Consider the following 115343-nt stretch of genomic DNA (forward strand, 5'->3'; position numbering starts at 1 on the left):
CGTCTTGAAGGTACGAATGTTGAACTAGGTAAAAAAATTCTTAATGAATCCGGTTTAAACATCGTTGCAGCTGATTCCATGGCTGATGGCGCTCAAAAAATCGTTGCACTTGTGAAATAATTAAAACCCGAGTGGTTTCAAATAATATAGGGGATGTGAACAAAAGATCATGAGTATTTTGGTCAATAAACATACAAAAGTCATTACTCAAGGGATTACCGGCGCTACGGGGTTGTTTCATACCAAAGGCGGCCTTGACTACGGCACACAAATGGTTGGTGGCGTTACCCCAGGTAAAGGCGGAACAAAAGTAGATATTACATTGGAAAATGGTGAAGTTGTTCAGCTTCCAGTTTTCAACACTGTAATCGATGCGAAAAACGCAACTGGTGCGACAGCATCTGTTATTTATGTACCCCCTGCATTTGCAGCAGAATCGATCATTGAAGCGGTAGACGCAGATCTTGATCTCGTAATCTGTATTACAGAAGGTATTCCTGTTCTTGACATGGTTAACGTTAAACGTTACATGGAAGGCAAAAGAACTGTTCTGATCGGACCTAACTGCCCAGGCGTGATTACGCCAGGCGAGTGCAAAATTGGTATTATGCCAGGCTATATTCATACGCCAGGTCACGTTGGCGTTGTTTCCCGTTCTGGCACACTGACGTATGAGGCTGTTCATCAATTGACAACGCGTGGAATTGGACAATCTTCTGCTGTTGGTATCGGTGGGGATCCTGTCAAAGGGTCTGAGTTTATCGATATTCTTAGCCGTTTTAATGACGATCCAGATACTTACGCTGTGATTATGATTGGTGAAATCGGCGGAACCGCTGAGGAAGAAGCAGCTGAGTGGGTTCAAGCGAACATGACGAAACCAGTAGTTGGCTTCATCGGTGGTAAAACTGCACCTCCAGGAAAACGTATGGGCCACGCGGGCGCTATTATTTCCGGTGGTAAAGGTACTGCGGCTGAGAAAGTTGCTACTATGGAAAGATGCGGAATCAGAGTGGCAGCAACGCCATCTGAGATGGGCTCTACGCTTGTTAGCGTGTTAGAAGAAAAAGGCTTGCTTGAAAAAGTAATTACAAAAAAATAGTTACTTCTAACGAAGGTAAGCAACCTTCCATTTCCCCTTAAATAGGGATTTGGGAGGTTTTTTGTTTTTTGGGCTTGAACATATTTGTCAAGAGGGTAAGGAGTGTATATACTTATGAATAATCGTTTTATTATATTTGGTCTCCATGAGCTTGAAGGCGTTGGTTGGAAAACGATTCTTCAACTCCTCAGCCGCTTTCCTGAACCTCAAGCGCTTTTTCATCTTTCAGCAGATGACCTAATCTCCAAAGGGATCAGAGCTTCGATTGCTGAACAGATCACCAAAAAATTGACTCCTTCCTTTATTGAGCAAAGGCTTCATTTATATATGAAGCAATCCATTCAAATTCTCACTATCCTAGACGAAGATTACCCTCTTATTCTAAAAGAAATTGCGCAACCTCCTTGGATTTTATATGTGAAAGGAGATAAAACATATCTGAATCAAAGACTTTTGGGGATGGTTGGAACAAGAACCCCAACGCTTTATGGTAAAAAAATCGCCGAAGAGCTGGCTTTTGCGCTATCGCAAGCTGGATTCGGGATTGTAAGTGGCTTAGCCAGGGGTATTGATAGTAGGGCTCATATTGGGGCATTGCAAGGAAAGGCTAAAACTGTGGCTGTTCTAGGATGTGCTATTAATCAGGTATATCCGCGAGAAAATGCCCAATTATTCCGTAACATTGAACAAGAGGGGGTTATTATTTCTGAGTACCCGATAGGGACGGGAATGCGCCCAGGGATGTTTCCTCAACGCAATCGGATCATAGCGGGGCTCTGTCTTGGAGTAACAGTGGTGGAAGCAGCTGAGGATAGTGGTTCTATGATTACCGTGGACTTCGCACTTGACGAGTCGCGTGATGTTTTCGCTGTTCCGGGGCCCATTCATTCTCACCAAAGCAGTGGTGTACATAAGCTGCTCAAGGAAGGCGCGAAGTTAGTCACCAGTGTTGAAGATATTGTGGAAGACTATTCTCATATGCTGAGTTCAACTGAACGGAGCGCTTTACTGAAGCCTATACAGGTTATTGAGTTAACAGAAGATGAACGAAAAATCGTAGAAATTATGTCGTATGAGCCTATGAATATTGATGTCTTATTAGAAAGCACACAATTTACGTTTGGACATTTGCATGCAGTTCTGTTATCTTTACTATTGAAAAAGGCGATTAAGCAGCTTCCAGGATCTACATACATATTAGCATAGGCTATTCAAGGAGCTTCTCTTCTCGCCATTAGACTTTACCTTGAAACCAAGAGGGGAGGAAGGACGATCCATGGCAGATTGTTTAGTCATTGTTGAGTCACCTGCAAAAGCCAAGACCATCGGTAAATATTTAGGCAGTAAATACATTGTAAAAGCCTCGATGGGTCATATTCGAGACCTTCCGAAGAGCCAAATTGGCGTAGAAGTAGATAATAACTTTGAGCCTAAATACATAACAATACGTGGCAAAGGCTCTATCCTTAAAGAATTGAAAGATGCGAGTAAAAAAGTAAAAAAAATATACCTAGCAGCTGACCCGGATCGCGAAGGGGAAGCGATTGCATGGCATTTGGCGCACTATTTAGCTGTTGGCGCCGACGAAGCTTGTCGCGTTGTTTTTAATGAGATCACGAAAGAGGCAGTTAAGGACGCTTTCAAAACACCTCGTATTATTAATCAAGATCTTGTTAATGCACAGCAAGCTAGACGGATACTCGATCGTCTTGTTGGTTATAAAATTAGTCCTTTGCTTTGGAAGAAAGTGAAGAAGGGGCTGTCTGCAGGCCGCGTGCAATCAGTTGCCGTTAAGCTCATTTATGATCGCGAGAATGAAATCAAGGCGTTTGAACCGGAAGAGTATTGGTCCATTACGGCTGTTCTGGATGCTGGTAAGACTACATTTGAAGCAAAGTACCATAGTATCAATGGTGAAAAAAGAGAGTTGCACTCGGAAGAGGATGTCAACGAAATACTAGCTGCAATGGGTAGTGAAGCATTTACAGTTAAAGAAGTAAAAGAGAAAGAACGTCAACGTAATCCTTCCCCGCCTTTTATTACGAGTTCCTTGCAGCAGGAAGCGGCGAGAAAACTGAATTTCCGGGCGTCGAAGACGATGTCTGTGGCGCAGCAGTTATATGAGGGTATCGACTTGGGTAAGGAAGGTACCGTAGGTTTAATTACTTATATGCGTACTGACTCTACACGCATTTCACCTGTTGCTCAAGGAGAAGCCAAGGAGTTTATTGAGGGGAAGTACGGCGCTGCTTTTTATCCAGAAACGCCACGGCTTTACACCAAAAAAAATGCAAATGCGCAAGATGCGCATGAGGGTATTAGACCTACATCCGTACTTCGCGAGCCTGATCAGATGAAGGAATTCCTGAGTAAGGATCAATATCGGCTGTACAAGCTCGTTTGGGAACGTTTTGTAGCGAGTCAGATGGCGTCAGCTATTCTAGACACGATGACTATCGATTTGGCTGCTGGTGTGACCGTATTCCGTGCATCTGGTTCTAAAATGAAATTCGCAGGCTTCATGAAAGTGTACGTTGAAAGTAATGATGACGGGACGACAGAAGAAGACAAACTATTACCACCGCTTTCGCAGGGAGATTCACTTCCGAAGCAAAGTGTAGATCCGAAGCAACACTTCACTCAACCTCCTCCAAGGTACACAGAAGCTCGTTTAGTGCGGGCACTAGAGGAAATGGGTATCGGACGACCAAGTACGTATGCACCAACGCTAGAGACGATTCAAAAGCGTGGGTATGTTGCCATTGATGAGAAGAAGTTCGTTCCGACGGAGCTCGGCGAACTAGTGATTCAATTGATGGAGGAATTTTTCCCAGAAATTCTTAACGTCGAGTTTACGGCTCATATGGAAGAAGAGTTGGATTTTGTTGAAGAGGGAAAAGAAGATTGGGTGAGGGTACTGGATTCCTTTTATACTTCATTCGAGAAGCGGCTTGAATTCGCCGAAGAAGAAATGAAGGAAATTGAGATTCAGGATGAGGTGTCCGATGAGATTTGTGAGAAATGCGGCAAACATCTCGTTTATAAAATGGGGCGCTTCGGTAAGTTTCTTGCATGCTCAGGGTTCCCAGATTGCCGAAATACAAAACCAATTGTTAAAGATATTGGTGTGACATGCCCAACCTGTAAAAAAGGCAAAATTGTCGAACGCAGAAGCAAGAAAGGCCGTATATTTTTTGGATGCGACCAGTATCCAGAATGCGACTTTGTTTCGTGGGATAAGCCAGTTAGCAAACCTTGTCCTTCTTGCGGCTCACTATTGATTGAGAAAAGAAGCAAGAATGGCGTAAACATTCAATGCGTTCAATGTGATTTCAAGGAAGAATTGAATGATGATAATCAAGATGAAGTGAAAGATTAGAGGTGTCCCGATTTTGCCAGAATATCCAAGAGTAACTGTCATCGGAGCAGGATTGGCAGGCAGCGAAGCCGCATGGCAAATCGCCCGTCAAGGCGTGCCTGTTACGTTATATGAAATGCGTCCAGTACGTAAAACGCCAGCACACATTACAGATCAATTCGCTGAGCTAGTGTGCAGCAACTCACTTCGTTCTAATGGTCTAACGAACGCTGTGGGGGTATTGAAAGAAGAGATGAGACGGTTGGATTCGCTCATCCTTTCTTGCGCTGATCAACATGCTGTACCTGCAGGAGGCGCTTTAGCTGTTGACCGTGATGGTTTTTCCCAAGGTGTTACATCGACGCTGCGCAATCACCCTCTCATCGAGGTTCGTAATGAAGAGATACAAACGCTACCTGAGGGGATCACGGTGGTTGCCTCTGGACCATTGACTTCGCCGGCATTATCTGGTGAGCTTAAAACGTTGATGGGCGAAGAATATCTGTACTTTTATGATGCAGCCGCTCCAATTGTTGAAAAAGACTCGATCGATATGAATAAAGTATATCTTGCATCTCGTTATGATAAAGGAGAAGCTGCATATCTGAATTGTCCGATGACGGAAGAGGAATTCAACGTATTTTATGATGCCTTGATTACCGCTGAGGTTGCGGAACTAAAGGATTTTGAGAAGGAAATATATTTCGAGGGCTGTATGCCTCTTGAAATAATGGCTAAGCGCGGTAGACAAACTGTGTTATTTGGCCCAATGAAGCCTGTAGGATTAATTAACCCTCACACAGGAAAGATGCCTCACGCGGTTGTACAACTTCGTCAAGATAATGCCGCAGGAACTTTATACAACCTCGTTGGGTTTCAAACTCACTTGAAGTGGGGCGAGCAAAAACGCGTGCTGTCACTCATTCCGGGACTAGAAAATGCAGAGTTCGTACGTTACGGCGTTATGCATCGGAACACGTTTATAAATTCGCCAAGATTACTTGAACCTACTTATCAGTTTAAGCAACGAGAAAATCTATTCTTCGCCGGTCAAATGACGGGTGTCGAAGGGTATGTGGAATCAGCAGCTTCAGGACTTATAGCGGGAATAAATGCAGGTCGTTTGGCCAAAGGCGAATCCTGCTTAGTGTTTCCACATGAAACGACATTAGGCAGTATGGCTAATTACATTACAACGGCTGACTTCAAACATTTCCAACCAATGAACGCGAATTTTGGACTACTTCCTCCGCTACCACAACGTATCCGTAACAAAAAGGAAAAGTATGAAATATTGGCTAATCGTGCACTTGAGAGTATTCAGAATTTTTCGCAAAATGAGCACTCTTTAACTTGATAGTCAAGCTCTCCCTGTGTTACTATAGTTATGTTTTGTAGCATAATAATGGATGCAAATAAGGCTGATCTTAGTTCAAATGCCCAATATCGTACCTCTAGACGCGGTCGTTCTTTTTCGAAAGACCTCGCTAGAGGTTTATCTCGTTTATAAGACTGAATCTTCATACGTAATTGAATGACCATGACTATGATTCCATAAGAGGTGAAATCGATGGATCCGAAGAATGCATCCTTTCATGCGACAACGATTTTTGCGATTCGGCATCAGGGTAAGGGCGCTATTGCAGGAGATGGACAAGTAACATTTGGCAACAGCATGATTATGAAGGGGAGCGCCAAAAAAGTACGGCGTTTATATAGAGGGAAAGTGGTTGCTGGGTTTGCTGGTTCCGTGGCTGATGCGATTACACTTTTCGAAAAATTCGAGGGCAAGCTAGAGGAGCACCATGGCAACCTTCAGCGTGCTGCAGTAGAATTGACGAAGGACTGGCGGCAGGATCGTGTCTTGCGCAGACTTGAAGCCATGATGCTTGTAATGGATGCTTCCGGGCTCCTACTGCTCTCTGGAAATGGCGAAATTATTGAACCGGATGATGGTATTTTGGCCATTGGATCGGGTGGCAGCTTTGCTCTGGCTGCTGGCCGAGCGCTCCATCGTCATGCGCCTGAGTTAAGCGCAAGAGAGATCGCTCATGCGGCGTTAACGACTGCAGCGGAGATTTGTGTGTTCACTAATCATAATATTATTGTCGAAGAAATTGAATAACTATTATGTGTAATGTGGGGAAGCATTTTCTCTTTGGTTGTGTAATAAGCTTTGCTAAGGCAAGAGCTGAGTTACGGTTACTAGCTTTTCCGCTTGAAAGCTTAGTTTAAGCTTTCAAGTAGTTTTGCTGAAGCGTAACTAAGTCAATGTTTATGATGCCAGCTTTCCTCTGGAAAGCTCTTAGGAGGGTACTTTCAGTGAAAAACAGCTCCCTTACACCCAAACAAATTGTACAGGAATTGGATCGTTACATTGTGGGTCAGAAGAAAGCGAAAAAATCGGTCGCGATTGCTTTGCGTAATCGTTATCGGAGAAGCTTGCTGGATGAATCGATTCGCGATGAAATCGTACCAAAGAATATTCTTATGATCGGCCCAACTGGTGTAGGTAAAACAGAGATTGCACGACGATTAGCTAAGTTGGTTGGAGCGCCGTTTATTAAAGTAGAGGCAACGAAATTTACGGAAGTCGGCTACGTTGGACGCGATGTCGAGTCTATGGTACGCGATTTGGTTGAGACATCCATTCGCATGGTAAAAGCAGAGCGTACGGAGACCGTTAAAGATCGAGCTGAGCAGCTGGCGAATGAGCGATTAGTTAATTTACTTGCGCCAAGTCCCACCGTATCCAAGACTCAACGTAATCCGTTGGAGATGCTTTTTGGCAGCCAAAATCAATCTGATCCGGAAGAACATACGAATTCCGATCCTGCACTTTCTGCCAAAAGGATCCTAATCGCGGAGCAACTAGCGGAGGGGAAGTTGGAACATGAAGTCGTAGAGATTGAAGTCGAAGATTCTTCGCCTTCAATGATGGATATGCTTGCAGGTCAAGGAAACGAGCAAATGGGAATGAACATGCAAGAAATGTTTGGCAGTCTCATGCCCAAAAAAACCAAAAAGCGTAAATTAACAGTAACAGAAGCACGTAAAGTGTTGATTCAGGAAGAAGCACAGCGGTTGATTGATATGGATGAAGTGATTCAAGAATCGATTAATAGGGCTGAGCAGTCGGGCATTATATTTATTGATGAGATCGATAAAATCGCAAGCAGCCGCGGCAACGGCGGAGGGCCAGATGTGTCCCGAGAAGGTGTGCAGCGTGATATTTTGCCTATCGTTGAGGGGTCTACTGTGTTAACCAAGTACGGCTCGGTGAAGACGGATTATGTTCTATTTATAGGAGCTGGGGCGTTTCATATTGCGAAGCCTTCTGACTTGATTCCAGAGCTTCAAGGACGTTTTCCAATTCGTGTAGAGTTAAGTGATTTGACTTTAGAAGACTTCGTTTCTATTCTAAAAGAACCCAAAAATGCTTTGACTAAACAATACACGGCGCTCCTTCAAACAGAAGGTATAACTGTTGAGTTTTCTGATGAAGCTGTTAAGGAAATAGCCAGAATTGCTGTTGAAGTGAATCAAAATACAGAAAACATCGGTGCGAGACGTCTACATACGATTCTGGAGAAATTATTAGAAGACCTTTCCTTTGAAGCACCAGAAATCACACTGGAGCAATTCATCATTGATCCAGCGTATGTTCGTGAAAAATTAAGTGAAATTGTTCAAAATCGAGATCTTAGTCAGTATATATTGTAGAGAAATATTGCAAGGTAACGTAAGTAGGAGGCAGTTAAATGAGTTTATTAAACAAGACAAGAAGACTGAATCGTTTGCTTCAAAAAGAAGCAGGGAATGCGGTCAGCTTTATGGATATGACTGAAGTTTTGCGCGACATTGTTATCGCAAATATTTATGTAGTAAGTCGAAAGGGGAAAATTTTGGGTTATGCGTTAACGAACGACCCGATTTCCCCCGAAATGAATCAAACTATTTTAATCGACAAACGCTTTCCAATTGAGTCGAACAATCTGTTGATGAAGATTGAGGAAACCTCATCTAACGTAGAACCGGATAGTCCGTATTACTACTACACGGATCAAATGAAAGATATGTTTCCGTACACCTATACAACAATTGTACCGATAATTGGTGGAGGCGATCGATTAGGAACGTTAGTGTTAAGTCGTAATGACGCTCCTTTCGTGGATGATGACTTAATATTAGCAGAATATGGGTCTACAGTCATAGCTATGGAGATATTGAGAGAACGAGCAGAAGAAGTTGAAGAAGAGGCGAGAAGCAAAGCTGTCGTTCAAGTGGCTATTGGTTCTTTATCTTTTAGCGAAATGGAAGCGGTAGAACATATCTTTGAGGAATTAGATGGCAAAGAAGGTCTATTAGTAGCAAGTAAAATTGCTGACCGTGTGGGAATCACTCGTTCCGTTATTGTAAATGCCCTACGTAAATTAGAGAGTGCAGGTGTCATTGAAACGCGGTCTCTTGGCATGAAGGGAACTTATATACGTATTTTGAATGAGCAACTGATGCAAAGCATTGAACAAATAAAGACGAAATTGTAATTTAATAAACCGTGGAAATGATAGAAAAAGCCCTGTCTGGCAAAAAAAGATAGGGCTTTTTTCTTATTGTAAGTTAGGTTAATATCTTAGATGATAAGAAATGTAGCGGAAGGCTCTACAAATTTCTACATTATGGTAGTTAATCAAATTATTTTTTCTGAGAATAATGTCGAAATAAGAAGGAATCATTTGAAGCAATGTTGAATTATACATCAACCAGTCTACAGAAAGTGGGTATCTTATATGTCTATTATAGACAAGCCCAATTGGAATTTAATGGAGCGCACACTTGATGCGTCATCCTTGCGACAAAAGGTAATAGCCAATAACGTCGCCAATGTGGATACACCATATTTTAAACGTTCTGAGGTTATGTTCGAAGAGTTATTGCAGGGTCAAATGAGCTCCGCGACCCCCTCTATAGAAGGTTATCGGACAGATCGTAGGCATTTTGTTATAGGGAAATCTACAAATGTTGAAAGTCCAGAAATTAAAACCGATAAAACGACAGCAATCAACAATAACATGAATAATGTCGACATGGATTATGAGATGTCTTTGATGGCGAAGAATCAACTCAAATACAACACGATGATTCAACAAATGAACAGTGAGTTCAAAAAATTCCGTACAGTTTTGGGAGGAAAGTGATAAACGATGAGACTTACTAATGGCTTTGATATAAGTTCATCCGCGCTTACCGCTCAACGATTGAGGATGGATGTCATTTCATCTAATATCGCGAATGCAGACACAACGCGTGCTAAGTTAGTAGATGGGAAATGGATTCCTTATCAGAGGAAACTGGTGGGCTTTGAAACAAAATCGCAGCCTACTTTTGCTCAGTCATTGAAATCAGCTATGGGTGATGGAACTGGGGAAGGTGTAAGGGTGAACAAAATTTTCGATGATACCTCACCTCTTAAACAAGTCTACAACCCAACGCATCCTGATGCGGATTCGAATGGGTTCGTTTATATGCCTAACGTCGATGTGCTAAAAGAGATGGTTGATATGATATCCGCAACTAGATCTTATGAGGCTAACGTCACTGCACTGAACGCAAGCAAATCGATGATAACCAAGGCTTTGGAAATTGGTAGATAACTATTACAGGAGGGCTCATCATGATAGATAAAATTAGTTTTAGTCCTATGAATATTATGAGCTCCGTTCAGCCTAAAGATAACTCAGGCGAAGGTGCTGCTGATTTAGGGAAAAGGTTCGGTTCATTCCTAAATAATGCAATGGATAATTTAAATGCACAGCAAAAGCAAGTTGACCAATTGAATGAAGGTTTCATCAAAGGAGAGCTTTCGGATGTTCATCAACTGACTATCGCCTCTGAGAAAGCTTCATTAGGGCTCGAACTGACCGTACAGGTTAGGAACAAGGTCCTTGAAGCTTACCAAGAAATGATGAGAATGCAGCTGTGATTCAATTAATTGCTGCTAAACTTTGGGTCAATGAGGTGACACAGTGAATGAGAACCTACTCCAATATTGGGAAAAGGTCAAACAATATTGGAATCGATACAGTAGAACAACGAAAATCACTTTCATAGCTACGGTTTTCCTTTTGGTTCTTACTGCGGCAATCATAAGTTACAATTTGTCAAAAACCGAATATTCACTTGCATTTACGGACTTGCAGCCAAGTGATGCAGCTTCCATTAAAACATATTTGGATACCGCTAAGACTCCTTATCATCTTAGCGCTGATGGTAAAAGTATCGAAGTTCCAACGAATCAGGTGGCAAACGTAAAACTTGCCGTTGAGTCACAGGGGTTGAACAAAAATGGATCCTTAGGCTTTGGTGCTTTTAGCGACAGCAGTTCATTTGGTATCACGGATAATGAGTTTAAAGTGAAATATTTAAATGCCGTTCAAGGCGAGCTTCAACAGCTAATTAACTCGAATCAAGCGATAAGCAGTTCTAAAGTTTTAATTTCGCTGCCAGAAGAAGGACCGTTCTTACAACAACAACAAGAAAAGGCAACCGCTTCTGTCGTGCTGCAATTAAAACCAGGTTATGCCATGGATCAAGGTAAGATTGATACAATTTACAACTTAGTATCTCACAGTGTAAAGAATCTACCGTTAGAGAATATCACCATCTCCGATCAATATGGAGAGAGCTTGATTTCGTCTAAAGCTGGCGGACAGACCTCTGCGAATTTGGTTACAAGTCAAGCTGATATTAATAATCAGTTCCGAAATGACTTGCAGAAGAACATCAACAGTATGTTAGGGACAATGCTTGGTAAAGACAAAGTAATTGTAAGTGTATTTTCAACAATGAATTTTGATCAAAAGAAAAGCAAAGAGCAATTAGTAACTGCTCCAAATCAAGTTGATCAAAAAGGGTTGGAAATCTCTTTACAAGAAGCAACCGAGTCGTATCAGAACGACGGGGCAGCGAGTGGTGGAGTGCCTGGTACAGGTTCAACAGATGTGCCGGGATATCCGGGATCATCCAGCTCCGGTAAATCTAATTCAGAAAAAAATAGTAAGACCGTTAATTATGAAGTGAATCGGATTACAAATGATATTATTTCAAGTCCTTATGTAGTGAAGGATCTTAGCATTAATGTAGGAATTGAACCTCCACTTAAAGATGATCCTGCTTCTCTGACTGCGGAAACGAAAGCTGCAGTACGAGATGCACTAGTCAATATTGTTAGGACTGCGCTTGCTGATAATAAAGTCACTTATACTGACGCTGAATTGCAGCAAAAAGTTACAGTGTTTGCACATTCTTTTGTGCGTCAAGCAGATTCAACAGCTTCAAAGACTACGACGTATATGACATACGGTGGATTGGCGCTTGCAGCTCTAGTATTAGGACTAATTGGTGGATATATTTTACGAAGACGTAAAAAGGCTTCGCAACAATTAGAAGAAGAGTTGAACTTGACCACAACGAAAGCAGAACTACCAACCATCGATATTGAGAATGTTACCAATGACAATCAGGTACGCAAACAATTGGAGACTCTTGCCAAGAAACGTCCAGAGGATTTCGTTAATTTGCTTCGTACTTGGTTAGTAGACGAATAGAGGTGCACTTGTATGGCCAAAGCTGCTCTGCAAGGGTTATCGGGACGACAAAAGGCAGCCATTCTTTTGATCAGTTTAGGCCCTGAGGTGTCTGCTCAAATATTTAAACACTTGCGTGAAGAGGAAATTGAGCAGTTAACTCTAGAAATTGCAAATGTGAGAAAAGTAGATTCATTAGAGAAGGAATCAATTCTTTCAGAATTCCATCAGATTTGTTTAGCGCAAGAATTTATTTCTCAAGGTGGTATAGCTTACGCCAAGGATATTTTAGAAAAGGCGCTAGGGTCTCAGAAAGCTCTGGATATTATCAACCGGTTAACGGCAACTTTGCAAGTTAGGCCTTTTGATTTTGCCAGAAAAGCGGATCCTGCTCAAATTCTTAATTTTATCCAAAATGAGAATTCACAAACCATAGCATTAGTTTTATCTTACCTGCAAGCCGATCAAGCATCGATTATTTTATCTTCGTTGCCTCAAGAGAAGCAGGCGGATGTTGCCAAGCGTATTGCGTTAATGGACAGTACATCGCCTGAAGTTATCAGTCAAGTGGAACGAGTGCTTGAACAGAAGCTTTCTGCTACGGTTACTCAGGATTACACTAATGCGGGTGGTATTGAATCAATTGTACAAATCCTCAATGGTGTCGATCGTGGTACGGAACGTACAATTCTGGATTCGCTTGAAATTCAAGATCCTGAACTTGCCGAAGAGATTAAAAAGCGGATGTTTGTATTCGAGGATATTGTCAACATCGACAATCGTTCTATTCAGCGTATTATTCGTGATATCGAAAATGCGGATATGCAGCTTGCACTTAAAGTGGCAAGTGAAGAAGTGCGTGAGGCATTGTTCAAAAATATGTCTAAACGGATGGCAGAAACCTTTAAAGAAGAGATGGAATTTATGGGTCCTGTGCGTTTACGTGACGTTGAAGAGGCGCAAACACGTATCGTTGCCACGATTCGTCGTTTAGAAGAATCAGGTGAAATCATCATTGCTCGTGGTGGAGGAGATGATATTATTGTCTAATGTCATTAAATCATTTGCCTATGTTTCATTAGATGATAAAAAGTTAGTTGAATCGTTATCTCCGCAACAATTGTATCTTGCTGGTTTGCTTGAAGACGAGGAATCAGCGAAAAATCAGTTGACGCCAGAGCAGCAGCAGGAACTTACAGAAGCAACAAGCTTGAAAGATCAGATTCTTCAAGATGCAGAGGCTTTTGCTAGTGAACAAATCCAGCTTGCTATGCAGGAATGCACTGCTCTACGCGAGCAAGTTGATGTTGAAATTACCACATGGTGGAATGAACGCCGCGATGCAGATGAAATGCATGTGTCTGAGGCTAAACAGGCTGGTTTTGAAGAAGGATATCAACAAGGAATCCACCAGGCCGAAGAAGCGCTTAGACAAGAATATAATGAAATGCTGTCAGAAGCACGTACCATTTTGGAACAAGCCTATACACTTAAACAACAAATCATTCAAGAATCAGAGCCTTTCCTGATAGAACTAAGCACATCTATCGCTGAAAAAGTCATTGGCCGTCAATTGAGCTTGAATCCAGAATGGGTGTTAGATCTTGTTCAAAAGGTACTTTCACGTCGGCGTGAGAAAGGGATCATTACTTTGTGCGTAACTCCTTCTCAGTTTTCTTATATTCAAGATGCAAGAGAAGAGTTATTAACTTCTATTGATTCGCAGGCAGAGCTGGAAATTATACCAGATTCATCTGTACAGGATCACGGATGTGTGATTCGTTCATCTTACGGTAGTATTGATGCTAGAATTGATACGCAACTGAAAGAAATTAAATCAGCTCTTCAACAAATGGCTATCCAAAGCGAGGGAGCCGAATCATGAGTGTAACTATACCGACTGCTGATAAATACAAAGAACTTCTAAATTCCATTGATCCAATTCGTGTGAATGGGAAAGTTACTCAGGTTATCGGTCTGACCGTGGAGTCAGAGGGACCAGATGTGAGTATTGGTGATCTTTGTTACATTTATCCCCAAAAGGCGAGTAAGCCGTTGAAGGCGGAGGTCGTTGGATTTCGAAGCAACAAGGTTGTTCTGATGCCTTTAGGCGACTTGGATGCTATAGGACCTGGATGTGATGTGGTCGGAACGGGCAAGCCTTTAACCGTACAGGTAGGTCATGAGTTATTAGGTAAAGTACTTGACGGTTTAGGTCAACCTTTGGACGGTTCTTTCTTGCCATCAAGAATGGCGCAATATTCAACGAATAACAAGCCGAGCAACCCATTAGCTAGACCGCGTGTCTTGGATCCTATTTCTGTAGGCGTCCGTTGCATCGATGGCCTCTTGACGATAGGTAAAGGTCAGCGTGTAGGTATTTTTGCTGGGTCCGGCGTCGGTAAAAGTACATTAATGGGTATGATTGCACGTAATACCTCAGCTGATGTCAATGTAATTGCACTTATAGGTGAGCGGGGTAGAGAAGTTCTCGATTTTATTGAGAGAGATTTAGGTCCGGAAGGTCTTGCGAGGTCTGTCGTCATCGTTGCAACATCTGACCAGCCTGCGCTTATCCGAATTAAAGGTGCAATGATCGCTACAAGCATTGCAGAGTATTTCCGAGATCGTGGACTGAACGTGATGATGATGATGGATTCGGTAACTCGTTTTGCCATGGCGCAACGGGAAGTTGGTTTAGCCGTCGGAGAGCCACCCGCTACTAGAGGTTACACGCCATCCGTTTTCGCTATGCTTCCCCGTTTGTTAGAGCGATCGGGCACAGGACCTAAAGGATCAATTACAGCATTTTACACGGTTTTGGTTGATGGTGATGATATGAATGAGCCTATCGCTGATGCTGTACGAGGTATTCTAGACGGTCATATCGTTCTGAACCGAAGTATTGCTAACAAAGGACATTATCCAGCTGTGGATGTGTTGTCGAGCGTGAGTCGTGTAATGAAAGAAATTGTTCCTTATGAACATATGGAAGCTGCCGATCAACTAAAGCGACTTCTTTCGATATATAAAGATTCGGAAGACCTGATTAATATAGGGGCGTACCAAAAAGGTTCGAATCCTAATATCGATATCGCAATGGAAAATATTGAAGCGATTTGGGACTATACCAAGCAAAGAACGAATGAGAAATTAACGTTTGAAGAAGCTCAACAACGTTTGATTCATGAATTTTATAAGGAGTGAGGGACCTGAATGAAGTTCCGGTATTCTTTTCAGCAAATTGTGGATCTCAAAAATAATGAACGAACTCAAGCAGAATGGATACTTTCCGAAGCGATCGGTCATCTAAGAAGTGAAGAAACGAATCTTCATGTGCTATTCGAAGAAAAGGATCAACTGCATACCCGAATTGCGGACGCTTCTGGAAATTCCATATCGATTTCTCAAATGTTGCTTTTGCAAAATTATATGAATCATTTAGATCATCAAATCATGCGAAAAAATCAGGATGTGCAAACCGCGAAGCATGTTGTTGACAAGAAACAAGAACATCTTTCGGAAAGAATGATTGATGAAAAGGTCTGGACGAAAGCCAGAGAAAAGGCTTACCACCAATTTCAATCTTTTACAGCCAAAAAAGAGCAAGAAGCTCTTGACGAAATGGCCACAAACCGTTTCAGGCGTTTATCGTATTGAAGCGTGAAGGAGGGAAGAGGAGATGGCCGATACAAGCATGGAAGGCACTTCCTACAGTGCATTAGAGCGTTTTCTGATATGGTTTGTCATTCCGTTTGTGTTCACGGCGGTTTTGCTCTTCGTATTGCTATCTATCTTTGATTACGATATCAAGAGCAGTATCCAGAAGGCACTTCATAATACACCGCTTATTGGCAGTGTGATACCCGCGCCTAAAGAGAAAGCAATTGTGTCTGGATCAGGAAAAGCACAGACGTCAGAGGAAAGCATGAAGGGCAAGGATGAAGAGATTACTAAGCTTAATGCAAGAGTAGCTGAGTTGGAGGCGGCATTAAAGAAATCCGACTCTACTACCGAGCAAAAAGATCAAACGTTAAAAGATGAGCAAACGAAGATAGCAGAGTTGGAAGAGAAGCTAAAAAGTAAAACGCAAACCGAAGAAGAATATAACAATCAAATTACTCAGCTCGCTACTATTTATGCAAAGATGACGCCAAGTAAGGCTGCACCAATCATCGAGAATTTAACTCCAAAAGAGATGGTTCTTGTATTTTCTATGATGAAAGCAGATGCACGTGGAGCGATTTTGGAAAAAATGGATGCGAAAAAAGCAGCAGAAGCTTCAATTGGACTTAAAGATGTAACGCCTGTTCGTGATAAAGAAATTGCAGCTCTTCAATCGAGACTGGCTTTGAATGGAGTTAAAGAGACTACCGGCAATGGGACTTCAGTAAGCAAAGCAGATTTGGGAACAACTTTTGCCAATATGACACCTAAAAGTGCATCCAATGTTCTACTAGAAATGAACAAATCTAATCCTGATAAAGTGCTTGCTATTTTAAGTGGGATGGACAACGCCTCTCGTTCCAAGGTGATGTCTTCCTTATCTGATGCGAACAAGGAAGTAGCGGCTTCTATCACAGCTAAGCTTGCTCAGTAGTTTGTTTTCATTCTGTGAGGGGAGGTGAGAAAAATGGACGTGCAAATGCCAGTTACACCAGCTTCAACAAGTTCGCCATCTACTTCATCTAAGGCAGCAACAACGACAACGACAGCAACAGCAACAACGTCAGCTAGTAATAGTGCAAATCCGAGTACTGGCTCGAAGGACTCATTTAATGAAGTCTTGGGAGGACAACTGGGACAAGACAAACCTTCCGATTCAGCAGGTGGCGCTAATGAAGTAACTTCTTTGGCAGAGCTCATGCAAATGCTGCAAAGTCTAACAATGCCGTTGCAAAATGTTGTTCAAACATCTGCTGAGAATGCTGAGAGTGCTTCGGATGATCAGCCACTACCTGAAATGTTATTGCAGGCGATGAATAGCAACGGGGATTTAGCCAGTAAACTAATGCAGGATCCAAAGTTAAAGCAATGGTTTGATCAGGCTGAGCAGTTATTAAAGTCGTTGACCGATGGTCAAACGAATACTGCTTTTAACTTGTCTGCTCCTTCTAATTTGCAAGCTGGAGATGCGGTGAATTTACAAGCACAGAATACCTTGTTAACGCTTGCTTCATTAACGAAGCAGCAGCCGGATAACCCGATTTTGCAATACTTAAATCAAAATTTGCAGCAAGTGATCGAACCGTTACTCCCACAGCTAGTAGCTACCTTGAAATCTGTTAACAGCATGACTGAACAGACCAACGCTAATGTGGAAGCTTCTGAAGGGCTGGAAGAAGGGGCTAAGGAAGATTTGTCCGTGAACAGCCTGCATGGATTACATAAGCGTGGTAACAAGTCCGTAACTTCGCAAACACAGGATATGAACACAGTTACTGTTATTCAGACTCCAAAGTCAAAATTAGAGCTTTTAGCTATTAAAAATGTGATGAATGTTCCTGTAATCCAATCTATGGCTAATTCTGAATCAGTGTTAGAACCGACTCAAGAAGCTGCAGTAGAAGAAGTTGGAACACCTAATTCAATCATTGCTCTAACTGATTTGCAAAAAGCTCAATTAGCTTCTCCGCCAGTAGATAAACCAGCAACTTCAACAATGAATGCTGCTAACTTCTCTGAAGAGATGACCGAGCATGTGTTGAAGACAATGAAAATTACACTAGCCGATGGTATCTCTGAAGCTAAATTGTCTTTATTCCCAAAAAATCTTGGGCATGTTGATGTTAAGATTACTATGCACCAGGGTCAATTAATTGCTCAATTTGCAGCGGATACGGTTGCGGCTAAGCAGATGCTAGAAAGTCAACTGCCACAGTTGAGGCAGGCTCTTCAAACACAAGGTTTACAAGTTGAGAAGCTCGAAGTTACGCAAAATGCAAATATGCAATCTAGCATGTTTCAAGATCAGCGTCAGCAGCAGTTCTCTAATCAATCACAGCGTCAAAACAAAAGTCGGTCAGGTGATTACCAAGCGGACAGTGCTGATTTTAATCAAGAAATTGAAAACGTTGCACAAACACGTACAGCTACGTATGGCAACTCTTTCGATGTGATTGCTTAAAGTTTGAAGATTACTTCAAGAACCTGGGGGTGAGAATATGGCAACAGGTGCAGTCGTTGGTAACGTAACGGATATTATTAATTCGGGGAAGACAACGAAAACGAAAGATAAAGATCCAAACACATTGGGTAAGGATGATTTCCTTAAAATCTTGATTACTCAACTGCAAAATCAAGACCCAACGCAGCCCCTTCAAGATAAAGAATTCATCGCACAAATGGCTCAATTTACCTCCGTTGAACAATTAACGAACATGGCAGGCGAGATGAAGCTGATGCGTCAGTCGTTAGGATTTGTTTCTGGTTTGATTGGTAAGTCTATCACTTATACGGCTACGGATTCCTCGGGGGCTTCTCTTGTGAAAACGGGCATAGTAGATTCCATCACATTTAAAGATGGTAATCAATATGCCAACGTGAAAGGAGAGGAAATTTCTTTAGACAAACTCACTAAAATTGAGGATGTTGGAGAAACCAAATGACGGAGCGTATATCGATTGGACAGCTTTATCCAAACACGATTCCCCCGGCGTCGACGAGACGAACAACTATACAGCAACCGGTATCGACTTCCGGTAAACCATCTTTTCAAAAGCTTCTTCAGGAGCAATATGTTCGGATTAGTCATCACGCTGAAGTTAGGCTTAAAGAAAGAGGCATTCAGTTACAGCCAGAGCAGCTTGATAAACTGAGCACCGCTATTGACAAGGTTGCCGCAAAAGGGGCTAAGGATGCTCTTATGCTTTTGAATGGTAATGCACTCATCGTTAATGTTCCTAATCGAACAGTCGTGACGGCGCTGGATGGAAATTCAATGAATGAACATGTTTTTACACAAATTGATAGTGCGATTTTTATCTCTTAATCATTAGGCTGGACCGATCAGGAAGCCTAGGGCTGTGGAACGAAGGAAGCAGCTCAACGTATATTGAACACCTATTAGGAGGCATCTCACATGTTAAGATCATTGTACTCAGGCGTTTCAGGTATGCGCGGTTTTCAAACGAAATTAGACGTAATTGGTAATAACATTGCAAATGTAAATACCATTGGTTTCAAAGGAAGCCGCGTTATGTTCAAAGACATTTTGAGTCAAACGGTTTCTGGTGTCAGTGCTGCAGATGAAAATCGTGGCGGGGTAAATGCACAGCAAGTCGGACTTGGTGTTAGTATGGCAGCGATTGATACGATTCATACACCAGGTAGCGCGATGACGACGAACGTAGTTACTGACTTGCGCATTAACGGTGATGGATTTTTCGCAGTGGGTACAGCTGAGCAAACGGAAGCGCCTTACTTAACAAGATCAGGTAACTTTACTTTGGATGCAAGTCGTAACCTTGTAAATGCAGAAGGACTTCATGTTATGGCTGCTGGTGGCGGCGGACCGGTTAAACTTCCTGATGACATTGTTTCATTTTCCATCGCTCAAAATGGTGACATTATTGGGGTTAACTCTGCTGGAGTTACTGCACCAACAGATCAAAAAATTGGTGTAGTCAAAGTTATTAATCCATCGGGTCTTGAAAAGCTAGGCGGTAACCTTTATCGCATTACGGCGAATGCGAACCCGGAAGCTGCTATGGAAGTAGGTGCCCCAGGCAATACTGAAACAGGAACGGGTACACTTATTTCGGGGCAACTCGAAATGTCGAACGTTGATCTTACTGGAGAGTTTACAGAAATGATTATCGCTCAACGTGGTTTTCAAGCTAACTCGAGGATTATTACAACGTCTGATGAAGTACTGCAAGAAGTAGTCAATCTCAAGCGTTAATAGCTAAGTAATGTAACTTAGGGGGGATAATAGATCTCCCCCCCCCTAATGGATACAGGAGGATAATATGGTTTCTCTAACGCGTTTAAATGGCAAGCCTCTCTTCCTGAATGCAATTTTGTTTGAAATGATTGAAGAGACGCCGGATACGATGATTACTCTGACAACAGGGAAGAAAATCACGGTTCTCGAGAAGGCCGAGGTTGTGGTAAGCTTAGTGCGAACCTACATGCAGGAAATTGGCTCAGTTCGAGCTACAATAAAGTCCAGAGATACGGAGGGCTCGTAGGTGTTCAAGAACAAAATATTTATTCTTATCGTTTCCATCTTGATAGCGATCACATTGATTTTGACGGCTGCCTTTGTGCTATGGAACTTTATGGAGAAGAACAATCAATCCAAAGATCCTGCAGGACAAGCTAAAGATGCGGTTGAATCTGTCAAACCGACGAAAGCACCAACGGCTGAAGTAGTGAAAGAGAATACAGCCATCATTAAAGACATTTTGACTAACTTATCGGGAAGTCAAAATTTTATCAAAATTAGTTTTGCTTTCGAATTGGAAAACAGCAAGGGCAAAAAAGAATTTGATAGTTTGTTGGATTCAGCGGTTAAAGGAACAATTGTCCAAACGCTTGGAGACATGACTAAGGAACAAATCGAAGGAAGTAAAGGTTCAGATACACTGACCTCTACACTCATGAACAAGTTAAATCCATTGCTTCATGAAGGCAAAATCAAACAGATTTGGATAACCGATAAAGTGCTTCAATAGCTCACTTATGAATTTGCTTGAAGGAGGTGACTCTAATGGTTGATGTATTATCGCAAAATGAGATCGATGCCTTACTTGCTGCGTTATCATCCGGTGAAATGGATGCGGATGAACTTAAAAAAGAAGAGACGCAGAAAAAGGTAAGGGCGTATGACTTTAAGAGGGCGGTACGATTCTCTAAAGATCATATTCGAAGCTTAACCCGGATCCACGAAAACTTTGCGCGATATTTAACAACGTATTTTTCCGCACAACTTCGTACGTTCGTACAAATTAATGTGGTTCAGGTTGAACAACTGCCCTACGATGAGTTTATTCGTTCGATCCCGAAAATGACCATTTTGAACATCTTTGAAGCAGAGCCTTTAGAGGGTCGAATGGTGCTTGAGGTTCATCCCAACGTTGCATTTGCCATGTTGGATCGATTGTTGGGTGGAGCAGGTACGACGCCAACAAAAATCAATGCTTTAACAGAAATTGAAACCATTGTGATGGAACGTATTTTTAGCAGGGCTTTTGATAGTTTGCAGGAAGCATGGAAGACAGTTATTGATATTCAACCTCGTCTTGAGGCGTTAGAAACGAATCCGCAGTTCATGCAAATCGTTTCTCCTAATGAAACGATTGCACTGATTTCATTAAGCACAAAAATCGGGGATACAACGGGAATGATTAATTTATGTATCCCTCATGTTGTTATTGAACCGATCATGCCTCGTCTTTCTGTACATCATTGGTTTGTTTCACAAAAGAAGACGAGAGCACCTGAAGAAGTTGATGCACTTCAATCGCGCTTGGAGAAAGCCAAGCTGCCTCTCATTGCAGAGTTGGGAACTTCGGAAATCACGATACGTGAATTTTTAAGCTTAACTGTAGGTGATGTCCTCCCGCTGCATAAACCCGTCGAAGATTCGCTTCAAGTCAAAGTGGGCGAGAAGCTGAAATATCTTGGAAACCCTGGTACTGTAAAAGGGAAGTTGGCTGTACAAATTACAGATATCGTAAATGAAGGAGAAGAAGATAATGACGAATAATAGAGATTATTTGTCTCAAGAAGAGATTGATGCCTTGCTAAAGCAGTCATCAGATGATAGCTCGGACTCTTCTTTTCATGGGCATCCAAAAGTAGAAGACTATTTGTCTTCTTTGGAAGAAGATGCACTTGGTGAGATTGGAAACATCACATTTGGTAGTGCTGCCACAGCTCTTTCAACGTTACTTGGCAAAAAAGTCGATATTACGACACCGAAGGTTTCCGTAATTGCCAAAGAAGAACTGGAAGAACAATTTCCAAAACCGCATGTAGCAGTTCACGTCAACTATGTTGATGGGTTTGATGGCATTAATTTGCTAGTTATCAAAACGAAAGATGCGCAGGTAATTGCCGACTTAATGATGGGTGGCGACGGTACTGGTGGGGATGAAAATCTCAGTGAGATTCATATTAGCGCTGTACAAGAAGCGATGAATCAAATGATGGGATCTTCTGCAACTTCGATGTCAACGATCTTTAATCGATTTGTCAATATTTCTCCTCCAGGAATCGACATCTTAAATTTGTCGAAAGGAGAAGGGAATTTGCCTGATGAGGACGTATTTATTAAAATATCGTTCCGACTGACGATTGGCGATCTAATCGATTCCAACATCATGCAACTTTTACCTGTTCCTTTTGCCAAAGAAATGGTATCGATTTTGATGGGAGGAGACTCCGACGCCGCTGCAGAAGCTGCACCTGCTGCACAAGCAGCAGTTCAGACTCCGGTTGCTGTTCCAGTCCAAGAGGTCCATACTCCGCCTCCAGCAGCAGCACAACCAGCGTATCAACAACCAGTATATGAGCAACCGATGTATCAGCAACCACCAATGGGACAACCGATGTACCCGCCGATGTATCCACCGCAGCAACCGATGTATCAACAGCCACCTGCGGCCTATGGTGGAATGCCAAACCGTAACGTAAATGTACAGCCAGTTCAATTTGGTAATCTGCAGGCGGGTTCTATAGGGCAAGCGGAAGATACAAACCTTAATTTGCTACTGGATATACCGCTGAAGGTGACTGTAGAATTAGGGAGAACTCACAAGGTAATTAAAGATATTTTAGAATTGTCACAAGGTTCTATTATCGAATTGGACAAGCTTGCTGGTGAACCTGTTGACATTTTGGTTAACAATAAGCTGATTGCAAAAGGCGAGGTTGTCGTCATCGATGAAAACTTTGGTGTACGTGTCACAGATATTGTGAATCAGTGGGAACGAATTCAAAAGTTACAATAAATTAACTCTAGGGGGACTGTTTTATAATGGCTAACCGTATTCTTATCGTGGACGATGCTGCTTTTATGAGAATGATGATTCGTGATATTTTGTCGAAAAATGGTTATGATGTTTGTGGAGAAGCAAATGATGGCGCACAAGCAATTGAGAAATTCAAAGAGCTTAAACCAGACTTGATCACAATGGATATTACAATGCCTGAAATGGATGGTATCCAAGCTCTGAAGGAAATTAAGAAATTTGACCCTAACGCTAAAGTAATCATGTGTTCAGCTATGGGGCAACAAGCAATGGTAATCGACGCTATTCAAGCTGGCGCTAAAGATTTCATTGTGAAGCCCTTTCAGGCGGACCGAGTTATTGAAGCAATCAAGAAGACTTTAGGTTAACCGTTGATGGATTTCGGTTGAGTCTTATAAGTCTTACATAAACCGAAAGGGATGTGACTATGAGGAGACTCCAATCCAGACGACTGTTATCTGCTGCATTTGGTATAGTAATTTTCTTAACTGCACAAGTTTATTGTTTCGCTGAATCCGAACCAGGTCAAGGTATTCCTGGTTCAGAATTCTCGGGCGCAGATACATTCGATTCATTTAAGATGATCGCTAAAGTAATTTTCTTTTTAGTCTTGATTATTCTCTTGTTTTTTATGCTTATTAAATATCTTGCTAAGAAAAATAAGGGATCCTTTTTTGGGAATTCGATTCGTTCTATAGGTGGAGTGCCACTTGGACAGAACAAATCGGTTCAAATTGTTGAAATAGGTCATTCGCTCTTCGTGGTTGGCGTCGGAGAAAATATTCAATTGTTGGATAAAATCAATGACGCTGATGAAGTTGCCTATATTACAGAGCTGCTTACAGCGACTCAAGATCAAGGAACTGGATTTGTCTCTTTGAGTAAATGGGCAAGTAAGCTCTTTGTTCGTAATAAAGCGATCGAGGAAGATGTGGAAATCACCTCTTCATTTCAACAAGTATTTCACGATAAGCTTCAACGAGTGACGAATCGCAACAAAAACGTCGAAGATTGGCTTTCGGAACAAAAACCAAAAGATCGGTTGAATGTTGATGAATAGAAAGAAATTAGTTGTTATTGTTCTGTTGATGATTATGTCAGTTTTTATGCTGTCACTTACCGCATCAGCGGCTGACACCGACCCTAACAATCCAATACCAGGATTGAATGTCAATATTGGTTCTAGTGGTACTACTGGTTCTTCAAATACGGTAACACTTTTGTTATTGTTAACGGTGCTCAGCTTAGCGCCATCCTTTTTGATCTTAATGACTAGCTTTACCAGAATTGTCATCGTACTTGGTTTCGTGCGTACTTCACTTGGAACTCAGCAGATGCCACCAAATCAGGTTCTAATCGGACTCGCTCTGTTTTTAACCTTTTTTATTATGTCTCCGACTTTAGGACAGGTAAATCAAAATGCACTTCAACCGTATTTAAAGGGTGAAATTAATCAAACGCAAGCTTTTCAAAAGGCAGCAGGTCCTATGAAGGAGTTTATGTTTAAACATACTCGACAAAAGGATTTGAAACTGTTCCTTGATTATACGAAAGCCAAAGCTCCGACAGGTGTTGAAGATATTCCAATTACTGCACTTGTACCTGCTTATGCGATTAGTGAATTAAAGTCAGCATTTCAAATGGGTTTCATGATTTTCATACCGTTTTTGGTCATAGATATGGTTGTTTCCAGTACCCTTATGGCGATGGGGATGATGATGCTGCCGCCTGTCATGATTTCACTACCATTTAAGATACTCTTGTTCATTCTCGTAGATGGCTGGTATCTTGTAGTGAAGTCATTACTGTTAAGCTACAGCACATGATCATAATTACGGAGGTCACTATATGGGTTCGGAATTCGTTATTCGAATAGCTGGGGAAGCTGTTTATACAGTACTAAAAGCCAGTGCGCCGATGTTAATCATTGGGCTAGTGGTCGGTCTAATCATTAGTATTTTTCAAGCTACGACACAAATCCAAGAACAGACCCTCGCGTTTGTTCCTAAGATTGTAGCTGTCCTGTTATCGATACTTATTTTCGGTCCATGGATTTTGAATACATTGGTTGATTTTACTTATAATTTGCTGAACAACCTCTACAAATTCGTTGGATAGGTTGTGAAGGAGATGGCACTCTTTTTTCAAATGCTGCCTAGCTTTTTGCTTATTTTTTGTCGAATTACCTCATTCTTTGTCGTTGTCCCTGTATTTTCTTCGAAAAATGTGCCAACGATGTTTAAGATTGGGCTTGCACTCTTTATATCGTTAATTATTTTCACGGGGATGGGAATTCAACAACCGATTCCTATGGACGGTCAGTATGTGTTATTGATCATTAGAGAAATCCTAGTTGGGGTGCTTTTAGGCTTTCTGGCTTATGTATTCTTTACTGTCGTGCAAACGGCAGGTGCAATATTGGATATGCAAATTGGCTTCAGTATGGCTAATGTTATTGATCCATTAACTGGAGTTTCCTCCCCATTGTTGGGGAATCTCAAATACATGATCGCGGTGTTGCTATTCTTATCTTTCGATGGGCATCATTTTTTAATTAAAGCGATCATTGATAGCTATCGATGGATTCCTTTGGATAACCAATTATTTGATCGGATTTACCATGGTCAAATATCCGATTTCTTGTTCCGGTCATTTTCTAAAATGTTTTACTTATCGTTTCAAATGGCTGCGCCGATTGTTGCAGCGCTTTTTCTAGCCGATTTAGGTTTAGGGCTTTTAACACGGGTTGCTCCCCAATTTAATATATTTGTGGTAGGTGCACCTTTTAAATTAATTTTAGGCTTGGTACTTTTAACTTTTCTGTTTCCAGAACTAATATCACAGTTTCAAAACTTATTCGCTGCGATGTTCGACTCAATGGAGAAGCTTTTACAGCTCATTAGCGGCACACAACAAACATCTCCGTAGATGTAGGAGGAAGGCCGTGTCCCAACAATTTCGCTTGCAGCTTGATTTGCAATGGTTTGCTGGGGAAAAGTCTGAACCAGCTACACCGAAGAAAAGGCAAGAAGCGCGCAAAAAAGGTCAAGTTGCTAAAAGTATGGATTTACCGGCCGCATTAATTTTGTTATTTTCTTTCTTGGCTTTCCTTATGTTTGGAACGTATATGAAAGAAAGAATATTAAGAATGTTTCATAATGTATTCGAAAATCAACTCACAATGGACATTACTGCCGGGAATGTTCAAGTATTATTTGTGGATCTGGTAAGACAAGGTTTACTCATTTTAGCACCAATTTTTATATTAGTGCTTGTGATTGCGTTTCTAGCGAACTATGGTCAGATTGGTTTTATGTTCATCGGAGAGCCTTTATTAATGAAATTCAGTAAAATCAATCCAATCTCTGGCTTCAAACGGATTTTCTCCATGCGGACAGTTATGGAATTTCTGAAGTCTTCATTGAAATTAAGTATTATTGGATATGTCGTTTATACGACTTTGATGGCAGAAAAGGCAAAATTATTCGGGCTTGGTCATGCCCCACTTGAGAGCACATTTTCATTTATAGCTGGAGTAACGTTAAAGCTTGGGATTAAAATTGGTGCTATTTTAATCGTTCTGGCTGTCTTCGATTTTATTTACCAGAAGTATGAGCATGAAAAAAGCTTGAAGATGTCAAAGCAAGATATCAAAGATGAATATAAGAAGAGCGAAGGGGATCCATTCATTAAAGGTAAAATTCGTGCAAAGCAGCGTCAGATGGCGATGCAGCGAATGATGCAAGAAGTACCTAAAGCGGATGTAATTATTACGAATCCAACCCATTTTGCAGTTGCTTTGAAATATGATGCAAGCAATATGCAGGCACCTACTGTCATTGCTAAAGGTACCGATTACATGGCATTGAAAATTAAAGAAATTGCAAAGCAAAATGGTGTTTTAACGATGGAAAACAAGCCGCTAGCTCGAGCAATCTATGCACAAGTAGAGATTGGTGAAACGATACCTGGTGAGTTGTTCCAGGCTGTTGCAGAAGTGCTGGCATACGTATATAAAGTGAAGGGCAAAACGAATGGATGAATCTAATGCAAATGATGACATTAGTTTTTCTTAAAGCTGCTAAGGAGGGAGGTACAATCAGATGAAAATTAAAGATTTACTCGTTCTTTTAGGAATTATAGGTATTGTATTAATGATGGTTGTACCAGTTCCAATCCCTTTGTTGGATTTTTTGTTGATTATCAACATTTCAGTTGCGTTAATGATTATTTTGGTAGCTATGAATACGAAGGAAGCTCTTCAGTTCTCAATATTTCCTTCTTTACTTTTGATAACCACTTTGTTCCGGTTGGCATTAAACGTGTCGACAACGCGGAACATTTTGTCACATGCAGAAGCAGGTAACGTGGTCAGAACTTTTGGTTCTTTCGTAGCCGAAGGCAATATCGTTGTGGGGTTCGTTGTGTTCCTCATTCTTGTCTTGGTTCAGTTTATTGTTATTACCAAAGGTTCTGAGCGTGTTGCCGAGGTAGCGGCGAGATTTACTCTCGATGCAATGCCTGGTAAGCAAATGAGTATCGATGCAGATTTGAATGCAGGATTAATAAATGAAACGCAAGCGCGTGAACGCAGGCAGAAAATTGAACGTGAAGCCGATTTCTATGGCGCCATGGATGGTGCGAGTAAATTCGTTAAAGGGGATGCTATCGCGGGTATCATTATTCTCGTGATTAACTTAATTGGCGGATTTATTATTGGGATGACCATGAAGGGCATGTCTTTTAGCGAGGCTTTGGAAACATTTTCGATCTTAACAATTGGTGATGGTCTCGTAAGTCAAATTCCTGCGCTACTTATTTCAACTGCAGCAGGTATTATTGTCACTCGTGCTTCATCCGAAGGAAATCTGGGCCATGACATTACTAAACAGCTAACTGCGCAACCCAAATTACTTTATATCGTTGCTGGTACGCTTATGTTGCTCGGGATTTTTACTCCTATACATTGGTATACGACTTTCCCAGTCGGTGGATTATTAATATATGCAGCCTTTAAAATGCAGAAAAACTTGGAAAATCAAGCGATCAAGGACGAGCAAATGGTCGAAGAGCAACAAATCGAAGAAGTGCGGAGTCCAGAGAGTGTTATTTCTTTATTGCAAGTTGATCCGATTGAATTTGAGTTTGGTTATGGTCTAATTCCACTTGCTGATACTCAGCAAGGTGGAGATTTATTGGATCGAATCATTCTGATTCGTAGACAGTGCGCACTTGAACTTGGAGTCGTTGTACCCGTTATTCGTATCAGGGATAATATTCAATTACGGCCAAATGAATATATCATCAAAATTAAAGGCAATACGGTTGCGCGTGGCGAACTACTCCTTAATCACTACCTAGCGATGAGTCCAGGCATTGATGATGATTCGATTTCTGGTATTGAAACAACGGAGCCAGCCTTCGGATTACCTGCTATATGGATTGATGAAGTGACGAAAGAGCGTGCGGAGCTTTCTGGTTATACAGTGGTTGACCCTCCATCTGTGGTCGCTACTCATTTAACTGAAATTATTAAGAAGCATACGCATGAGTTGCTTGGTCGTCAAGAGACGAAGGCGCTCATCGAGAATGTTCGTGAGACGTATCCAGCTCTCGTAGACGATCTAATTCCATCTGTTCTTTCTATTGGGGATGTACAAAAGGTATTAGCTAAACTGCTTCGTGAAAAAATCTCTGTTCGTGACTTGGTAACGATACTTGAGACACTTGCTGATTATGGTTCCTATACGAAGGATCCAGAAATTTTGACGGAATATGTAAGGCAATCGCTATCAAGACAAATCACGCAGCAGTATACTGCACTAGGAGATTCTCTGAAAGTCATTACAGTCGGACCATCAGTAGAAAAGAAAATTGCTGACTCTGTTCAGCAGTCGGATCAGGGTAGTTATCTCGCATTAGATCCTTCCTCCTCGCAGATTATTTTTCATCGCGTAAGCGAGCAAGTGACGAAGTTGATTCAATCAGGTCAGCAACCCGTTATTTTGACTTCTCCGACGATTCGCATGTATTTGAGACAGCTCTTGGAAAGAACATTGCAGGATATTCCTGTTTTGTCGTACAGCGAGTTAGAACCTAGCGTTGAAATTCAGAGCATGGGGGTAGTCAATTTATGAGAGTAAAAAGATACGTTGTCGATTCCATGCCTGATGCTCTCCAAAAAATACGTACAGATTTGGGTAAGGATGCCGTTATCTTGAATACAAAAGAGGTTCGCACAGGCGGATTTTTGGGGATGTTCGGTAAGAAGAAGATCGAGGTCATCGCAGCCATCGACGCGAATTCGAATACTGGGAGCATGGGCGCTCCCAAAACATCTCCACAATCCCAAGTTCAACGAAACCTGCAAGTTCCAGCTAGTAACCCACCTGCAAGAGAAATGGAATACCGCTCTGATTTTCCGGAAGTGCCGGATTTATTTGTGGCTACAGCTTCTCCTAAGAAAGAGCTTGTCACTGTTGCTTCAACGGTTGAGACAGTTAATGCGTATTCACCGCAGCAAGTTTATTCACAACAGCCAATAAATGTCCCGGCAAAAGCAAATCCGAAGGAAGAGTTTCTCTTGGAGGAACTGAAGCAAATGAAAGAGATGATGAGGAAGTTAACCATTTCCTCGGACATTACAGAGTTACCTGAGCCACTGCAGAAACTTGAACAAAGATTGTTAGAGCAAGAAGTTGATCCGGTTCTCGTTCAGCAAATGATTGACGATATCGTGAGGAATGCTAAGGAAAAGGATGAGCCAGTTACTGATCAATCAGCACTTCTATCCGTTCGGTCGAAGCTAAGTAGCATCTTAAGATCTGAAGAGAGTAAACAGATATTGCCCAATACACGTGTGGTACATTTTGTAGGTCCTACTGGTGTAGGGAAGACAACAACAATTGCAAAGCTAGCTGCCGAACAAGTTCTAAAATATAAGCGGAAAGTTGGTTTTATTACATCTGATACTTATCGGATCGCTGCAATTGAGCAGTTGAAAACATACGCTACGATTTTAAATGTTCCTCTGGAGGTTGTTTTTTCACCTCAAGATTTGTCTAAAGCTTTTCATAATCTTGAAGCGTGCGATGTCATTTTTATGGATACTGCAGGTCGGAATTTTCGTAATGAAATGTATGTTTCCGAGTTAAATGCTTTATTGAAGACGCAAGGCAACAGCGAGACTATACTCGTTCTAAGCCTGACGACCAAATATCGGGATATGCGAGCGATAACGAATAATTTCAATAAATTTAAATTGGACAAGGTATTATTTACCAAAATGGATGAAACGGATTCCTACGGAGCTATAGTAAATCTCGTTCATGAATTTTCATTACAGCTTTCTTATGTCACTAACGGTCAAAGTGTTCCTGATGATATTTCCGAAATGGATGAGTCACAGATCATCGACTTGTTGTTGGAGGAGCCTCAATCATGACTGATCAAGCGCAAGGGTTACGGAACCTGGTTCAAAGTGAAAGTGAAAAAAGCATCAAGACAACCAGGATCATTACCGTGACTAGCGGAAAGGGAGGCGTTGGGAAATCAAATTTTACGCTGAACTTCGCTTTAACGCTGCAGTCTCAAGGTTATAAAGTTCTTGTCTTTGACGCAGATATTGGACTAGCCAACATTGATGTCTTGATGGGCGTGTCCTCTAAATACAGCTTGTATCACCTTTTGAAAAAGGAAAAAACAATCTGGGAAATTATCCAGAAGGGTTATAATGATCTAGAATTTATTGCCGGTGGTTCAGGGTTTAATGATTTACTCCGTTTGACAGAAGAAGAATTGAATTACTTCGCTGAACAGGTTTCACAGCTTAATGGTTATGCTGACTTTATTATTTTTGACACAGGTGCAGGGCTTTCGAAAGAAACTTTGAAGTTCATTCTCGCAGCCGAAGAAACATTCGTTGTTACAACACCAGAACCAACGTCGATAACTGACGCTTATGCAATTATTAAAATGGTTAATTCCATGGGGCATAACGTTTCATTTAGATTAGTCATCAATCGTGTTGCGGATTTCAAGGAAGGTAAACAAACGGCAGATAAAATAAGCTTAGTAGCCAAGCAGTTTTTAGATTTAGATATCCCTACGCTTGGATTTGTAGACGATGATCAAATGGTTTCTAAAGCGGTAAAGAAGCAAATTCCATTTACAGTAGCATTTCCGAATTCACCAGCAGCTAAAAGTCTACAAACGATAGCAGCTAGTTATATTTCGGGGTACCAAGTCAACGTAGAGTCAGTTTCAGGTGTCAAAGGATTTCTGAGCAAAATGATGAAGCTTTTGAAATAAGATTCAAATTTTATATATGAATCGTTTTCATTTAGCCCATAAAGGGAGGTAAACAGCATGGGGCCTTATAACATTCTAATCGTAGATGACTCCGTCTTTATGCGCAAAATAATTAGCGATCTCATTTCTGAAAATCCACAATTTAAAATTGTGGGAACTGCGAAGAATGGTAAAGAAGCCATTGATCAAGTGAAACTTTTGCGACCAGATGCAGTCACGATGGATATTGAAATGCCAGAAATGAACGGTTTAGATGCGTTGCAGCGCATCATGGCTGAACAGCCTACTCCGATTATTATGCTTAGCTCGCTGACGCAAGAAGGGGCATCTGAAACGATAAGAGCCCTTGAGCTTGGCGCTATAGATTTTATTAGGAAACCGTCAGGATCCATTTCTTTGGACTTATATAAAGTGAAGCAATTGCTTCATGAGAAACTGCAAATTGCAGTAAGATCCAAGATGAGATCTTTTCAACAGGTGTTGCCTGCTAAGGTGCCACAGACGTATTTGGCCAAGAGCAACGTTAGTACATTGAAGCCACCCGATTCCAAAACGCTTCCAAGCAGTGGAGGAACTAACTTTGATAATTTGGTTGCCATCGGCACATCAACAGGTGGTCCGAGAGCCCTGCATCAGGTGATTTCCCAAATTCCAGCGGGTTTTCCTGCACCTATTCTTATTGTGCAACACATGCCACCTAATTTCACAAAGTCTTTGGCACAGCGACTTAATGATATTTCACAGATTCAAGTCGTGGAGGCTCAAGATGGAGATATCCTTCATACAGCAACCGCTTATGTGGCTCCTGGGGGCTGGCATATGACTGCGTATAAGGATTCTTTTAAAACGTATAAGATCCGATTAACAAAAGAAGATCCTCGTTCTGGACACCGTCCTTCTGTGGACGTCATGTTCGAGTCCCTAATTGGTATGAGCGAGTTGAAAAGGCATATTGTACTGATGACTGGCATGGGAAGTGATGGAGCTAAAGGAATGCTTGCTCTTCAACAATCTGGAGTAACAACAACGATTGCTGAGTCTGAGGAGACATGCGTTGTCTATGGAATGCCAAGAGCTGCCGTTGAGTTGAAAGCTGCCATGCATGTTCTACCTCAACAGAACATTGCGGCCAAGTTAACCCAAGCTGTTCTCACTTGATTGAACCGTAACAAGCAGGTTACATAACGATCCTTTTGGAGGTGTTTGGTTTGGAACTTAGTCAATATCTATCGATGTTTATCGATGAATCGAAAGAACATTTGCAAGCTATGAATGAGAATTTGCTCAGTTTGGAAAGCAGTCCTCAGGACATCAGTATTGTCCATAATATTTTCCGCTCTGCCCATACGTTGAAAGGGATGTCAGCAACAATGGGATTTGAAGATATTGCATCTTTGACGCATGAGATGGAAAATGTTTTGGATTTAGTTCGTAATAATAAGTTAGCCATGAATCCATTCATTTTTGATTGTATTTTTAAAAGTTTGGACTCTTTAGAATCGATGGTTGAAGATATTATTCAAGGTGGAACGGGTAAAGCTGACGTTACACAAATTGTAGCCGCATTGCGTTCAATCGTTACTGGCGATTATAACACTCCTCAAGTTACAGCAACGGCAGTAGCTAAAGAGCCTGCTAAAGGAATTGAGGTTGATGAATATCAGTTCTCTATCCTTCAGCAATCTATTGATTCAGGTTTTTTAGTTTTTTATGTAGAAGTAAGTGTTAGAGAAAATTGTGTATTAAAGGCTGCACGCGCCTATATGGTGTTCGATACGTTGGAAAGAATGGGAGAAATCGTGAAAGCGACCCCATCAGTACAAGAAATCGAGCAAGAAAAATTTGATCGCTCTTTCTCTCTCTATTTTATATCAAAGGTAGATCAAGCTACGCTTGAAAAAGAGATTTTGAACGTTTCTGAGATTGAAACAGCAGTTATTATAACGGTCGACACCGAGTCACTTGCTGAAATGTCCCGTCCTAGGACGGAAGTAGAAGCAGCCACACAAGAAATTGCTGCCGCTGTTGCAGCAGTAACTGCCGCTTCCGTTGCTCCAGACGCTGTAACAAAGGCTGAACCTGCAGCCGTCTCTAAACCAGCTGCTGGGGGAGGAGCCCCAGTTGCTAATCGTACGATACGTGTAGATATTGAACGTTTGGATGCGCTTATGAATCTATTCAGCGAACTATTGATTGATCGTGCACGTTTGGAGCAGTTGGCAAGCGAAGTTAAGCGTAATGATCTTACAGAAACCGTTGAGCACATGTCTAGAGTAAGCAGTGATTTGCAAAATATCGTTTTGAAACTTCGAATGGTCCCAGTTGACTCTGTTTTTAATCGTTTCCCACGTATGATCCGAGATTTAGCGAAATCGCTAGATAAGAAGGTAGATTTGGTTATTACAGGAGCGGAAACTGAATTGGATCGCACAGTTATTGATGAAATCGGAGATCCACTGGTTCACTTGCTCCGTAATTCTGTAGACCATGGTGTAGAATCTATTGCTAATCGTTTAGCTGCTGGCAAAAGTGAGCATGGCACGATTCAATTGAGAGCATTCCACAGTGGAAATCATGTCTTTATTGAAATTGAGGATGATGGTGCAGGAATTAATCGAGATCGAATTCTTAAGACAGCGATTAAAAATGGACTTGTCACACTAGAGCAATCTAGTAAGTTGACGGATAAAGAAGTATACAATCTCTTATTTGAATCAGGTTTCAGCACAGCGGAAAAGATTTCTGATATTTCGGGACGTGGTGTTGGTCTTGATGTTGTGAAAACCAAAATTCAAATGTTAGGCGGACACGTACAAGTTGATTCGAAACTAGGTTTCGGAAGTAAATTCTCTGTGCAGTTGCCGTTAACATTGTCGATCATATCTGCGATGCTCGTTCGTCTTGGCAGTGAGAAATATGCGATACCTTTGTCTTCGATTGTAGAAACATCGGCCATTCAGAATTCGCAAGTTCGCAACATTCACGGCAACAAAATGGTTGATTACCGTAATAGCGTGATTCCACTCGTCTCATTAAGTAAATTGTTCGATGTTCCTGATTTTAATGAAGAGCAGGAAGAGGAGACGGAAATCGTAGTTGTTCGCAAAGGGGACAAGCAGGTTGCGCTTCTGGTGGACGAATTCATCGGTCAACAAGAAATCGTTTTGAAAACATTAGGGAAATACTTGTCGGGTCTGTTTGCCATATCGGGTGCTACGATTTTGGGTGATGGACAAGTAGCTTTGATTATTGATCCTAATGCCCTGATTAAGTAATACGAACTGTTAAAGCAATCATATAAGGAGGGTTTCACAATGGGAGAAGAAAAAAAGGTAATTGTATTCGCACTTGGTACGGAAGAGTACGGCGTTGAAGTCGAAAAGGTTAGAACAATTGAAAGAATGCAGCCTATGACTCGTGTACCTAAGGCTCCTGTTTTTATTAAGGGAGTAATTAATCTTCGTGGTGTTGTCATTCCGATTATCGATCTTCGTTCCAGATTTGGATTAGATCAACAGGAATATACAGATGCAACTCGTATTATTATTGTCTCTGCTGGGGAATTTGAAGTGGGATTGATCGTAGATTCTGCAAATGATGTTATTGATCTCGATACGGACAACATCGATAATCCCCCAGAAATTGTGGGTGGAATTAAAGCCAAATACTTAGATGGCATTGCGCGTGTTGGGGAGCAGCGTCTCCTTGTCTTGCTGAATTTGGAGCAAGTGCTTGATCGTCATGAAATTCAACAGCTAGAAAAAGTTGAGGATTAAGAAGTGAATGTATTTAAGGACTTAGCCGATTTTCAAATGGATGTTCTCAAAGAAGTGGGGAATATTGGCGCGGGGCACGCTGCAACCGCGCTTTCAACACTGCTTAGCAAACCCATAGATATGCTTGTGCCCAAAGTGCGGATGCTGCCTTTCGAAGAAATTTGTGATAGTGTGGGTGGCGCTGAGACGGCAGTACTTGCTATCTTTCTACGTGTAGATGGGGATGCTCCCGGGAACATGTTCTTTATCTTAAATTTGGATGCCGCAAAAAATATGCTGAGAGATTTAATCGGTCTTGAAATTCTTGATGATGAAGAGTATTCTGAGCTTGAATTATCTGCACTGAACGAGATTGGAAACATTTTAGCTGGCTCCTATTTATCGTCTTTAGCTGATTTTACACAATTAAATTTACAGCCGACCGTTCCATCATTGGCTATTGATATGGCTGGCGCGATTTTAAGTTATGGCCTCCTGCAATTCGGAGAAATGGGAGATCAGGCGCTGTTAATCGATACCAAATTTATGGAAGGGGAAAATGAGGTGCAGGGACACTTTTTCCTAATTCCTGATCCTGATTCATTTGGGAAAATCTTTGCGGCATTAGGGGTAGAGTCTCCATGATCCAAGAAAATATGATCAAAGTAGGAATGGCTGACCTGAACGTTGCACACGTAACAGGTGTGCTTAAGACAACAGGATTAGGTTCTTGTGTGGGTGTTACTTTGTATGACAGCCGCGTTAAGGTCGCCGGTATGGCACATGTTATGCTGCCTTCTTCGGAAATTGCCCGAGAGGGAACAATTAATTTAGCCAAATATGCCGATACAGCTATTCCCGAGTTGATTTCACAAATGGAAAAGCTCGGTGCTAGCCTCGGTAGAATGGAAGCTAAACTTGCTGGCGGGGCCCAGATGTTTGCTTTTGCTGGAAATAATGATACGATGAGAATTGGTCCGAGAAATGTAGAATCTTGTAAGGATATGTTGAAAAAGTACGGAATTCCTATTAAGGCTGAAGACACCGGGGCAAATTACGGTCGGACAATTGAATTTAACAGTGAATCCGGTATTTTGCTTATTCGTAGTGTCCAACAAGGAGTAAAGGAAATCTAAACTATGATAGGAACCATTCGAATTAATCTGATAGTTGCTGCATTGGCCGGATTGTTCACATTTGCATTATCCATTGCTAATAACTTGTTACTGACAACATGTTTAAAGAGCCTTTATAGTTTTGTTATTCTGTTTGTCTTGACCTTTGGTTTCAGGTGGGTATTGGGTGTAATGACAGGTTTTGATCACAGAGAAGGAAAACAATCATTGGACAATTACGAAGTCAATGATGCAGTTGGACAAACCTTGGATATGACAACTCCTGATGATGAGGATGCAGCAACACGAGAGATGCTTAAAGCTAACTTGGATCCTAATCACTCCAAACATGCAGCTGAAACACAGTTTTCACCACTGAATCCACCTAAGCTCGTCACCAAGAATAATTTGGACCCTGAACAACTGGCTGGGGCCTTAAGGCGCATGTCTGAAGACTAAGGATGGTGAAACGTAAGTCATGATCGAACAAAAGCAATCCCAATTGGCTAATATCGACCTCTGGAAACAGTGGAAAGAGCAGGGATGGATTCCTGCTAAGCAAGCGCTTATTGAAAACTACTTATCTTTGGTCGATTATGTATCAGGACGCCTCGCCATTGGGCTGCCCAAAAGTGTCTCGAAAGAGGACCTTACGAGTTTTGGAGTCATGGGACTTATTGATGCCGTTGAGAAATTTGATTACGCTCGTGGGTTACAGTTTGAAACATACGCCTCATGGCGTATTCGTGGTGCCATTATTGACGGACTTAGACAAGGGGATTGGGTGCCCCGTTCGGTTAGAGAGAAGGCTAAGAAAGTTGAAGAGGCCTATCAGAAGCTAGAGCAGAAATATTTGCGTTCAGTTACTGATGCGGAGATGAGCGAATATCTCGAAATCAGTGAGCAAGATTTTCAACATATGCTGCAGGATATTTCGATTACAACCGTGTGTTCAATTGATGATCCCATTCGTGAGGAAGATTCGGAAACTCGGCTCTCCTTGCTTATTGATGAAAAGGCTAAAAATCCAGAGTTTAAGGTAAATGAATTTTTCCTTAAAGATTCTCTAGCTCGTGCGATTGAAAGACTGACGGATAAAGAAAGAACAGTAGTATCTTTATTTTATTTTGAAGAACTTTCTTTAAGTGAAATTGCAGAAGTAATGAGTTTATCACCGTCGCGCATTTCTCAATTGCATTCCAAGGCGATCCTTCGATTAAAAGGTGTACTTGGTCGATTTAGAAACCAGCTTTTTCAAGATACGTAATGTTCATAAGAAGGACGCGAAAGGTGGTATGTCCATGCTTGAGAGGAACATGCCTTTAGACTATTACATCACGATTTCCATCTCAGAAGATAAATTATCGGCATTTATATTGATCACTCATGCTGAAGAGGACTTCAAAGTAACGATAAATCAGTTAGAAGACTTACTTAGCGCTGCACACATTGTACATGGTATAGACCGCACGCAGCTTATACAAATATCAGCAGATCCCAAGCTTTTTTATAATCAAAAAGTGGTTATAGCTAAAGGGATCAAATCAGTTGAAGGTCAAAATGGCTCGATAAAATTTATTTATGATTTTGATAATAACGAAAAAAAACCGCTTGAACTAGAAGACGGCAGGGTGAATTATAAAGAAGTTATTTCTATTAATAATGTTAAAAAGGGACAGCTTATCGGGCAGCGATTCTTAGCTACAGAGGGTACTCCTGGCAAAGCAGTAACGGGTGAGGCTCTTTATACGAAAGCTGGTAAAGAAGCACGTTTTAAGTTAGGCAAGAATGTGGTCACTGATGCTGACCAAATGGGGATGTACTCGACCATTGACGGAATGGTTGTCAAAACGGATCGAGATAAGGTCAATGTATTTCCAATTTATGAGGTAACTGGGGATGTTGATTATAACATTGGCAATATTGATTTTATTGGAACTGTTGTAGTTCGAGGTAATGTGCTTCCTGGTTTTAAAATTCGTGCTTCTGGTGATATACGTGTTACTGGAGGCGTTGAAGCAGCAGAGCTTGAAGCAGATGGATCAATTGAAATTAATGCTGGTATCGTTGGTCAAAATAAAGCGCATCTAAAAGCAGGCAAGAATGTAAAAAGTTCGTTTATTCAAGATGCTTTTGTTGAAGCTGGAGAAGAATTAAATGTTTCACAGAGTATTATGCATTCTACGATTCGCGCTGGCAAAGCTGTAAATTGTAATGGTTCCAAAGGTCTTATCGTAGGTGGTTCGATTCAAGCTGGTGAACGAGTGACTGCACGTACAATCGGGAATTCAATGTCCACAACGACAGTTATTGAAGTAGGGGTATTACCCGAACTGCGTAATGAAATGCTGCAGCTCCGTAATCAATTAAAATTACATATGGAAAATATGGATAAAACAGATAAGGCGCTCTCCCTTTTGGATCAATTGGCGGCTGCAGGGCAGCTAGGTCCCGATAAAGTAGCTATGCGAATCAAACTTAATCATACGAAAAAGCAAGCCATTGAAGAGCAACATACAATTAAAGACCGTATTTTTGAAATCGAAAAATCTTTAGAAGATTCCGAGAATGCCAAGGTCGAAGTACTCTCAACTATTTATGGCGGATCAAAGATCGTAATTGGACGTTACACGAAATTCATCAAAGATCCTACCAGCCGAATGTCATTTCGTCTAAGTGATGGCGACATATCGATGAGTGCATACGTATAGTTGAAGGAGATGCTTCCATATGAGTATGAAAGCAATTGAATTACAGTTTGCCGTTCATAAAAATGATGAAGCAGGCATTCGTCAAAATCAACTTATGCAAAAACCGCGGCAGGACGAAACAATTCTAGAAAATCAAAGTGTGCAAACAACGGAAAGAGATAGCCATCGCAGTGGTAAACTCGAAGAAAGCGCACGGACTAACGTGAATGACATGGATAAACAAAAGCAAAAACATCAAAAGGGTAAAAATAAGCAAAAAGCTAAAGTCGAATCTCATGCAATACTAAACACTCATCATTCTGATCATCCATACAAAGGTCATCATATCGACTTATCGCTATAAACTTGTTACTTCAATAAAAGAAAAAGGTGAGTCAAATTGGATATGAAGCCTTGGATGTATATTGTCCTTCTGGGTCTTGTGATCATTGTTTATGCAAGATTCATTCCGAAGAAAGAGGCAAATTCTTCAGCAAAACCTAACGTAGTTCAAGAAATCGAGGAGACGATTGAGCATTTTGCCGCTGAAATGGACGAGCAGAACCAAGCGCTTCTCGACTTGTTCTCCCGAACTAAACAAGACTATGAAGTTGAACTTGCAAAGCTTGGCGGGAGACTTGAATCCTTAGAAAAGCAAAAGTATGAACTGTCTCAAGAGTTGACAAAAGTGCATGTGAATCAACAATTGAATTTACGGACCTCTGAGACTTCCAATCGTTCAGAAACCGTATCCGAGGCATCCTTGACTGCATTGAATAGTCATCTTCAAACGCAAGCAGCAGCTCTTTTAATGAAAGAAGAGTCTGCTCTGGAGTCAGAAGAAGTTCAAGGGTCTAGCTTCGCTGATATGAGCATGAAGAGCAGGTACGCTGAACTATTTGAATTATATGACCAAGGCAAAGGTGTAGAAGCGATAGCAAAGAAGCTGAATATGAATAAAGGCGAGGTAAGTTTGATCCTTCAACTATCCAGACAGGAGGAACAGTCCCGTGTTTAAGAACCGATCTTATCTTTTAGGTATAGGTACAGGTATTATTGTTGGAGCTCTCCTCCTGCAGATCATGAGCGCTCGCCCTGCAGCGGTAGGTCCTGGTACGACATTTGATGAGATGGATCCCTTGAAACTCAAGGAACAGGCTTCCAAGTACTATCAAGTGTTTGATAAGGAGACTAAACTCTTTACACAAGCTGATTTTGATGCTGGGGTTAAAACAAAGCTTAAGGAAGAAACCGACAAATTGCTTGCCTCCAAGCCTCAAGCTCAACAACAAACGAAAATTGTGGTTTATGTCCAACCCAATCTTGATGCTACTGCGGTTACCGAATTGCTTATAAAAACAGGTATTATTTCAGATCGCAAGGCGTTCACCGCGGAATTAGAAAAACAAGGCGGGAATTTCAAGATTCAAGTTGGCCCTCATGTGTTTGAAGGGGTTTTGGATATGAAGCAAGTTGTTGCAAACTTAATTGCTGTTCAATAAAGCAGACCTACAAAGCGATCTTTTGTGGTCTGTTTTTGTATGCTTTTTCTAAATAATTAACAATTATTACGGTCACCAGAACGATCATGGTAAAAGGTTGCATAGGCTTTTGAGTTGTGGTATATTTATTCTCGGTGTTAAAAACTCACGCCCGTCAATTTATATAATGGTGCTTACCTTGGTAAGTGTTATATAAAGATGCGACAGGCGGCGGATACCAAATAAACCATTTTAAGGGAGGGATTGGAGATGGCAGTTATCTCCATGAAACAGCTTTTAGAAGCTGGCGTACATTTCGGTCACCAAACTCGTCGTTGGAACCCGAAAATGGACAAGTACATCTTTACTGAAAGAAACGGTATTTACATCATTGACTTGCAAAAAACGGTTAAAAAAGTTGAGGAAGCATACAACTTTGTTAAATCCGTTTCCGAAGACAATGGTACAATTCTTTTCGTTGGTACAAAAAAACAAGCTCAGGATTCAGTTGCTGAAGAAGCTGAGCGTTGTGGTATGTACTATATCAACCAACGTTGGTTGGGTGGTACATTGACTAACTTCCAAACGATTCAAAAACGTATTGACCGTTTGAAAACCCTTGAAAGATGGGAAGAAGACGGTACATTCGGAGTTCTTCCTAAAAAAGAAGTTATCATTCTCCGTAAAGAGAAAGATCGTCTTGAGAAATTCCTAGGTGGAATTAAGAACATGAAAGGTCTACCTAGTGCTTTGTTTATCATCGATCCTCGCAAAGAGCGTATTGCTGTTGCAGAAGCTCGCAAATTGGGTATCCCAATCGTTGGTATTGTAGATACTAACTGCGATCCAGATGAAATCGACTACGTGATTCCAGGTAATGATGATGCGATTCGCGCAGTGAAATTGTTGACTGCTAAAATTGCTGATGCTGTTATCGAGGCACACCAAGGCGAGCAAACAACAGCTTAATTTATAAGAGTGTGAGAAGGGTGGTTGGAAGGTGTAACAGCCTGTCACCACCCTTTTTTTAAAGAGTAGAATTCACTACATATAATAATTTGGGAGGTTTCTATCAATGGCAGTTACGGCAGCACAAGTAAAAGAATTACGTGAGAAAACAGGCGCAGGTATGTTGGATTGTAAAAAAGCGCTTGAAGAAGCGAACGGCGATTTGACAAAAGCAGGAGAGCTGCTTCGTGAGAAAGGTCTTTCAGCAGCTGCTAATAAAGCAGGACGTATTGCTACAGAAGGCGCAGTTGAATCTTATATTCACGCTGGCGGTAAAGTGGGCGTTCTTGTTGAGATTAACTGTGAGACGGACTTTGTAGGTAAAACAGATCAATTCAAAACTTTCTGCAGAGACATTGCCATGCACATCGCTGCGGCAAGCCCAACCTATGTACGTCGTGAAGAAGTTCCGACAGAAGCTTTGGAAAAAGAAAAAGAAATTCTTCGCAACCAAGCTTTGAACGAAGGTAAACCTGAAAAAATCGTTGATAAAATGGTTGAAGGCCGCATTGGTAAATACTACGAAGAGTTCTGTCTGATGGAGCAACAATTCGTTAAAGATCCAGATAAAACGATTGATCAATTGTTGAATGAGAAAATTGCTGCAATCGGCGAGAACATCTCAATCCGTCGTTTCGTGCGTTTCGCACTTGGTGAAGGGCTTGAGAAAAAACAAGAAAATTTTGCAGAAGAAGTTATGTCCCAAGTTAAACTTTAATACGTAAGACCAAAGACGGAACACTTGGTGTTCCTTCTTTTTTAGCTACTGAGCACTATCTGTTCACCTATTGAAATGGAGGGTATACGCGTTGGAGCAACCTTTTTATAAAAGAGTGATACTGAAGCTAAGCGGGGAAGCTTTAGCTGGACAGCAAGGCTACGGCATCGATTCTGAAGTCATCACCTCGATCGCGCAACAAGTTAAGGATGTTGTCGAGTTAAACGTGGAAGTTGCCATTGTTGTTGGTGGTGGTAACATCTGGAGAGGGATTGCTGGAAGCGAGAAAGGTATGGACCGTGCGACAGCGGACTATATGGGCATGTTAGCAACTGTTATGAATTCCCTGGCTCTACAGGATGCACTCGAGACGATTGAAGTTCCTACAAGGGTCCAATCTTCAATCACTATGCAGCAGGTTGCAGAGCCTTACATTCGTAGAAGAGCCATGCGTCACTTGGAGAAGGGCAGAGTTGTAATCTTTGCCGCAGGTACTGGGAATCCATATTTCTCCACAGATACGACAGCGGCATTAAGAGCTGCTGAAATTGAGGCGGAAGTCATTTTAATGGCTAAAAATAAAGTGGATGGCGTATATTCGGCTGATCCATTTAAAGATCCGTCAGCCCAAAAGTATGAAACTTTGACTTATATGGAAGTAATTAGTAATAATCTTGGTGTCATGGACTCCACCGCTTCTTCCCTATGTATGGATAATAACATCCCGTTGGTGGTGTTTTCGATTACTGAAAAAGGGAATATCAAACGCGTTGTCCTTGGCGAGAAAATTGGGACTACAGTTAAAGGGAGTGTTTAAAACATGCCGCAATCAGTAAAAAAGAACGCAGAAGATCGAATGGAGAAAGCAATTGGCGCTTTGAAAAGAGACTTGACTTCATTGCGAGCGGGTCGCGCGACTCCTTCTTTGTTAGATCGTATTCAAGTTGAATATTACGGAGCTATGACTCCGGTTAATCAACTTGCGAATTTGACGACGCCCGATTCACGTACATTGCTGATTCAACCTTGGGACAAGAGTTCGATGAGCTCAATCGAGAAAGCAATTATGAAATCGGATATTGGTCTTACCCCTTCAAACGATGGAATAGTGATTCGAATTGTGATTCCTGCTTTAACGGAAGAACGTCGTGCTGATCTAGTGAAAATGACAAAAAAATTCGGCGAAGAAGCTAAGGTAGCTATTCGCAACATCCGCCGCGATGCGAACGATGAAGTTAAAAAGCTCGAAAAAGCTGGAATATCAGAAGATGAGTCCCGTAAGCATCAAGAAGATATTCAGAAATTCACGGACAAATTCGTGGCTGAAGTTGAAAAGGTTTTAGCTGGTAAAGAAAAAGAAATTATGGAAGTATAAGATAGATATGCCCCCCGGGTATTCGCTGGGGGTTTTTCATCTTTCCCTAGATGGGAGGAATAAATCATGCTCAATCCGTTAAAAAAATGGTTAGGAAAAGGCTCCAAAGAGCTATCATCTGATTTCGCTGATATTGATTTGGATAATGTGCCTGCACATGTGGCTATCATCATGGATGGCAATGGGCGCTGGGCAAAGCAGAGAGGGTTACCTCGAGTAGCTGGCCATCATTCCGGCATGAAGAATGTAAAGAAAATAACAATGGCGGCCAGTGATATTGGCGTGAAAGTGCTGACCATGTATGCATTTTCAACTGAGAATTGGAAGAGACCCAAGGAAGAAGTCGAATTTCTAATGAAGCTTCCGCAGGAGTTCTTTCCTTTAGAGATTGAAGAATTAATCGAAAATAATGTCCGAATTCGCATGACGGGTTGGAGTGAGGGGCTACCAGACTATACGCTCAAAGCGATAGAAGGGGCAATCGAACGAACGAAACATAACACAGGACTGATATTGAATTTTGCTCTGAATTACGGTGGTCGTAAAGAAATGATCGCTGGGATTCAAGACATTATTCGTGATGTTCAAAGTGGGAAGTTACAGCCAGATGAACTTGATGAAGCTCGGTTTTCTTCTTATATGTTGACTGCAGATTTGCCGGATCCAGATCTATTAATTCGTACTAGCGGCGAGCTGCGTTTAAGTAATTTTTTACTGTGGCAATTAGCGTACTCCGAACTCTGGTTTACGGAAGCGTACTGGCCTGAATTTACAGAAGCGTTATTTTTGCAGGCTATTGCTGAATATCAACGTCGTGCAAGAAGGTACGGCGGCGTGTAATTACGCTATACTTACTCTTCCTGAGAGCCCGCCTATTTGTGTATAGGTCGCGATTTGAAGTTTTACATCTAGGAGGATTCTAACTTGAAGCAGAGGATCGTCACAGGCGTTATTGCAGGTGTTATTTTTATCACGTTATTAGTGCTAGGTGGGTATTGGTACGCAGGTTTGATTGTATTGCTTTCAATAATAGGCTATAGGGAATATGTTCAAATGAATAGCTTCACGGCCTACAAATATTCTTCTCTTATTGGACTAGTTACGTTACTCCTGCTTGTTATCCCGTGGGAAATGATGGGAATATCGCTTCCTATCAGTTCAACAGCAGTGATCTGGTTAGCTATGTTTTCAATGCTTTTTGTTACAGTTGCTTCAAAGAATAAGATCACCATTGACCAAGTATCAATCCTATTGCTTGGCGCAATCTACATCGGACTTGGGTTTTATTATATGATTTCTACACGATTACCCGATCATGGTTTGTTCTGGACGATTTTAGTTTTCGTTTGTATTTGGGCAACGGATTCAGGAGCCTATTTTGTCGGTTCAAAGATTGGGAAGCACCCCCTATGGCCTCAAATAAGCCCTAAGAAGTCGATTGAAGGTGCTGTAGGCGGTATCGTCATCTCAATGATCGTCGCACTAGCATTTACGTGGTATGCACCTGATCTTCTTTCGATCGGGAAAGCTTTATTTCTTGGCTTCGTTATCGCGATCGTAGGGCAAATTGGCGATTTGATTCAGTCTGCTTATAAGCGTGTTAAAGGAATTAAAGATACAGGAACGCTGCTTCCTGGGCACGGTGGAGTACTTGATCGAATGGATAGTTGGTTGATTGTATTTCCATTTATTCATTGGCTCGGAATTATTCCCCATTAATCGCAGTTTACGAGGTGGATTATGACGAAACGCATTGCGATCCTGGGATCTACAGGCTCGATTGGTACGCAAACATTGGACGTCGTTGCGAATGCTCCAGAACGATTCCAAATTGAAGCCTTATCGGCCGGCTACAATACGAAACTTATTGTTGAACAAATAAAACAGTTTCAACCCAAACTAGTTTCGGTTGCCACAAAAGCTTTAGCAGATGAGGTTGCTCAACAGGTTTCCTCAAAAACCAAAATCGTGTTCGGTGATGATGGGCTTATTGAAGTTGCCGCTTCAACAGAAGCGGATGTGGTTGTGACTGCTTTGGTAGGTAGCCAGGGGCTGAAGCCTACGATGGCCGCTATTGAAGCTGGCAAACACATTGGTCTAGCGAACAAAGAGACGCTCGTTAGCGCTGGCCATATCATAACTAGTGCTGTTAAACGCAAAGGGGTTGCTTTACTGCCTATAGATAGCGAGCATTCTGCCATTTTTCAGTGCTTAAATGGGGAAAATCGCAATCAAGTGGCAACAATTACACTAACCGCTTCTGGTGGTTCATTCCGAGATCGGACGCGAAGCGAATTGGAAGGGGTTACTGTCGATCAAGCTTTGCAGCATCCAAACTGGTCGATGGGCGCTAAGATTACGATAGATTCAGCTACGATGGTGAACAAAGGGCTTGAGGTGATCGAAGCGCGATGGCTGTTCGATCTGACTTATGATCAAATCAATGTATTGATCCATCCTGAAAGTGTCATACACTCCTATGTGGAGTTTGTGGATAACAGTGTCATTGCTCAATTAGGAAATCCAGATATGCGTGTACCTATTCAGTATGCGTTAACTTACCCGCAGCGGTTTACAACACCTTCGAAGCGCTTAGATTTGTCGGCCATTGGTAAATTGAACTTCCGCGAGATGGATTTCAATAGGTATCCTTGCTTACGTATGGCCTATGAAAGCGGTAGGCAAGGAGGTACCGCACCAACTGTGTTTAACGCTGCGAATGAAATCGCGGTCGCTCGATTCTTAAAAGGCGAGATTACCTTTTTACAAATTGAGGAAGTAATTGAATCTGTTCTTCAGAAACATCTGTCTTACGCAGATCCTACACTGGAACTCATTCAAGAGCAGGATGCATGGGCGAGAGCTCAAGCAACATCGATTCAATTTTAATGAAGAAAGGAGAGCTTTGGTCAGCTTGTTTTGGCTCAGCTCTTTTTTTAATCTTTCGAGCGTCTAGGCAGCGTACATGAAAGTCTAAATGAAACTCCACTATCGTATACTGTGCTAAAAGGGGACAGCTTGTATTCAGTCGTTCAATAATGGTAATCTAAGATCATGTCGCCCATTATTTGACGATAAGCCCAAATAAGATGCTTACGATGCAAGTTTTCTTACGAAAACTTTAAGGAGGAAATACGACTTGTCAGCCATAGAAGTTGGATTGAAAGTTATTTTGTTGTTTTTTGTTCTAGTGACGATTCATGAATGGGGTCATTTTTACTTTGCAAAGCGAGCGGGTATTCTTGTAAGAGAGTTTGCTATCGGTTTTGGACCCAAAATTTTTTCATATAAAAAAGGGGAGACCAGGTACACGTTACGTATTCTTCCTATTGGCGGGTTCGTTCGTATGGCTGGAGAAGATCCAGAAATCGTTCAAGTAAACCCTGGACAAACAATTGCGATTCAATTGAACAAGATGGATCAGGTAACTGCATTATATTTGGATCAATTAGATCGTCGTTCTAATGTCATTATCGGGGTCGTCGAACAAATTGATCTAGATAGAAGTCTTAAGGTTACCCTTGACGTAGATGGAGAAACGGTCACCTACCCAGTCGAACCTGACGCGATGATGGTAACCAAAGGAACTGAAACACAAATTGCGCCTTACGATCGGCAATTTGGCAGTAAGTCAGTGGGGAAAAGAGCGCTTGCCATTGTTATGGGGCCCGTGATGAATTTCTTATTGGCGATTGTTTTGTTTTTTATTGTGGTTATCATGTCAGGTGTGTTTACGAATGTGAAACTTGATTCTGTTGTATCGGGTAAAGCCGGCGAAAAGTCAGGGCTTCATAAAGGCGATATTATAATGTCAATTGACAGTCAGCCGATTGGAGACAATCGTGAAAAACTTGTAACAGCAATTCAACAGTCCGCAGGCAAAGAAATGACCTGGGTTGTGGATCGTGCGGGGAATCCGATTACGCTGCAAGTTACTCCCGAAATGGAAGCTGGTTCAGGGAAATTAGGTGTTGTTATTTCTGGAGATCGCAGGAGTGCTTCATTTAGTGAAGTGCTGTCAGGCACTTACGAACAAGTTGTAGGCACAACAATAGGTATTGTGACTGGTTTGAAGAAGTTAGTATTGCTCCAATTTAAGCTTGACGATTTGGGGGGTCCTGTACGTACAGCGCAGGTATCTGCTGAGTTTGCAAAACTTGGAATGACATATTTAATTTCTTGGGCGGCTACACTTAGCCTATACCTTGGAATCTTTAATTTGTTGCCGATTCCGGCTTTAGATGGCAGTCGATTACTGTTTATGGGACTTGAGGCGCTTCGTGGGAAACCGATTGATCCTAATCGTGAGAGTATGGTTCATTTTGTTGGGTTTGCATTATTGATGCTGCTTATGGTTGCAGTTACTTATAATGACATTTTACGTTTGATTAAGGGGTAAGCAATATGTAGGAAATAAGTTTTTTTGAGAGCTCACTTAGATGGTGATCATTGCAAGTTTTCTTCATGTAAAACGCATAGGAGGATTTTATGTCAAAGGATATGTCTAAAGATAAGCAATTTGTAAAAGAAATTACACCACAAGGTGAGGATTTCTCACGTTGGTATATAGATGTTATTAAGAAAGCTGACTTGATGAGCTACTCTCCCGTACGTGGGTGTATCGTATTCAAACCAGACGGTTATGAGATCTGGGAAAATATTCAACGTGATCTTGACCGTCGTTTTAAAGAAACGGGGCATCGGAATGCATATTTCCCGTTATTTATTCCTGAGAGCTTTTTTCAAAAAGAAAAAGAGCACGTTGAAGGCTTCAATCCTGAACTACCTTGGGTAACCGAAGCAGGCGGAGAAAAGCTTGAGGAGCGTTTGGCGATTCGTCCAACCTCGGAGACGATGATTGGTCATATGTATTCCGAATGGATTAACTCATACCGTGATCTTCCGCTGCTTATTAACCAGTGGGCGAATGTTGTACGTTGGGAAAAGCGAACCTTGCCATTCCTTCGTACGACTGAATTCCTCTGGCAAGAAGGGCACACGGCACATGAGGATGAGCAGGATGCACGACGAGAAACGATGCAGATGCTTGAGGTTTATCGTGATTTTGCAGAAAACTTCTTAGCTATTCCAGTTATCGTTGGACAGAAGACGCCATCTGAGAAGTTCGCAGGTGCACTTGATACTTTCTCGATTGAAGCCATGATGAAAGACGGCAAAGCGGTTCAAGCAGGTACGTCCCATTATCTGGGGACTAATTTCGCCGTCGCATTCGATATCAAATTTTTGGATCGCGAGAATCAGCACCAATTTGCTCATACAACTTCATGGGGGGTGAGTACTCGTTTGATTGGGGCCCTGATCATGGTGCATGGTGACGATCGCGGTCTAGTGCTGCCACCAAAAGTAGCTCCAACCCAAGTAATTATGATACCCATTGGTCCACCTAAGACAAGAGAACAAGTCATCGGTCGTGTTGACGAATTGTATGCTCAGTTGAAAAAAGCAGGTGTTCGCGTGAAAGTGGACGATCGTGCAGATCAAAGTCCTGGTTGGAAATTCAACGAATACGAGATGCGCGGCGTGCCGATTCGTGTTGAGTTAGGGCCTCGTGATATGGAAAATGGACAAGTCGTTCTTGTATCCCGTGTAAGTGGAGAGAAGAAGGTTGTTCTTCAAGTGAACTTCGTAGAAGAAATAGAGAATTTACTTGCTGAGATTCATCAGCAGATGTATGATAAAGCAAAGCAGTTCCGTGATGAGCACTATATTGCTGTTGATACGATTGATGAATTCAAGACATTTTTAGAAAGCAAACGTGGCTTTGCTTTGGCTGGTTGGTGCGGATCGAGCGCATGCGAAGCGCAAGTGAAAGAAGAGACTGGCGCAACAAGTCGAAATATTCCATTCAACCCTTCGGAAACGAAGTCCACTTGCCTTGTTTGCGGGGAAGCATCACAACATACTGTTTTATTCGGCAGAAGCTATTAATGTAGTCGCTATTTTATTTAAATAAACATGAGGGCAACGGAAGCAACATCTCCATTGCCCTTCGTATTTTTTGGGGAGGAAATTCATGAGTAATTTGGCTGATAAACGGAATCGCTTTGAGCTTTTGATGCAGCAAGCCGAAATTCCAGCCGATACCGTACGGTCATTTTTTGCGGAAGGGTACATCGAGCAAGTAGAAATTAGCCGGAAAAATCGCGACTGGACCTTTTATTTGGTGAAAAATGAATTGGTGCCTCATAACATTTACCGCTCTTTTTGTAAAATGATTCAAGAAAAATTTGCCCAAATCGCGAAAATACGCTTTATCTGGCGGTTTGAGCAAGCGGAGACCTCTGCGTTAGTTGATGAATACTGGAGTCTCTTTATGGAATGGCTGCAGCGTGAAGTAGTGTCTATTAATGGCTGGATGAGTAAGGCCAAAGTCGACGTTCAAGGAAATGCATTGACACTAATCATGCTTGATCAGATCGGGCTTGAACTTGCTAAGAAAAAGAATATTGATATGTTTATTCGTAACTTTTTCCATAATTTTTTTCAAACTGAGCTGACAGTTAAATATGCCGTTAGTGATACAAGTGAAATTGAAGCGGAATATGAGAAATTTGCAAAGCAAAGAACACAAGATGAGCGAAGTGTCACGCAAGAAATCATGATGTCGATTGAGCAGGAGGAAGAAGCATCGTCGCTTCCGGATACTGATCTCAAACTAGTCATTGGTTATGATATAAAGGAGGTTCCTACTCCGCTCAAGGATATTCAAGAGGAAGAGAAGAAAGTGACCGTTCAGGGGACAGTGTTCGGTTTGGAAGTTAAGGAACTAAGGAATGGTAATACGTTGTTTACGTTCAATTTGACAGATTTCTCGGATTCAATGTCAATGAAAGTTTTTGCAAAAACGAAGGACGACGTTAAAATACTTAGCTTGCTTGCGAATGGTACTTGGATAAAGGCACGCGGTAAAGTGGAGTATGATCGCTTTATGCCAATCCCTGAACTTGTTATGATCCCTAATGACCTTAACGAAGTGATGGGACCGAAAGATCGTATGGATGATGCCAAGGAAAAACGTGTTGAATTTCATTTGCATACGTCAATGAGTACGATGGATGGACTCACTCCCGTGGACCAGTATGTCAAGATGGCGGCTAAATGGGGCCATAAAGCTATCGCTATTACAGATCACAGTAATATTCAATGTTATCCGGATGCAGGAAAAGCAGCTAAAAAGCATGGCATTAAAGTAATATTTGGGTTGGAAGCAAATGTCGTAAATGATTCGGTTCCAATTGTCATGAACCCGCGCGATGTGGATTTAAAGCAAGGAACTTACGTGATTTTTGACGTGGAGACAACGGGGTTATCTGTTACAAATAATAGAATTATAGAGCTTGCAGGTGTCAAGATGCAGGATGGGAAAGAAATAGACCGTTTTGCAACATTTATCAATCCGCATGAGAAAATTCCGTATAACATTCAGCAGTTAACGAATATCAATGATGATATGGTCAAAGATGCACCAGATATTGAGGAAGAGCTTCCTAAATTTGTGGATTTTATTGGGGATTCCGTTTTAGTGGCTCATAATGCACGTTTTGATATGGGTTTTTTACAAACCAATTTGAAACGGATGGGGCTCCCAGAGGTTAACAATTCAGCGCTCGACACATTGGAACTGGCTCGGTTTCTATTTCCGTCGATGAAAAACCATCGGTTGAATACCCTGTCAGATAAGTTTAAAGTCAGCTTGGATAACCATCACCGAGCGATTGATGACTCGATTGCGTTAGGGTACGTGCTTTATCATTTAATTAATGAAGCAGCAGATAGGCAAATTATGAACCTAACAAAATTGAATGATTATGTAGGCAAAGATTTATCGAATCAACGTCCGTTTCATTGCTGTATCTATGCGCTTAATGCTGTAGGGAAGAAAAACTTATTCAAGCTTATTTCACTATCTCACACAAAGTATTTACAACGGACAGCAAGTATTCCAAAAAGTGTTTTAGTAGAGCTAAGAGAAGGACTTCTAATAACCTCTGGATGCGAAAAAGGAGAGTTTTTCGAAGCGGTACTCAATAAATCACTGGAAGAAGCAGAGCAAGTGGCTGAATTCTATGATATTCTCGAAATCCAACCTGTTAGCTATAACATGCATTTGGTTGATAAGGGTTTGGTTGGCAGTGTAGGTGACCTAGAGAATGCTGTGCGCCGCGTCTGTGAAATTGGCTACAAATCGGGTAAGCCAGTCATTGCTACTGGCAATGTTCATTACCTTAATCCTAGAGAGAAAGTCTGTCGGGACATTACGATTAACGGTATAACAGGTTTCAGCCCGCTTAAGGGAATGAAGAAACCGGATGCACATTTCCGGACGACCAAAGAAATGCTGGAGGAATTTAAGTTTCTTGGTGAAGAAAAAGCTCACGAGGTCGTTATTCGGAGTACGAATGACTTAGCTGACCGTTTTGAGGAAATTCAGCTTTTCCCAGATAAGCTGTTCACTCCCATCATAGAAGGCGCCGACGATGAAATTCGCACTACTTGCTATGAGACGGCCAAAGGTATTTACGGCGATGAACTACCAGAAGTAATTATTGCTCGTTTGGAGAAAGAACTTGTTCCGATTATTAAGTTTGGTTTCTCTGCGAACTATCTGATCTCGGAACGACTAGTGAAAAAATCAAATGAGGATGGTTATTTGGTTGGTTCTCGGGGCTCCGTTGGTTCTTCCGTTGTTGCGATGATGCTTGGAATCTCTGAAGTGAATCCGTTACCACCGCATTACATCTGCTATTCTTGTCGACATAGTGAATGGTTTCTGGACGGTAGCGTCCCAAGCGGCTTTGACCTTCCGAATAAAGTTTGTCCTAACTGTGGAGGTAATTTAAAAGGGGATGGACATGATATCCCATTCGAAACGTTCCTTGGTTTTAAAGGGGATAAGGTTCCCGATATTGACTTGAACTTTTCAGGCGAATACCAGCCTGTAGCACATAATTACACAAAGACCCTGTTTGGAGAGAAAAGCGTGTTTCGTGCCGGTACGATTGGTACAGTAGCGGAAAAGACGGCATTTGGTTTTGTGAAGAAATACGAGGAAGAACAAGGGCAAAAGTGGCGCGGAGCAGAAATTAGCCGACTTGCTTCAGGCTGTACAGGTGTGAAGCGCAGCACGGGTCAACATCCTGGGGGTATCGTTGTAGTTCCCGATTATATGGAAGTAGATGATATTACGCCTGTGCAGTTTCCTGCGGATGACAAAAATTCCGAGTGGATGACAACTCATTTCGATTATCATGCATTTGATGCTAACTTGCTGAAACTCGATATTCTTGGACACGACGATCCTACAATGATGCGGATGCTTCAGGATTTGACAGGAATCGATCCCACAACCATTCCGATGAATGATGCCAAAGCAATGAGTATATTTAACTCAACAGAAGCGATTGGTGTGAGACCTGATCAAATTCGTTCTCCAGTCGCTACTTATGGTGTTCCCGAGATGGGAACGAAGTTCGTTCGCCAGATGCTCCAAGAGACGCAGCCGAGCTCCTTCGCGGACTTACTGCAGATTTCCGGGCTTTCTCACGGTACCGGAGTATGGCTTGGCAACGCGCAAGAGCTTATTAAGAAAGGGATATGCAACATCAAAACAGTTATCGGCTGTCGTGATGATATCATGCTCTATTTGATCTATAAAGCGGGAATGGACGCAGGGCTTGCTTTTAAAATCACGGAGAGTGTTCGTAAAGGCAAGGGGCTCACGGATGAGTGGAAAGATGAAATGAAGAAATGTAATGTGCCTGCCTGGTACATTGAATCATGTGAACGCATCGAATACATGTTTCCAAAGGCGCACGCCGCCGCTTACGTTATTTCAGCAGTTCGTACGGCATTTTTCAAGGTATATCATCCGATTGCATACTATGCCACGTACTTTAGTGTAAGAGCGGCTGATTTTGATCTTGAGCTGCTATGCCAAGGCTATGATGCAATCATGAAACGGCTAGTTGAGATTGAAGAGAAGGGTTTCCAAGCTCTCCCTAAGGAAAAAGCGATGGTGTCGATTCTGGAGATGGCGCTTGAAATGACGTCCCGCGGTTTCAGTTTCAAGCCGATTGATATTTATAGGTCCGATGCGAGTCGATTTATCATTGATGAGAATGCATTGATTCCTCCATTTGCAGCCTTGCAGGGGATTGGCGAGAATGCTGCCAAAAATATCGCCGCTGCCAAAGACCAAGGTGACTTCTTGTCTGTCGAAGATTTCCAAAGTCGATCGAAAGCGTCTAAGACAGTCATCGAGCTTCTTTCGTCTATGGGATGTTTCCGTGGGTTACCTGAATCCAATCAATTGTCATTATTTTAAGTCTCATGTAGAAAAGTGTTCTTAAAAGAGCTTTGCATGTAAATACTAATGGCACAGATTTCTTTTGAAATACGTTATCCCAAGCACTTCTGGCTATTGTTTTGAAGGCAAGTCCCCAAGCTGTCAAGTGAAAATGATTAACAAGTTTGCTATTGTAAAGGCAAGAGGGGTTATGGTATAATTTTTCTTGGCAATAATGAGGATATCATCTTGTGATTAAAGAGTGGGGAAACCCACTCTTTACATTTTGATATAGGACTTTTCGTTGTAGAACAATGCAAAGCTCATTTTAGGAGGGCAAATCAATCCGTGGTTACACAAGCACAAATCAAATCTGTCATTGAGGACATGCTGAAAGATTTTATAGAACAAAATGGATTTGAACTCGTTGATATTGAATACGTCAAAGAGGGCAGCAACTGGTTCCTTCGTGTCTATGCAGACAAAGAAGGCGGCATTGATATAGATGATTGCGGCCGTATTAGCGAATACTTAAGTACTAAATTGGATGAGCACGACCCTATATCTGATGCCTATTTCTTGGAAGTGTCTTCACCAGGTGCAGAACGTCCATTGAAAAAGCTGCAGGATTATCACAAGGCTATCAATAGTCATGTGTTCGTTACTACCTATGAGCAAATAGACGGTTCCAAAGAATTTGAAGGACTGCTGCTCGCTTTCGATGGTGAGGAACTCATTGTTGAAGTGGGCAAAAAGAAGCATATTTTACCTTTTGCTAAAGTTGCCAGCGCACGCTTGGCAATCGTCTTTTAGCAATCGTACTTATTGAAAGGGGGAACTCGGTTCAAATGAACATGGATTTTATCGATGCGCTGTCGGAAATTGAACGTGAGAAAGGTATCTCTAAAGAGCTGCTGATCGATGCAATTGAAGCGGCGATGATTTCAAGTTATAAGCGTAATTTCAATACGGCACAGAATGTACGAGTAGACATTAACCGCCACACGGGTCTCATTAAGGTATATGCAAGAAAAACCGTGACGGAGGAAGTACTGGATCCCCGTATGGAAATATCAGTTCACGCATCCCGTGAAATCAATCCGAATTATCAATTGGATGATATCGTTGAAATTGAAGTAACACCTCGCGATTTCGGTCGTATCGCTGCTCAAACAGCAAAGCAAGTTGTCACTCAACGTATTCGTGAAGCGGAAAGAGGCTTAATTTATAACGCTTTTATCGACAAAGAAGAAGATATCGTGACAGGTATTTTCCAACGTCAAGATCAACGCAATGTGTATGTGGATCTTGGAAAAGTTGAAGCTGTGCTTCCACTGACAGAGCTGATGCCTACAGATAAATTCAAGCAGGGTGATCGCATCAAAGCGTATATCACCAAAGTGGAGAACACGACGAAAGGGCCGCAAATCATTCTATCCAGAACACATCCAGGATTGTTGAAACGCCTCTTTGAGCTCGAAGTTCCTGAGATTTTTGATGGCGTCGTAGAGATCCGTTCGGTTGCGCGTGAAGCGGGTTTCCGTTCCAAGATTGCTGTGCATTCACGCAATGCTGAGGTTGATCCGGTAGGTTCCTGTGTAGGGCCTAAAGGATTACGTGTTCAAACCATCGTGGGTGAACTTCGCGGCGAGAAAATTGATATTGTTCGTTGGATGGAGAGCGTGGAAGAATATGTAGCTAATGCGCTAAGTCCTTCCAAGGTGCTTGAAGTACAAGTTCATGAAACCGAGAAGATGGCTCGCGTCATTGTGCCAGATTATCAATTATCGCTTGCTATCGGTATCAAAGGACAGAACGCGCGTTTAGCGGCAAAATTGACAGGCTGGAAAATCGACATTAAGAGCGAATCTCAAGCTGAACAAGAGTACGGCAGAAAGAAAACGTATGCGGAAGAAATGCATCAAGATTCTATAAGTATTGACTAACAAGTGTTTGCCTGGAGCAAGGGGTGATCGGAATGAAGCAGAGAAAAATCCCTCTAAGAAAATGCGTGGCCTGCCAGGAAATGATGCCGAAGAGGGAATTGATCCGCGTCGTCAAAACGCCTGAGGATGAAATTCTCATAGATTTAAAAGGGAAGAAATCCGGGCGCGGTGCCTACCTGTGCGGCAAAGTTTCCTGTTTTAAGTTGGCTAAGAAGAGCAAGGCGCTGGATCGGGCGCTGAAGCATGCCGTGAGCGCTGATATTTATGATCAATTGGAGCAGGATTTCATTCGTGTTGAAGACGAGTTCACTTCTTTGAAGGAGGAGAATTCGGATGATGAAGAATAAATTTTTATCCCAATTGGGTTTGGCCATGCGGGCAGGTAAGTTGGTTACGGGCGATGAGGGCGTGTTTAAGGCTATTCGTTCGGGGGAAGCGAAGCTTGTCATTATTGCAGAAGATGCTTCGGCCAATACACAAAAGAAATTTCAAGATAAGTGTCTCTTTTATGGGGTTAAACTCATAGCAATGGGCACCAAATACGAATTAGGTCACAGCATAGGAAAAGAGATGCGTGTTACCATAGGTGTATTGGACGGAGGCTTCGCGCAGATGCTGCAGAAGTGTCACGTAAATCCTGCGGAGGTGAAACATATTGACTAATAAACAAGATAATAAAGATAAGACTCGCGTTTATGAATATGCGAAGGCGCTCAATATGAGCAGTAAAGAAATTATTACAATTCTCAAACGGTTAAATATTCCCGTTAACAATCATATGAGTGTTATGGAAAATGAAGCGGTGAATAGTGTGGAAAAGTTTTTTCGTGATATCAAAGCTAATGCGGCTGCCAAACGAGCAGCTACGGACGGAGGAAATGTGAGTTCATCTACGACGAATCAGAACCCTGCTTCGCAGGCTCCAACACAGGAGAATAAGGGTGCCGCAACTTCGGCTTCAAAGCCAGTTGCCTCAGAACAAACCAATAGCACAGTTGGTGCTTCACAGCAAGCCCAACAAGGTACAGAAGGTACACAAAGTCAATCTCCACGACGTTCGGACGATCAGGTTGTAGCAAGTCGTCCATCTCAGCCACAACGAGACCAACGTCCAAGCAGTCAAGGGTCTAGCCAAGGGCAACGTCCAAGTAGCCAGGGTTCTAGTCAAGGCCAGGGACAACGTCCAGGCTATCAAGGACAACGTCCAAGCGGTCAAGGGTCTAGCCAAGGACAACGTCCAGGTTACCAAGGGCAGGGTCAAGGACAACGTCCTAGTGGTCAAGGTTCCAGTCAAGGTCAAGGTCAACGTACGGGTTCTGGAGACAGACCTCCTTTCCGCTCTAACGATCAAAGACCGAGTAATGCAGGCGGTGGCAACTATGGTACACGTCCAAGCGGTCAAGGCTCAAGTCAAGGAACAGGTGGAGCTAATCGTAGCAGTAATTACGCAGGTGCTCGCCCTAACCAAGGTGCAGGTGGCGCTCAAGGTTCCAGTAGCCAAGGCTCTAGCGGCAACCGGTCGCAAGGTTCAAGTCCGAACCGTGGTGGAGCGGGTCCGAACCGTCCTGCCAGACCGTTTGATAACCGTAATAATCAAAGTGGCAGACCAGTCATTCAAGAAGCTAAGCCACAGTTCCACGTAGGGGCAACTGCCGCTGAGTTAGATGATGCAGCTGCTAAAGCTGGAGTCAAAACAACGAAGAAGACCAAACCGACACCAAAACGCTTTGACGATAATCGCTCTGCTGGGAATCGGGGTCCAGGTGGACAAAACAGAGGCAATCAACGTGGTAACAATAGAGGCAGATATCAGCAAGATACTGTCAAAAAAGAAAAAGTAGATAACACACCTAAGAAAATTATCGTGCGTGGAACGATGACAGTTGGCGAAACGGCTAAATTGTTGCACAAGGATGCTTCCGAGGTTATCAAAAAGCTGTTATTCCTTGGCACTATGGCAACAATTAATCAGGAGCTTGACTTGGAAGCTATCCAACTAATTGCTGGCGAATTTGGTGTCGAAGTCGAGATCAAAATCAAAGTTGAAGAAGATAATTTCGAAACCTTTGAAGAAGTCGATGATGAAGCAGATCTACTTGAACGTCCACCAGTTGTAACGATTATGGGTCACGTTGACCATGGTAAAACGACATTACTAGATGCTATTCGTGAAACATCGGTAACAGAGGGCGAAGCAGGCGGAATTACTCAACATATTGGTGCTTATCAAGTTGAAGTTAATCATAAGAAGATTACTTTCTTGGATACGCCAGGTCACGAAGCGTTCACGACAATGCGTGCCCGCGGTGCACAAGTAACGGATATTACGATTATCGTCGTAGCAGCAGATGATGGCGTTATGCCGCAAACCGTGGAAGCTATTAACCATGCAAAAGCAGCTGGCGTTCCAATCATTGTTGCTGTTAACAAGATTGATAAAGAAGGTTCAAACCCTGATCAAATCAAACAAGCACTTACAGCGTATGAGCTCGTTCCTGAGGAGTGGGGGGGCGATACGATTTTCTGCGAAATCTCGGCGAAACAGCGTATTGGGCTTGAAAACTTGCTTGAGATGATTCTACTTGTCGCAGAAGTTCAAGAATACAAAGCGAATCCGAACAAACGTGCAAGAGCAACAGTTATTGAAGCTGAGCTCGATAAAGGCAGAGGTCCAGTTGCCCGGATTTTGATTCAGCACGGTACATTGAAAGTGGGAGATAGCTTCGTAGCCGGCGTATGCTTTGGCCGTGTTCGCGCTATGGTTAACGATAAAGGTAAGCGATTGAAAGAAGCAGGTCCTTCGACACCGGTGGAAATTACAGGCCTTACAGAAGTTCCACAGGCAGGAGATCCGTTTCTCGCTTACGAAGATGAGCGTAAAGCAAGAGACATCGCAGAGCGTCGCGCAATAGCGCTGCGTCAATCCGAAGTTACAGCAAATACGCGTGTTACATTGGATGACCTCTTTAAACATATTAAAGAAGGCGAAATCAAAGATTTGAATGTCATTATCAAAGGGGACGTTCAAGGTTCTGTTGAAGCGCTGAAAAGCTCGCTCGAGAAAATTGAAGTTGAAGGCGTTCGCGTCAAAATTCTTCATAATGGTGTTGGTGCAATTACTGAATCGGACATCATCCTTGCCTCCGCTTCGAACGCGATCATTATCGGATTTAATGTTCGCCCTGAACCTGCGGCGAAAGCAACAGCTGATCAGGAAAAAGTAGACATTCGTCTGCATAACATTATCTACAATATTATCGAAGAAATTGAGCAAGCTATGAAAGGCATGCTGGATCCAATCTTCAAAGAAGTTGTACTTGGTCAAGCCGAAGTACGTAATGTATTTAAAATTACAGGCTCAGGTACCATTGCTGGCTGTATGATTATTTCTGGTAAAATTGCACGTAATGCACAAACACGCTTGATTCGTAGCGGTATTGTGGTACACGAAGGCAAAATTGATTCCTTGAAACGATTTAAGGATGATCAAAAAGAAGTGGCACAAGGTTATGAATGTGGTATATCCCTAGAGCGATATCATGATATTAAAGAGGGAGACATCATTGAGGCCTTCATCATGGAATCCGTTGAGAGGTGATGACAAATGGCTAGAGTTCGCGTAGGAAGAGTTGGCGAGCAGATCAAAAAAGAACTGAGCCAAATTGTACAATCCGAATTAAAAGATCCGCGTATCGGTTTCTTAACCGTAACAAGTGTTGAAGTAACGAACGATTTATCCCTAGCTCGAGTATTCTTAAGCGTATTGGGAACCGACGAAGAGAAGGCCGCTACGCTTAAGGCACTTTCTACTGGAACTGGTTATATTCGTTCGGAATTAGGTAAACGGATTCGATTACGTAAAGTGCCAGAATTGCAATTCAAGTTCGATGCTTCACTGGATTATGGCAGCCACATTGATAACTTGCTGAATAATCTGAATCCGGAAGGAAATACAAACGTATGAGCAGCGGAATGAAGCATGCCTCAGCATACAGCAAGCAGCTGGAAACAGCAGCGAAGTTTATCGAGCAGCATGATGATTTCCTGGTGGTATCCCACATCCAACCGGATGGGGATGCTGCCAGTTCTACTTATGTAACCGGGTGGATACTTACTCAGCTGGGGAAAACTTTTACCATGATAAATGAGGGCGAGATGCCCTCGAAGTTTTCCTATCTATGGGGAAGCAATCATGTTATCAACTACAGTAAGGAACCTCCGCAAAAGCAATACCAAACGATTATAAGTGTAGATTGTGCTGATTTTTCCAGAATGGGTAGGATCAGCACTCTTTTTGACGACCACGCGGAGTTACTCAATGTTGACCATCATCCAACCAATGATAGATTTGGAACTTGTCATTTGATTAAGCACGACGCGGCGGCAACAGTACAAATTTTGTATGACTTAGCCATACATATGGATTTGGAACCAACGTTGCCTTTTGGTGAATGCATATATACGGGCTTGCTAACCGATACAGGGGGATTCCGGTACTCAAATACGACCCCAGAAGTGATGCAAATTGGTGCTACTTTGTTAAAGCTTGGCGTACAAGGTTCTGTGATCGCAGAGAAGGTATTAGAACGCTTAACCTATTCACAGACAGTGTTGCTGCAAAGAGCCCTTTCTACATTATCTTTTGCTCATGATCGAAAGCTTGCTTGGCTTGCTGTGTCTCTTGAAGATTTAGAGTTAACAGGAGCGTCTAGCGATGATTTAGATGGTCTGGTGAACTATCCGCGGAATGTAGAGGGCGTCGAGGTCGGCATGCTTTTTAAACAAAAAGCAATTGGGATCATCAAAGTGAGCCTTCGTTCGGCAGGACAAGTAGACGTTGCTCAGATTGCTCAATCACTTGGCGGGGGCGGCCATGTTCGTGCATCAGGCTGTACAATCCATGGCACGCTTGAAGAAGCGGTTGCCAGAATGGTTCAGGAAGTAGGGAAAGAACTAATATGACGTTAGAAGGCATTTTGCCTGTTTGGAAGCCCGAAGGGTTTACTTCCCATGATGTCGTTGCGAAGGTAAGGGGAATACTTGGAATCAAACGGATCGGTCATACAGGCACATTAGATCCCCAAGTAACTGGAGTACTGCCCTTATGTGTTGGACGAGCTACGCGAATGGTAGAGTACATTCAAGAGCTTCCTAAGCAATATGAAGCCGTTTTACGAATTGGTCTCTCGACAGATACTGAGGATATGACAGGAAATGTGTTAGAGGAGGTTCATCAAGTTACCCTTGATGAAAACCATCTTCGTGAGACGCTGTTGTCCTTTGTCGGAGTGATTGAACAAGTGCCACCTATGTTTTCAGCTGTGAAGATTGATGGTAAACGCCTCTATGAATTAGCTCGAGAAGGCAAGGAAGTCGAACGGAAGTCACGTAAAGTAACTATTCATGAGCTTGAGATCCTGGATGTTCGTTTGCAAGAGCAGTATCCTGAGGTTCATTTTCGTGTTACGTGTTCCAAAGGAACATACATTAGAACGTTGTGTGTTGATATTGGTAAAGCGCTTGGTTATCCTGCTGTGATGAAGAGTTTAATTCGCACTTCAACAGGTAGTCTGCGCCAAGAACAATGCTTGACTTTCGAACAAATCCGAAATTTGAAGGCGGATGGATCGCTTCAAGCGCATATGATTCCAATGGATCAGGCAATTGCGCATATTCCTGCTGTTCAACTTACAGCTGACGAAGCGGTACATGCACTGCAAGGAAAAAAAATTAATTTAACAGCTGAGCGACTTGCTCTTGCTGAGGCGGCACAATCGATATTCCGTGCTTATTCGCCAGATGAACGGTTTCTTGGTCTTTTTGAATGGAAAAGTGAAAGCCAGATCCTGGTCCCATCGAAAGTTTTCCTTTAAGTGATCGCTTGAGAAATCCACTAAAATTAGTGTTTGGACGTGTCAAATGCGCTCGACGCCTTTTCGGACAGGTTGAAATGGGTAGGTGAAATGAACTTATATGCAAATAGTCCCGTTATCATATCCGATTGATTTTAAGACCAGCCCTCTATTTGTAGGTAAGCAGGTAGTGGCGATTGGTGATTTTGATGGTGTTCACTTAGGACATCGGGAAGTTATTGGTCGTGCGATACAGACCGCTAAACGTCTTGGTCTTCCTGCTTCCATTATGACTTTTCACCCTCATCCTAGAGCAGTTATGGGTCAAGAGAAGTACACAGATCTCCTAACTCCTATGAATAAAAAGATGGAGTTATTCGCATCGCTAGGTGTGAAGCATGCTTACATTGTCACCTTTGATGCTTCCTTAATGCGATTGTCACCAGAGCAGTTTGTAGACCAAGTGCTATACCTGCTTGGCGTGGATAGTGTTATTTGTGGTTTTGACTTTACATTTGGCTATCAAGGCAAGGGAACGCCGGATTCTCTTTGTGAATTGAGTCACGGTAAATTTTCCGTAGAAGTGGTGAGACCTTTTCATATGGATGGGGAAAAAGTAAGCAGTACGTTAATTCGCGAATCCTTACAACAAGGAGATATCGATACCGTGACAAGACTGTTAGGTCGTCCTTACAGTATTAGCGGGATCGTTGTTGACGGTGAAAAGAGAGGACGCACGATAGGCTTTCCTACAGCAAATCTTCAGTTGGAAGAGCCTTACGTGAAACCAATCAATGGTGTTTATGCAATTAGAGCTCTAGTTAATGGTGAAAGTTACAAGGGTGTCATGAATATCGGTGTGAAACCGACGTTCACAACGGGTGAACTAAAGCCATCTTTTGAAGCTCATTTATTTGATTTCTCCGAGCAAATTTATGGAGAGCATCTCACGGTTGAGTTAGTTGCTTATCTACGAGCAGAACGGAAGTTTTCTTCGATTGACGAGCTGATATCACAAATTAGACGCGATGCTGAAATCGCGAAAGAGAAGCTTTAAGACGTATGTTCTGAAACAAGCATTTACTTCTAACTAATAGTTATGCTATACTAAATAACGTTGCCAAAAGGATCATTCCTTTTGAGCATGAACCTTAGCTTGGAACTACGCTATCACCGGCGTAATCTCGGCTATAGGGGATACTTACGAACAGGAGGTGAACAAGTATGGCATTAACACAAGAGCGTAAAACACAACTGATCCAAACTCACAAGGTACATGATACCGATACGGGTTCTCCAGAAGTACAAGTGGCTATCCTTACGGAAAACATTGTCAACCTGACAGATCATTTGCGGACTCACAAGAAAGATCATCATTCCCGCCGTGGTTTGCTTAAAATGGTTGGACAACGCCGTAAGTTACTAGCTTACCTGAAGAACAAAGAAGCGAGCCGTTACAGTGCTTTGATTGCAAAGCTTGGTTTGCGTCGATAAAACCGACCATGAGAAGCAACCTGTTGCTACCTCGCTGGGCTTGATAAGAGCTTGGCGAAAAGCAGCAACCAGGTTGCTTTTTCTTGTATTTTTAAAACAGAAAAAGAAGGAAATACTAGGTATGATGAAGAAATAGGGGAAGACTCCTCTGTCTCTAGGCATCAATTGGATACATAAAGAGTTTACGAAACAGAAACCTGTAAAGCATGTTTCTGTATGATCCAACACATAACTTATGAAGTAAGTTCTTAGGAGGGTATTATGGAGAAAAGGGTACAAATGGACCTTGGGGGAAGACCGTTTATTCTTGAAACGGGTCGTCTTGCTAAACAGGCCAATGCAGCTGTAACCGTACGTTACGGTGATACGGTTGTGCTTTCAACAGTTACGGCATCTACGGGGCCAAAAGATTTGGATTTCTTCCCGTTAACTGTGAATTATGAAGAAAGATTATATTCTGTTGGTAAAATTCCAGGTGGTTTTATCAAGCGTGAAGGACGTCCGAGCGAAAAAGCGATTCTTGCTAGCCGTTTGACGGACCGTCCGATTCGTCCGCTTTTCCCTGAAGGTTTCCGTAACGATGTTCAAATTGTTTCTATTGTAATGAGCGTCGATCAAGAATGTTCGCCTGAAATTGCAGCGATGATTGGTACATCCGCAGCACTTGCGATTTCTGATGTTCCTTTTAACGGACCTGTTGGTGGTGTTATTGTTGGTCGTGTGGATGGTCAATTCGTGATTAATCCAACAACGGAGCAAGCTGAGAAAAGCGATATCCATTTAACGGTCGCTGGTACCAAAGATGCTATCATGATGGTTGAGGCTGGCGCTAATGAAGTTCCTGAGGAAGTTATGCTCGAAGCTATTATGTTCGGTCATGACGAAATTCGTAAAATCGTTGCCGTGATTGAGGATTTGGTTCAACAGGCCGGTAAACCGAAAATGGAAGTTAAACTGCATGCTGTTGACGAGACGGTTAACCAAGCTGTTCGTGCGTTTGCGCAAGCAAGATTAGTAGAGGCTGTCAAAATTGCTGAGAAGCATGCTCGTCAAGATGCTATTGATGTTGTGAATGCAGAAGCCGTAGCGCATTTCAATGAAGTTTATGCGCAAACGCCTGAATTGATCGGTGATGTAAAAGAAACCTTGTATGACATCGTAAAAGATGAAGTTCGTCGCTTAATTACGCATGATAAAGTAAGACCTGACGGACGTAAGCCAGATGAAATTCGCCCCATAGAGTGCGATATCAATTTGTTGCCGCGTACGCACGGTTCCGGATTGTTCACCCGTGGACAAACTCAAGCATTAAGCATTTGTACATTAGGTGCTCTTGGGGATGTTCAAATTTTGGATGGCCTAGATTTGACTGAAACCAAGCGTTTCATGCACCACTATAACTTCCCACCTTTCTCCGTAGGTGAAGCTAGACCGCTTCGTCCTCCAGGCCGTCGTGAAATTGGACATGGCGCATTAGGCGAGAGAGCACTTGAGCCAATCATTCCGAATGAAGTGGATTTTCCATACACGATTCGCTTAGTTTCTGAGGTTCTTGAATCTAATGGCTCAACGTCACAAGCAAGTATTTGTGCAAGTACGCTTGCATTAATGGATGCAGGCGTGCCGATTAAAGCTCCAGTAGCTGGGATTGCAATGGGGCTGATCAAAGATGGTGATCATTTTTCAATTTTGTCTGATATTCAAGGTATGGAAGATCATCTTGGAGATATGGATTTCAAAGTTGCAGGTACAGCTAAGGGTGTAACAGCTTTACAAATGGACATCAAAATCGATGGTATCGACAGAAGCATCTTACAGCAATCTTTGCAACAAGCCAAAGAAGGTCGTTTGCATATTCTGAACAAAATGCTTTCCCGTATTGATGAGCCTAAGAAATCCCTTTCCAAATATGCACCTAAGATTCTTACGATGCAGATCAATCCGGACAAAATCCGTGATGTTATTGGTGCTGGAGGCAAGATCATCAATAAAATTATTGAAGAGACCGGCGTGAAAATTGATATTGAACAAGATGGTCGTGTATTCATCGCATCTTCGAATCAAGAGATGAACGAAAAAGCACGTTCGATCATTGAAGGCATTGTGCGTGAGGTTATCGTCGGTGAAACTTACCTCGGAACAGTGAAACGCGTTGAGAAGTTCGGTGCATTTGTAGAGATTCTTCCTGGTAAAGAAGGATTGGTTCATATTTCACAAATCTCCACTGAGCGCGTAGCAAAAGTTGAAGATGTAGTGAATATTGGCGATCAAATTACTGTAAAAGTAACAGAAATTGATCAACAAGGACGAGTTAATCTTTCCCGCAAAGCTACACTAACTTCGCAAGTCCCGGCTCAAACCTAAGCCGCGTGACTTGCATACTTACAATTAGATAATATCGGATAAAGAGTCAGTTTAATCTGTCTCTTTTTTGTTTTTCAAAAGTGAAGATATGCCCCGTTCTAATCTTGTCCATCCCTACATAAGATCAGGAAATAAGGAAGGCTTACGATTGCCATGCAAGCTTTTCTGATGGAAAGTGAGGCACGGAGTATGCTCAACAAAAAATGGCTGGTATTAGGTGTTTTTTTTGCTATAGTGCTGCTTGCACTCCAGGTTACACCTGGGATTAGAACTTATATGAATGCGGTTAAGGCTGGTGTGAAGCCAATTGTCTCCATAAATAACTGGGGCAATCAGGAAGCAATTCCTGTCATGGCGAGAGCACAACTCATAGAAAGTGAAAAAGTGAGTCGAAGTAATTTGCTGGAAATTATTGAGGAAGAAGCTTCGAAACGTAAAGTATTGCCAATCAATGCTAAAATAGATCCGGTGTGGAAGGCTGTTCCAGGCTATAATGGCTTAGAAGTAGATATCGATGAAACACTTAAGCTCGCTGAACATCATTTAACGCCAGGTAAAATTCAATATGTCATGAAAGAAACATCGCCTAGCATACAATTGGAAGATTTGGGGCCCAGCCCGATTTATAAAGGGAATCCAATGAAGCCTATGGCTTCATTCATGATAAATGTTGCTTGGGGTAATGAATACTTGCCAATTATTTTAGAAACACTCCGGAAGGAAAATGTACACGCAACCTTTTTCTTAGATGGCATGTGGTTGAAGAAGAACGTAGATGTGGCTAAAAAAATTCAAAGCGAAGGTCATGAACTTTCCAATCATGCTTATTCCCATAAAGATATGAGAATGATTAGTCGAAGTAAAGCCACGGAGGAGATATTGAGAACTGAGGACTTGCTCAAGCAGCAAGTAGGAGTAAACAATACATTGTTCGCACCCCCATCAGGTTACTATAATGAGGAAACCATCCAGGTGGCTTCAGAATTCAAGCTCAAAACAGTTCTTTGGACGTTTGATACGATTGATTGGAAAAACCCAGGCGCAGATCGGATTATTCAACGTCTTTCAAAGGCTATTGAGCCGGGAACGCTTATTTTAATGCATCCAACAATATCTTCAAGCGAAGCGCTGAGTGGAATGATTAAAATGATTAAAAATAAAGGGCTAACCTTAGGGACTGTCACTGAACTGCTTTCACCTAATCGAGTTCCGGAAGCTAATTCGGTATTGTGGGAATGATGGTTAAAAAAAGCTGATAGGAATGCTGTTAGAGATGCAAAGTTGAGTCAAGTGAACATTTTTGTTAGACTAAGGAAGTATAAATGGGGAATAGGACTTTAGGTGCTACATTCGAGGAGGAACCCAGGTGATTAAATACCGCTTACATAATGGCTTAAGAGTAGTTATGGAACAAATTCCAACTTTTAGATCCGTAACATTCGGGATCTGGGTAAAAACGGGTTCGCGTAATGAGAAATCAGAGGTTAATGGAATTTCACATTTTATTGAACATATGCTTTTCAAAGGAACAGAGCGTCACTCTGCTAAAGATATTGCTGAGATTTTTGATGGTATCGGGGGGAATGTGAATGCATTTACTTCCAAAGAGTATACCTGTTATTACGCTAAAGTACTAGATGAACATTTGCCGATGGCAATGGATGTTCTTTCAGACATGTTTTTCAATTCTACTTTTGATGAAGGTGAGTTGGAGAAAGAGAAAAACGTGATTTTTGAAGAAATATCCATGTATGAAGATACACCGGACGATTTAGTACACGATTTAGTTGCTAAAGCTGCTTACGGTACGCACCCGCTTGGCCTTACAATACTTGGAACTCAGAACAATTTGTCCGCAATGAAATCAGATGATTTAAGAAACTATATGAAACACTTCTATAATACAGAGAATACAGTGCTAAGCATCGCGGGTAATATTGATGATAGCGTTCGTGAGTTGATTGAGCAGCATTTTGGAGGATTCGATCAGTCGGGGAATGAAACCGAATATGATGCGCCTAATTTTCTAAGCGACCTCGTTTTCCATGCGAAGAAGACAGAGCAAAATCACATTTGTCTCTCACTGCCGGGCCTCTCTTTGCAAGAGGAGAACTTATATCCTATGGTTTTGCTGAATAATGCCATTGGAGGTGGGATGAGTTCCAGACTATTCCAAGAGATTCGGGAAAAAAGAGGTCTCGCGTATTCGGTGTACTCCTACCATTCCTCCCATATCGACAGCGGTATGTTCACGATATATACAGGTACTGCTCCTAAACAAACCGATGAAGTACTTAAAGTTACCTTGGAACTGCTTCATGATATATCTATCAATGGGATGACGGACTCCGAACTGAAAAAAGGAAAAGAGCAGCTCAAAGGCAGCTTGATTCTTAGTTTGGAAAGCACAAGCAGCCGTATGAACCGTTATGGAAAAAATGAATTGATGACAGGGAAACACTACAGTTTAGACGAAATGATTGAACGTATCGAGAGTGTGCAAATGGAGCATATTCGCGAGCTGACCAAAAAACTATTCTCAGCGCCGTTTGCACTTTCTATGGTCGGTAATTCTGATGAAGTTATTCAAGGATTTAGGAGGGATCAACTTGTCTCTTCTTAATTATGAAGTACAGATCAAACGGGTGTCTGGTCAAGAGGATATTCTACTGCCGCAAAAAATGACGGAAGCCGCGAGCGGCTTTGATCTTCATGCTGCGGTTAGTGAACCAGTTGTGCTTAACCCAGGCGAAAGGCAGCTTATTCCGACGGGCTTTGCATTAAGTATGTCGGCTGATCTTGAGGCGCAGATTCGTCCACGAAGCGGATTAGCTTATAAACACGGCATTACAACCTTAAATTCACCAGGAACAATCGATGCTGATTACCGCGGTGAAGTTAAAGTACTGCTAATTAACCACGGTCAAGAGCCTTTTACAATCCAGCGAAATGAACGTATTGCCCAAATGGTGTTTCAGCTTGTTCCGCGAATTAAGCTTACTGAGGTTGTAGAATTGACAGAAACAGAGCGTGGCTCTGGTGGTTTTGGTCATACAGGTCATTAAACTTAGACTTGCATAACCTATAGTGTTAGCGAATTCGAGTCCCTTCCATAAGGAAAGGGCTCTTTTTTGTTTCTTGAGGAACTCTAATGGATAAGTCACCCATCATTAGGCGTAAGCATACTATAACTTATCGAAACGGACCGAGAAAGGGGTGTAAGCGAGAATGCTTACTGGGATTTCGGTTGCTTTCATGGGTGGAGACGCCCGGCAGCTTGAAGTAATTCAAAAATTCACCGAGCTTGATGCCATGGTTACTTTGTTTGGCTTTGATAATTTGGGGCGCCAGTTCAGTGGAGTAACGAATGCGAAGCTTCAACCTGCACTGCTTCAAAATATTGATGCATTGATACTACCAGCTGTTGGTACGGATGATTCAGGACAAGTGGATTCCATTTTTTCAAGTGAAGAGATGATTTTGACAGAAGATCATATTGCTTCGCTGCCCAAACATGCCAAGGTGTACACAGGGATGGCAAAAAGTTACCTGAAGAAACTTTGCTCGGCGCAAGGTATTGATGTCATTGAGTTATTTGATCGTGATGATGTAGCCATTTATAACTCTATTCCGACAGCCGAGGGCGCCTTAATGATGGCGATTCAGAACACGGACATTACGATTCATGGTTCGATTTGTATGGTCTTAGGCTTTGGACGTACTGGATTTACAATGGCAAAAACGTTGCAAGGACTTGGGGCGACAGTCAAGGTTGGGGTGAGGAAGCCGGAGCATTTTGCTAGGGCGTGGGAGATGGGTTTTCAGCCTTTCTATACGAAAGACTTGTACCCGGAAGTGGGGAATATTGACTTGCTTTTTAACACAATTCCGACTATGATAGTCACAGCGCAAGTAATTACCAATATCCCACATCGCGCGCTGATCATCGATTTGGCTTCCAAACCCGGCGGAACGGATTTTAGATTTGCCGAGAAAAGAGGCGTCAAAGCGATGCTCGCGCCCGGATTACCTGGCATCGTCGCACCGAAAACAGCTGGTCGAATTATGGCGAATACGCTTAGTCAGCTGATCGAGGAAGACTTTAAAGACAGGAGCGATGTGGAATGAATTGGAACGGGAAAACGGTCGGGTATGCATTGACAGGCTCGCATTGTACGCTAGAAGAAGTCATGCCGCAGATTAAAAGATTTGTAGACGCAGGTGCACGTGTGATTCCAATCGTATCGAACACAATTTTAACAACCGATACTCGATTCGGTAAATCCGCGGATTGGCAGCAGCAGTTGAAAGATATAACGGGTAATGAAATTATCTCGACGATTGTAGATGCAGAGCCACTAGGACCATCGAAGCTTCTTGATGTTCTGGTTATTGCACCTTGCACTGGTAATACGACTAGCAAGTTAGCAAATGCATTGACTGAGAGTCCTGTACTTATGGCGGCCAAAGCGCAAATGAGGAACCTGCGTCCACTAGTCTTGGCGATTTCCACGAATGATGGGCTCGGGCTGAATGCCATGAATATTGCTAAACTTCTCATCACCAAAAACATTTACTTTGTGCCATATGGTCAAGATGCACCTAGTGCGAAGCCTAACTCTTTGGTAGCAAAAATGGATTTGATTATGGAAGCTTGCGAAGCAGCTCTAGAAGGAAAACAGCTACAGCCAATGATCATTGAGAGATTTCAGTATTAATTCATATACAATTATACAAAGGGGAGAGGACAGGACATGTCGAACCAGAAACTATTTAACGTTGCAGTTGTCGGCGCTACAGGCGCCGTAGGAGAACAAATTATTCGTCTACTAGAAGAGCGGAATTTCCCCATTAAGGAATTGAAATTACTATCCTCTGCTAGATCCGCGGGCGTAAAGCTTGCTTTCAAAGGTCAAGATATCACCGTTCAGGAAGCGATGCCTGAAAGTTTTCAGGGCGTCGACATTGCATTGTTCAGCGCCGGAGGAGATGTAACGAAGGCGCTGGCTCCGCATGCCGTTCAAGCAGGTGCGATTTGTATTGACAATACGAGTGCGTACCGGATGGATCCGGAAACTCCGCTCGTAGTTCCTGAAGTGAACGTTGATAAAATTAATGAACATAAAGGGATTATCGCAAACCCGAATTGTTCAACGATTCAAATGGTTGCCGCTTTAAAGCCATTATATGATCGTTATGGAATTTCACGTATTATCGTGTCCACTTATCAAGCGGTTTCGGGCGCAGGTGCCAAAGCGATTAACGAAATGATGAGACAATCCAAAGAGGTGCTCGAAGGAAGAGATGCGAACCCAGATATTTTGCCAGTTGGTTCCTTGCCTGTTAAGCATCAAATTGCATTCAATGCGATTCCTCAAATCGATAAGTTCCTCGATAATGGATTTACAAACGAAGAAATGAAAATGATTCTCGAAACGAAAAAAATTATGGGTGACGATTCCATTGAAGTTACAGCTACGTGTGTTCGTATCCCTGTTGTCTATGGTCACTCAGAGTCTGTCTATGTAGAATTAAAAGAGGATTTCGATGTTGAAGAAGTGAAAACCTTGCTGGCTAACGCGCCTGGTATCGTCTTAGTCGACAACCCGGCTGAGCAGCAGTACCCACTTGCTTCGGACGCTGCAGGAAAATTGGAAACTTTCGTAGGTCGCGTACGTCGCGATCTGAGCAATCCCAAAGCACTGAACCTATGGATTGTCTCTGACAATCTGCTTAAAGGTGCAGCTTGGAATGCTGTACAAATCGCTGAATATATTGCTATTGAACAGTAATCAGCACCTCTTCTTTAGAAGATGAGTGAAAAGAATATGGGGGAACCGCATGCGAATCCTTGTACAGAAATTTGGAGGTACTTCGCTTTCCACCGTTAACGCCAGAGAACACGTCATTGATCACATTCAAGATGCACTAGAGCAAGATTACAAACTAGTTGTAGTTGTTTCCGCGATGGGAAGAAAAGGGGAACCCTATGCAACTGACACGCTCCTAGAACTTGTTCGTCACAATGGGGTGGAATTGGCAGCTAGGGAACTTGATATGTTGCTCAGTTGTGGAGAAATGATTTCTGCGGTGCAACTGTGTAGTTTGCTGCAAGCTACTGGGATCCGCTCTACCGTTCTAACTGGTGGGCAGGCTGGTATTCAAACAAATGACGTCCATGGGAATGCTCAGATTGTTTCGATATTGCCTAACCGAATTATTGAACTGCTAGAGCAGGATCAAGTAGTCGTGGTTACTGGATTCCAAGGGAAAACGAGTCAAGGCGAGACAACTACGCTTGGACGCGGTGGCAGTGATACATCTGCGACCGCACTAGGTGCAGCGCTTAAGGCTGAAATCGTTGACATTTTCACAGATGTGAATGGGATTTTAACCGCTGATCCGCGTATCGTTGAGGATGCTAGACCGCTCAAACGTGTAAGCTTTATAGAAATATGCAATATGGCGCACAATGGCGCCAAAGTCATCCATCCGCGTGCGGTTGAGGTCGCTATGCAAGCTAATATCCCGATTCGTGTCCGTTCTACTTTTTCAAAAGAAGAAGGAACATTGGTTACGGCGGGGGATACGATTCACCATGAAGCGAACCACGTTGCAGACAGATTTGTGACAGGGATAGCTCAGTTTACGAATATTACCCAAATTCAGGTGGGGGCTGTCGAGGGACAATTCGATCTTCAACTTCGAGTGTTCAAAACGATGGCGCAGCATCAAATTAGTGTTGACTTCATTAACGTAAACCCTTCGGGGGTTATTTATACGGTATTTGATCACGAAACGGATCGTGCTATTCAATTGCTCAAAAGTCAAGGCTACGAGCCGAAGGCTTTGCGTGGTTGTGCGAAAATATCCGTTATCGGTGGCGGCATGAATGGTGTTCCAGGCATTATGGCTCGCATTGTCGAGGCGCTGACAGAGGAGGATATCCGAATTCTTCAATCAGCAGACTCCAATACGACAATTTGGGTACTCGTGCAAGGTGAAGATATGATCAAAGCGGTGCGAGCTCTTCATAATAAGTTCTATTTAGCGAAGTGAAATGTGAGATTTAGGAGGCGCATGCGTTGGATTTCGGAAGAGTAGTCACAGCGATGGTAACCCCTTTTGACGATAATTTACAAATCAATTGGGACCAAGTGGAACCACTGATCAATTATTTGATCGAGGAGCAACAGTCCGATAGCCTCGTTATTTGCGGAACGACAGCAGAGTCCCCGACATTAACGGAAGAGGAGAAACTGAAGCTTATCGAAATAGCTGTGCTATACGCCAAAGGGCGCTGCAAAATTATTGCGGGCACAGGAAGTAATGATACAGCACATACGATTCATTTCTCCCAAAAGGTAGAAAAGCTTGGAGTCGACGCTTTGCTTGTCGTAGCTCCTTACTATAACCGTCCTTCTCAAGAAGGGCTGTACCAACATTTTAAAGCAGTAGCGGAGTCTGTTGAGGTTCCGATAATACTTTATAATGTACAAGGCCGCACGGGTGTGAATCTGGAAGCTGAGACGACGATTCGTCTTTCTAAGATTCCTAACATTGTAGCTACAAAAGATTGTGCGAACACGGATCAATTGACGCGTATTCTCAATGGGGTCGATGCTGATTTTTCTGTTTATAGCGGTGAAGACAGCAATACACTTCCTGCAATTGCCATTGGTTGCCGTGGGATTGTAAGCGTTGCTAGTCATGTGATTGGAAAAGAAATGCAATCTATGATAAAGTATTATTTAGAAGGCAACATTCAGCAAGCGGCGCAACTTCATCGTAAGCTTCATCCTGTGTTTACAGGTATTTTCTGTGCTCCAAGCCCTGCTCCAATCAAGCATGCTTTGGCGCTCAAAGGTATTCAGACAGGTGGAGTCAGACTTCCGTTAGTTCCTGTATCCGAACAAGAAGGACAATTCATCCAATCTCTTTTTGTATGATAACGCCTAAGGATCGGTGCTTCCAGCATCGGTTTTCTTTTTTTGGGAATACTAGCGTTAAAGGTATTGACTTGTAATTGCTGTTTTTCTTCATGTATAATGGTTGCAAGTGACTGGTTCGGTTTAATCATTTAAAATTCGTCGTCCAATCTTAGAAGGAGGTATATTCTTGTCCAAAAAAAATATAGACAAACTTTTGATCTTCGCTCTTGGCGGCGTGGGCGAAATCGGAAAAAATATGTATTGTGTGCAGTATGCGAATGATATTGTAGTAATTGATAGCGGTTTAAAATTTCCAGAGGAAGACATGCTGGGGATCGACATCGTCATTCCAGATATCGGTTATTTAACAGAGAATCGGGATAAAGTACGCGGCATTATCATTACTCACGGCCATGAAGACCATATTGGTGGACTGCCTTATGTACTCAAGCACCTTAATGTTCCTTTGTATGGTACGAAGCTTACAATGGGACTTATTGAAGCGAAATTGAAGGAAGCGAATTTGCTGGGAACAACAAACCGGATTCTAATCAATTCGGAATCGGTTCTCAACTTGGGAGTCATTACAGCTTCATTTTTCAAAACCAATCACAGTATCCCAGATTCTGTTGGTGTTGCACTTGATACACCTGAGGGTGTTGTGGTTCATACAGGCGATTTTAAATTCGATCAAACGCCTGTTAATGATCAATACGCTGACATTCATCGCATGGCTGAAATCGGAAAAAATGGCGTAGTTGCCTTGCTTTCTGATAGCACGAATGCGGAGCGACCTGGTTATACGGGTTCAGAGAAAAGCGTTGGTGTAGAAATTGAAGAAGTATTCCGTAAAGCAAAGCAAAGAGTCGTTATTGCGACTTTTGCTTCTAACATTCACCGTGTTCAACAAGTATTCGATGCAGCTGCTGCAACGAATCGTAAGGTGACGGTAGTAGGTCGCAGTATGGTTAATGTTGTATCCATCGCAAGTGAATTAGGCTACTTACACATTCCTGATGGCATGCTCATTGAGCCTGAAGAGGTGAACAAGCTTGCAGCTGACCGTGTTGTTATTCTTTCCACAGGCAGCCAAGGCGAGCCAATGTCCGCCCTTACTAGGATGGCGCGTTCTACGCACCGTAAAGTAGATATTTTACCTGGTGATACGGTTATTATCGCGGCAAACCCGATTCCGGGGAATGAGCGTTATGTTGGTCGTACAGTGGATGAGCTTTTCCGTATTGGTGCCAATGTCATTTATGGTCCTGGTTCAGTTACAGGCGTACACGTATCTGGTCATGGTAGTCAAGAAGAATTGAAATTGATGCTCAACCTGATGAAGCCTAAATACTTTATTCCAATTCATGGTGAATACCGCATGCTTCGTCAACATGGCATACTTGCTGAGTCGGTCGGCATTCCTAAAGAAGATATTTTTATGTGCGATATTGGTGATACGGTTGAAATTCAAAATGGTGTTGCTCGCAAAGGTTCCAAAGTTCAAAGCGGGAACATACTGATTGATGGACTGGGTGTAGGAGATGTAGGCAACATTGTGTTGCGTGATCGTAAGTTACTTTCTCAGGATGGTATTCTTGTGGTCGTTGTTACGCTCAGCAAACAAGATGGCAAAATCTTATCCGGACCTGATATTATATCCCGAGGATTCGTCTATGTTCGTGAATCCGAAGGTCTCTTGGAAGAAGCCAATCGTATCGTAACGAATACATTAACGAAACTAATGAATGAAAATGTAAATGAATGGGCATCTTTAAAAACAAACGTGAAAGATGTTCTTGGACGATTTTTATATGAACAAACCAGAAGAAGACCAATGATCCTTCCAATTATCATGGAAGTCTAGTCTCGAACAAGTCACTTGAACCTATGCATATAGTATAAGCTCTCCCCACAGCGGGAGAGCTTTTTCATTTACACTTAAATTGTCAGATGCATGAAAGTACTCGAGACTATTCATACTATGGGAGATTATGAATAGGGAGGAATAGAAATGGCATCACCAATACAGCCGAAGCAACAGGAGCCGGGGACGGAAGAAGCGAAGAAGAATGCAACCTTAGAAAACATCCAGCAGCTAGGTCAAACGAATACGCTATCAGGCGAATCTAATATTTTTTGTCTCACAATTATTGGCCAAGTTGAGGGACATATCGTTCTTCCCCCTCAGAATAAGACAACAAAGTACGAACATATTATTCCGCAGCTAGTCGCTGCCGAGCAAAACTCGAAAATCGAGGGTGTAATGATTATTTTAAACACCGTAGGTGGTGATGTAGAAGCCGGATTAGCAATTGCGGAGATGATAGCTACATTATCTAAGCCTACGGTCACACTAGTTTTAGGTGGAGGTCACAGTATTGGAGTCCCAATAGCAGTCTCGGCTAATCACTCAATCATCGCAGAGACCGCAACAATGACGATTCACCCAATCCGTTTGAACGGATTGGTCATTGGCGTTCCGCAAACTTTTGAGTACTTGGATAAGATGCAGGAGCGTGTAGTCCGTTTTGTGACGAAACACTCCAACGTAGCTGAGGAGAAATTCAAGGAATTAATGTTTAAAACAGGGGAACTCACACGTGATATTGGTACGACCGTTATTGGTGCTGATGCTGTAAAATACGGCCTAATCGATCAGGTAGGAGGCGTGGGTGAGGCTATTCGTGAATTGAATCGACGAATTGAAGAAAAAAAATCATCGTCATCGAGTGGAGGGATCGTACAATGATTCATTATTCGGTAATTCCGATGGAAGATATTTTTCATAGAATGGATGATTACACGCCAAATTATTTAGAGATTACTCATCAAGGGGTAAGCATGCAAATTGAATTGATTAACAGTTTTCAAGCCCGTATTGTTCGTCTGTATAGTTGTAACCCGCAGGATTATTTGAAAGAGCAGTATACCCCAGGAACTTTAATTGCCTATAGTCCTGTCTTCGCCCAGACATCCATGTAAGCGGATATGCCAGTATCTTCACCCTTAGGCATTATGGTATAATGTGGTCTTGGGGGTGACAAGTGTGGCCAAACGCAAAAAGAAAGGGAAGGCTTTAAAGACAAGCTTGTTATTCGAGCTTTACGGAATTGTAATCTTGATATTTTCGGTTATTGCCCTTGCTCAGCAAGGCCATGTCGGAAATTCATTAATGTACTTGTTTCGCTTTTTTGTCGGAACGTGGTACTCGCTAATACCGTTAATTTTTATATATGTGGGTTTGTATGCCATGATAAAAAGAGCATGGCCTCCAATGCGTACAGCGAAGAAGGCGGGTGTTCTGCTTTTCATAGTGGGACTGCTCATTAAGAATCATATCGATTTGTTTGCACAGTTATATCCTGATGGCGGCTTCTCTTCAGGAAAGGTCATCTCATCAACTTGGGATGCGATGCTGCAGGGGCTTCATCCTTCAGATGTGGGGAAGACTGCTCTACAACATGGCATCGGCGGCGGGATGATTGGTGCATTTTTGTACAGCGTGCTGTACTTTTTGTTTGACTATTTAGGAGCAAGATTGATCCAATATACGCTCTTTGTTATAGGATTTATATTGGCAACTGGCATCTCCTATGTGGACGTTGGCAATATGGTGCGCGGCCGTTTCAGAAATGTTGGCGATAACTTCAAAGACAGAATGAAAGAGTGGTTGCAGGACAGAGATATACGGCAACCACAAGCGGCAGCAGCCGGTGCAGGAGCCTCTAGAGCAAAGAAGTCATCCTATGTTCCTGTTGACGATGAGTTTGATGAGGAGGTTTTTCAGCCAGTTAAACGTTCGAGGAAAGCTCCCATATTCATGGAACTGCTTCGTCCGATAAAAGAAGGCTTGAAAAAATCAACGGGTACGCAATTGGTTAACGAGGAAAAATCTATTGTGCATGAAGAAGGTAGTGCGGAAAAAACAGTTTACCGAGTGGAATCAGAAGATAACCCGGTGGTTCATGGAAGCCAGCAGGATGAACTGCCAATTACTCCAATCATACGTGACTTTCAGGAACAGGTCTATCAGGAGGCACAACAGGTGGCTAAACCTCTATCTGTTCAATCCCCACCTATTCCAGCTGTTACGAAAGCTAAAGCCAAGGAGGGGCTGGATGCAGATCAAGAGCCTATCTCTGTGGAATTTCAACAGGATCAACCATTAGTCAACATGCGTCCCTATGAGATGCCTGCGTTGGATTTATTGGCCAAGCCAGCTGTCGGTAAGGGCAGCGAGATGTCAGATTACAAAGCTAATGCACGGAAGCTGGAAGCTACTTTGGAGAGCTTTGGCGTTCGAGCTAAGGTATTGGAAGTCGTTCGGGGACCCGCTGTGACTCGTTATGAAATACAGCCCGATGTTGGCGTTAAGGTAAGTCGAATCGTTAGCTTGACGGATGATATCGCACTGGCCTTAGCGGCCAAGGATATACGGATGGAAGCGCCAATTCCTGGTAAATCTGCGATTGGCATTGAGGTGCCTAATCTTGAGGTTTCAATTGTTACAATGCGAGAAGTGATGGAAACGAATACGTTCCATGATTCAAGTTCTCGGCTTTCTGTAGTACTAGGTCGTGATATTTCTGGTCAACCGATTGTAGGTAACCTGGCTAAAATGCCTCATTTACTCGTTGCGGGAGCAACAGGGTCAGGTAAATCGGTCTGTATTAATGGAATAATTACGAGCATCTTATACAAAGCTAAGCCAAATGAAGTAAAGTTTCTGATGATCGATCCTAAGATGGTTGAGCTTAATGTGTATAACGGAATTCCACATCTATTGGCACCGGTTGTTACAGATCCACGACGTGCATCGCTTGCATTGAAAAAAGTTGTTGTCGAAATGGAGAAGCGCTATGAACTTTTCTCCAAGAGCGGAACTCGCAACATCGAAGGTTACAACGCGATGTTAACTGAGAGCGGTACCGCAGCTCCTCTTCCTTATTATGTTGTCATTGTGGATGAGTTAGCTGACTTAATGATGGTAGCTGCCAATGATGTGGAAGACTCCATCTGTCGATTGGCTCAAATGGCTCGGGCTGCGGGTATTCACCTAATAATTGCGACACAACGGCCATCCGTTGATGTTATTACGGGCGTAATTAAAGCTAATATCCCATCACGTATCGCGTTTGGTGTTTCTTCTCAGGTTGACTCACGAACCATTCTTGATATGGTCGGAGCCGAAAAACTGTTAGGCCGAGGCGATATGCTCTATTTACCGGTAGGCGCATCGAAGCCGGTTCGGGTACAAGGTGCTTTTTTATCCGATCAGGAGGTTGAGCATGTTGTAGGGTTTGTTCGTACCCAAGAACAAGCTAATTACCAAGAAGAAATGGTGCCTCAGGTAGAGGACATGCCAGAGCAGCAAAATGAATTCGAGGACGAACTATACGATCAAGCGGTTCAAATTGTAGTTGAAGCCAAGCAAGCTTCCGTATCTCTCCTCCAGAGGCGCATGAGGGTTGGTTACACGCGTGCTGCGCGATTAATTGACTCAATGGAAGCAAAGGGTGTTGTGGGGCCGTATGAAGGCAGCAAACCACGTGAAGTTCTAATGTCAATTGAGCAATTAACACATAACCGAATTAGTTCTTAGCACTCAGCGAAACACTCTTCTTACGAGAGTGTTTTTTGCTGTGTATAATCAATCCTCCCCTTTCTCATAATAAGTTAGAAAAGGCTGTAATATGAAAAGAGAGGTTGAGAAGGGGAATGAACAAAAGGTTAATTGTACTTACATTTTGTATGGTTTTCGTATTGTTTGCCGCATTCCAGTTAAAGAATAAAATGAGTCTGCGAATTGAAGAAACGTTTAGTAAAAACGAGATTAGATATGGAGCTACAGGGTCAGACGTTAATGAACTGCAAGGCCGTCTGAAATTTATTGGTTTTTACGGAGGCAATATAGATGGGGACTATGGTTATAAAACATTAGTCGCTGTAAAACGTTTCCAAGGCGAGTTCGGTATGAATGTAGACGGCATTGTTGGCGCCAAAACAAAGCTTAAGTTGTGGGAAGCAACGAAAGAATGGAAGCCCACAGCTCCAACTAATGGTAGCAAAGAAGGCACTGTGTCGGGAGGCAGCGGTGAAGCGGGGAATGCAGGGGCAAGTGAAAAGCCTGCAAATTTGACACCTTCGAATAATTTGGGCTTATCGGAGCAGGACATTAACCTCATGGCAAATGCGGTCAATGGGGAGTCACGTGGGGAGCCTTATATTGGACAAGTTGCTGTTGCTGCTGTGATTCTGAATCGCGTGAAATCGGCTAGTTTTCCGAACACGGTTTCTGGCGTCATTTTTCAACCAGGAGCTTTTACTGCTGTTGCTGACGGCCAAATCTGGTTGAGTCCAAGTGAATCTACGAAGAAAGCGGTAAAAGATGCCCTGAATGGATGGGATCCGACAGGTGGTTGTATCTATTACTTCAATCCGGTAACCGCTACATCCAAATGGATTTGGAGTAGGCCGCAGGTGAAGAATATCGGTAAACATATATTTTGTAAATAATAGGTAGAGTGGACAAGGAGAAGGAACCATCGTTGGTTGCTTCTCTTGTTTGTATAGGAATATAATGGATACATATCTTAGACTTAGGAAGGGAGACACGACCTTTGAAACAAATACACTTTCAGCGGAGCACGTGGAATCATATACGTTTGCATGTGCTGCCTACGGATCAATTTAAAACATTCGCTATCTCGGTGTACATAGGCCGTCCTCTAGCAGAAGAAACAGTTACGACTACAGCATTAACTCCTTTTGTATTACGAAGAGGGACGGAATCACTTCCGGAAACACAGCAATTTCGTGAGCACTTGGATGATTTGTATGGAGCGGGCTTTGGCTTTGATATTTATAAACGTGGTGACTACCAGATCGTGCAAATGCGGATGGACATCATTAATGATCGTTTCGTTTCATCGAACGAATCCTTATTGAAAAAAGGTCTTGAATTTGTAGGTGAAACGCTAACAAGCCCTGCTCAAGAGAACGGTCATTTCCGTACAAAGTATGTTGATGCGGAGAAACAAACGCTTCAGAAGCGAATCGAAGCCGTCATCAATGATAAAGTGCGCTACGCCGCAGAGCGATGCTTGGAAGAAATGTGTAGTGAAGAACCCTACCGTTTGCATGCATTAGGCAAGATTCAAGCTCTTGAAAGTATTAACTCCCAAAATTTATACGAACAATATAAGGATTGGATAGAGAATGCTCCGATTGATATCTATGTTGTAGGTAATACGTCGTTGGAAGAAGTGGAAGCTATCGTTAAACAGGCCTTCACTATCGAAAGAACGAAAGATGTAGGTTATGAAACCGTCATTCAAAAAGGGTTGTCCCGTGAAGTGAAAACTGTAGTAGAACGTTTGGATGTGAATCAAGGGAAATTAAACATGGGTTTGCGTACGAATGTTTCATACGGTGACGATCAGTATCCAGTTGCTTTAATGTATAACGGTGTACTTGGTGGGTACCCGCACTCTAAGCTATTTATAAACGTTCGCGAGAAAGCAAGCTTAGCTTATTATGCTTCTTCTAGATTTGATGGACATAAAGGGATTTTAACGCTGCAATCGGGAATTGAAACCGAAAATTATGAAAAAGCAGTAGATATCATTAAGAAGCAACTTCAAGCGATGGAGCAAGGGCAAATTAGCGATACGGAGATGAGTCAAACCCGAGCAATGATCTCAAATCAATTACGTGAATTACAAGATTCAGCTTTTGAATTGATTTCATTTGATTTTAATGCGATATTATCCGGAAAAGAGCGTACTGTCACTGATTTGATTGCTTCAGTGGAGCAGATAGAGGTATCTGCGATTGCGGAAGTAGCTAAGCGTGTACAATTAGATACGATTTACTTTTTACGGGATCAGAAGGGGGAGTAGACGATGCAGGCTATACCATATCCACATCTCAACGAAACGATTTATCATGAGCAGCTCGATAATGGGTTACATGTATTTGTTCTTCCCAAAGAAGGATTCCAGAAAACGTATGCAACGTTCACGACCAAATTTGGTTCCATAGACAACAAGTTCCAAGTTGAAGGTAAAGAAGTTGTTCAAGTCCCTGATGGCATTGCTCATTTCCTAGAGCACAAAATGTTCGAGGAACCAGAGGGGGATGTTTTTGCTAGCTTTGCTTCTCAGGGAGCTTCAGCCAACGCATTCACAAGCTTTGATCGAACTGCTTATTTGTTTTCATCAACCGACCATATTTTAACAAATGTAAAGACATTGATTAATTTTGTGCAGAATCCTTTTTTTACGGATGAAAATGTAGAGAAGGAAAAAGGTATTATTGGGCAAGAAATCAAGATGTACGAGGATCATCCGGATTGGAGAAGCTACTACGGTCTCATCGAGTCGTTGTATGGTAAACATCCGATTCACATCGATATTGCCGGCACGGTTGAGTCTATTGCCCAGATAACAAAGGAAACACTTTACGAATGCTACTATACTTTTTATCACCCAAGCAACATGAGCTTGTTTGTGGTAGGCGGTATAGATCCTCAAGAAGTGATTGATTTTGTAAAAGAAAACCAAGCGACGAAAACATTTAAACCGCAAGGAACCATTCAGCGATTTTATGCCGATGAGCCACTCGAGGTGAATGAGGAGCGTAGAGTAACATGGTTGCCGATCTCTTTACCTAAGTGTTTGTTTGGTTTAAAAGAACCAGCCCCATCGGTTAGCGGTAAAGCCTTACTTGTCAAAGAATTGACAACTAAACTTATGATGGATATTCTTTTCAGCTCAAGCTCAGATATTTATCAAGCTTTGTATGAGGAAGAGTTGATTTCTGATAATTTTGGGCATGAGTATAACATCAGCGAAGATTATGCATTCTCAATCTTAGGTGGAGATACGAAGAACCCGGATCAGCTGGTTTCACGCATTCGAGAGGAAGTTGAGAAACGTAAGGGACCTGGACTTGACGAGACTACTTTTGAGCGAAGCCGTAAGAAAAAAATTGGCAATTTTTTGCGTATGATGAATTCACCGGAATCGATTGCGAATGAGTTCACTAAATATCGCTTTAAAGGAATCGATTTGTTTGATATTCTTCCTGTTTATGAAAGTATTTCACTTGCAGATGTAAATCTTCGGTTCCGGGAACATTTTGATTGGAGTAAACTCGCGATCTCTATCGTACAGAGTCGCCAACCATCGTGAACCATTCGAAACCATTTACCGAACAAACCGTTCTTATCACGGGAGCAAGCAGAGGAATAGGCGCGGCTATCGCTGAACGGTTCGCTAAGGTAGGTATGAATGTAGTGATTCATTACCGTGAATCCCATGAAGCCGCTAATAAGGTGGCTCGATCTTGCATGAAGCATGGCGCTAAAGTTTTGACCCTATCAGCTGATATTCGTTCACGCGATCAAATTGGCAAAATGAATGAAAAATTAGAGCAGCGTGAAATGGTTCCAGATATTATTGTGAATAATGCTGGGATTTCCCACTATGGACTTCTTTCTGACATTCGTGAAGAAGACTGGGATTTGATCATGGATGTGAATCTAAAAGGCACCTTTTTGTGCACGCAAATGTTTATGCCCGCGATGGTTCGGCAAAAATATGGTCGAATTATTAATGTATCTTCGGTATGGGGCATATCAGGTGCTTCATGTGAAGTTGCGTATTCAGCAGCAAAAGGCGGGATGAATGCTTTTACTAAAGCATTGGCGAAGGAATTGGCTCCTTCGGGAGTGACCGTGAATGCGGTTGCTCCAGGAGTGGTGAATACGGAAATGATGGATGGTTTTCAGGCAGAAGAGAAAGCGGCGTTAGAAAATGAAATTCCCATTGGGCGTTTTGCTTTGCCAGATGAAATTGCCTCTCTTGTATATTTTCTTGCTTTGCCAGAATCAGGATATATCACAGGGCAAATCATCAGTCCGAATGGCGGTTGGTTGACTTAGTTATAATCATCCATTATTTTTCCAACTATCGGAGTCAGTGGCCAGGCGCATAATTCCTTGTTGTGAAGCGAATATTACGTATGTAATGCCATTTCTCACAACTTAAAGGAGGCTTCATTCGATGGCTACTGTACTTCAAGTGTTTGATAAGTGGAAAGAGTTTCTGGCAGATCGCGTCAACCAAGCGGAGCACGCAGGTATGAGCGAAGAAACGATTAGTAAGCTCGCTTTTCAAATTGGAGAGTTTCTTGCGAATAAAGTAGACCCGGAAAATTCACAAGAGCGAGTGCTTAAAGAGCTGTGGGACGCTGGGAATGAAGAAGATAAACGTACACTTGCCCGCCTCATGGTAAAATTAGTGGACAAAGCCTAATAACCGTTTTACAATTCAATAAGGAACTTTGTAAAAGCCTCCTCCCTGGAGGCTTTTACATGCTTTATTGGGTAGAAAGGAACTGTATCTCCATGTTGAATCGTCGTTATATTCTCGGTTTATTACTACTAACTTTGTTGGTAACAGGCTGCGGAAATCGTGGAATTCCTGTCATTAAACAAGAACTGTTGGACAAAAAAAATTCTGTACTGATGCTCACTAGTGCTGGATTGTCCGATGCAGCGAAGCAGTCCGTGGGAACCTCTCTGCAACAGTGGAGAAACTCGGATCACATTGCGTACGATTGGATGAAAGATTTGAATACTTTGGATGAGAGTGTCGTTGCGAAGCTGAGAGCTAGAACTTATGATTACATATATGTAATAGGTAATGAGCTGCTACCTTCTGCGAATGAAGTGATTCATCAAAACGTGTCCACCGCCAAATGGACACTTATGCAAAGTCAACTTGATGCAAACGCTAGCCTGAGCCCTAGCGGAACACAAACCGCATTTATCCAAATTGATCCTAGTCAAGTGGAAAGCTTAAAAAACAAATGGATCGTGGAATTGATGGCGCAGTATGCATCAGTTGAATGGGTAACCAGAGCGGATCATCCTATTCCATCGTCTTGGGCTCCTTCGGAAGAGGCTGATCATATTGTTTTGCTTGATAATAATGATCAATGGTTCCAGCAGTTGGCCTTTCAGACCAAGCAACACTTTTCGAAGTGGATCATCTTCTACGCACCAACGGATGCAGTCCATGTGCAGAAAGCGAAGACACTTGGAGTGTCAGTTATGGATCTGACAGGGGCTTTTACAGCGGAATTGAACTGGGAAGCCATTTTGAGTAACCGTCTTCAGGCGATGACACAGGTAACTTGGCGAGCTGGTGGGGCGGTTTATAATGGGCAAGAGCTTAAAGAACTAAAAATGAAGTAAAAATTGTATCTTTTGACTGATTGATAGAAGGGATTTGCCGAATATTGTAGAAATATTTAAAGGGTAACTTTATAAAGTTACTGAATTCGTGATGAGGTGGAGCGATTGGACGTTAAAGAATGGTACATGGAATACAAAATACATAAAAACCGACCAGGCTTGCTGGGAGATATAGCTTCCTTAATGGGGATGCTTGATATTAATATTGTAACCATTAATGGGGTAGAGGATCGTACTCGAGGGATGCTTCTACAAACAAACGATGAAGAAAAAATTGACTTAATGGGTAAAATGTTGAGAAAAGTAGATAATATTACTATTACGGCTCTTCGTCCACCTAAACTTGTAGATATTTTGGCTGTTCGTCATGGTAGATACATTGAGCGTGATTCAGATGACCGCAAAACTTTCCGTTTTACGCGCGATGAATTGGGACTTCTTGTTGACTTCCTCGGTGAAATTTTTAAGCGAGAAGGCAATCAAGTAATCGGACTTAGAGGAATGCCCAGAGTCGGCAAAACGGAGTCAATTATTGCAGGCAGTGTGTGCGCCAATAAGCGTTGGACATTTGTTTCATCTACCCTGTTAAGGCAGACCGTTCGTAGTCAACTTTCTGAAGATGAAATGACACCAAACAATGTTTATATTATTGATGGAATCGTTTCTACGATCCGCTCGAACGAGAAGCATTACAGCTTGCTGCAAGAGATTATGGCGATGCCATCGACAAAAGTGATTGAACATCCAGATATATTTATTCGCGAGTCTGAATATACCTATAATCACTTTGATTATATTATTGAGCTTCGAAGCAGCCCGGATGAAGAAATTAACTATGATTCATTTACGTACACTTCCGAACCTTTTTAATCTATGCTACGTCCATACCTATAACGACTGTCTTGGGGAGGTGATCTTGTGTCTGATTTAGGTAATATTTTGCGTAAAGCGCGCATAGATAGAAAAATATCATTGGACGACCTGCAAGATGTGACGAAGATTCGTAAACGTTACTTGGAGGCCATCGAAGAAGGCAACTACAAAGTACTCCCTGGTAGTTTTTATGTCAGGGCGTTTATTAAGAGCTATGCAGAGGCGGTAGGGCTTGATCCTACGGAAGTACTGAGTATGTATCAGACGACGAATCCCTCACCTGTTTCTGAGCAGCCAGTTGTAGAGACGATTCGCCATAAAAGAACAAGTGTTCGTAATGCGGAAAAAATGAGCAGATGGGCATCAAGTTTGATGTTTGTTTGCTTCATACTGCTTATCTTTGGGATCGTATATTATTATACGTATAAGAATTATAAAGGCACGCCTGCTGAAGGCAAACCGTCTCAAACGCAATCTCCTAGAATTACGGATTCAACGAACCCGTCTACTGGAACTAAGCCTAATTCGAATGTGAATGCTTCGAGTGAGAATAAAACGGTACCGATTGCAACCCCGACCCCAAGCCCTTCACCAACGCCTGCAGCCGTTCAAGTGAAGTTTAACAGCAATGAGAAGGGGGTCGACAATTACACGATAAGCGGTACTTCTAAACTTGATATCCAGATGAAGATATCAGGCTCTCAATGTTGGATTCGTGTGGACGCGCTATCGGATGGCAATGGGAAAGAAATGCTTAGACAGAAATTATATAAAAGCGGTGACACAGATACGCTTGAAATAATGGGATCTGCTTATCTTAATGTTGGCGCAGCAAGTGCGTTAGAGCTCACAGTGAACGGCACAGTCGTTCCTGTTGGCGATACCCCAAATCCGAAAAGAGTACAATTAAACTTGCAAAAAAACTAGCATTTTGGCGCATCTTGCGCTTCCCCGGGTAATAATTCAAGATTGAGACATCCTAGGCCAAGGAGCCGTTGGATGTTTCTTTTTATTAAGCTTCTTGTTATAATGCATTATGTAATTTCAAGGAAAGGATGTTTTGTGGAAGATGAGTTCAGAATGTTCGTTTGATATTGTATCTAAGGTGGATATGCAGGAACTAAACAACGCCATTCAACAGGCGGAGAAGGAGATACTTACCCGCTTTGACTTTAAAGGAAGTAAAAGCAGTATTAAATTAGATAAGGATCAGTTAGTTGTCGTTTCGGATGATGAGTTTAAGCTGCAGAACGTACTTGATATTATGCATGCGAAAATGACGAAGCGCGGCATCTCGATCAAAAATCTCGAATATAGCAAAGTAGAGCCTGCCGCTGCATCAACGGTGAGGCAAAAAATTAGTATGAAACAGGGCGTGGATCAAGAAAACGCTAAAAAAATTAATATCTTAATTCGTGACTCCAAGTTAAAAGTCAAGACACAAATTCAAGGTGATCAAATCCGAGTAACAGGGAAAAGTAAGGACGATCTGCAAGCAGTAATTTCGCTACTTCGTAAATCTGAAGTTACACTTGATCTACAATTCGTGAACTTAAAGTAACCATACATACGTTAATTAGTGAAGCGAGACCCCTAGAAGTAGGGGTTTTTCTATTTTTGACACCCTATAGGGCTTGTATTATACTTGTATGAGTGGTTTAGGACTATTGGAGGTTGTTTCATTCATGACAGAAAAGGTTAAAGTAGTTACCCTGGGATGCGAGAAGAATTTAGTTGATTCCGAAATAATGGCGGGATTGATTCATGGTCGTGGTTTTCAACTTGTTGACAACAAAGAGGATGCTACTGTTATCATTGTGAACACTTGCGGGTTCATTGATGCAGCGAAAGAAGAATCTGTGAATACAATTTTGGATATGGCTGAACTGAAGCAAACAGCAAATCTCAAGGCGCTTATCGTATCGGGCTGCCTTACTCAACGATATAAGAAACAATTAATGGAAGAAATGCCGGAGATTGATGGTATCGTTGGGACAGGAGATTTTGATAAAATTAATCATATTGTGGATGAAGCGCTACGTGGTAAAAGACCGGTTCTGGTCGGTAATCCGGTATTTAATTACGATGCTGATCTACCTAGACAAGTAACAACTCCTCGTTACACAGCTTACGTGAAAATTGCAGAAGGCTGTGATAACGCTTGTACATTCTGTAGTATCCCGATTATGAGAGGGAATTTCCGCAGTAGAAGCATGGAATCTATTGTTTCTGAAGTGGCTGGCCTTGCTAATCAAGGGGTTAAAGAAATTAGTCTTATTGCACAGGACTCCACTAACTACGGGACTGATTTGTATGATGGTTTCATGCTGCCTACACTATTAAACAAAGTCAGTGAAGTACCCGGTATTGAGTGGGTGCGGCTTCACTATGCTTACCCAGGTTTCTTCAGTGATGAATTAATCGCAACAATGGCTGCTAATCCCAAGGTGTGCAAGTACATTGATATGCCTCTTCAACATAGTGAGGATTCAATCCTTAAACGGATGCGTAGACCTGGTCGTCAAAAAGATACGCGAGAGCTAGTACGTAAAATCCGGAAAGCAATTCCAGATGTAGCCCTTCGTACTTCTCTTATTGTCGGTTTTCCTGGTGAAACTGAACAGGATTTCGAGAATTTGAAGGAATTTGTGCGCGAGATGGCATTCGATCGTCTGGGTGTCTTTGCTTACTCCAAAGAAGATGACACGCCAGCCGCTCGTCTTCCGGATCAGGTTCCAGATGAAGTGAAGGAATATCGGGCTAACACGCTTATGGAAATTCAAAGAGAAATTTCGAACTTGCGTGGCGGACGCCGTATCGGTCAAGAAATTGACGTTTTGATTGAAAAATATGATGGCAGAAGTGATGTCTACATCGGTCGTTCTCAATACGATGCTCCAGAGATTGATGGGGAAGTGTTCGTTTCGAATGCACGCCTTAACATTGGAGAACTTGCGAGAGTTCGCATTACCCACTCTTATGAGTTTGACTTATCGGGGGAGGTTATTGCATGAACCTGGCCAATCGAATCACAGTGGCGAGGATTTTATTAGTACCAATTATTATGTTTTTTCTGTTAATAAAGGTTAAATTTCCTCATATTCGCATTGAGGAATTTAGTATTACATACAATCAAATTATTGCTGCTTTAATTTTTATTATTGCAGCAAGCACAGATAGTTTAGATGGTTACATAGCTAGAAAACGCAAGTTGGTTACGAATTTGGGCAAGCTGCTTGATCCCTTGGCAGATAAGCTGCTTGTAACAGCTGTTCTCGTATCCTTAGTGGAAATGGGGAAGGTTGATGCATGGATAGTTATTGTTATCATCAGCAGAGAGTGGGCGGTTACGGGATTACGCCAGATTGCCCTGCTGGAAGGTACCGTTATGGCCGCAAGCAAGTGGGGAAAGGCCAAGACGGCAACTCAGATTACAGCTATCATTGCGCTGCTTATTAATAATTTTCCTTTTACATTTATCGACTTTCCTTTTGATGTTATTATGAGTTGGATTGCGGCAATCATTACCCTATACTCAGGAATTGAGTATTTCGTCAAAAATAAGCATGTCATAGACTTTTCGGAAAAGACGCAATAGGGCAACCTATTGTTTTTTCCATTATAAGTAGTGCTTTCAGCCAGTTTTATAAGAGGAAAGGCTAAAGACTTGCTTTGAAGCAGTCTGTAAAAAAACGTTTAAGGAGGTCCCAATGAAAGCTGAAATTGTTGCTGTTGGAACTGAACTATTGTTAGGTCAAATTGTTAATACGAATGCACAATTCCTGTCACGCGAATGCGCTGCGCTGGGGATCGATATTTACTATCAAACCGTTGTTGGCGATAATGAACAGAGGCTAATGGATAGCTTGAAACTTGCCGCCTCACGCGCTGATGTCGTCATTTGCACAGGAGGACTCGGACCTACACAGGATGATCTCACGAAAGATGTGCTAGCCGCGTATACGGGGCGTCAGCTCGTTCTGCACGAGCCTTCCATGGAAGCTATCACTGATTTATTCCGCACACGCGGCATTCATATGGTGGAAAGCAATAAACGACAAGCTTTAATGTTAGAAAATAGTTATCCTTTACATAACGAAAATGGGCTTGCGATAGGAGTCGCCTATACCTACGAAGGTACACATTTTATTTTACTTCCAGGTCCTCCCAAAGAGATGAAGCCAATGTTTTCAAATTACGCCTCAGCGTGGTTACGCACGATCATGACAGATGAAGTGCCTTTATACTCCAAAATGCTCAAATTTGCAGGTATCGGCGAATCCAATTTGGAGTATCAGTTAATTGATATGATAGAAGCACAGACAGACCCTACAATTGCACCTTACGCCAAAGAAGGTGAAGTGACGATACGTTTAACAACGCGAGCGCACACAGCGCAAGAGGGCGAATTAAACATTCAAGCCACAGAGGAAGAGATCAGACGACGTGTTGGTGATCATTTATATGCAGAGCGGGATATTCCGATCGAAGCTACGATTTTGCAAATGCTTGAGGAGAAACAATATAAGCTGACTGTAGCTGAGAGCTGTACTGGCGGGCTGCTCAGTGATATGATAACCGCGGTACCGGGCAGCTCACAGTCTTTTCTTGGTGGTATTATTTGTTACACGAATAGTTTGAAAAACAAGCTGCTTGGCGTACCGATGGAAGTTTTAGAAGGGGAGAACGCATCAGGCGCTGTAAGTGCGGAGACAGCAATTCTCCTAGCCGAGGGGCTGCTCACAACGACGGGCAGCGATTTGAGCATCTCTGTAACAGGCGTAGCGGGACCCAGTCCTTCGGAAGGTAAACCAGTTGGACTTGTTTATGTTGGACTTGCCAAGAAAGGAGCAGAAACGAAGGTCGTTACGCTGCAGCTTTCTGGAACCCGGGAAACGATTAAGATAAGGGCTGCTAAAAGCGCACTCTATCATTTATGGAGACTGTTGAAAGAAAACTAGATATAGCTTATAATCAATATATCTGTTAGCGGAAGAACCGTAGCAAAGCGATAACTTTGTTGCGGTTTTTTGTTTGTTCGCTAAAAAGTCGAATGTATGTTCGAAAAAATGCTTGGCAAACACCCTGAAACAAGTTATCATATACCTATAATGATAAAAGGAAAAAGGAAGTGAGTGTTTTGACAGATCGTCGTGCGGCACTTGAAATGGCATTGCGCCAAATCGAAAAACAGTTCGGAAAAGGCTCTATCATGAAGCTCGGAGAATCGACACATATGCAAGTTGAAACGATTCCTAGTGGATCGCTTGCTCTTGATATCGCACTTGGTATCGGTGGATTTCCTCGTGGAAGAATTATTGAAGTGTACGGACCAGAGTCTTCCGGTAAAACAACGGTTGCTTTACATGCGATTGCAGAAGTGCAAAAATTTGGTGGGCAAGCTGCATTTATCGATGCTGAACATGCATTGGATCCTTCGTATGCAAGCAAACTCGGCATTAACATTGATGAACTTTTGCTTTCTCAGCCCGACACTGGCGAGCAAGCGCTTGAAATTGCTGAGGCACTTGTGCGTAGCGGCGCGGTTGATATTATCGTTATTGACTCTGTTGCAGCTCTTGTTCCAAAGGCTGAAATTGAAGGCGAAATGGGTGACTCTCACGTTGGTTTACAAGCTCGCTTGATGTCACAAGCTCTTCGTAAGTTATCTGGTGCAATTAACAAATCTAAGGTTATTGCAATTTTTATTAACCAATTGCGTGAAAAAGTTGGCGTTATGTTCGGTAATCCTGAAACAACACCTGGCGGTCGAGCTCTTAAGTTTTACTCTTCCGTTCGTCTAGATGTTCGTCGGATTGAAACGATCAAGCAAGGGAATGACATGGTTGGTAACCGTACGCGAATAAAAGTAGTTAAAAATAAAGTGGCTCCTCCATTTAAGCAAGCAGAAGTAGATATTATGTATGGCGAGGGAATTTCTCGCGAAGGCAGTATTATTGATATCGGCGCAGAAATGGATATCGTGAACAAAAGCGGTGCTTGGTACTCGTATGAAGGTGATCGACTTGGCCAAGGCCGGGAGAATGCGAAACAATTTCTTAAAGAAAATAAAGGCATTGCAGATACGATTGAATTGAGAATTCGTGAAAACAGCAATTTAATCAAAGTGGAAGGTCAGAATACAGACGATCCTGAGGAAGAAGCAGCAGAACTGGCTTTTGAATAATAGATTGAATAGAACGGAAGCACCTTTAACCTTTGTGTTAAGGTGCTTCCGTTTTTTAAAGGAGATGTTCGCATTTGGATCACGAGGTAAAGCAGCTATCGGTCATCACAACGGTGGAGAAGCAAAAAAGGGGTAAGCATCGTTATAATATATTTCTCAATGAAGAGTATGCTTTTTCAGTTCATGAGGATATTATGATCAAGCATCGATTAGTAAAAGGTGAGTCGGTGGATTCTGAGCAGGTTTCCTTAATTGTCAGAGACGAAGAACGAAATAGCGCATATATAAAAGCAATACGTATGATAGGTAGACGCCCTCATTCAACAAATGAGGTGAAGCGTAAATTGAAAGAGCAAGAGTTTGAACAGCCTGTTATAGATTGGACATGCGATACGTTAACACAACAAAACTATATTAATGACGAGGAGTTTGCGAAGATGTGGACTGAGAATCGCATCACTTTGCAACGCAAGGGTCGCAATCTTGTTCGTCAAGAGCTTCAACAAAAAGGAATTCAAAAAGAATTGGTTAATGATGCAATGGAAACTATTAATCCCGAGGATGAATTTGAGGCCGCTATGAAGTTGGCGCAATCGAAGTGGAAGCAGAGTTCTGGGAAAACAATGATAGAAAAAAAAAGAAAAACAGGCGCATTTTTAATGAGAAGAGGCTACACGGGCACAGTTGTTAACAAGGTGCTTGGACAATTGAGCAGTGAGCCAATAGAGGAGGAGTTTGAAGATCCAGAAGAAACATTCGATTATTAATGTCGTTAAGTATAGGGGAGTTTAATTTATTATATTAAGTAAAAATGACATAATTTATGTGTACGAGCTGTCATCTGATGGACAATCGCTTGACAAGCTTCTTCGACAAAAGATAAAATAACAATGTATATTTTCATAATATATTCAAAATCATTTTAAATTGTTTGATTTTGATGAAACAGTCGTGGAAACCGCCAATTTTTACAACTGTTGATTATGGATTATTAGCACTATAGTGCCTCTAAAGCACGGTGCGCATTCATTTAAGAACCATGCTCTTCAAAGTAAGGGTATGTATGACCTAGTCTAACAATTGAAAATCGGATTAAAAAACCGAAGGAATCCCAAGCTAACACCTTGGAGAAACCAACGAGGAGGTGAACAAGATGTGGACTTTCATCTGGATCGCGATCATTCTCGTTGTTGGAGCTGCATGCTTAGGGATTGGTTATTTTATCCGGAAATCTCTTGCAGAAGCGAAGATTTCCAGTGCCGAAATTGCCGCTGAGCAGATTCGAGAATCTGCTAAGAAGGAAGCTGAAGCACTGAAAAAGGAAACGGTTCTGGAAGCAAAGGACGAAGTGCATAAACTGAGGTCCGAAGCTGAAAAAGACATTCGTGAACGTCGAAATGAAACTCAACGACAAGAAAGACGATTGTTGCAAAAAGAGGAATCGCTGGATAAAAAATTAGAATCTCTCGAGCGTAAAGAAGAGCAAGTTGCCAACAAAGAGAAGCGAATCGAGGATACACAATCACAGATTGACCAGCTTTATAGAAGCCAGGTTGCAGAGTTAGAGAGAATTTCTGGTCTGACTACAGATGATGCCAAAAACATCATTCTCACCAATGTCGAGCAAGAAGTTCGCCATGAAACTGCCCAACTGATTAAGGAAATCGAGCAGCAGGCCAAAGAAGAGGGCGACAAAAAAGCCCGTGAGATTATCACACTTGCTATTCAAAGATGTGCTGCCGATCACGTAGCTGAAACAACGGTTTCAGTTGTTACCTTACCAAATGAAGAAATGAAAGGCCGCATCATTGGTCGTGAAGGACGGAATATTCGCGCACTGGAAACATTGACGGGTATCGACCTCATTATTGATGATACGCCAGAAGCGGTTATTTTATCGGGATTTGATCCAATCCGACGCGAAATTGCTCGTACATCTTTGGAAAAGCTCGTTGCAGATGGTCGTATCCATCCTGCGAGAATTGAAGAAATGGTGGAAAAATCCCGTAAAGAAGTGGATGAGCGTATTCGCGAATACGGGGAGCAAGCGACGTTCGAGGTTGGCGTTCACGGTTTGCATCCAGACTTGATTAAAATTTTGGGTCGCCTCAAATTCAGAACAAGTTACGGTCAAAACGTGCTGAAGCATTCCATGGAAGTAGCTTATCTAGCAGGACTAATGGCTGGGGAGCTCGGGGTAGACGTAACTTTGGCGAAACGTGCCGGGCTGCTTCATGACATTGGTAAGGCGCTTGACCACGAGGTCGAAGGATCTCATGTAGAGATCGGCGTGGAGATTGGTAAGAAATACAAAGAACATCCAGTTGTTATCAACAGTATTGCCTCACATCATGGTGATGTGGAAGCAACCTCTGTGATAGCGATGTTAGTAGGCGCTGCAGACGCACTATCAGCAGCAAGACCCGGAGCACGCAGAGAGACATTGGAAACATACATCAAGCGTCTTGAAAAGCTTGAAGAAATTTCCGAATCGTTCGAAGGCGTTGAGAAATCGTACGCGATTCAAGCAGGCCGTGAGGTTCGTGTAATGGTTCAACCAGAGAAAGTGGATGATACCGAAGCATTCCGCTTAGCCCGTGATATTACGAAGAAAATCGAAGGTGAACTCGATTATCCAGGACATATCAAGGTTACGGTTATTCGCGAAACAAGAGCAGTCGAGTACGCTAAATAAGGATATTCAATGTGAAAAGTGGCTGATTCAGCCACTTTTCCTCATTTTTAGATCCATAGAGGAGAATAGAGAGAGCGCATGAAAATTGTATTTATAGGGGATATCGTAGGTTCAGTGGGCAGAAAAGCATTAAAAAATATGATGCCAAGACTAAAGCAAATTCATCCTAACGCTGTATTTATAGCCAATGGTGAGAATGCTGCCGCGGGAAAAGGAATTACTTCTGCCATCGCTAAGGAAATATATGAGATGGGTATTCAAGCGCTAACAATGGGCAACCATACTTGGGATCAAAAAGAAATTTTTGATTTTATCGACCGTGACGAAAAAATGGTGAGGCCAGCTAATTTTCCACCTGGTACACCTGGGAGAGGGCACACCGTCATTAAAGTGAAAAATCAAGAACTCCTTATCATTAATTTGCAAGGTCGGACCTTCTTGCCACCGATCGATTGTCCATTCCGAAAAGTAGATGAAATTCTCGATGATAAAAAGAAACATAAGTTTGTTTTCTTAGATTTTCATGCGGAGGCAACTTCTGAGAAAATAGCTATGGGCTGGCATTTGGATGGAAAAGTTTCTGCTGTCGTTGGTACTCACACTCACGTGCAGACCAATGACAATCGTGTACTCCCTCAAGGAACAGCGTATGTGACTGATGTAGGAATGGTTGGACCGCGAGATGGTATTCTTGGAGTGGAACGTAACGCAGTACTCCAAAAATTTAAAACTCAACTGCCGGTTCGTTTTGTAACGGATGAAGGCAAGTGGCACTTCCACGCCGTTGCAATTGAATTGAACGATGAAACAGGTTTAGCAAAATCGATTCAACTCATTCGTTATGATGAAGATCAAGTTTTCATGGATTAATATAAAATTCTGAATATTAAAAAAACTCAACCTGTTGTTGGAGGAATATTTAGAAAACCTCTCGAATATGATGGTTACTGGAATCTATCCATCATTCCCGAGGAGGAACTTTTCATGGACGTATTAAAAGTTTCAGCAAAATCTAATCCAAACTCCGTAGCAGGTGCACTGGCAGGCGTGTTACGCGAGCGTGGAGCAGCCGAGCTTCAAGCTATAGGTGCTGGTGCTCTTAATCAGGCTATCAAAGCAGTAGCTATCGCAAGAGGATTTGTAGCGCCTAGCGGGGTCGACCTAATTTGCGTACCAGCATTCACTGATATCGTGATAGATGGGGAAGATCGGACAGCCATCAAATTAATTGTAGAGCCACGTTAACTTAAGCTGCACACATAAACATGCTCCAACACCTGTTTACCTTGTAGACAGGTTTTTTATTTTACCTAGAGACCTCTTACAAGGGGTTTTTATGTTATTTAGGGACATGTAAGGATGTTTGTTTTGGTTATGAAAAGCTCTTAAGAGCTCTAGGAGGGTGTTCTGTGAAGATTATGGACGGACATTGCGATGCTTTAACAAAGCTTTATTTGAATCCTGAGCTAAACTTTCATAAAGAGGAGGTTTGCTTAGAGGTCAATTACCCTCGTCTTCAGCGTGCTGGGGTAAAGGTTCAGTGTTTTGCCATTTACATATCAGAGAAGATACAGGCGCCATCATTTGAACACGTACTCCAAATGATCGACGTTTTCCATAGGAAAATTCTTAGTCATAAGGGAATGGCTTTTATTCAAACAGTTAGCGATTGGTTGACGGTAGAGAAAAGCGATAAAATTGGAGCGGTTCTTACGCTCGAAGGCTTAGATGCTCTGGCGGGGAATATGACTCATTTGCGCATACTTTACCATCTAGGAGTTAGAAGTATAGGTCTTACGTGGAACTATGCCAATTGGGCAGCAGACGGTGTTCAAGAGCCGCGTAAAGGCGGTTTCACATTAAAGGGCAAGCACATGTTAAGAGAATTAGAAGCAATGGGTATAATAGTGGATGTATCTCATTTATCTGAGAAGGCTTTTTGGGAATTAGTTGAGTTGTATCGGAGGCCATTCATCGCTTCGCATTCAAATGCTGGGACATTATGTCCCCATCCAAGAAATTTATCAGACGAGCAAATTAAAACTATCATTGAATGTCATGGGCAAATTGGGATTACATTCGTCCCATACTTCGTTAAATCTGGCAATTCGCCTGTCCAGATTAGTCAATTGCTAACGCATATCGATCATGTTTGCTCGTTAGGTGGAGAAAAGCATGTCGGCTTCGGCTCAGATTTCGATGGGATTGAACAATGGATTGTTGGCCTCGAACATGCTGGACAATATGAAAATATTATAGAAGCGTTATGTAAAAACTATAAGGAAGAGCAGGTGGAACGATTCTTGTACGGGAATTGGCGGAAATTCATGCTTTCTCATCTGCCAAAGTAGAAAAAATGAATCAATCTAATATTGATATGGATTTCATCTAAAAACTCTATGTTTTAGATTCGTTCAAACCCCTTGCAATTTGCTTCATAAAGGCATAAAATTTGTGTGACAAGTGAAAGATTTTTTTTATAGCTCTTTTCCAATTAATTAAATGTAAGGGTCTATGTTTTCTTCATGCAGCTACAATCAAAAGGAGTGGACGTACGGTGATTAGTCAGTTATCTTGGAAAATCGGAGGTCAGCAGGGTGAAGGGGTCGAAAGTACAGACCGCATCTTCTCTACTGCATTAAACCGCCTCGGTTACTATTTGTATGGGTATCGTCATTTCTCTTCACGGATTAAGGGGGGGCATACAAATAACAAGATTCGTATCAGCACCAAACCGATTCGCGCAATTTCAGACGATTTGGACATCCTGGTAGCATTCGATCAAGAGAGTATTGATTTCAATGCGCACGAACTTCGTGACAATGGAGTTATCGTGGCGGATGCAAAGTTCAATCCAGTTTTACCAGAAGGCATTAAAGCCCGTTTGTTCCCTGTTCCAATTACTGCGATTGCAGAAGAATTAGGAACTTCCTTATTTAAGAATATGGCCGCATCAGGCGCTTCATGGGCACTGCTCGGTTTGCCGATTGATGTGTTTAATAAAGCGGTTGAAGAAGAATTCGGTCGTAAAGGCGCAGCTGTCGTTGAGAAAAATATCGAAGCTGTACGCAAAGGCGCTGAATCCGTTCTTGAATTAGCTGGTGGACCTATCTCTGACTTCCAATTGGAGCCAGCTGACGGTAAACAAAAGCTGTTCATGATCGGAAACGATGCTATCGCACTTGGTGCCGTAGCTGCTGGTTGCCGTTTTATGCCGGCATATCCAATTACACCTGCATCTGAAGTTATGGAATACCTGATCAAAGCATTGCCTAAATTTGGCGGCACCGTTATCCAAACGGAAGATGAGATCGCAGCATGTACAATGGCAATCGGCGCTAACTACGCTGGCGCTCGCTCATTGACTGCTTCTGCAGGTCCTGGTCTTTCCCTGATGATGGAAGCAATTGGTTTGGCTGGAATGACAGAAACACCGGTCGTAATTGTGGACACGCAGCGTGGCGGTCCAAGTACAGGTCTTCCAACGAAACAAGAGCAATCAGACTTAAATGCAATGGTATACGGTACGCACGGTGAAATTCCAAAAATCGTATTGTCCCCGAGCACCATCGAAGAGTGTTTCTATGACACGATTGAAGCTTTTAACCTTGCTGAGAAATATCAAGTGCCAGTTATCCTGATGACGGATCTTCAACTTTCCTTAGGTAAACAATCCGCTGAAATGTTGGATTACAACCGTATTGTGATTGATCGTGGAACACTCGTTACGGAAGCTCCTGAGCAACCGGATAATCAACTGTTCAAACGTTACGAATTCGCGGAAAACGGTGTTTCACCTCGTGTTATTCCAGGTGTGAAAAACGGTATCCACCATGTAACAGGCGTTGAACATGATCAAACGGGTCGTCCTTCTGAGAGCACAGAAAACCGTCAAAGAATGATGGATAAACGTCTTGAGAAGTTGAAGCACATTCAAGTTACAGATGCTATCAAAGTTGATGCTCCTAACGAAAATCCAGACCTTTTGATTATTGGTATGGGATCCACGGGTGGAACAATCGACGAAGCGAGAGCTCGTGTAGCCCAAGTAGGTATTTCAACAAACCACGTTACAGTTCGTTTGATTCACCCTTTCCCAGCAGAACAGTTGAGACCGCTTGTTGAAAAAGCGAAAACGGTTATTGTTGTTGAAAATAATGCAACGGGTCAATTAGCAGACCAAATCAAGCTTCATGTTGGTCATGCAGACAAAATTAAGAACGTTTTGAAATATAACGGTAATCCATTCTTACCAGCAGAAATCGAAGAAAAATGTAAGGAGTTGACTTTAGCATGGCAACGTTAAAAGACTTTCGTAACAATGTAAAGCCAAACTGGTGTCCAGGGTGCGGAGATTTCTCCGTACAAGCGGCTATTCAAAGAGCGGCAGCTAATGTTGGCTTAGAGCCTGAAGGCTTAGCTATCGTATCCGGTATCGGTTGTTCCGGCCGTATTTCGGGTTACATCAACGCTTACGGATTCCACGGTATTCACGGTAGATCTTTGCCAATCGCACAAGGTGTGAAAATGGCTAACCGTGATCTGACTGTTATCGCATCTGGTGGGGATGGCGACGGCTTTGCAATCGGTATGGGTCACACTGTACATGCAATTCGTCGTAACATCGATGTAACGTATATCGTTATGGATAACCAAATCTATGGCTTAACAAAAGGTCAAGCTTCCCCGCGTAGTGCGGAAGGCTTCAAAACGAAAAGTACGCCACTAGGCTCCATCGAGTCAGCTATTTCACCTCTTGAAATTGCAATGGCTGCTGGCGCGACTTTCGTAGCGCAATCGTTCTCAAGTAACTTGAAACAGTTAACAGCTGTTATTGAAGCTGGTTTGAATCACAAAGGTTTCTCTTTGATCAACGTATTCAGCCCTTGCGTTACTTTTAACAAAGTAAATACGTATGACTGGTTTAAAGAAAACATCGTGGATCTGGATGAAATTCCTGATTATGATTCAACAAACCGTGTAATGGCGATGACGAAAATCATGGAAACAAACTCCATGCTTACAGGTATCATCTACCAAAACAAAACGAAAAAGAGCTATGAAGATTCCGTGGCTAACTTCGCAACAGAAGGTCTTTCGAAACAAAATCTTCAAATCTCAGAAGCTGACTTCAATAAATTGCTTACAGAGTTCAAATAAGCGTCACATTCGAGGGCATATGGAGATTCTCCGTATGCCCTTTTTTTGCTGATACCCAGTAATTCGCCTATAATGAAAGAGGTAGGATCAATTTTGGAAGGATGGATACATACAATGAAAACAGTCCCAGTCGGCATTTCGGCTAGACATATTCACTTATCGACACAGCATATTGAAATCTTATTCGGCCAAGGATATGAGCTTACGAGCTTAAAAGATCTTTCGCAACCCGGTCAGTACGCCGCAAACGAAACGGTATCCATTGTTGGCACCAAAGGTAAATTTGATAAGGTACGCATTCTTGGCCCAGCACGTGGACATTCACAGCTAGAAGTGTCTCGAACCGACGCATTTTCACTAGGTGTCAATCCTCCCGTGCGTGAATCCGGTCATATAGAAGGTACGCCAGGAATCAGAGTCATTGGACCACAAGGTGAAGTTGAACTTGAACAAGGTGTGATTGTTGCCGCTAGACATATTCACTTTCATACTTCTGACGCTGAGAAATGGGGTATTCAAGACAAACAAGCCCTCCGCGTTAAAGTGAATGGAGAGCGTCCGCTTATTTTCGAAGATGTTATCGCGCGCGTATCTGAACAATATGCGCTTGATATGCATATCGATACGGATGAAGGTAATGCTGCTGGGGTGAAAACAGGCGATCTCGCTGAAATACTGGATTAGAAGGATTTGTGAAAATGTGATTTGATAATGGAGTGCGATTGGCAAATGATTGCATAGCATTTAAGGTGTAAAGAACTTTAGCTCTCGGGCCAAAGTTCTTTTTATTATCGACGTTAATTAAGTTGTTTACATATCTTCGTTGGAAAAGTGAATAACATTTGTGATATAATTTGTAATTAGGTTGTTGTGCATAAAAGATGGTTGATGGGCATACGGACATGAGTTAAGGATGTGAACCACGATGAAGAAGGAGAGCTCCGTAGAGTTAGTATCTACCAAGAGTGAAAAAGACTACTCCAAATATTTTGATTTCTCGGATGCAAAGGTTCTACGCGAAGAGGATGGAAAAACAACTTACCGCATTAAAGGGCGTACGATTCAAATTAATTCGGCACCTTCTTATAAAGACGAGAAGAAACGCGGAAAAGAAGACATTCAAGTTCATTATGATTTTACGATTCCAGAGGATATGCGAACCTTTGGACAGGATAAATATTATTTAATCACGACCTATGGATGTCAGATGAACGAGCATGACACGGAAGTGATGAAGGGTCTATTCGAGCAGATGGGTTATGTGTCGACTGAAGATAAAAATCAGGCTGATGTCATCTTATTGAATACATGTGCGATTAGAGAGAACGCTGAAGATAAAGTTTTCGGTGAGCTAGGGCACTTAAAGTCACTTAAAGCAGAGAAACCGGGTTTAATTTTAGGTGTATGCGGCTGTATGTCCCAAGAAGCATCTGTCGTTAACCGAATTATGCAAAAGCATGCCTTTGTGGATATGATCTTCGGCACGCACAATATTCATCGATTGCCAACATTATTGAAGGATGCCTATTTCAACAAGGAAATGGTTGTTGAAGTGTGGTCTAAAGAAGGCGATATCGTTGAGAACTTGCCTAAAAAGCGTGAAGGCATTCGCGCATGGGTGAACATTATGTACGGTTGCGATAAGTTTTGCACGTATTGCATTGTACCGTACACGCGAGGTAAGGAACGTAGTCGTCGACCAGAAGACGTTCTCGTTGAGGTAAGAGACTTAGCTCGTCAGGGCTTTCAAGAAATTACGCTGCTTGGGCAGAACGTGAATGCATATGGTAAAGATTTTGACGATAGGAAATATTCGTTCGCTGATTTGATGGATGATATTCGCAAAATTGATGTGCCGCGTATACGTTTTACGACCTCGCATCCTCGTGATTTCGATGATCGTTTAATTGAAGTGTTAGGCAAGCGTGGAAATCTTGTGGAACATATTCATTTACCTGTTCAAGCAGGGAGTACCGAAGTGTTGAAACGAATGAGCCGCAAATATTCTAGAGAACATTATTTGGAACTCGTTGGTAAGATTAAAAAAACATTGCCTGATGTTGTGCTGACAACAGATATTATCGTCGGATTCCCGGGCGAGACAGACGAGCAGTTCGATGAAACCATGTCTTTGTATGAGGAAGTCGGATTTGATTTTGCCTTTACGTTTATTTATTCGCCACGCGAAGGTACCCCTGCGGCCGAAATGGAAGACAACGTGCCGATGGAAGTGAAAAAGCAGCGTTTGTATCGTTTGAACGAGCTTGTAAATGCTTGCAGTAAAGCAAGTAACGAGAAGCTATTTGGGGAAACCGTGGATGTTCTAGTTGAAGGCGAAAGCAAGAACAATGCGGATGTGCTTGCCGGACGTACACGCACCAATAAGCTTATCCATTTTACTGGATCCAAGGATCTAATCGGCAAAATGGTTAATGTAAAAGTGACGCAAGCTCAAACATGGATTTTGAAGGGTGAAATTATACCGACACCTGTGAAAATATCCATCTAATTATAAAGGAAATAGACGGGAGTGTGCACGAAAGTGTCCGATCATCATAATCATCCTCACAAGTTCGAAATGGAAGAGTTTACAAATACAGAATTGATTGTTCGTGAAGATATTTTATCGAAGGCTAAAGAGTTGGCTGAACTGCTAACAACTTCAAATGAGGTACAGTTTTATCAGAAGGCTGAAAAACAAATAAGCCTGAATCCAGACATTCAAGTGCTGATTAGCGCCATCAAGAAAAAGCAAAAAGAAATTGTGGCTTTTGAAAAATTTAATAACCCAAAAATGATTGAGAAAATTGAGAATGAGATTGATACGCTGCAAGATGAGCTTGATGGAATTCCGATTGTAAGCGAGTTTAAACAAACACAAGAGGATATCAATTATTTGCTGCAGTTGGTCATGTCAGTAATCCGTGACACGATTTCAGACAAAATTAATGTAGAAGCTGGCAAAGCTGAAAGTCCGAGCTCTTGCGACTAAAATGCAATGCTATTGAAGTGTAAAAATCGCCCTCTTATCAGGTGACTTACCTGTAGAGTGGCGATTTTTTCCAAAATCTTCTGCTACACAGTAAGATATCTTGATTGGATTCGCAAGAATCACATTTATGATGCTGTTTTGCTCAAGCAAAACGTTAAGGAGACGTTGTCATGATTACGGTTCGAAATCTAAGCAAAGTATTTCCCCCTGACAACAAAGTGTTATCCCAAGTCAGCTTTCAAGTTGATCAAGGTGAATTTATTGCCGTTATCGGTGGCAGCGGTAGCGGGAAGACGACGCTGTTGCGCTGTATCAGTCATCAAGAGAAATGGACAACGGGACAGTTAATCTATCAATCGAACGATCTCTCAACACCAGGTCTTATGGAACGTTGGAAACTTGGAAAAGACTTTGCGTTTCTGGAAGAAAAACCAGCTCTAAACCGAAATAAAAGCGCTATCAAGAATGTGATGATGGGACGCTTCTACCAGACGCCATTGCGTCTTTTAACAGGAACTACTTCACGAGATGAACATGTGCTTGGGATGGATTACTTGGAGAAGGTAGGATTGCTTGATAAAGGCGAGAAGAAGGTCGGTCAGTTAAGCGGTGGGGAACAACAGCGGGTAGCAATAGCGAAGGCTTTGATTCACAACCCAAAGGTGCTCGTAGCAGATGAGCCAGTCTCTGGACTCGACCCGAAGGCGACCGAGTATATCATTCAAGATCTTAAGACGTTGTGTCAGGAACGACGCATGAGCGTCATAGCTACACTGCATCAGGTTGAGCTAGCAGAGCGTTATGCAACGCGCATATGGGGGCTTTCTGAGGGCAAAATCGTACTCGATATACCTGCTAGATCATTGACTATGCGAGAGAAAATGCTTATTTTTGGTGAAATATGATAAAGGTCTTATTCGTATGTTTGGGAAATATTTGCCGTTCACCGATGGCAGAAGCTGTGTTTCGACATAAAGTGCATGAAGCTGATCTTGAAGCCAACATCTTCACAGATTCTGCTGGAACAGGTGATTGGCACATTGGTCACAGGCCGCATCAAGGGACTAGAAACATTCTTGATGTATATGGGATCGATCATGTAGGAATAACAGCTAGACAAATCATGGCGAATGATTTTATGGAGTTTACCTATATCATAGCTATGGATGACAGCAACATTAATAATATGCAGGAACTTGTTCCAGCTTTAGATGAGCATCGTGCAGTTATACATAAGTTGCTAGCATTTGCTCCAAACTATGCACATCGTGATGTTCCCGATCCCTATTACACAGGTAATTTTCAAGAAGTATACGAAATGATAGAAGAAAGTTGCGAACATTTACTCACGCATATAAGGGAGACGGAAGGGTTGTAATTCCTTCTAACCTATCAAACCAAAAGCCAACTGTGAAAAGAATACCTTTCACAGCTGGCTTTTGGTTTTGAAAACAGTTAAAACTTAGTTGAACTCGTTTGTTTACTACATTCAGAAAGAACTTGCTGAATCCGACTAATGACATCCGTAGTTTACTCTTTCCGATTTCCGTGCCCGAATCGTGATTTGTACTATTCAAAAATTTCATATTTGTAAGGTGAGGGAGACCGCCATTAGATATAGCTCCGATCACATTTTTTGATGAGTTCCATTAAGCATTGGTGTAAGAAATGACAAATTATTCATTTCTTCAACATGATCTCACTCGCATCGACTTCATAAAGTGATTGTTTGCATTTCGAAAGCTAAAGATTTCATAAAGGCATATGGTGTAAGAGGTAGCTTTCACAGTATAATAATGGAAATACAATTTGCAAGCGTTTACAATTTTGAGGGATTGGAAAACGGGGAGCGATGAGGATGAAGGCGTGCTCACAGGTTTGCGGTGTTGTCTTTGATCCACTGGATGCAGATTATATGGATGTTTGTAAAGACTGCGAGGGTGCTTGTCAGAAAGGGCAGCATGAGGTTCAGGATAAAGGAGTAGACAGCCACTATCTGGGGATTTGTGGATTAATCATCGATTACTTGCTTTAGATGGCTACTCAAAAAACAGTTGATTACTAAAATTTTCTTGTTACAATGAAAGTAGATTTACTATTCATACTATTCAATTTTGATGCAGTTCATTTTTGAAAGGAGACAAAGAATGGTAATTTTACCCAAATTGAACGATCTCGGATTTTTTGAGATTAGGCTTGAATCCATTGGTGGCTTAGGTGCCAACCTTGCGGGGAAAATGCTTGCTGAAGCGGGTGTTGTAGGTGTAGGGTTGAACGGAGTTAGCTTTTCTTCCTATGGTTCTGAAAAAAAGGGGTCTGCTGTAAAGGCTCACATCCGCTTTTGCGACATGGGGACCAATATTCGCGATACTTCACCCGTAGAACGACCGCATGTAGTAGGCGTGTTTCATGAATCGCTCTCCAAAACTGTAAACGTTATCAGTGGTATTTATGAAGACAGTACTGTTCTTGTGAATTCGACTAAATCGCCAGATGAGCTGAAGGAAAAGATGAAGCTTAAAGGTGGAACTATTGCGGTTATTGATGCCATAGGCATTTCGTTAGAGGAGAAGAATCGCGTCAATATGGCCATGCTCGGAGCGCTGTTCCGGTTGTGTGATTTCCTCGATCCAGAGGTAATGCGAGGCGTCATTCGCAAGTCGCTTGAGAAGAAATATCCCCAAGCGGTTGCCCCAGCTCTCCGCACATTTGATCGCGGCTATGATGAAGTTCAATTTCAAACGTATGCGCTTCCAAAAGGGGAGACAATGCCAGATTATGTAAGATTCGATACACCAGTGCTTGGGTATGCGACCCAGCCTATTGGTGGAGTTATTACGAATCCTGGCAATAGCATACTGAAGGACTTAAGTATTTCACGTGCAGGTATGATGCCACATTTTCACGAAGATAAATGTATCCACTGCGCTTCTTGCGATAATGTATGTCCGGATTTCTGCTTCGTCTGGGATGAACTCCCTGATAAGAAGGGACGTCCGCAAATGTTCTTACAGGGCATTGATTACCAATACTGCAAAGGCTGTTTAAAATGTGTACAGGCATGTCCGACTGAGGCTTTAAGCAATGAACGTGAAGAGGAAGGTTATGCTGATTTACACCGCAAACCGCATCGATTTAATCTGGCCGTCAACTCTTAGAAAGAGAATATTTCAAAGGAGAAGGGTGGAACTAACGAATGTCGATTGATATTAAGAAAGAACTGGGGCAGGCCAAGATTGAGCAGCGGATTGTCTATGAGTCCGGAAATGAAATGGCTGCTTATGCGGCCCATCAGATCAATTATCATATCATGGGGTATTTTCCGATATCACCTTCCACGGAGGTTGCCCAATTTCTCGATCTCATGAAGACAAACGGTCAGCATGACATCGTGCTCATTCCAGCAGATGGCGAACATGGATCTGCCGGTGTCTGTTATGGTGCCTCTACCGCTGGCGGCCGTGTCTTTAATGCGACTAGTGCAAACGGATATTTATATATGTTGGAACAGATGCCTGTACAATCAGGGACAAGATTCCCAATGGTCATGAACTTAGTGTGTCGTTCGGTTTCAGGCCCGCTAGACATTCATGGGGATCATTCGGATCTCTATTACGCGTTAAATACAGGCTGGCCCATTCTAATGTGCCGTGACCCGCAAGCGGTATACGATATGAATATCATTGCGCTTAAGCTTGCAGAGGACCCTGCTGTTCGCTTACCTGTGCTTGTTGCGTCGGATGGCTATTTCACTTCACATCAAAAGCGCAGGGTGCAAACCTTTGCTCATCGTGAAGATGTGCAGGCTTTCGTAGGCGAGAAGCCGCAAGGATTTCCAGATACGTTGGACAGAAATAATCCGATTACGGTCGGCCCCTACATGAACGAGCCTGATTATATAAACAACTGCTACCAACAGTCGATGGCTATGTATAACGCAGGCGATGTATACGATCGGATTCGCGAGGAATATGCTGATTTGACGGGGCGTGATTATCCGATTCTGGATCTATATCGGATGGAAGATGCAGAGGTCGCGGTGTTCTTGATGAATTCAGCATCTGAAATTATCAAGGATGTCGTTGATCAATTGCGTGAAAAAGGCATTAAGGCTGGTTCCGTCGCGCCGAACATCATTCGGCCGTTCCCGGCAAAACAGATCGCTGAAGCTTTGAGTCATGTGAAAGCGATTACGGTTGGCGATCGCGCGGACTCATATGGGGGCCATGGCGGGAACATGGTTAATGAAATTAAAGCGGCATTGTTCACCTATGGGAACCGTGATACCCTAGTTCTAAGCCGTATCTATGGGTTAGGCGGTAAAGATTTCTATGCAGAGGACGGGCATAATCTGTTCCAATTTGCTATCGACGCGATGCAAAGCGGTAAGGTTGAGGTGCCGTTTGATTATTATGGGCACACGCCAGGAGATCCAGCAAAGGCACCGAAGCGGGTATTAACCCCAATGAGGTACGAGGATTTAAAGACGGGCCTTATTACCGTAACGCCTGATGAAAACACTGGCAAGTTAAATGTTCGTGTTCCGCCTCTTCGTTCCTTAACGAAGAAGCCTAAGCGCATAGCGCCTGGACATGGAGCTTGTCCGGGATGTGGTATTTTCTCTGGCTTAGAGCTCTTCTTTAAAGGAATTGAAGGCGATATTGTTTCTATTTTTCATACAGGCTGTGCGATGGTCGTAACAACGGGATATCCGTACTCGGCACATAAAGCAACTTATATCCATAATCTGTTTCAGAATGGTGCAGCGACGCTTTCAGGCGTTGTAGAGATGTTCTGGGAGCGTAAGCGTCGAGGCGAGCTCGATCACTTGAATTTGCAGGATGACTTCACCTTTGTCATGATCACGGGAGACGGTGGCATGGACATTGGGATGGGGCCGGCGATTGGGGCTGCGCTGCGTAACCATAAAATGATTATCCTTGAGTACGATAATGAGGGTTATATGAATACAGGGGCACAACTGTCTTATTCAACGCCTATGGGGCATCGAACCTCGACATCAAATGTTGGGAAGAAGCAAGGCGGTAAGGTGTTTCACCATAAGGATACGGCGCAAATTATGGCGGCAACACATATTCCTTATGTATTTACAGGATCTGAAGCCTATCCGCAGGACCTTGTAAGGAAGGCGGCCAAGGCGCAATGGTATGCTCAGAACGAAGGCATGGTTTATGGTAAAATTCTAATCGCCTGTCCATTGAATTGGTTATCAGATGATCAAGAGGGTTCCAATATCGTCGGTGCAGCTGTGGATTCTTGCTTCTTTCCGCTCTACGAAGTGGAGCATGGCATGACGACCTTAACGTATAATCCTGAAGAGAAGAGCAAGAAGATTCCTTTGTCCGATTGGCTGAAAACGATGGGGAAAACCAAGCATATGACAAAGCCGGAATATGCGGATTCGTTGAAATCATTTGAAGATGAAGTTGAGCGTCGCTGGAATATGCTTAAAGCGAAGCATGATAATCCCTATTTGTAAGTAAACCAACGCAATGTGAATACAAACAAGATGCAGGCACTTTCCCCCTTGTGGAGATTGTGCTTTTTTAATGACAAGTAAAAAATAGGGAGAGGGATGGCAATGCCTTATGTGATGCAGCATATCAGTACAAGGAGGATTTATACGTGTAGGCTTGTCAATCTTTATGGGTTGGCTTACTATGGAGTCAAATTTTGGAACGAGAGAGAAGTGGCAGAAGAACAAATGCTGCAAGTTCTTCAATCTGAGAAGATTTTGGATACAAAGGAATGGAGTATTATTGAACTCGAAGAGGGGGAGATGAAGCTTTGTAATGTGAAGCTGAAGAACGATCCTGAGCTTCTTGTGTTTTGGGGTGAGGCCCGAAAACCTACTATTCAAAGGTTGGGAAATTAATCCGGCTCGTCAAAAGGTACTGGGCCTCTGCGCCTTCGACAAGAAACGCAACCTTGCGCCTATTTTCGACGCCACCCCCTCAAACTATAATAAGGCTACGGTAAAAAACAACTTACCTCACACCGAAAATGGCAAACCGAGTGAAAGCTTAGGACGCAAAGCTATAGGGGCTCTCGTGCAAAAACACAGTGCCAGCCAGCTGTCGAAGGCGATGGGATCCTATAAAGGATAACCCTGCTTAAGGTGAAGGGCTATCCTTTTTAGTGTATGTAAAATCGGAGGTGTCAGGACTAGAATAACTACATTGTCGTCTAAGGCAGTAATACCAGCACATACATCAAAGACGAAATTCAACCTATGGAGGTACTGACGATGAGAAAATGGACAATGGTTCTAGGAATGATGTTGTTAGTGCTTACTTTGATCCTCCCCGCAGCTGCAATGGCAGATGACATCGTTACCACGAAGGCTCAAATTATAGCGGGGGTCAGCTTACGCGATCAACCGAGCACTTCGAGTAAGGTGTTGAGATTGCTCAAAACGAATGAAGTCGTAACCCTCACTGATTATGTCACTGCGAATTGGTACCAAATCAAAGATGCACAAGGCGTTGCCGGATATGTTTCTACTCATACAAAATACATAAAAGTAGTTAGCAACACTAAAATTGTTTACGGAGTTAACTTTCGCAACTTACCAAGTTCGGATGGCTCTAAAGTTATTCGCATGCTGAACAAGGGCGAAGAAGTTCTTGTATTGGAGAAAGTAAATGATAGTTGGTACAAGGTACAAGACGTAAATGGCATTACTGGATATATAAGCACAAATAGCAAATACATAAGCACAGATTTCTCCGTTATTAAACCAAAATTACCGCTTAAGGATGAGATCGAGGCGGTCATCACAGCTGGATCAGCTTATATGGGAACCCCCTACGAGTTTGGGTCTACACGGAACGATCCAACTACATTTGATTGCTCAGATTTCGTACAAACCGCTTTCTGGGATGCGCTGCGTGTTTCACTTCCTAGCGATTCGGGCTCACAAGGTAATTTTGTGGGAGGACTTGGACCCGTAGTAATAGATTGGACATTGCTTAAACGTGGGGACCTGATGTTCTTTAGTTCATATAAAGGCTTCAAAGCTTCTGATTATGCGAATGTAAATGTGAAAACAGAGCCAATTACGCATGTAGGGATTTATTTGGGGGACGGAACCGTTTTACACACGTATTCTATCGAGTCCGGTGGTGTCCGTATCGATTCGATCGCAGGAAAGCAATGGGGGAATCGTTTCTTGTACGGCGGAAGCGTGTTACGCTAAGAAGATGGTTCAGAGATAGGAGTTTTGCGATATACTAAAAATAGGGGCGGATGCATCTTCCAGCATCTGCCCCTTCCTTATTCTGAGGTGAAAGGAAGAACCTTATCTTTGAGACCCCAAACGACGGCCAACCCGCTGGAATTTCGGAACACTACAGAAAGAGGACTAAGCTTGGAAATGGTTTACGAACGAATTCTTCGCTTCATGCGGTTGAGCCTGCAGCCATATTGATGCAGGAGATGATGAGAATAAAAAGGTCATGGATGGCAGTTTATAAACTTCGTGTTTGAACCGTTAGCTCTATTTTGATCGTAATGATCATAAGGGATAGCGGTTTTGTTACATCTTAAACACATAATTATGAAGCTCAATCTTAAAACGCAGTCATCTAAAGAAGGACTGGGTTCCTAACAAAGCAGGAGATTAAGTGCGTAATATCGAAATACTGCATTTAGTACTAATGAAGGAGGGGTCCTATGAATTCTCGGACTTTTGTAATGGAAGCTGTTATGTTAGCCGTTCATGGTCAATTACTGCTCCCAGGGCGCCCTGTGACGTATGTTATCCCATATACGAGCATTCAAGAACTGTACGAACTTCATGTAAGCGATGAATTCATTATGCTTACACCGGAAGACGATGCCTACGTAAAGAAGACGATTGGGGAACTTATCGCTTTTTTTGAGGAATCATTTAATAAAAAGAAAATAGAAAAAGCGCTCTCCGTTCCATGGCGGAAAAGCCCTCCTTTACCTATAAATGAGCACGTAACCTTAGTTGTGTTGTTTGCCATTGATAACGAGGAATACGGGGAGGACTTCGATCCCATCGAGACGGAGCTCATTCTGTCTGCCATCAAGGAAAATTCAGCTATATTGACGGATCAAATAGAGATGTTAGATCGAATGATAGCGGCTGGTATACCCGTTGAAGCCTATGATGTGGAAGATTTTGAATTTGCGGTTGAAGGCGACCATCAGGTTTAGTTAGAAGGAAATGAGGAACGGCATATTGGATGAAATTTGGGATGATGAGCGTCTAGCCTTCCTGATGGAGCACTGGTTTCCTGATCAAATATGGACCTTGCGTATCGGCGTAGGCGGGATGAATAATACAACGCGTTTCGTAGAAGCAGGTGGTATTTCGTACGTGCTTCGCATCTATGAAACACATCGAGACTTTAATAAAGTTAACTTTGAGCATACGGTACTCTTAGCTTTAGCTGATCAAAAGCTGCCTTACCAGTTGCCACAACCTATGCGGCTCCAAACTGGCGGGACTGTGCTCACCATTGACGCTAACGAAGGGAAGCTAGCGGCGCTGTTTACATTCACTGAAGGCAGTAATCCACTATGGGATAATGCACAGCAATTGCACCGCTTTGGTGAAACTGTTGGTCATCTTTCAAAAACGTTAGCATCCATCCAAGTGGAGCTTAAGCCTGAGTATCCACCTTATTATAAAATTGAGCACATTCATCCTCGTTGCACGCCGGAAGTAATCAAACAATTCTGTCTTCATCCGCCGGAGTCTTTCAGTAAGGAGATTACTAACCTGCCGTATATTTGGCATCGATTCGAAGCTTTCTATGAAGAAATTCCCAAGTTAATGACACTGCCTCATCAACTTGTTCACGGGGATATTAATGGTTCGAATATGCTAATTGATGAACAGGGGCATGTGGTAGCTGTTTTGGATTTTGAATTTGTCACTAGGGATGTTCGTGTAATGGAACTAGCTGTGTGTGTATCGGATTTGATAGATCCAACGCTCTCTGAGCAAAAGTTATACGAGGTATGCTCGGTATTTTATGAGGGATACTGCTCCTATATAAATTTGAAGGAAGAAGAAATCCGGCTTCTGCCTCTATTAATTGAGTTGCGTAGGCTAGATGTTTTTGTACATTTTCTAGGAAGATACCTAGATGGCGTCGATGCACATCGTGTGTTAATTGATATTATTCATAATACAGTTCAGAAAGTAAAATGGCTAGAAGCTTATGGTCCGAAGCTTGTAAATATTTTTAAAATTTAGGATGTAAGCGAGTGGCAGTTGCACTTCCCCTTCTAGGGAATCCTGAAGTCGAAAAAAATGCATCTTTTTAGCATACATCGGTAAACCTTTGGGTTCATCCGATGATTTCTGAAAGGTGCATTTTTTAGGTATTTATGGGTTAGTGAATTTTTAGTTTTCTATGATAGTAAACATAAGAGCAAGCTATTAGAAGGTATCCGATGAAGAAAAGCATCCACCCACTTGCAGGATCGCCTACAGATATACTTGAATACATAGCTCCCGTTAAATCGATTACAAAGCCAGCATAGGCCCATTCTTTTATTCGAGGATAGCCAGGAATTAGTAGCGCAATTACACCTAATAATTTAGCAAACCCAATAAAGGGTAGCAGATAGGCAGGATAACCTAAATGATTGAATAAGGCTACTGCATCAGGAACCGACATGATATCAGGAATAGCACCCAAAACCATTAATGCTGCCAACAGTCCGGTAAAAATCCAGTAGATAATTATTGTTTTTTTCATGTTAACTTTTTTCTTCCTTTCGCTTGTGAAAATTCGTGTATTTTACCTCAAATTTCTGCTAATTGTTCTTCAAGTCGATCTAAGGTTGATTTTGCACCCTCAATGGCTCCATACTCTTTAATGACCTTTTCCAATTCCTCTGACGACCTGAAGAGTGATCGCATAGTAAGCTCGGTCATATTGTCCTGCTCCATCATCGTTACTATCACTTGAAATTGTTCGTCATCTTCGCCATCACCATGGGAGTAGACGAGTCGTTCGGGGCTAACAACCTCGCTGTATACAATTTTATTGTCATAATTGACCCCGTCAGGACCGTGCATAACGTAACGCCATACACCACCTGGACGGACATCTATTTCTTGAACCGTGATTGTAAAGCCTCTTGGCCCCCACCACTTCGGCAGATGTTCGGGATCCGTCCATGCTTTGAATACAAGATCACGAGGTGCATGGATGACACGATTGACAATAAGTACTCGACCTTCAACAGACGTAAATGTGTTATTCGTGGCTTTGCCTTCTAGCATGATTTTCATTCCTCCAATTGTTTGTTGTTTAAGTATACGTTTTGGTTTGACTACTACTTCTTCTACGAAATAGGGCCATGACGCAAAAGTTCGCAATTGTGTAGCCGATTCGGCCCAGTAAGGGTAATCAAAATCGAAGTAACATAATTAATATACACTATGAGGAATATTCCTGTAAAGGAATATTTGAAACGGGTTGGTTTACTTTGTGTGGCTTTTGAGCGGCAATCTCATAAATAATAGCCAGCCAGTTGTAAGGATTGCTCCTTCGACTAGCTGGCTATTATTGTCATGATTACGTTTGATGCTCAGGAATTAAATTAGTTGTTAAGATTGTTGTTAGTGTTATTGCTAAGGTTGTTAGCTACTGAATTCGTCATTATGTCACCCCCTTTCAGTTAGTAGAAAGTCTAAGCACTGATGATTTTGCTGCTAAAGGTCAGCGCGTCTTGTTCCTCTTGTTGCAATGTACTGATTTTGTTAATCATTCGCTCTAGCATCTTAGATTGTGAGTCATTTTTGAGATGCCTGCTCTTTAACAACATATTTGCTGCTACTTTCCAACTTTGAGCAACCTCTTTGTACATATTCATTAATGCATCGATTTCATCAGCCAAGTGGACGCCTCTTTGTAAAAATTCGGCGTATAGGTATCTATTATTCGCCATACTTACAAATGAATAATAAAAGGAGTCCAAATATTGACTAGGCAAGTTTCCATGTTCATTCATATAAGCATGGTATTTCTGAATAAAATGCTCGATATTCTGAATTCCGCTTCGTACGTCAGCCTGTTCACTCGCATAGACAAACGAAGTGCCCTGGTCGTTCCCCGCCAAATTATTATTATTTAATTGGAGAACTTCAAATAAACTAGTTCGCTCAATAATCTTAGAGAAATGCTGACAATCAATCCATGCCAACCCATGCCGTTGATTTTCGCTATAGGATAAAAAGGGGGACAAATCGATTGCACGGTAAAATTCCTCTTTGATTATTTTATCCTTGACTTGGTAATAGTCATCTATGAAAGTGTAGCTTTCCTCGTCATAAGCCAGAATAGTGATGCAATGAAACGAATGATTACTCATATAGCCGGAATTATATCTCAGTTCGAAATTATCGACAAAAGTGATGACAGGTTCACCCGTATCAAGAATAGCATGGAGTTGATTAATGAAGGCTTCTGTTTCGTTACTTCGGTAAGTAGTTAAGGCGATTTGATCGATTAAGCGAACTTCTTCTTCAAGTGGTAAATATCGAGGGATGAAAATACCAATTTCATTAATGTCATCGGATTGGTAAATAAATCCGCATTGCTTCCAAACACTTAAATAGTGCTCAAGTTTCTTGTAATCTAGTATATTACTTACGGCTAATGTATAGCAGTTTTCACCAGGATGTCTGTTAATTCTAGGCATCATGTCTAAGGGCATCCTCTACGCAGCTCCTCCCAAAGTTATAGCAAAAATATGAATACACGGATTGTCAGGAAAAAGAATCTTATCTATGTTTACGCTTTCATTTAAAGGTATCGATTGAAACCATATCGTCGGCTTCAACGATTCAACGAATTGCCCTCTGTTGGTACACATGCCGTCACATCGAAAAGCAATAGACTCCCCGAAGCAGGCATTATTGGACAACCAATCACTTAAACCAATCTTTATTGGCAGCGCCCGGTCATTGTTCGCTAACAGGAATGTCTCATTGAAGTAGCCATTATCTGCCGCTCCAAGAACGAAAACATGAGTGTATGGTTGACTAGACGGATTGATTTCAATTTCTTGGTTAAAAGATTCTACGTTGTTGTAAGGAGCTTCGAGAGATGGAAACAAGAAGGGGATATCATTTACATAAACCAGGCTAGTATCAGGTAATTGATCGATTGGATAAGAAGAACCCAATGCGGTGAAATTAGCCGGTGTCCGGCCATCTTTATATCCAAAACCATTATTACCGAAATGCTCGTCCAAATTGATGTGAGTATAAATCAAAATAAACGCTCCCCTCATGACCATTGGTAAATTAAATGAGAAAAATTGTTATTTTATAATTATATTAACTATCAATTACATTTATTGCAAGCAATTTTTTCTTGGATTGCTCATCTAACAATTCATCGGAAAAAGGGAGGACCACGGTCCCTAACCCAGCAAGTTTACGTTTGTTTCTTCCAACGAAGGGATAAGAAATTTATGATCGATTGGAGAAGACATCACGATTAGAATCGTGTAAGTCCCATATTTATCACATTGATTTCCGAATTCTTCAAGGGATTGTGTGGAGTCGGATATGACTTTTAATAAGTAGTTGTGCTCGCCACTTATGCGGTAACATTCGACAACATCGGGTGTAGAGCGGCAGAAATCAAGAAATGCCAAACATTCTCTTGTACGAAATAAGATATAAGCGGAAGCAAGCTTTCCGATTTTTTCAGGGGATACAACGGTGCGATACTCGTTGATGATCCCTTTTTCCTCCAAACGTCTAACTCTTTCGGTTACTGCGG

General features: G+C 42.3%; 115 protein-coding genes and 1 riboswitch (2 of these 116 cut by a window edge). Of the genes, 110 read left to right on the plus strand and 5 right to left on the minus strand.

Annotated features, from left to right (window positions below):
- From sucC to GK047_RS06335, 110 genes are all read left to right on the plus strand, one after another.
- Positions 1 to 120 carry the final stretch of an ADP-forming succinate--CoA ligase subunit beta gene (sucC, locus tag GK047_RS05790; RefSeq protein WP_163942438.1) on the plus strand. 1041 nt of this gene lie to the left of the window's left edge, so only the last 120 of its 1161 coding nucleotides appear in the window; its start codon lies off the left edge, out of view; its stop codon occupies positions 118 to 120.
- 49 nt (positions 121 to 169) lie between these two features.
- Positions 170 to 1102, plus strand: coding sequence for a succinate--CoA ligase subunit alpha (gene sucD / locus GK047_RS05795; protein WP_163942441.1), 933 nt, complete (start codon positions 170 to 172; stop codon positions 1100 to 1102).
- A 114-nt stretch (positions 1103 to 1216) separates the two neighbouring features.
- The gene (dprA, locus tag GK047_RS05800; RefSeq protein ID WP_163942444.1) at positions 1217 to 2308 is read left to right on the plus strand and encodes a DNA-processing protein DprA; all 1092 of its coding nucleotides are present in this window, start codon (positions 1217 to 1219) and stop codon (positions 2306 to 2308) included.
- A 70-nt stretch (positions 2309 to 2378) separates the two neighbouring features.
- The gene (topA, locus tag GK047_RS05805; RefSeq protein ID WP_163942446.1) at positions 2379 to 4481 is read left to right on the plus strand and encodes a type I DNA topoisomerase; all 2103 of its coding nucleotides are present in this window, start codon (positions 2379 to 2381) and stop codon (positions 4479 to 4481) included.
- Positions 4482 to 4494: 13 nt separating this feature from the next.
- Positions 4495 to 5817: an FADH(2)-oxidizing methylenetetrahydrofolate--tRNA-(uracil(54)-C(5))-methyltransferase TrmFO gene (trmFO, locus tag GK047_RS05810; protein WP_163942449.1), complete on the plus strand. Its 1323-nt coding sequence runs from the start codon at positions 4495 to 4497 to the stop codon at positions 5815 to 5817.
- Positions 5818 to 6030: 213 nt separating this feature from the next.
- A complete protein-coding gene (gene hslV, locus GK047_RS05815) occupies positions 6031 to 6585 on the plus strand; it encodes an ATP-dependent protease subunit HslV (RefSeq protein ID WP_163942451.1) in 555 nt (184 codons plus the stop codon).
- A gap of 197 nt (positions 6586 to 6782) precedes the next feature.
- A complete protein-coding gene (gene hslU / locus GK047_RS05820) occupies positions 6783 to 8183 on the plus strand; it encodes an ATP-dependent protease ATPase subunit HslU (RefSeq protein WP_163942456.1) in 1401 nt (466 codons plus the stop codon).
- Positions 8184 to 8221: 38 nt separating this feature from the next.
- Positions 8222 to 9007 carry a GTP-sensing pleiotropic transcriptional regulator CodY gene (gene codY, locus GK047_RS05825; protein ID WP_163942460.1) on the plus strand — a complete coding sequence of 262 codons (786 nt, stop codon included), beginning with the start codon at positions 8222 to 8224 and terminating at the stop codon, positions 9005 to 9007.
- Between the two features lie 243 nt (positions 9008 to 9250).
- Positions 9251 to 9658 carry a flagellar basal body rod protein FlgB gene (gene flgB, locus GK047_RS05830; protein ID WP_163942463.1) on the plus strand — a complete coding sequence of 136 codons (408 nt, stop codon included), beginning with the start codon at positions 9251 to 9253 and terminating at the stop codon, positions 9656 to 9658.
- Between the two features lie 6 nt (positions 9659 to 9664).
- On the plus strand, positions 9665 to 10114 hold the full coding sequence (gene flgC / locus GK047_RS05835) for a flagellar basal body rod protein FlgC (RefSeq protein ID WP_163942465.1): 450 nt from the start codon (positions 9665 to 9667) through the stop codon (positions 10112 to 10114).
- A gap of 20 nt (positions 10115 to 10134) precedes the next feature.
- The gene (gene fliE / locus GK047_RS05840) at positions 10135 to 10443 is read left to right on the plus strand and encodes a flagellar hook-basal body complex protein FliE (protein ID WP_163942468.1); all 309 of its coding nucleotides are present in this window, start codon (positions 10135 to 10137) and stop codon (positions 10441 to 10443) included.
- 43 nt (positions 10444 to 10486) lie between these two features.
- A complete protein-coding gene (gene fliF / locus GK047_RS05845) occupies positions 10487 to 12067 on the plus strand; it encodes a flagellar basal-body MS-ring/collar protein FliF (protein WP_163942471.1) in 1581 nt (526 codons plus the stop codon).
- A 12-nt stretch (positions 12068 to 12079) separates the two neighbouring features.
- A complete protein-coding gene (gene fliG / locus GK047_RS05850; protein WP_163942474.1) occupies positions 12080 to 13096 on the plus strand; it encodes a flagellar motor switch protein FliG in 1017 nt (338 codons plus the stop codon).
- Entirely contained in the window at positions 13080 to 13931 is an 852-nt protein-coding gene (locus GK047_RS05855; RefSeq protein ID WP_163943689.1) for a FliH/SctL family protein, read from the plus strand. The genes fliG and GK047_RS05855 overlap by 17 nt, the downstream gene beginning before the upstream one ends.
- A complete protein-coding gene (gene fliI / locus GK047_RS05860; RefSeq protein WP_163942477.1) occupies positions 13928 to 15253 on the plus strand; it encodes a flagellar protein export ATPase FliI in 1326 nt (441 codons plus the stop codon). Before GK047_RS05855 ends, fliI begins: the two co-directional genes overlap by 4 nt.
- A 9-nt stretch (positions 15254 to 15262) precedes the next feature.
- Positions 15263 to 15706, plus strand: a complete 444-nt coding sequence (gene fliJ, locus GK047_RS05865; protein WP_163942480.1) for a flagellar export protein FliJ — start codon at positions 15263 to 15265, stop codon at positions 15704 to 15706.
- A 22-nt stretch (positions 15707 to 15728) separates the two neighbouring features.
- Positions 15729 to 16646 carry a MotE family protein gene (locus GK047_RS05870; protein WP_163942482.1) on the plus strand — a complete coding sequence of 306 codons (918 nt, stop codon included), beginning with the start codon at positions 15729 to 15731 and terminating at the stop codon, positions 16644 to 16646.
- A gap of 33 nt (positions 16647 to 16679) precedes the next feature.
- The gene (locus GK047_RS05875) at positions 16680 to 18173 is read left to right on the plus strand and encodes a flagellar hook-length control protein FliK (protein WP_240343764.1); all 1494 of its coding nucleotides are present in this window, start codon (positions 16680 to 16682) and stop codon (positions 18171 to 18173) included.
- A gap of 37 nt (positions 18174 to 18210) precedes the next feature.
- Complete coding sequence (locus GK047_RS05880; protein ID WP_163942484.1) at positions 18211 to 18654, plus strand: flagellar hook capping FlgD N-terminal domain-containing protein; 444 nt, start codon at positions 18211 to 18213, stop codon at positions 18652 to 18654.
- Entirely contained in the window at positions 18651 to 19037 is a 387-nt protein-coding gene (locus GK047_RS05885; RefSeq protein WP_163942486.1) for a TIGR02530 family flagellar biosynthesis protein, read from the plus strand. The genes GK047_RS05880 and GK047_RS05885 overlap by 4 nt, the downstream gene beginning before the upstream one ends.
- A gap of 90 nt (positions 19038 to 19127) precedes the next feature.
- On the plus strand, positions 19128 to 19949 hold the full coding sequence (gene flgG, locus GK047_RS05890) for a flagellar basal body rod protein FlgG (protein WP_163942488.1): 822 nt from the start codon (positions 19128 to 19130) through the stop codon (positions 19947 to 19949).
- Positions 19950 to 20016: 67 nt separating this feature from the next.
- Positions 20017 to 20238, plus strand: coding sequence for a flagellar FlbD family protein (locus GK047_RS05895; protein ID WP_163942490.1), 222 nt, complete (start codon positions 20017 to 20019; stop codon positions 20236 to 20238).
- Positions 20239 to 20724, plus strand: a complete 486-nt coding sequence (locus GK047_RS05900) for a flagellar basal body-associated FliL family protein (RefSeq protein ID WP_163942492.1) — start codon at positions 20239 to 20241, stop codon at positions 20722 to 20724.
- Positions 20725 to 20759: 35 nt separating this feature from the next.
- Positions 20760 to 21758, plus strand: coding sequence for a flagellar motor switch protein FliM (gene fliM, locus GK047_RS05905; protein ID WP_163942495.1), 999 nt, complete (start codon positions 20760 to 20762; stop codon positions 21756 to 21758).
- Positions 21748 to 23004 carry a flagellar motor switch phosphatase FliY gene (gene fliY / locus GK047_RS05910; protein ID WP_163942499.1) on the plus strand — a complete coding sequence of 419 codons (1257 nt, stop codon included), beginning with the start codon at positions 21748 to 21750 and terminating at the stop codon, positions 23002 to 23004. The genes fliM and fliY overlap by 11 nt, the downstream gene beginning before the upstream one ends.
- A 26-nt stretch (positions 23005 to 23030) precedes the next feature.
- The gene (locus GK047_RS05915; RefSeq protein WP_163942502.1) at positions 23031 to 23393 is read left to right on the plus strand and encodes a response regulator; all 363 of its coding nucleotides are present in this window, start codon (positions 23031 to 23033) and stop codon (positions 23391 to 23393) included.
- Positions 23394 to 23452: 59 nt separating this feature from the next.
- On the plus strand, positions 23453 to 24085 hold the full coding sequence (locus GK047_RS05920) for a flagellar biosynthetic protein FliO (RefSeq protein ID WP_163942506.1): 633 nt from the start codon (positions 23453 to 23455) through the stop codon (positions 24083 to 24085).
- 34 nt (positions 24086 to 24119) lie between these two features.
- Positions 24120 to 24851, plus strand: a complete 732-nt coding sequence (fliP, locus tag GK047_RS05925; RefSeq protein WP_481855929.1) for a flagellar type III secretion system pore protein FliP — start codon at positions 24120 to 24122, stop codon at positions 24849 to 24851.
- Positions 24852 to 24873: 22 nt separating this feature from the next.
- Positions 24874 to 25143, plus strand: a complete 270-nt coding sequence (gene fliQ, locus GK047_RS05930; protein WP_163942512.1) for a flagellar biosynthesis protein FliQ — start codon at positions 24874 to 24876, stop codon at positions 25141 to 25143.
- A 12-nt stretch (positions 25144 to 25155) separates the two neighbouring features.
- Positions 25156 to 25953 (plus strand): flagellar biosynthetic protein FliR, encoded by a 798-nt coding sequence (fliR, locus tag GK047_RS05935; RefSeq protein ID WP_163942515.1) that lies wholly within the window; start codon positions 25156 to 25158, stop codon positions 25951 to 25953.
- 16 nt (positions 25954 to 25969) lie between these two features.
- Positions 25970 to 27067 carry a flagellar biosynthesis protein FlhB gene (gene flhB / locus GK047_RS05940; RefSeq protein ID WP_163942519.1) on the plus strand — a complete coding sequence of 366 codons (1098 nt, stop codon included), beginning with the start codon at positions 25970 to 25972 and terminating at the stop codon, positions 27065 to 27067.
- A gap of 61 nt (positions 27068 to 27128) precedes the next feature.
- The gene (flhA, locus tag GK047_RS05945; RefSeq protein WP_163942522.1) at positions 27129 to 29162 is read left to right on the plus strand and encodes a flagellar biosynthesis protein FlhA; all 2034 of its coding nucleotides are present in this window, start codon (positions 27129 to 27131) and stop codon (positions 29160 to 29162) included.
- A complete protein-coding gene (flhF, locus tag GK047_RS05950; RefSeq protein ID WP_163942526.1) occupies positions 29159 to 30469 on the plus strand; it encodes a flagellar biosynthesis GTPase FlhF in 1311 nt (436 codons plus the stop codon). The genes flhA and flhF overlap by 4 nt, the downstream gene beginning before the upstream one ends.
- A complete protein-coding gene (locus GK047_RS05955) occupies positions 30466 to 31335 on the plus strand; it encodes a MinD/ParA family protein (RefSeq protein WP_163942528.1) in 870 nt (289 codons plus the stop codon). Before flhF ends, GK047_RS05955 begins: the two co-directional genes overlap by 4 nt.
- A 57-nt stretch (positions 31336 to 31392) precedes the next feature.
- The gene (locus GK047_RS05960; protein WP_163942531.1) at positions 31393 to 32493 is read left to right on the plus strand and encodes a protein-glutamate methylesterase/protein-glutamine glutaminase; all 1101 of its coding nucleotides are present in this window, start codon (positions 31393 to 31395) and stop codon (positions 32491 to 32493) included.
- A 50-nt stretch (positions 32494 to 32543) separates the two neighbouring features.
- Positions 32544 to 34610 carry a chemotaxis protein CheA gene (locus tag GK047_RS05965; protein ID WP_163942534.1) on the plus strand — a complete coding sequence of 689 codons (2067 nt, stop codon included), beginning with the start codon at positions 32544 to 32546 and terminating at the stop codon, positions 34608 to 34610.
- A gap of 39 nt (positions 34611 to 34649) precedes the next feature.
- Positions 34650 to 35111 (plus strand): chemotaxis protein CheW, encoded by a 462-nt coding sequence (locus GK047_RS05970; RefSeq protein ID WP_163942536.1) that lies wholly within the window; start codon positions 34650 to 34652, stop codon positions 35109 to 35111.
- 36 nt (positions 35112 to 35147) lie between these two features.
- Positions 35148 to 35735: a chemotaxis protein CheC gene (locus tag GK047_RS05975; RefSeq protein WP_205516510.1), complete on the plus strand. Its 588-nt coding sequence runs from the start codon at positions 35148 to 35150 to the stop codon at positions 35733 to 35735.
- Positions 35732 to 36226: a chemotaxis protein CheD gene (locus tag GK047_RS05980; RefSeq protein ID WP_163942542.1), complete on the plus strand. Its 495-nt coding sequence runs from the start codon at positions 35732 to 35734 to the stop codon at positions 36224 to 36226. Before GK047_RS05975 ends, GK047_RS05980 begins: the two co-directional genes overlap by 4 nt.
- 3 nt (positions 36227 to 36229) lie before the next feature.
- Positions 36230 to 36664, plus strand: coding sequence for a hypothetical protein (locus GK047_RS05985; protein ID WP_163942545.1), 435 nt, complete (start codon positions 36230 to 36232; stop codon positions 36662 to 36664).
- Between the two features lie 19 nt (positions 36665 to 36683).
- Complete coding sequence (locus tag GK047_RS05990; protein ID WP_163942548.1) at positions 36684 to 37472, plus strand: FliA/WhiG family RNA polymerase sigma factor; 789 nt, start codon at positions 36684 to 36686, stop codon at positions 37470 to 37472.
- 34 nt (positions 37473 to 37506) lie between these two features.
- Entirely contained in the window at positions 37507 to 38916 is a 1410-nt protein-coding gene (locus tag GK047_RS05995; RefSeq protein ID WP_163942551.1) for a DUF342 domain-containing protein, read from the plus strand.
- A gap of 19 nt (positions 38917 to 38935) precedes the next feature.
- A complete protein-coding gene (locus tag GK047_RS06000) occupies positions 38936 to 39259 on the plus strand; it encodes a hypothetical protein (RefSeq protein WP_163942554.1) in 324 nt (107 codons plus the stop codon).
- Between the two features lie 54 nt (positions 39260 to 39313).
- Positions 39314 to 39913: a hypothetical protein gene (locus tag GK047_RS06005; RefSeq protein WP_205516318.1), complete on the plus strand. Its 600-nt coding sequence runs from the start codon at positions 39314 to 39316 to the stop codon at positions 39911 to 39913.
- Positions 39906 to 40397 carry a hypothetical protein gene (locus GK047_RS06010; RefSeq protein WP_163942560.1) on the plus strand — a complete coding sequence of 164 codons (492 nt, stop codon included), beginning with the start codon at positions 39906 to 39908 and terminating at the stop codon, positions 40395 to 40397. The genes GK047_RS06005 and GK047_RS06010 overlap by 8 nt, the downstream gene beginning before the upstream one ends.
- A 249-nt stretch (positions 40398 to 40646) precedes the next feature.
- The gene (gene rpsB / locus GK047_RS06015) at positions 40647 to 41345 is read left to right on the plus strand and encodes a 30S ribosomal protein S2 (RefSeq protein WP_163942563.1); all 699 of its coding nucleotides are present in this window, start codon (positions 40647 to 40649) and stop codon (positions 41343 to 41345) included.
- Positions 41346 to 41451: 106 nt separating this feature from the next.
- Positions 41452 to 42102, plus strand: coding sequence for a translation elongation factor Ts (tsf, locus tag GK047_RS06020; RefSeq protein ID WP_163942566.1), 651 nt, complete (start codon positions 41452 to 41454; stop codon positions 42100 to 42102).
- A gap of 91 nt (positions 42103 to 42193) precedes the next feature.
- A complete protein-coding gene (pyrH, locus tag GK047_RS06025) occupies positions 42194 to 42919 on the plus strand; it encodes a UMP kinase (protein ID WP_163942568.1) in 726 nt (241 codons plus the stop codon).
- A 3-nt stretch (positions 42920 to 42922) separates the two neighbouring features.
- On the plus strand, positions 42923 to 43477 hold the full coding sequence (frr, locus tag GK047_RS06030; RefSeq protein ID WP_163942572.1) for a ribosome recycling factor: 555 nt from the start codon (positions 42923 to 42925) through the stop codon (positions 43475 to 43477).
- A gap of 66 nt (positions 43478 to 43543) precedes the next feature.
- Positions 43544 to 44317: an isoprenyl transferase gene (locus GK047_RS06035; protein ID WP_163942575.1), complete on the plus strand. Its 774-nt coding sequence runs from the start codon at positions 43544 to 43546 to the stop codon at positions 44315 to 44317.
- Between the two features lie 84 nt (positions 44318 to 44401).
- Entirely contained in the window at positions 44402 to 45196 is a 795-nt protein-coding gene (locus GK047_RS06040) for a phosphatidate cytidylyltransferase (RefSeq protein WP_163942578.1), read from the plus strand.
- A gap of 21 nt (positions 45197 to 45217) precedes the next feature.
- Positions 45218 to 46366: a 1-deoxy-D-xylulose-5-phosphate reductoisomerase gene (locus GK047_RS06045; RefSeq protein WP_163942580.1), complete on the plus strand. Its 1149-nt coding sequence runs from the start codon at positions 45218 to 45220 to the stop codon at positions 46364 to 46366.
- A gap of 250 nt (positions 46367 to 46616) precedes the next feature.
- The gene (rseP, locus tag GK047_RS06050; RefSeq protein ID WP_163942583.1) at positions 46617 to 47876 is read left to right on the plus strand and encodes an RIP metalloprotease RseP; all 1260 of its coding nucleotides are present in this window, start codon (positions 46617 to 46619) and stop codon (positions 47874 to 47876) included.
- Between the two features lie 101 nt (positions 47877 to 47977).
- A complete protein-coding gene (gene proS, locus GK047_RS06055; RefSeq protein ID WP_163943706.1) occupies positions 47978 to 49426 on the plus strand; it encodes a proline--tRNA ligase in 1449 nt (482 codons plus the stop codon).
- Between the two features lie 85 nt (positions 49427 to 49511).
- Positions 49512 to 53822, plus strand: a complete 4311-nt coding sequence (locus tag GK047_RS06060) for a PolC-type DNA polymerase III (RefSeq protein WP_163942586.1) — start codon at positions 49512 to 49514, stop codon at positions 53820 to 53822.
- A 309-nt stretch (positions 53823 to 54131) separates the two neighbouring features.
- Complete coding sequence (rimP, locus tag GK047_RS06065; protein WP_346010286.1) at positions 54132 to 54596, plus strand: ribosome maturation factor RimP; 465 nt, start codon at positions 54132 to 54134, stop codon at positions 54594 to 54596.
- A 35-nt stretch (positions 54597 to 54631) separates the two neighbouring features.
- Positions 54632 to 55729 carry a transcription termination factor NusA gene (gene nusA, locus GK047_RS06070; protein ID WP_163942589.1) on the plus strand — a complete coding sequence of 366 codons (1098 nt, stop codon included), beginning with the start codon at positions 54632 to 54634 and terminating at the stop codon, positions 55727 to 55729.
- Positions 55730 to 55761: 32 nt separating this feature from the next.
- Positions 55762 to 56076 carry an RNase P modulator RnpM gene (gene rnpM, locus GK047_RS06075; protein WP_163942592.1) on the plus strand — a complete coding sequence of 105 codons (315 nt, stop codon included), beginning with the start codon at positions 55762 to 55764 and terminating at the stop codon, positions 56074 to 56076.
- Positions 56063 to 56392, plus strand: a complete 330-nt coding sequence (locus GK047_RS06080) for a L7Ae/L30e/S12e/Gadd45 family ribosomal protein (protein ID WP_163942595.1) — start codon at positions 56063 to 56065, stop codon at positions 56390 to 56392. The genes rnpM and GK047_RS06080 overlap by 14 nt, the downstream gene beginning before the upstream one ends.
- Positions 56385 to 59327 carry a translation initiation factor IF-2 gene (infB, locus tag GK047_RS06085; protein ID WP_163942599.1) on the plus strand — a complete coding sequence of 981 codons (2943 nt, stop codon included), beginning with the start codon at positions 56385 to 56387 and terminating at the stop codon, positions 59325 to 59327. The genes GK047_RS06080 and infB overlap by 8 nt, the downstream gene beginning before the upstream one ends.
- Positions 59328 to 59333: 6 nt before the next feature.
- Positions 59334 to 59693 carry a 30S ribosome-binding factor RbfA gene (gene rbfA / locus GK047_RS06090; RefSeq protein ID WP_163942602.1) on the plus strand — a complete coding sequence of 120 codons (360 nt, stop codon included), beginning with the start codon at positions 59334 to 59336 and terminating at the stop codon, positions 59691 to 59693.
- Positions 59690 to 60691 carry a DHH family phosphoesterase gene (locus GK047_RS06095; RefSeq protein WP_240343765.1) on the plus strand — a complete coding sequence of 334 codons (1002 nt, stop codon included), beginning with the start codon at positions 59690 to 59692 and terminating at the stop codon, positions 60689 to 60691. Before rbfA ends, GK047_RS06095 begins: the two co-directional genes overlap by 4 nt.
- On the plus strand, positions 60688 to 61602 hold the full coding sequence (truB, locus tag GK047_RS06100; RefSeq protein ID WP_163942604.1) for a tRNA pseudouridine(55) synthase TruB: 915 nt from the start codon (positions 60688 to 60690) through the stop codon (positions 61600 to 61602). Before GK047_RS06095 ends, truB begins: the two co-directional genes overlap by 4 nt.
- A 100-nt stretch (positions 61603 to 61702) precedes the next feature.
- Positions 61703 to 62638, plus strand: coding sequence for a bifunctional riboflavin kinase/FAD synthetase (locus GK047_RS06105; RefSeq protein WP_163942606.1), 936 nt, complete (start codon positions 61703 to 61705; stop codon positions 62636 to 62638).
- Positions 62639 to 62805: 167 nt separating this feature from the next.
- Entirely contained in the window at positions 62806 to 63075 is a 270-nt protein-coding gene (rpsO, locus tag GK047_RS06110) for a 30S ribosomal protein S15 (protein ID WP_163942610.1), read from the plus strand.
- Between the two features lie 261 nt (positions 63076 to 63336).
- Positions 63337 to 65439, plus strand: a complete 2103-nt coding sequence (gene pnp / locus GK047_RS06115) for a polyribonucleotide nucleotidyltransferase (protein ID WP_163942612.1) — start codon at positions 63337 to 63339, stop codon at positions 65437 to 65439.
- 189 nt (positions 65440 to 65628) lie between these two features.
- Entirely contained in the window at positions 65629 to 66678 is a 1050-nt protein-coding gene (locus GK047_RS06120; RefSeq protein ID WP_163943715.1) for a polysaccharide deacetylase family protein, read from the plus strand.
- A gap of 127 nt (positions 66679 to 66805) precedes the next feature.
- Positions 66806 to 68062, plus strand: coding sequence for an insulinase family protein (locus GK047_RS06125; RefSeq protein ID WP_163942615.1), 1257 nt, complete (start codon positions 66806 to 66808; stop codon positions 68060 to 68062).
- Positions 68049 to 68504: a dUTP diphosphatase gene (dut, locus tag GK047_RS06130; protein ID WP_275901633.1), complete on the plus strand. Its 456-nt coding sequence runs from the start codon at positions 68049 to 68051 to the stop codon at positions 68502 to 68504. Before GK047_RS06125 ends, dut begins: the two co-directional genes overlap by 14 nt.
- A 163-nt stretch (positions 68505 to 68667) precedes the next feature.
- The gene (gene dpsA / locus GK047_RS06135; RefSeq protein WP_163942621.1) at positions 68668 to 69567 is read left to right on the plus strand and encodes a dipicolinate synthase subunit DpsA; all 900 of its coding nucleotides are present in this window, start codon (positions 68668 to 68670) and stop codon (positions 69565 to 69567) included.
- Positions 69564 to 70157 (plus strand): dipicolinate synthase subunit B, encoded by a 594-nt coding sequence (locus tag GK047_RS06140; RefSeq protein ID WP_163942624.1) that lies wholly within the window; start codon positions 69564 to 69566, stop codon positions 70155 to 70157. Before dpsA ends, GK047_RS06140 begins: the two co-directional genes overlap by 4 nt.
- A gap of 36 nt (positions 70158 to 70193) precedes the next feature.
- Complete coding sequence (locus GK047_RS06145; RefSeq protein WP_163942627.1) at positions 70194 to 71231, plus strand: aspartate-semialdehyde dehydrogenase; 1038 nt, start codon at positions 70194 to 70196, stop codon at positions 71229 to 71231.
- A 49-nt stretch (positions 71232 to 71280) separates the two neighbouring features.
- Positions 71281 to 72498: an aspartate kinase gene (dapG, locus tag GK047_RS06150; RefSeq protein ID WP_163942630.1), complete on the plus strand. Its 1218-nt coding sequence runs from the start codon at positions 71281 to 71283 to the stop codon at positions 72496 to 72498.
- A 26-nt stretch (positions 72499 to 72524) separates the two neighbouring features.
- Positions 72525 to 73388, plus strand: a complete 864-nt coding sequence (gene dapA, locus GK047_RS06155) for a 4-hydroxy-tetrahydrodipicolinate synthase (RefSeq protein ID WP_163942633.1) — start codon at positions 72525 to 72527, stop codon at positions 73386 to 73388.
- 169 nt (positions 73389 to 73557) lie between these two features.
- Entirely contained in the window at positions 73558 to 75234 is a 1677-nt protein-coding gene (locus tag GK047_RS06160) for a ribonuclease J (protein ID WP_163942638.1), read from the plus strand.
- 147 nt (positions 75235 to 75381) lie between these two features.
- The gene (locus GK047_RS06165; RefSeq protein WP_163942641.1) at positions 75382 to 76119 is read left to right on the plus strand and encodes a ClpP family protease; all 738 of its coding nucleotides are present in this window, start codon (positions 75382 to 75384) and stop codon (positions 76117 to 76119) included.
- On the plus strand, positions 76116 to 76352 hold the full coding sequence (locus tag GK047_RS06170) for a YlzJ-like family protein (RefSeq protein WP_163942644.1): 237 nt from the start codon (positions 76116 to 76118) through the stop codon (positions 76350 to 76352). The genes GK047_RS06165 and GK047_RS06170 overlap by 4 nt, the downstream gene beginning before the upstream one ends.
- A gap of 64 nt (positions 76353 to 76416) precedes the next feature.
- Positions 76417 to 78972, plus strand: a complete 2556-nt coding sequence (locus tag GK047_RS06175; protein WP_163942647.1) for a DNA translocase FtsK — start codon at positions 76417 to 76419, stop codon at positions 78970 to 78972.
- 116 nt (positions 78973 to 79088) lie between these two features.
- Positions 79089 to 79886 (plus strand): spore cortex-lytic enzyme, encoded by a 798-nt coding sequence (gene sleB / locus GK047_RS06180; RefSeq protein ID WP_163942649.1) that lies wholly within the window; start codon positions 79089 to 79091, stop codon positions 79884 to 79886.
- Positions 79887 to 79990: 104 nt separating this feature from the next.
- The gene (gene yfmF, locus GK047_RS06185) at positions 79991 to 81271 is read left to right on the plus strand and encodes an EF-P 5-aminopentanol modification-associated protein YfmF (RefSeq protein WP_163942652.1); all 1281 of its coding nucleotides are present in this window, start codon (positions 79991 to 79993) and stop codon (positions 81269 to 81271) included.
- Between the two features lie 3 nt (positions 81272 to 81274).
- Complete coding sequence (yfmH, locus tag GK047_RS06190; RefSeq protein ID WP_163942655.1) at positions 81275 to 82564, plus strand: EF-P 5-aminopentanol modification-associated protein YfmH; 1290 nt, start codon at positions 81275 to 81277, stop codon at positions 82562 to 82564.
- On the plus strand, positions 82561 to 83316 hold the full coding sequence (gene ymfI / locus GK047_RS06195; RefSeq protein ID WP_163942658.1) for an elongation factor P 5-aminopentanone reductase: 756 nt from the start codon (positions 82561 to 82563) through the stop codon (positions 83314 to 83316). The genes yfmH and ymfI overlap by 4 nt, the downstream gene beginning before the upstream one ends.
- A gap of 121 nt (positions 83317 to 83437) precedes the next feature.
- On the plus strand, positions 83438 to 83689 hold the full coding sequence (locus GK047_RS06200; RefSeq protein ID WP_163942661.1) for a DUF3243 domain-containing protein: 252 nt from the start codon (positions 83438 to 83440) through the stop codon (positions 83687 to 83689).
- A gap of 59 nt (positions 83690 to 83748) precedes the next feature.
- Complete coding sequence (locus tag GK047_RS06205; RefSeq protein ID WP_163942664.1) at positions 83749 to 84633, plus strand: hypothetical protein; 885 nt, start codon at positions 83749 to 83751, stop codon at positions 84631 to 84633.
- Between the two features lie 126 nt (positions 84634 to 84759).
- Complete coding sequence (locus tag GK047_RS06210) at positions 84760 to 85503, plus strand: DUF3388 domain-containing protein (RefSeq protein ID WP_481855942.1); 744 nt, start codon at positions 84760 to 84762, stop codon at positions 85501 to 85503.
- Between the two features lie 48 nt (positions 85504 to 85551).
- Positions 85552 to 86433, plus strand: a complete 882-nt coding sequence (locus tag GK047_RS06215; RefSeq protein WP_163942669.1) for a RodZ domain-containing protein — start codon at positions 85552 to 85554, stop codon at positions 86431 to 86433.
- A gap of 142 nt (positions 86434 to 86575) precedes the next feature.
- The gene (locus tag GK047_RS06220) at positions 86576 to 87067 is read left to right on the plus strand and encodes a YajQ family cyclic di-GMP-binding protein (protein ID WP_163942672.1); all 492 of its coding nucleotides are present in this window, start codon (positions 86576 to 86578) and stop codon (positions 87065 to 87067) included.
- Positions 87068 to 87191: 124 nt separating this feature from the next.
- A complete protein-coding gene (gene rimO, locus GK047_RS06225) occupies positions 87192 to 88520 on the plus strand; it encodes a 30S ribosomal protein S12 methylthiotransferase RimO (RefSeq protein WP_163942674.1) in 1329 nt (442 codons plus the stop codon).
- The gene (gene pgsA, locus GK047_RS06230) at positions 88517 to 89104 is read left to right on the plus strand and encodes a CDP-diacylglycerol--glycerol-3-phosphate 3-phosphatidyltransferase (protein WP_163942677.1); all 588 of its coding nucleotides are present in this window, start codon (positions 88517 to 88519) and stop codon (positions 89102 to 89104) included. Before rimO ends, pgsA begins: the two co-directional genes overlap by 4 nt.
- A gap of 112 nt (positions 89105 to 89216) precedes the next feature.
- Positions 89217 to 90467 carry a competence/damage-inducible protein A gene (locus GK047_RS06235; RefSeq protein ID WP_163942682.1) on the plus strand — a complete coding sequence of 417 codons (1251 nt, stop codon included), beginning with the start codon at positions 89217 to 89219 and terminating at the stop codon, positions 90465 to 90467.
- Between the two features lie 179 nt (positions 90468 to 90646).
- Entirely contained in the window at positions 90647 to 91693 is a 1047-nt protein-coding gene (gene recA / locus GK047_RS06240; protein WP_163942686.1) for a recombinase RecA, read from the plus strand.
- Positions 91694 to 91767: 74 nt separating this feature from the next.
- On the plus strand, positions 91768 to 92460 hold the full coding sequence (locus tag GK047_RS06245; RefSeq protein WP_163942689.1) for a regulatory protein RecX: 693 nt from the start codon (positions 91768 to 91770) through the stop codon (positions 92458 to 92460).
- A gap of 386 nt (positions 92461 to 92846) precedes the next feature.
- Entirely contained in the window at positions 92847 to 94388 is a 1542-nt protein-coding gene (gene rny, locus GK047_RS06250; protein WP_163942692.1) for a ribonuclease Y, read from the plus strand.
- Positions 94389 to 94466: 78 nt separating this feature from the next.
- Complete coding sequence (locus GK047_RS06255) at positions 94467 to 95258, plus strand: TIGR00282 family metallophosphoesterase (RefSeq protein WP_163942695.1); 792 nt, start codon at positions 94467 to 94469, stop codon at positions 95256 to 95258.
- Between the two features lie 114 nt (positions 95259 to 95372).
- Entirely contained in the window at positions 95373 to 95633 is a 261-nt protein-coding gene (locus GK047_RS06260) for a stage V sporulation protein S (protein WP_028558349.1), read from the plus strand.
- Positions 95634 to 95806: 173 nt separating this feature from the next.
- Positions 95807 to 96739, plus strand: a complete 933-nt coding sequence (locus tag GK047_RS06265) for a dipeptidase (protein ID WP_163943718.1) — start codon at positions 95807 to 95809, stop codon at positions 96737 to 96739.
- 206 nt (positions 96740 to 96945) lie between these two features.
- Positions 96946 to 98694, plus strand: coding sequence for a 2-oxoacid:acceptor oxidoreductase subunit alpha (locus GK047_RS06270; RefSeq protein ID WP_163942698.1), 1749 nt, complete (start codon positions 96946 to 96948; stop codon positions 98692 to 98694).
- Positions 98682 to 99548 carry a 2-oxoacid:ferredoxin oxidoreductase subunit beta gene (locus GK047_RS06275; protein WP_163942701.1) on the plus strand — a complete coding sequence of 289 codons (867 nt, stop codon included), beginning with the start codon at positions 98682 to 98684 and terminating at the stop codon, positions 99546 to 99548. The genes GK047_RS06270 and GK047_RS06275 overlap by 13 nt, the downstream gene beginning before the upstream one ends.
- A gap of 114 nt (positions 99549 to 99662) precedes the next feature.
- A complete protein-coding gene (pduL, locus tag GK047_RS06280) occupies positions 99663 to 100232 on the plus strand; it encodes a phosphate propanoyltransferase (RefSeq protein WP_163942703.1) in 570 nt (189 codons plus the stop codon).
- A gap of 241 nt (positions 100233 to 100473) precedes the next feature.
- On the plus strand, positions 100474 to 102057 hold the full coding sequence (gene miaB / locus GK047_RS06285) for a tRNA (N6-isopentenyl adenosine(37)-C2)-methylthiotransferase MiaB (protein ID WP_163942707.1): 1584 nt from the start codon (positions 100474 to 100476) through the stop codon (positions 102055 to 102057).
- A gap of 69 nt (positions 102058 to 102126) precedes the next feature.
- The gene (locus tag GK047_RS06290; RefSeq protein ID WP_163943721.1) at positions 102127 to 102540 is read left to right on the plus strand and encodes a YlbF/YmcA family competence regulator; all 414 of its coding nucleotides are present in this window, start codon (positions 102127 to 102129) and stop codon (positions 102538 to 102540) included.
- A 170-nt stretch (positions 102541 to 102710) separates the two neighbouring features.
- Complete coding sequence (locus GK047_RS06295; protein WP_163942710.1) at positions 102711 to 103445, plus strand: phosphonate ABC transporter ATP-binding protein; 735 nt, start codon at positions 102711 to 102713, stop codon at positions 103443 to 103445.
- Positions 103442 to 103918: a low molecular weight protein-tyrosine-phosphatase gene (locus GK047_RS06300; RefSeq protein WP_163942712.1), complete on the plus strand. Its 477-nt coding sequence runs from the start codon at positions 103442 to 103444 to the stop codon at positions 103916 to 103918. Before GK047_RS06295 ends, GK047_RS06300 begins: the two co-directional genes overlap by 4 nt.
- Positions 103919 to 104398: 480 nt before the next feature.
- Positions 104399 to 104575 carry a hypothetical protein gene (locus tag GK047_RS06305; protein WP_163942716.1) on the plus strand — a complete coding sequence of 59 codons (177 nt, stop codon included), beginning with the start codon at positions 104399 to 104401 and terminating at the stop codon, positions 104573 to 104575.
- Positions 104576 to 104687: 112 nt separating this feature from the next.
- Positions 104688 to 105698, plus strand: a complete 1011-nt coding sequence (locus GK047_RS06310) for a 2-oxoacid:acceptor oxidoreductase family protein (RefSeq protein ID WP_163942719.1) — start codon at positions 104688 to 104690, stop codon at positions 105696 to 105698.
- A gap of 38 nt (positions 105699 to 105736) precedes the next feature.
- Complete coding sequence (locus GK047_RS06315; RefSeq protein WP_163942722.1) at positions 105737 to 108040, plus strand: thiamine pyrophosphate-dependent enzyme; 2304 nt, start codon at positions 105737 to 105739, stop codon at positions 108038 to 108040.
- 171 nt (positions 108041 to 108211) lie between these two features.
- Positions 108212 to 108436: a hypothetical protein gene (locus tag GK047_RS06320; RefSeq protein WP_205516320.1), complete on the plus strand. Its 225-nt coding sequence runs from the start codon at positions 108212 to 108214 to the stop codon at positions 108434 to 108436.
- Positions 108437 to 108556: 120 nt separating this feature from the next.
- Positions 108557 to 108643: riboswitch (cyclic di-GMP riboswitch) on the plus strand.
- Between the two features lie 165 nt (positions 108644 to 108808).
- Positions 108809 to 109759, plus strand: a complete 951-nt coding sequence (locus tag GK047_RS06325; protein WP_240343767.1) for a C40 family peptidase — start codon at positions 108809 to 108811, stop codon at positions 109757 to 109759.
- 476 nt (positions 109760 to 110235) lie between these two features.
- Positions 110236 to 110745: an ADP-heptose synthase gene (locus tag GK047_RS06330; protein WP_163942728.1), complete on the plus strand. Its 510-nt coding sequence runs from the start codon at positions 110236 to 110238 to the stop codon at positions 110743 to 110745.
- A gap of 10 nt (positions 110746 to 110755) precedes the next feature.
- Positions 110756 to 111793: a phosphotransferase enzyme family protein gene (locus GK047_RS06335; protein WP_163942731.1), complete on the plus strand. Its 1038-nt coding sequence runs from the start codon at positions 110756 to 110758 to the stop codon at positions 111791 to 111793.
- 139 nt (positions 111794 to 111932) lie between these two features.
- On the opposite strand, the gene GK047_RS06340 is transcribed toward GK047_RS06335, so the two are convergent.
- The 5 genes from GK047_RS06340 to GK047_RS06360 form a co-directional block, all read right to left on the minus strand.
- Positions 111933 to 112301, minus strand: coding sequence for a DoxX family protein (locus tag GK047_RS06340; RefSeq protein WP_163942734.1), 369 nt, complete (start codon positions 112299 to 112301; stop codon positions 111933 to 111935).
- Between the two features lie 47 nt (positions 112302 to 112348).
- Positions 112349 to 112831 carry an SRPBCC family protein gene (locus GK047_RS06345; RefSeq protein ID WP_163942738.1) on the minus strand — a complete coding sequence of 161 codons (483 nt, stop codon included), beginning with the start codon at positions 112829 to 112831 and terminating at the stop codon, positions 112349 to 112351.
- 410 nt (positions 112832 to 113241) lie between these two features.
- The gene (locus GK047_RS06350) at positions 113242 to 114255 is read right to left on the minus strand and encodes a BtrH N-terminal domain-containing protein (RefSeq protein ID WP_163942740.1); all 1014 of its coding nucleotides are present in this window, start codon (positions 114253 to 114255) and stop codon (positions 113242 to 113244) included.
- Positions 114256 to 114270: 15 nt separating this feature from the next.
- Entirely contained in the window at positions 114271 to 114828 is a 558-nt protein-coding gene (locus GK047_RS06355) for a hypothetical protein (protein WP_163942741.1), read from the minus strand.
- Between the two features lie 150 nt (positions 114829 to 114978).
- A protein-coding gene (locus tag GK047_RS06360) for an Lrp/AsnC family transcriptional regulator (protein ID WP_163942743.1) crosses the window boundary here: on the minus strand, positions 114979 to 115343 show its 3' portion. It continues 94 nt past the right edge of the window; the window shows 365 of its 459 coding nt (coding positions 95-459); the start codon falls outside the window, past its right edge; it ends in the stop codon at positions 114979 to 114981.

This window comes from Paenibacillus sp. SYP-B3998 (assembly GCF_010820665.1).
In the GTDB taxonomy this organism is placed as follows: Bacteria; Bacillota; Bacilli; order Paenibacillales; family NBRC-103111; genus Paenibacillus_E.

What these genes read in the sequence shown, in the direction of transcription:
- flgB (WP_163942463.1), top strand. Translation starts at nt 9,251, where the DNA reads ATGTCTATTATAGACAAGCCCAATTGGAATTTAATGGAGCGCACACTT.
- GK047_RS05875 (WP_240343764.1), top strand. Translation starts at nt 16,680, where the DNA reads ATGGACGTGCAAATGCCAGTTACACCAGCTTCAACAAGTTCGCCATCT.
- rnpM (WP_163942592.1), top strand. Translation starts at nt 55,762, where the DNA reads ATGAAGCAGAGAAAAATCCCTCTAAGAAAATGCGTGGCCTGCCAGGAA.
- flgC (WP_163942465.1), top strand. Translation starts at nt 9,665, where the DNA reads ATGAGACTTACTAATGGCTTTGATATAAGTTCATCCGCGCTTACCGCT.
- GK047_RS06210 (WP_481855942.1), top strand. Translation starts at nt 84,760, where the DNA reads ATGGAATACAAAATACATAAAAACCGACCAGGCTTGCTGGGAGATATA.
- fliG (WP_163942474.1), top strand. Translation starts at nt 12,080, where the DNA reads ATGGCCAAAGCTGCTCTGCAAGGGTTATCGGGACGACAAAAGGCAGCC.
- GK047_RS06045 (WP_163942580.1), top strand. Translation starts at nt 45,218, where the DNA reads ATGACGAAACGCATTGCGATCCTGGGATCTACAGGCTCGATTGGTACG.
- GK047_RS06170 (WP_163942644.1), top strand. Translation starts at nt 76,116, where the DNA reads ATGATTCATTATTCGGTAATTCCGATGGAAGATATTTTTCATAGAATG.
- dprA (WP_163942444.1), top strand. Translation starts at nt 1,217, where the DNA reads ATGAATAATCGTTTTATTATATTTGGTCTCCATGAGCTTGAAGGCGTT.
- GK047_RS06035 (WP_163942575.1), top strand. Translation starts at nt 43,544, where the DNA reads ATGCTCAATCCGTTAAAAAAATGGTTAGGAAAAGGCTCCAAAGAGCTA.
- GK047_RS06265 (WP_163943718.1), top strand. Translation starts at nt 95,807, where the DNA reads ATGGACGGACATTGCGATGCTTTAACAAAGCTTTATTTGAATCCTGAG.
- fliQ (WP_163942512.1), top strand. Translation starts at nt 24,874, where the DNA reads ATGGGTTCGGAATTCGTTATTCGAATAGCTGGGGAAGCTGTTTATACA.
- GK047_RS06060 (WP_163942586.1), top strand. Translation starts at nt 49,512, where the DNA reads ATGAGTAATTTGGCTGATAAACGGAATCGCTTTGAGCTTTTGATGCAG.
- GK047_RS06290 (WP_163943721.1), top strand. Translation starts at nt 102,127, where the DNA reads ATGGAAGAGTTTACAAATACAGAATTGATTGTTCGTGAAGATATTTTA.
- tsf (WP_163942566.1), top strand. Translation starts at nt 41,452, where the DNA reads ATGGCAGTTACGGCAGCACAAGTAAAAGAATTACGTGAGAAAACAGGC.
- GK047_RS05960 (WP_163942531.1), top strand. Translation starts at nt 31,393, where the DNA reads ATGGGGCCTTATAACATTCTAATCGTAGATGACTCCGTCTTTATGCGC.
- fliE (WP_163942468.1), top strand. Translation starts at nt 10,135, where the DNA reads ATGATAGATAAAATTAGTTTTAGTCCTATGAATATTATGAGCTCCGTT.
- GK047_RS06235 (WP_163942682.1), top strand. Translation starts at nt 89,217, where the DNA reads ATGAAAGCTGAAATTGTTGCTGTTGGAACTGAACTATTGTTAGGTCAA.
- fliR (WP_163942515.1), top strand. Translation starts at nt 25,156, where the DNA reads ATGGCACTCTTTTTTCAAATGCTGCCTAGCTTTTTGCTTATTTTTTGT.
- GK047_RS06340 (WP_163942734.1), bottom strand. Translation starts at nt 112,301, where the DNA reads ATGAAAAAAACAATAATTATCTACTGGATTTTTACCGGACTGTTGGCA.
- rpsO (WP_163942610.1), top strand. Translation starts at nt 62,806, where the DNA reads ATGGCATTAACACAAGAGCGTAAAACACAACTGATCCAAACTCACAAG.
- GK047_RS05915 (WP_163942502.1), top strand. Translation starts at nt 23,031, where the DNA reads ATGGCTAACCGTATTCTTATCGTGGACGATGCTGCTTTTATGAGAATG.
- GK047_RS06105 (WP_163942606.1), top strand. Translation starts at nt 61,703, where the DNA reads ATGCAAATAGTCCCGTTATCATATCCGATTGATTTTAAGACCAGCCCT.
- GK047_RS05980 (WP_163942542.1), top strand. Translation starts at nt 35,732, where the DNA reads ATGATCCAAGAAAATATGATCAAAGTAGGAATGGCTGACCTGAACGTT.
- GK047_RS05885 (WP_163942486.1), top strand. Translation starts at nt 18,651, where the DNA reads ATGACGGAGCGTATATCGATTGGACAGCTTTATCCAAACACGATTCCC.
- rbfA (WP_163942602.1), top strand. Translation starts at nt 59,334, where the DNA reads ATGGCTAGAGTTCGCGTAGGAAGAGTTGGCGAGCAGATCAAAAAAGAA.
- flhA (WP_163942522.1), top strand. Translation starts at nt 27,129, where the DNA reads ATGAAAATTAAAGATTTACTCGTTCTTTTAGGAATTATAGGTATTGTA.
- GK047_RS06260 (WP_028558349.1), top strand. Translation starts at nt 95,373, where the DNA reads ATGGACGTATTAAAAGTTTCAGCAAAATCTAATCCAAACTCCGTAGCA.
- GK047_RS06080 (WP_163942595.1), top strand. Translation starts at nt 56,063, where the DNA reads ATGATGAAGAATAAATTTTTATCCCAATTGGGTTTGGCCATGCGGGCA.
- GK047_RS06330 (WP_163942728.1), top strand. Translation starts at nt 110,236, where the DNA reads ATGAATTCTCGGACTTTTGTAATGGAAGCTGTTATGTTAGCCGTTCAT.
- GK047_RS06325 (WP_240343767.1), top strand. Translation starts at nt 108,809, where the DNA reads ATGAGAAAATGGACAATGGTTCTAGGAATGATGTTGTTAGTGCTTACT.
- codY (WP_163942460.1), top strand. Translation starts at nt 8,222, where the DNA reads ATGAGTTTATTAAACAAGACAAGAAGACTGAATCGTTTGCTTCAAAAA.
- GK047_RS06295 (WP_163942710.1), top strand. Translation starts at nt 102,711, where the DNA reads ATGATTACGGTTCGAAATCTAAGCAAAGTATTTCCCCCTGACAACAAA.
- GK047_RS06120 (WP_163943715.1), top strand. Translation starts at nt 65,629, where the DNA reads ATGCTCAACAAAAAATGGCTGGTATTAGGTGTTTTTTTTGCTATAGTG.
- GK047_RS06275 (WP_163942701.1), top strand. Translation starts at nt 98,682, where the DNA reads ATGGCAACGTTAAAAGACTTTCGTAACAATGTAAAGCCAAACTGGTGT.
- flhF (WP_163942526.1), top strand. Translation starts at nt 29,159, where the DNA reads ATGAGAGTAAAAAGATACGTTGTCGATTCCATGCCTGATGCTCTCCAA.
- fliJ (WP_163942480.1), top strand. Translation starts at nt 15,263, where the DNA reads ATGAAGTTCCGGTATTCTTTTCAGCAAATTGTGGATCTCAAAAATAAT.
- GK047_RS06315 (WP_163942722.1), top strand. Translation starts at nt 105,737, where the DNA reads ATGTCGATTGATATTAAGAAAGAACTGGGGCAGGCCAAGATTGAGCAG.
- fliI (WP_163942477.1), top strand. Translation starts at nt 13,928, where the DNA reads ATGAGTGTAACTATACCGACTGCTGATAAATACAAAGAACTTCTAAAT.
- GK047_RS06220 (WP_163942672.1), top strand. Translation starts at nt 86,576, where the DNA reads ATGAGTTCAGAATGTTCGTTTGATATTGTATCTAAGGTGGATATGCAG.
- topA (WP_163942446.1), top strand. Translation starts at nt 2,379, where the DNA reads ATGGCAGATTGTTTAGTCATTGTTGAGTCACCTGCAAAAGCCAAGACC.
- proS (WP_163943706.1), top strand. Translation starts at nt 47,978, where the DNA reads ATGTCTAAAGATAAGCAATTTGTAAAAGAAATTACACCACAAGGTGAG.
- GK047_RS06095 (WP_240343765.1), top strand. Translation starts at nt 59,690, where the DNA reads ATGAGCAGCGGAATGAAGCATGCCTCAGCATACAGCAAGCAGCTGGAA.
- GK047_RS06310 (WP_163942719.1), top strand. Translation starts at nt 104,688, where the DNA reads ATGGTAATTTTACCCAAATTGAACGATCTCGGATTTTTTGAGATTAGG.
- GK047_RS05995 (WP_163942551.1), top strand. Translation starts at nt 37,507, where the DNA reads ATGCTTGAGAGGAACATGCCTTTAGACTATTACATCACGATTTCCATC.
- GK047_RS05955 (WP_163942528.1), top strand. Translation starts at nt 30,466, where the DNA reads ATGACTGATCAAGCGCAAGGGTTACGGAACCTGGTTCAAAGTGAAAGT.
- GK047_RS06000 (WP_163942554.1), top strand. Translation starts at nt 38,936, where the DNA reads ATGAGTATGAAAGCAATTGAATTACAGTTTGCCGTTCATAAAAATGAT.
- GK047_RS05985 (WP_163942545.1), top strand. Translation starts at nt 36,230, where the DNA reads ATGATAGGAACCATTCGAATTAATCTGATAGTTGCTGCATTGGCCGGA.
- GK047_RS05975 (WP_205516510.1), top strand. Translation starts at nt 35,148, where the DNA reads ATGGATGTTCTCAAAGAAGTGGGGAATATTGGCGCGGGGCACGCTGCA.
- GK047_RS06165 (WP_163942641.1), top strand. Translation starts at nt 75,382, where the DNA reads ATGGCATCACCAATACAGCCGAAGCAACAGGAGCCGGGGACGGAAGAA.
- truB (WP_163942604.1), top strand. Translation starts at nt 60,688, where the DNA reads ATGACGTTAGAAGGCATTTTGCCTGTTTGGAAGCCCGAAGGGTTTACT.
- GK047_RS05855 (WP_163943689.1), top strand. Translation starts at nt 13,080, where the DNA reads ATGATATTATTGTCTAATGTCATTAAATCATTTGCCTATGTTTCATTA.
- sleB (WP_163942649.1), top strand. Translation starts at nt 79,089, where the DNA reads ATGAACAAAAGGTTAATTGTACTTACATTTTGTATGGTTTTCGTATTG.
- rpsB (WP_163942563.1), top strand. Translation starts at nt 40,647, where the DNA reads ATGGCAGTTATCTCCATGAAACAGCTTTTAGAAGCTGGCGTACATTTC.
- nusA (WP_163942589.1), top strand. Translation starts at nt 54,632, where the DNA reads ATGAACATGGATTTTATCGATGCGCTGTCGGAAATTGAACGTGAGAAA.
- fliY (WP_163942499.1), top strand. Translation starts at nt 21,748, where the DNA reads ATGACGAATAATAGAGATTATTTGTCTCAAGAAGAGATTGATGCCTTG.
- GK047_RS05970 (WP_163942536.1), top strand. Translation starts at nt 34,650, where the DNA reads ATGGGAGAAGAAAAAAAGGTAATTGTATTCGCACTTGGTACGGAAGAG.
- hslV (WP_163942451.1), top strand. Translation starts at nt 6,031, where the DNA reads ATGGATCCGAAGAATGCATCCTTTCATGCGACAACGATTTTTGCGATT.
- GK047_RS06255 (WP_163942695.1), top strand. Translation starts at nt 94,467, where the DNA reads ATGAAAATTGTATTTATAGGGGATATCGTAGGTTCAGTGGGCAGAAAA.
- flgG (WP_163942488.1), top strand. Translation starts at nt 19,128, where the DNA reads ATGTTAAGATCATTGTACTCAGGCGTTTCAGGTATGCGCGGTTTTCAA.
- dpsA (WP_163942621.1), top strand. Translation starts at nt 68,668, where the DNA reads ATGCTTACTGGGATTTCGGTTGCTTTCATGGGTGGAGACGCCCGGCAG.
- GK047_RS06335 (WP_163942731.1), top strand. Translation starts at nt 110,756, where the DNA reads ATGAGGAACGGCATATTGGATGAAATTTGGGATGATGAGCGTCTAGCC.
- pduL (WP_163942703.1), top strand. Translation starts at nt 99,663, where the DNA reads ATGAAAACAGTCCCAGTCGGCATTTCGGCTAGACATATTCACTTATCG.
- sucD (WP_163942441.1), top strand. Translation starts at nt 170, where the DNA reads ATGAGTATTTTGGTCAATAAACATACAAAAGTCATTACTCAAGGGATT.
- frr (WP_163942572.1), top strand. Translation starts at nt 42,923, where the DNA reads ATGCCGCAATCAGTAAAAAAGAACGCAGAAGATCGAATGGAGAAAGCA.
- rimO (WP_163942674.1), top strand. Translation starts at nt 87,192, where the DNA reads ATGACAGAAAAGGTTAAAGTAGTTACCCTGGGATGCGAGAAGAATTTA.
- miaB (WP_163942707.1), top strand. Translation starts at nt 100,474, where the DNA reads ATGAAGAAGGAGAGCTCCGTAGAGTTAGTATCTACCAAGAGTGAAAAA.
- GK047_RS06345 (WP_163942738.1), bottom strand. Translation starts at nt 112,831, where the DNA reads ATGCTAGAAGGCAAAGCCACGAATAACACATTTACGTCTGTTGAAGGT.
- pnp (WP_163942612.1), top strand. Translation starts at nt 63,337, where the DNA reads ATGGAGAAAAGGGTACAAATGGACCTTGGGGGAAGACCGTTTATTCTT.
- GK047_RS05895 (WP_163942490.1), top strand. Translation starts at nt 20,017, where the DNA reads ATGGTTTCTCTAACGCGTTTAAATGGCAAGCCTCTCTTCCTGAATGCA.
- rny (WP_163942692.1), top strand. Translation starts at nt 92,847, where the DNA reads ATGTGGACTTTCATCTGGATCGCGATCATTCTCGTTGTTGGAGCTGCA.
- GK047_RS06350 (WP_163942740.1), bottom strand. Translation starts at nt 114,255, where the DNA reads ATGATGCCTAGAATTAACAGACATCCTGGTGAAAACTGCTATACATTA.
- fliM (WP_163942495.1), top strand. Translation starts at nt 20,760, where the DNA reads ATGGTTGATGTATTATCGCAAAATGAGATCGATGCCTTACTTGCTGCG.
- GK047_RS06145 (WP_163942627.1), top strand. Translation starts at nt 70,194, where the DNA reads ATGTCGAACCAGAAACTATTTAACGTTGCAGTTGTCGGCGCTACAGGC.
- GK047_RS05880 (WP_163942484.1), top strand. Translation starts at nt 18,211, where the DNA reads ATGGCAACAGGTGCAGTCGTTGGTAACGTAACGGATATTATTAATTCG.
- GK047_RS06205 (WP_163942664.1), top strand. Translation starts at nt 83,749, where the DNA reads ATGCTTTATTGGGTAGAAAGGAACTGTATCTCCATGTTGAATCGTCGT.
- fliP (WP_481855929.1), top strand. Translation starts at nt 24,120, where the DNA reads ATGTCAGTTTTTATGCTGTCACTTACCGCATCAGCGGCTGACACCGAC.
- GK047_RS05920 (WP_163942506.1), top strand. Translation starts at nt 23,453, where the DNA reads ATGAGGAGACTCCAATCCAGACGACTGTTATCTGCTGCATTTGGTATA.
- GK047_RS06305 (WP_163942716.1), top strand. Translation starts at nt 104,399, where the DNA reads ATGAAGGCGTGCTCACAGGTTTGCGGTGTTGTCTTTGATCCACTGGAT.
- GK047_RS05870 (WP_163942482.1), top strand. Translation starts at nt 15,729, where the DNA reads ATGGCCGATACAAGCATGGAAGGCACTTCCTACAGTGCATTAGAGCGT.
- GK047_RS06200 (WP_163942661.1), top strand. Translation starts at nt 83,438, where the DNA reads ATGGCTACTGTACTTCAAGTGTTTGATAAGTGGAAAGAGTTTCTGGCA.
- GK047_RS06005 (WP_205516318.1), top strand. Translation starts at nt 39,314, where the DNA reads ATGTATATTGTCCTTCTGGGTCTTGTGATCATTGTTTATGCAAGATTC.
- dapG (WP_163942630.1), top strand. Translation starts at nt 71,281, where the DNA reads ATGCGAATCCTTGTACAGAAATTTGGAGGTACTTCGCTTTCCACCGTT.
- GK047_RS06140 (WP_163942624.1), top strand. Translation starts at nt 69,564, where the DNA reads ATGAATTGGAACGGGAAAACGGTCGGGTATGCATTGACAGGCTCGCAT.
- yfmH (WP_163942655.1), top strand. Translation starts at nt 81,275, where the DNA reads ATGCAGGCTATACCATATCCACATCTCAACGAAACGATTTATCATGAG.
- GK047_RS05990 (WP_163942548.1), top strand. Translation starts at nt 36,684, where the DNA reads ATGATCGAACAAAAGCAATCCCAATTGGCTAATATCGACCTCTGGAAA.
- pgsA (WP_163942677.1), top strand. Translation starts at nt 88,517, where the DNA reads ATGAACCTGGCCAATCGAATCACAGTGGCGAGGATTTTATTAGTACCA.
- GK047_RS06300 (WP_163942712.1), top strand. Translation starts at nt 103,442, where the DNA reads ATGATAAAGGTCTTATTCGTATGTTTGGGAAATATTTGCCGTTCACCG.